General features: G+C 59.9%; 94 protein-coding genes, 1 tRNA gene and 1 pseudogene (2 of these 96 only partly in view). 51 read left to right on the top strand and 45 right to left on the bottom strand.

Annotated elements, in window-relative coordinates; all coding sequences use genetic code 11:
* The 4 genes from DESU86_RS04250 to DESU86_RS04265 form a co-directional block, all read left to right on the top strand.
* Positions 1–2,311: the 3' portion of a penicillin-binding protein 1A gene (locus tag DESU86_RS04250; protein ID WP_179979910.1), read on the top strand. The gene continues 128 nt to the left of window position 1, outside the view; only the last 2,311 of its 2,439 coding nucleotides appear in the window; the start codon falls outside the window, past its left edge; its stop codon occupies positions 2,309–2,311.
* 88 nt (positions 2,312–2,399) lie between these two features.
* The gene (locus tag DESU86_RS04255; protein WP_179979911.1) at positions 2,400–3,293 is read left to right on the top strand and encodes a tRNA (adenine-N1)-methyltransferase; all 894 of its coding nucleotides are present in this window, start codon (positions 2,400–2,402) and stop codon (positions 3,291–3,293) included.
* A 375-nt stretch (positions 3,294–3,668) separates the two neighbouring features.
* Entirely contained in the window at positions 3,669–4,685 is a 1,017-nt protein-coding gene (locus DESU86_RS04260) for a GlxA family transcriptional regulator (RefSeq protein WP_179979912.1), read from the top strand.
* A 121-nt stretch (positions 4,686–4,806) separates the two neighbouring features.
* Positions 4,807–5,490: a DJ-1/PfpI family protein gene (locus tag DESU86_RS04265; RefSeq protein WP_179979913.1), complete on the top strand. Its 684-nt coding sequence runs from the start codon at positions 4,807–4,809 to the stop codon at positions 5,488–5,490.
* Positions 5,491–5,640: 150 nt separating this feature from the next.
* Here the strand turns inward: DESU86_RS04265 and rfaD are convergent, their stop codons facing one another.
* Positions 5,641–6,612, bottom strand: coding sequence for an ADP-glyceromanno-heptose 6-epimerase (rfaD, locus tag DESU86_RS04270; RefSeq protein WP_179979914.1), 972 nt, complete (start codon positions 6,610–6,612; stop codon positions 5,641–5,643).
* A gap of 151 nt (positions 6,613–6,763) precedes the next feature.
* Between rfaD and DESU86_RS04275 the strand changes: the two genes are divergently transcribed.
* From DESU86_RS04275 to DESU86_RS04310, 8 genes are all read left to right on the top strand, one after another.
* Positions 6,764–7,090, top strand: a complete 327-nt coding sequence (locus DESU86_RS04275) for a hypothetical protein (protein WP_179979915.1) — start codon at positions 6,764–6,766, stop codon at positions 7,088–7,090.
* Complete coding sequence (locus DESU86_RS04280; RefSeq protein ID WP_179979916.1) at positions 7,083–7,877, top strand: ABC transporter ATP-binding protein; 795 nt, start codon at positions 7,083–7,085, stop codon at positions 7,875–7,877. Before DESU86_RS04275 ends, DESU86_RS04280 begins: the two co-directional genes overlap by 8 nt.
* Positions 7,874–9,037 carry a SufB/SufD family protein gene (locus DESU86_RS04285; RefSeq protein ID WP_179979917.1) on the top strand — a complete coding sequence of 388 codons (1,164 nt, stop codon included), beginning with the start codon at positions 7,874–7,876 and terminating at the stop codon, positions 9,035–9,037. The genes DESU86_RS04280 and DESU86_RS04285 overlap by 4 nt, the downstream gene beginning before the upstream one ends.
* 126 nt (positions 9,038–9,163) lie before the next feature.
* Positions 9,164–9,239: transfer RNA gene (locus DESU86_RS04290), tRNA-Ile, on the top strand.
* Between the two features lie 343 nt (positions 9,240–9,582).
* Positions 9,583–10,107 carry a phosphatase PAP2 family protein gene (locus DESU86_RS04295; RefSeq protein ID WP_179979918.1) on the top strand — a complete coding sequence of 175 codons (525 nt, stop codon included), beginning with the start codon at positions 9,583–9,585 and terminating at the stop codon, positions 10,105–10,107.
* Between the two features lie 460 nt (positions 10,108–10,567).
* Complete coding sequence (locus tag DESU86_RS04300; protein WP_179979919.1) at positions 10,568–10,927, top strand: ArsR/SmtB family transcription factor; 360 nt, start codon at positions 10,568–10,570, stop codon at positions 10,925–10,927.
* Positions 10,928–10,983: 56 nt separating this feature from the next.
* Positions 10,984–11,829 (top strand): arsenite methyltransferase, encoded by an 846-nt coding sequence (gene arsM / locus DESU86_RS04305; RefSeq protein WP_179979920.1) that lies wholly within the window; start codon positions 10,984–10,986, stop codon positions 11,827–11,829.
* 220 nt (positions 11,830–12,049) lie between these two features.
* Entirely contained in the window at positions 12,050–12,316 is a 267-nt protein-coding gene (locus tag DESU86_RS04310) for an RNA recognition motif domain-containing protein (protein ID WP_179979921.1), read from the top strand.
* 633 nt (positions 12,317–12,949) lie between these two features.
* Here the strand turns inward: DESU86_RS04310 and secF are convergent.
* From secF to yajC, 3 genes are all read right to left on the bottom strand, one after another.
* Positions 12,950–14,053, bottom strand: a complete 1,104-nt coding sequence (gene secF / locus DESU86_RS04315; RefSeq protein ID WP_179979922.1) for a protein translocase subunit SecF — start codon at positions 14,051–14,053, stop codon at positions 12,950–12,952.
* 17 nt (positions 14,054–14,070) lie between these two features.
* Positions 14,071–15,645: a protein translocase subunit SecD gene (gene secD, locus DESU86_RS04320; RefSeq protein ID WP_179979923.1), complete on the bottom strand. Its 1,575-nt coding sequence runs from the start codon at positions 15,643–15,645 to the stop codon at positions 14,071–14,073.
* Positions 15,646–15,868: 223 nt separating this feature from the next.
* Positions 15,869–16,213: a preprotein translocase subunit YajC gene (gene yajC / locus DESU86_RS04325; protein ID WP_232088254.1), complete on the bottom strand. Its 345-nt coding sequence runs from the start codon at positions 16,211–16,213 to the stop codon at positions 15,869–15,871.
* A gap of 372 nt (positions 16,214–16,585) precedes the next feature.
* Between yajC and DESU86_RS04330 the strand changes: the two genes are divergently transcribed.
* The 4 genes from DESU86_RS04330 to mnmG all read left to right on the top strand — a co-directional run bounded on the left by DESU86_RS04330 (position 16,586) and on the right by mnmG (position 22,048).
* Positions 16,586–17,908, top strand: a complete 1,323-nt coding sequence (locus DESU86_RS04330; RefSeq protein ID WP_179979924.1) for an amidohydrolase family protein — start codon at positions 16,586–16,588, stop codon at positions 17,906–17,908.
* Positions 17,909–18,132: 224 nt separating this feature from the next.
* Positions 18,133–18,396, top strand: a complete 264-nt coding sequence (locus tag DESU86_RS04335) for a PxxKW family cysteine-rich protein (RefSeq protein WP_179979925.1) — start codon at positions 18,133–18,135, stop codon at positions 18,394–18,396.
* Positions 18,397–18,855: 459 nt separating this feature from the next.
* Entirely contained in the window at positions 18,856–20,097 is a 1,242-nt protein-coding gene (locus DESU86_RS04340) for a M20 family metallo-hydrolase (RefSeq protein WP_179979926.1), read from the top strand.
* Positions 20,090–22,048 carry a tRNA uridine-5-carboxymethylaminomethyl(34) synthesis enzyme MnmG gene (mnmG, locus tag DESU86_RS04345; RefSeq protein WP_179979927.1) on the top strand — a complete coding sequence of 653 codons (1,959 nt, stop codon included), beginning with the start codon at positions 20,090–20,092 and terminating at the stop codon, positions 22,046–22,048. The genes DESU86_RS04340 and mnmG overlap by 8 nt, the downstream gene beginning before the upstream one ends.
* Positions 22,049–22,406: 358 nt before the next feature.
* Here mnmG and DESU86_RS04350 read toward each other — a convergent pair whose 3' ends face one another.
* Positions 22,407–23,552 carry an IS4 family transposase gene (locus tag DESU86_RS04350; protein ID WP_179981710.1) on the bottom strand — a complete coding sequence of 382 codons (1,146 nt, stop codon included), beginning with the start codon at positions 23,550–23,552 and terminating at the stop codon, positions 22,407–22,409.
* A 163-nt stretch (positions 23,553–23,715) separates the two neighbouring features.
* Here DESU86_RS04350 and DESU86_RS04355 point away from each other — a divergent pair, with 163 nt between their 5' ends.
* The 8 genes and pseudogenes from DESU86_RS04355 to dapA all read left to right on the top strand — a co-directional run bounded on the left by DESU86_RS04355 (position 23,716) and on the right by dapA (position 32,266).
* Positions 23,716–24,567: a hypothetical protein gene (locus DESU86_RS04355; RefSeq protein ID WP_232088255.1), complete on the top strand. Its 852-nt coding sequence runs from the start codon at positions 23,716–23,718 to the stop codon at positions 24,565–24,567.
* 401 nt (positions 24,568–24,968) lie between these two features.
* Positions 24,969–25,793: pseudogene (locus DESU86_RS04360) on the top strand (hemolysin family protein); the annotation flags it as partial.
* A gap of 221 nt (positions 25,794–26,014) precedes the next feature.
* The gene (gene lnt / locus DESU86_RS04365) at positions 26,015–27,814 is read left to right on the top strand and encodes an apolipoprotein N-acyltransferase (protein ID WP_232088256.1); all 1,800 of its coding nucleotides are present in this window, start codon (positions 26,015–26,017) and stop codon (positions 27,812–27,814) included.
* A gap of 68 nt (positions 27,815–27,882) precedes the next feature.
* Positions 27,883–28,996 (top strand): peptide chain release factor 2 gene (gene prfB / locus DESU86_RS04370; protein ID WP_179979929.1). Its coding sequence is split into 2 segments (ribosomal slippage): positions 27,883–27,957 and positions 27,959–28,996, totalling 1,113 coding nucleotides; the frame shifts between segments, so codons are not numbered across the junction.
* Positions 28,980–29,804: a diguanylate cyclase domain-containing protein gene (locus DESU86_RS04375; protein ID WP_179979930.1), complete on the top strand. Its 825-nt coding sequence runs from the start codon at positions 28,980–28,982 to the stop codon at positions 29,802–29,804. The genes prfB and DESU86_RS04375 overlap by 17 nt, the downstream gene beginning before the upstream one ends.
* On the top strand, positions 29,804–30,616 hold the full coding sequence (locus tag DESU86_RS04380; protein WP_179979931.1) for a MinD/ParA family protein: 813 nt from the start codon (positions 29,804–29,806) through the stop codon (positions 30,614–30,616). The genes DESU86_RS04375 and DESU86_RS04380 overlap by 1 nt, the downstream gene beginning before the upstream one ends.
* Positions 30,617–30,997: 381 nt before the next feature.
* On the top strand, positions 30,998–31,273 hold the full coding sequence (locus tag DESU86_RS04385; RefSeq protein WP_179979932.1) for an HU family DNA-binding protein: 276 nt from the start codon (positions 30,998–31,000) through the stop codon (positions 31,271–31,273).
* Positions 31,274–31,387: 114 nt separating this feature from the next.
* Positions 31,388–32,266 carry a 4-hydroxy-tetrahydrodipicolinate synthase gene (gene dapA, locus DESU86_RS04390; protein WP_179979933.1) on the top strand — a complete coding sequence of 293 codons (879 nt, stop codon included), beginning with the start codon at positions 31,388–31,390 and terminating at the stop codon, positions 32,264–32,266.
* A gap of 470 nt (positions 32,267–32,736) precedes the next feature.
* On the opposite strand, the gene DESU86_RS04395 is transcribed toward dapA, so the two are convergent.
* The 3 genes from DESU86_RS04395 to DESU86_RS04405 all read right to left on the bottom strand — a co-directional run bounded on the left by DESU86_RS04395 (position 32,737) and on the right by DESU86_RS04405 (position 39,984).
* Positions 32,737–33,936 (bottom strand): iron-containing alcohol dehydrogenase, encoded by a 1,200-nt coding sequence (locus DESU86_RS04395; protein ID WP_179979934.1) that lies wholly within the window; start codon positions 33,934–33,936, stop codon positions 32,737–32,739.
* A 938-nt stretch (positions 33,937–34,874) separates the two neighbouring features.
* Positions 34,875–37,877, bottom strand: a complete 3,003-nt coding sequence (locus DESU86_RS04400; RefSeq protein WP_179979935.1) for a hypothetical protein — start codon at positions 37,875–37,877, stop codon at positions 34,875–34,877.
* A 715-nt stretch (positions 37,878–38,592) separates the two neighbouring features.
* A complete protein-coding gene (locus DESU86_RS04405) occupies positions 38,593–39,984 on the bottom strand; it encodes a radical SAM protein (protein WP_179979936.1) in 1,392 nt (463 codons plus the stop codon).
* On the opposite strand from DESU86_RS04405, the gene DESU86_RS04410 reads away from it, so the two are divergent.
* The 4 genes from DESU86_RS04410 (at position 39,983) to DESU86_RS04425 (ending at position 44,154) form a co-directional block, all read left to right on the top strand.
* On the top strand, positions 39,983–40,429 hold the full coding sequence (locus DESU86_RS04410) for a hypothetical protein (RefSeq protein ID WP_179979937.1): 447 nt from the start codon (positions 39,983–39,985) through the stop codon (positions 40,427–40,429). The two genes, DESU86_RS04405 and DESU86_RS04410, sit on opposite strands and share 2 nt — an antisense overlap.
* 26 nt (positions 40,430–40,455) lie before the next feature.
* Positions 40,456–41,544, top strand: coding sequence for a BMP family protein (locus DESU86_RS04415; protein ID WP_179979938.1), 1,089 nt, complete (start codon positions 40,456–40,458; stop codon positions 41,542–41,544).
* A gap of 41 nt (positions 41,545–41,585) precedes the next feature.
* On the top strand, positions 41,586–42,755 hold the full coding sequence (locus DESU86_RS04420; protein WP_179979939.1) for an MFS transporter: 1,170 nt from the start codon (positions 41,586–41,588) through the stop codon (positions 42,753–42,755).
* A gap of 319 nt (positions 42,756–43,074) precedes the next feature.
* Positions 43,075–44,154: an ABC transporter substrate-binding protein gene (locus DESU86_RS04425; protein ID WP_179979940.1), complete on the top strand. Its 1,080-nt coding sequence runs from the start codon at positions 43,075–43,077 to the stop codon at positions 44,152–44,154.
* Between the two features lie 386 nt (positions 44,155–44,540).
* On the opposite strand, the gene DESU86_RS04430 is transcribed toward DESU86_RS04425, so the two are convergent.
* The 5 genes from DESU86_RS04430 to DESU86_RS04450 all read right to left on the bottom strand — a co-directional run bounded on the left by DESU86_RS04430 (position 44,541) and on the right by DESU86_RS04450 (position 49,694).
* Positions 44,541–45,593 (bottom strand): bifunctional methionine sulfoxide reductase B/A protein, encoded by a 1,053-nt coding sequence (locus DESU86_RS04430; RefSeq protein ID WP_179979941.1) that lies wholly within the window; start codon positions 45,591–45,593, stop codon positions 44,541–44,543.
* Between the two features lie 231 nt (positions 45,594–45,824).
* Entirely contained in the window at positions 45,825–46,811 is a 987-nt protein-coding gene (gene galE / locus DESU86_RS04435) for a UDP-glucose 4-epimerase GalE (protein WP_179979942.1), read from the bottom strand.
* A 328-nt stretch (positions 46,812–47,139) separates the two neighbouring features.
* Complete coding sequence (locus tag DESU86_RS04440; protein ID WP_179979943.1) at positions 47,140–47,586, bottom strand: flavodoxin; 447 nt, start codon at positions 47,584–47,586, stop codon at positions 47,140–47,142.
* 258 nt (positions 47,587–47,844) lie between these two features.
* Complete coding sequence (locus tag DESU86_RS04445) at positions 47,845–48,087, bottom strand: hypothetical protein (protein ID WP_179979944.1); 243 nt, start codon at positions 48,085–48,087, stop codon at positions 47,845–47,847.
* Between the two features lie 200 nt (positions 48,088–48,287).
* A complete protein-coding gene (locus DESU86_RS04450; RefSeq protein WP_179979945.1) occupies positions 48,288–49,694 on the bottom strand; it encodes a radical SAM protein in 1,407 nt (468 codons plus the stop codon).
* An 86-nt stretch (positions 49,695–49,780) separates the two neighbouring features.
* Here DESU86_RS04450 and DESU86_RS04455 point away from each other — a divergent pair, with 86 nt between their 5' ends.
* Positions 49,781–50,284: a hypothetical protein gene (locus tag DESU86_RS04455; protein ID WP_179979946.1), complete on the top strand. Its 504-nt coding sequence runs from the start codon at positions 49,781–49,783 to the stop codon at positions 50,282–50,284.
* Between the two features lie 147 nt (positions 50,285–50,431).
* On the opposite strand, the gene DESU86_RS04460 is transcribed toward DESU86_RS04455, so the two are convergent.
* Positions 50,432–51,454 (bottom strand): glycosyltransferase family protein, encoded by a 1,023-nt coding sequence (locus DESU86_RS04460; protein ID WP_179979947.1) that lies wholly within the window; start codon positions 51,452–51,454, stop codon positions 50,432–50,434.
* 120 nt (positions 51,455–51,574) lie between these two features.
* Here DESU86_RS04460 and DESU86_RS04465 point away from each other — a divergent pair, with 120 nt between their 5' ends.
* The 5 genes from DESU86_RS04465 (at position 51,575) to DESU86_RS04485 (ending at position 58,447) form a co-directional block, all read left to right on the top strand.
* Entirely contained in the window at positions 51,575–54,772 is a 3,198-nt protein-coding gene (locus tag DESU86_RS04465; RefSeq protein WP_179979948.1) for an AsmA-like C-terminal region-containing protein, read from the top strand.
* A gap of 146 nt (positions 54,773–54,918) precedes the next feature.
* Positions 54,919–55,590: an adenylate kinase gene (locus tag DESU86_RS04470; protein WP_179979949.1), complete on the top strand. Its 672-nt coding sequence runs from the start codon at positions 54,919–54,921 to the stop codon at positions 55,588–55,590.
* 712 nt (positions 55,591–56,302) lie between these two features.
* Positions 56,303–56,827 carry a dUTP diphosphatase gene (gene dut / locus DESU86_RS04475; protein ID WP_179981713.1) on the top strand — a complete coding sequence of 175 codons (525 nt, stop codon included), beginning with the start codon at positions 56,303–56,305 and terminating at the stop codon, positions 56,825–56,827.
* A gap of 68 nt (positions 56,828–56,895) precedes the next feature.
* Positions 56,896–58,101, top strand: coding sequence for an aspartate aminotransferase family protein (locus DESU86_RS04480; RefSeq protein ID WP_179979950.1), 1,206 nt, complete (start codon positions 56,896–56,898; stop codon positions 58,099–58,101).
* Between the two features lie 127 nt (positions 58,102–58,228).
* Complete coding sequence (locus tag DESU86_RS04485; RefSeq protein WP_179979951.1) at positions 58,229–58,447, top strand: TraR/DksA family transcriptional regulator; 219 nt, start codon at positions 58,229–58,231, stop codon at positions 58,445–58,447.
* Positions 58,448–58,785: 338 nt separating this feature from the next.
* Here the strand turns inward: DESU86_RS04485 and DESU86_RS04490 are convergent, their stop codons facing one another.
* The 12 genes from DESU86_RS04490 to DESU86_RS04545 all read right to left on the bottom strand — a co-directional run bounded on the left by DESU86_RS04490 (position 58,786) and on the right by DESU86_RS04545 (position 71,152).
* Positions 58,786–59,790, bottom strand: coding sequence for an inorganic phosphate transporter (locus DESU86_RS04490; protein ID WP_179979952.1), 1,005 nt, complete (start codon positions 59,788–59,790; stop codon positions 58,786–58,788).
* The gene (locus DESU86_RS04495) at positions 59,783–60,412 is read right to left on the bottom strand and encodes a DUF47 domain-containing protein (RefSeq protein WP_179979953.1); all 630 of its coding nucleotides are present in this window, start codon (positions 60,410–60,412) and stop codon (positions 59,783–59,785) included. Before DESU86_RS04495 ends, DESU86_RS04490 begins: the two co-directional genes overlap by 8 nt.
* Before the next feature lie 383 nt (positions 60,413–60,795).
* Positions 60,796–62,187: a pseudouridine synthase gene (locus DESU86_RS04500; protein ID WP_232088257.1), complete on the bottom strand. Its 1,392-nt coding sequence runs from the start codon at positions 62,185–62,187 to the stop codon at positions 60,796–60,798.
* Positions 62,188–62,256: 69 nt separating this feature from the next.
* Positions 62,257–63,516 (bottom strand): GAK system CofD-like protein, encoded by a 1,260-nt coding sequence (locus DESU86_RS04505; protein WP_179979954.1) that lies wholly within the window; start codon positions 63,514–63,516, stop codon positions 62,257–62,259.
* Complete coding sequence (locus tag DESU86_RS04510; RefSeq protein WP_179979955.1) at positions 63,513–64,157, bottom strand: 3'-5' exonuclease; 645 nt, start codon at positions 64,155–64,157, stop codon at positions 63,513–63,515. The genes DESU86_RS04505 and DESU86_RS04510 overlap by 4 nt, the downstream gene beginning before the upstream one ends.
* Positions 64,158–64,172: 15 nt before the next feature.
* Positions 64,173–65,585 (bottom strand): tRNA uridine-5-carboxymethylaminomethyl(34) synthesis GTPase MnmE, encoded by a 1,413-nt coding sequence (gene mnmE, locus DESU86_RS04515; RefSeq protein WP_179979956.1) that lies wholly within the window; start codon positions 65,583–65,585, stop codon positions 64,173–64,175.
* Positions 65,586–65,925: 340 nt separating this feature from the next.
* Positions 65,926–67,308, bottom strand: coding sequence for a protein jag (locus DESU86_RS04520; RefSeq protein WP_179979957.1), 1,383 nt, complete (start codon positions 67,306–67,308; stop codon positions 65,926–65,928).
* Positions 67,309–67,350: 42 nt separating this feature from the next.
* Positions 67,351–68,997 (bottom strand): membrane protein insertase YidC, encoded by a 1,647-nt coding sequence (yidC, locus tag DESU86_RS04525; RefSeq protein WP_179979958.1) that lies wholly within the window; start codon positions 68,995–68,997, stop codon positions 67,351–67,353.
* An 8-nt stretch (positions 68,998–69,005) separates the two neighbouring features.
* The gene (gene yidD / locus DESU86_RS04530) at positions 69,006–69,275 is read right to left on the bottom strand and encodes a membrane protein insertion efficiency factor YidD (RefSeq protein WP_179979959.1); all 270 of its coding nucleotides are present in this window, start codon (positions 69,273–69,275) and stop codon (positions 69,006–69,008) included.
* Positions 69,272–69,664 carry a ribonuclease P protein component gene (gene rnpA, locus DESU86_RS04535; RefSeq protein ID WP_179979960.1) on the bottom strand — a complete coding sequence of 131 codons (393 nt, stop codon included), beginning with the start codon at positions 69,662–69,664 and terminating at the stop codon, positions 69,272–69,274. Before rnpA ends, yidD begins: the two co-directional genes overlap by 4 nt.
* 41 nt (positions 69,665–69,705) lie before the next feature.
* Complete coding sequence (rpmH, locus tag DESU86_RS04540) at positions 69,706–69,840, bottom strand: 50S ribosomal protein L34 (RefSeq protein ID WP_165064844.1); 135 nt, start codon at positions 69,838–69,840, stop codon at positions 69,706–69,708.
* A gap of 307 nt (positions 69,841–70,147) precedes the next feature.
* Entirely contained in the window at positions 70,148–71,152 is a 1,005-nt protein-coding gene (locus DESU86_RS04545; protein ID WP_179979961.1) for a hypothetical protein, read from the bottom strand.
* Positions 71,153–71,426: 274 nt separating this feature from the next.
* Between DESU86_RS04545 and thrB the strand changes: the two genes are divergently transcribed.
* Positions 71,427–72,029, top strand: coding sequence for a homoserine kinase (gene thrB / locus DESU86_RS04550; protein WP_179979962.1), 603 nt, complete (start codon positions 71,427–71,429; stop codon positions 72,027–72,029).
* Positions 72,030–72,502: 473 nt separating this feature from the next.
* On the opposite strand, the gene DESU86_RS04555 is transcribed toward thrB, so the two are convergent.
* Together DESU86_RS04555 and DESU86_RS04560 are read right to left on the bottom strand one after the other, a co-directional pair.
* Positions 72,503–73,078: a translation initiation factor 2 gene (locus tag DESU86_RS04555; protein WP_179979963.1), complete on the bottom strand. Its 576-nt coding sequence runs from the start codon at positions 73,076–73,078 to the stop codon at positions 72,503–72,505.
* A gap of 79 nt (positions 73,079–73,157) precedes the next feature.
* Positions 73,158–74,153: an OmpA family protein gene (locus DESU86_RS04560; protein ID WP_179979964.1), complete on the bottom strand. Its 996-nt coding sequence runs from the start codon at positions 74,151–74,153 to the stop codon at positions 73,158–73,160.
* Between the two features lie 310 nt (positions 74,154–74,463).
* On the opposite strand from DESU86_RS04560, the gene DESU86_RS04565 reads away from it, so the two are divergent.
* The 5 genes from DESU86_RS04565 to DESU86_RS04590 all read left to right on the top strand — a co-directional run bounded on the left by DESU86_RS04565 (position 74,464) and on the right by DESU86_RS04590 (position 81,796).
* Positions 74,464–75,369 (top strand): hypothetical protein, encoded by a 906-nt coding sequence (locus DESU86_RS04565; RefSeq protein WP_179979965.1) that lies wholly within the window; start codon positions 74,464–74,466, stop codon positions 75,367–75,369.
* A 2-nt stretch (positions 75,370–75,371) separates the two neighbouring features.
* Positions 75,372–76,739: a cobalt-precorrin-5B (C(1))-methyltransferase CbiD gene (gene cbiD, locus DESU86_RS04575; protein ID WP_232088258.1), complete on the top strand. Its 1,368-nt coding sequence runs from the start codon at positions 75,372–75,374 to the stop codon at positions 76,737–76,739.
* Positions 76,736–78,730 (top strand): precorrin-6y C5,15-methyltransferase (decarboxylating) subunit CbiE, encoded by a 1,995-nt coding sequence (gene cbiE, locus DESU86_RS04580; RefSeq protein ID WP_232088259.1) that lies wholly within the window; start codon positions 76,736–76,738, stop codon positions 78,728–78,730. Before cbiD ends, cbiE begins: the two co-directional genes overlap by 4 nt.
* Positions 78,723–79,580: a precorrin-4 C(11)-methyltransferase gene (gene cobM, locus DESU86_RS04585; RefSeq protein WP_179979966.1), complete on the top strand. Its 858-nt coding sequence runs from the start codon at positions 78,723–78,725 to the stop codon at positions 79,578–79,580. The genes cbiE and cobM overlap by 8 nt, the downstream gene beginning before the upstream one ends.
* Before the next feature lie 734 nt (positions 79,581–80,314).
* Positions 80,315–81,796, top strand: a complete 1,482-nt coding sequence (locus tag DESU86_RS04590) for an aldehyde dehydrogenase family protein (RefSeq protein ID WP_179979967.1) — start codon at positions 80,315–80,317, stop codon at positions 81,794–81,796.
* Between the two features lie 1,018 nt (positions 81,797–82,814).
* Here the strand turns inward: DESU86_RS04590 and DESU86_RS04595 are convergent.
* Positions 82,815–83,099: a hypothetical protein gene (locus tag DESU86_RS04595; RefSeq protein WP_179979968.1), complete on the bottom strand. Its 285-nt coding sequence runs from the start codon at positions 83,097–83,099 to the stop codon at positions 82,815–82,817.
* A gap of 279 nt (positions 83,100–83,378) precedes the next feature.
* Here DESU86_RS04595 and DESU86_RS04600 point away from each other — a divergent pair, with 279 nt between their 5' ends.
* The 4 genes from DESU86_RS04600 (at position 83,379) to DESU86_RS04615 (ending at position 88,381) form a co-directional block, all read left to right on the top strand.
* Complete coding sequence (locus tag DESU86_RS04600) at positions 83,379–84,221, top strand: sulfide/dihydroorotate dehydrogenase-like FAD/NAD-binding protein (RefSeq protein ID WP_179979969.1); 843 nt, start codon at positions 83,379–83,381, stop codon at positions 84,219–84,221.
* Positions 84,211–85,629: an NADPH-dependent glutamate synthase gene (gene gltA, locus DESU86_RS04605; RefSeq protein WP_179979970.1), complete on the top strand. Its 1,419-nt coding sequence runs from the start codon at positions 84,211–84,213 to the stop codon at positions 85,627–85,629. Before DESU86_RS04600 ends, gltA begins: the two co-directional genes overlap by 11 nt.
* A gap of 237 nt (positions 85,630–85,866) precedes the next feature.
* A complete protein-coding gene (locus DESU86_RS04610; RefSeq protein ID WP_179979971.1) occupies positions 85,867–86,694 on the top strand; it encodes a histidinol-phosphatase in 828 nt (275 codons plus the stop codon).
* Positions 86,695–86,875: 181 nt separating this feature from the next.
* Entirely contained in the window at positions 86,876–88,381 is a 1,506-nt protein-coding gene (locus DESU86_RS04615; protein ID WP_179979972.1) for an ATP-binding cassette domain-containing protein, read from the top strand.
* A gap of 150 nt (positions 88,382–88,531) precedes the next feature.
* Here the strand turns inward: DESU86_RS04615 and DESU86_RS04620 are convergent, their stop codons facing one another.
* A complete protein-coding gene (locus DESU86_RS04620) occupies positions 88,532–89,200 on the bottom strand; it encodes a DedA family protein (protein ID WP_179979973.1) in 669 nt (222 codons plus the stop codon).
* A 176-nt stretch (positions 89,201–89,376) separates the two neighbouring features.
* Between DESU86_RS04620 and DESU86_RS04625 the strand changes: the two genes are divergently transcribed.
* The 3 genes from DESU86_RS04625 (at position 89,377) to DESU86_RS04635 (ending at position 91,867) form a co-directional block, all read left to right on the top strand.
* Positions 89,377–90,420, top strand: coding sequence for an alpha/beta hydrolase family protein (locus tag DESU86_RS04625; protein ID WP_232088260.1), 1,044 nt, complete (start codon positions 89,377–89,379; stop codon positions 90,418–90,420).
* A gap of 303 nt (positions 90,421–90,723) precedes the next feature.
* Positions 90,724–91,302 (top strand): hypothetical protein, encoded by a 579-nt coding sequence (locus tag DESU86_RS04630; RefSeq protein WP_179979975.1) that lies wholly within the window; start codon positions 90,724–90,726, stop codon positions 91,300–91,302.
* Between the two features lie 160 nt (positions 91,303–91,462).
* Positions 91,463–91,867, top strand: coding sequence for a hypothetical protein (locus DESU86_RS04635; RefSeq protein ID WP_179979976.1), 405 nt, complete (start codon positions 91,463–91,465; stop codon positions 91,865–91,867).
* Between the two features lie 546 nt (positions 91,868–92,413).
* Here DESU86_RS04635 and ldhH read toward each other — a convergent pair.
* From ldhH to DESU86_RS04710, 15 genes are all read right to left on the bottom strand, one after another.
* Complete coding sequence (ldhH, locus tag DESU86_RS04640) at positions 92,414–94,564, bottom strand: L-lactate dehydrogenase (quinone) large subunit LdhH (protein WP_179979977.1); 2,151 nt, start codon at positions 94,562–94,564, stop codon at positions 92,414–92,416.
* A 3-nt stretch (positions 94,565–94,567) separates the two neighbouring features.
* Positions 94,568–95,200: a lactate utilization protein gene (locus DESU86_RS04645; protein WP_179979978.1), complete on the bottom strand. Its 633-nt coding sequence runs from the start codon at positions 95,198–95,200 to the stop codon at positions 94,568–94,570.
* 86 nt (positions 95,201–95,286) lie between these two features.
* Positions 95,287–96,582: a (Fe-S)-binding protein gene (locus DESU86_RS04650; protein WP_179979979.1), complete on the bottom strand. Its 1,296-nt coding sequence runs from the start codon at positions 96,580–96,582 to the stop codon at positions 95,287–95,289.
* A 9-nt stretch (positions 96,583–96,591) separates the two neighbouring features.
* A complete protein-coding gene (locus DESU86_RS04655; RefSeq protein ID WP_179979980.1) occupies positions 96,592–97,977 on the bottom strand; it encodes an FAD-binding oxidoreductase in 1,386 nt (461 codons plus the stop codon).
* Between the two features lie 775 nt (positions 97,978–98,752).
* On the bottom strand, positions 98,753–99,253 hold the full coding sequence (gene fliW, locus DESU86_RS04660; RefSeq protein WP_179979981.1) for a flagellar assembly protein FliW: 501 nt from the start codon (positions 99,251–99,253) through the stop codon (positions 98,753–98,755).
* Positions 99,232–99,468 carry a carbon storage regulator CsrA gene (gene csrA / locus DESU86_RS04665; RefSeq protein WP_012625619.1) on the bottom strand — a complete coding sequence of 79 codons (237 nt, stop codon included), beginning with the start codon at positions 99,466–99,468 and terminating at the stop codon, positions 99,232–99,234. Before csrA ends, fliW begins: the two co-directional genes overlap by 22 nt.
* Before the next feature lie 12 nt (positions 99,469–99,480).
* Positions 99,481–101,031 carry a flagellin N-terminal helical domain-containing protein gene (locus tag DESU86_RS04670; RefSeq protein ID WP_179979982.1) on the bottom strand — a complete coding sequence of 517 codons (1,551 nt, stop codon included), beginning with the start codon at positions 101,029–101,031 and terminating at the stop codon, positions 99,481–99,483.
* 8 nt (positions 101,032–101,039) lie between these two features.
* Complete coding sequence (flgK, locus tag DESU86_RS04675) at positions 101,040–103,187, bottom strand: flagellar hook-associated protein FlgK (protein WP_179979983.1); 2,148 nt, start codon at positions 103,185–103,187, stop codon at positions 101,040–101,042.
* A gap of 3 nt (positions 103,188–103,190) precedes the next feature.
* The gene (gene flgN, locus DESU86_RS04680) at positions 103,191–103,658 is read right to left on the bottom strand and encodes a flagellar export chaperone FlgN (protein ID WP_179979984.1); all 468 of its coding nucleotides are present in this window, start codon (positions 103,656–103,658) and stop codon (positions 103,191–103,193) included.
* Between the two features lie 120 nt (positions 103,659–103,778).
* A complete protein-coding gene (locus DESU86_RS04685) occupies positions 103,779–105,614 on the bottom strand; it encodes a rod-binding protein (protein WP_232088261.1) in 1,836 nt (611 codons plus the stop codon).
* A complete protein-coding gene (locus DESU86_RS04690; protein WP_179979985.1) occupies positions 105,615–106,727 on the bottom strand; it encodes a flagellar basal body P-ring protein FlgI in 1,113 nt (370 codons plus the stop codon).
* 1,957 nt (positions 106,728–108,684) lie between these two features.
* On the bottom strand, positions 108,685–109,008 hold the full coding sequence (flgM, locus tag DESU86_RS04695) for a flagellar biosynthesis anti-sigma factor FlgM (RefSeq protein ID WP_179979986.1): 324 nt from the start codon (positions 109,006–109,008) through the stop codon (positions 108,685–108,687).
* 3 nt (positions 109,009–109,011) lie between these two features.
* Entirely contained in the window at positions 109,012–109,500 is a 489-nt protein-coding gene (locus tag DESU86_RS04700) for a DVU0524 family FlgM-associated protein (RefSeq protein ID WP_232088262.1), read from the bottom strand.
* A gap of 187 nt (positions 109,501–109,687) precedes the next feature.
* Positions 109,688–111,067: an MFS transporter gene (locus tag DESU86_RS04705; RefSeq protein WP_179979987.1), complete on the bottom strand. Its 1,380-nt coding sequence runs from the start codon at positions 111,065–111,067 to the stop codon at positions 109,688–109,690.
* A 369-nt stretch (positions 111,068–111,436) separates the two neighbouring features.
* Positions 111,437–112,315, bottom strand: coding sequence for a methylenetetrahydrofolate reductase (locus DESU86_RS04710; RefSeq protein WP_179979988.1), 879 nt, complete (start codon positions 112,313–112,315; stop codon positions 111,437–111,439).
* A 161-nt stretch (positions 112,316–112,476) separates the two neighbouring features.
* On the opposite strand from DESU86_RS04710, the gene DESU86_RS04715 reads away from it, so the two are divergent.
* The 4 genes from DESU86_RS04715 to DESU86_RS04730 form a co-directional block, all read left to right on the top strand.
* Positions 112,477–113,805 carry a phosphodiester glycosidase family protein gene (locus DESU86_RS04715; RefSeq protein WP_232088263.1) on the top strand — a complete coding sequence of 443 codons (1,329 nt, stop codon included), beginning with the start codon at positions 112,477–112,479 and terminating at the stop codon, positions 113,803–113,805.
* A gap of 535 nt (positions 113,806–114,340) precedes the next feature.
* Positions 114,341–114,721: a desulfoferrodoxin gene (locus DESU86_RS04720; RefSeq protein ID WP_179979989.1), complete on the top strand. Its 381-nt coding sequence runs from the start codon at positions 114,341–114,343 to the stop codon at positions 114,719–114,721.
* A gap of 58 nt (positions 114,722–114,779) precedes the next feature.
* Positions 114,780–114,917 carry a rubredoxin gene (locus DESU86_RS04725; RefSeq protein ID WP_179979990.1) on the top strand — a complete coding sequence of 46 codons (138 nt, stop codon included), beginning with the start codon at positions 114,780–114,782 and terminating at the stop codon, positions 114,915–114,917.
* 98 nt (positions 114,918–115,015) lie between these two features.
* A protein-coding gene (locus DESU86_RS04730; protein WP_179979991.1) for an FprA family A-type flavoprotein crosses the window boundary here: on the top strand, positions 115,016–115,343 show its start. Its footprint extends 881 nt past the window's final position; only the first 328 of its 1,209 coding nucleotides appear in the window; the start codon lies at positions 115,016–115,018; its stop codon lies beyond the right edge, outside the window.

Genomic DNA, 115,343 nt, shown 5'->3' on the forward strand with positions numbered 1-115,343 from the left:
CAACCGCATAGCAGAGTACAAGCAGCCTCAGGCCACGGTCGTTCTGGCCCGTGACGGCTCGACCCTGGGCACGCTTTTTCATGAAAAGCGCTACGTCATCGGCCTCAAAGAGATGTCGCGGTATCTGCCCATGGCCTTTCTGGCCGCAGAAGACGATGCCTTTTACCGCCACATGGGCGTGGACCCCACGGCCATTCTGCGCGCGGCCATCAACAATTTTCGCAAGGGACGCCAGGGCGAGGGCGGCAGCACCATCACCCAGCAGCTTATCAAGCAGCTCCTGCTGACCTCCGAGCGCAGCTATACCCGCAAGATGAAAGAGGCCATTCTGGCCTATGATCTGGAAAAAACCTATACCAAGGACCAGATACTCACCATCTATCTCAATCAGATATACCTCGGTGAACACGCCTATGGCGTGGAGGCCGCCGCGCGCACCTACTTTGGCAAGCACGCCTCGGACATCACGCTGGCGGAGAGCGCCGTTATCGCCGGGCTGCCCAAGGCTCCCAGCACATACAATCCCTTCCGCAGGCCAGAAGAGGCCAAGAGCCGGCAAATGTACGTGCTTGGGCGCTTGCGCGACCTCAAATGGATCACCAACGAAGAATACGAAAAAGCCATTGCCGAGCCTCTGGTCTACTGGAGCATGCCCGAGGGCATGGGCGGCGCGGCCCAGTGGTATCTTGAAGAAGCCCGCCGCCTGCTCATAGAATTTTTTACGGAACAGAACCTCAAGGCCCTTGGCGTGGAAACCGACAAAGCTGGCGCGGACTACGTGTACGAAGCCGGGCTCACCGTGCATACCGCCATGGAGCCTGCCCATCAGTACGCGGCAGGAGCCGCCCTGCGTCAGGGTCTGGAAGAACTGGACAAACGCCAGGGCTGGCGTGGCCCCCTGGAAAAGCTGGATGCCGAAAAGCAGAAAAGCTTGCTTGCCCAAAAGAGCTTCAGCCCGATGGATCTCGCTGGCGACAGTTGGGTCAAGGCCGTCGTGACCCAGGTGGAAGCCAAGGAAGCGCGCGTGAGCCTGGGTCAGGGGTATACGGGCGTCATCCCCGTGGCCGACATGTCCTGGGCGCGTAAGCCCAATCCCAAGGTGGCGGGCATCTATGCTCCCGCCGTCAAGGACGCCAAACTGGTGCTCAGCCCTGGCGACCTCATCTGGGTGTCCGCCGCTGAAACCACCATTGTGGAAACAGGGGCCAAGGGCCGCAAAGAAAAGAAAACCCAGCCCTTTGACCCCAGCACGGCCAAAAAAGGCACGCCCATTCCCCTGCTCCTGCAGCAGGAACCGGCGGTGCAGGGCGCCATTGCCTCAGTGGAGGCTGAAAACGGCGACGTGGTGGCCCTCATCGGCGGTTACCAGTTCGGCGACAGCCACTTTAACCGCGCAACCCAGGCCCGCCGCCAGCCCGGTTCCAGTTTCAAGCCCGTGGTCTATTCCACGGCGCTGGACATGGGCTTCACCGCGCTCTCGACAGTGCTGGACGCGCCCTTTGTGTATGTGAACCCCTATACCAACGAGGTATGGCGGCCCTCCAACTACGAAAAGAACTACAAGGGCGAACTGCCCCTGCATACTGCCCTCGCGCTGTCGCGCAACACGTGCACCGTGCGCATAGCCCAGCAGGTGGGCATTGCCAACGTCATCCAGCGGGCCAAGGCCCTGGGCCTTGAACCCCACTTCCCGCAGGAACTTTCGGTCAGCCTGGGCGCTGTGGCGGTTTCGCCCCTCAACCTCACCCAGGCATACGCGGCCTTTGCCAACAAGGGCCTGGGCGTGCGCCCGCGCATCATCACCTCCATCACCGATCCCAAGGGCCGCGTGCTCTACCGGCAGGATGTGGAGCAATGGCAGGCCCTCAGCCCGCAGAACGCCTATATGATGGCTACCCTGCTCAAGCAGGTGGTCAACGCGGGCACAGGCAGCCGCGCCAAGGTTCCGGGGTACAATATCGCCGGAAAAACCGGCACCACCAACGATGAGCACGATGCCTGGTTTGTGGGCTTTTCTCCCCATCTGGTCACGGGCATCTATGTGGGCTACGACCAGTTGCAGAGCCTGGGCCGCCTTGAACAGGGCGGGCGCACCGCCGCACCCATCTTCCGCGCCTATCGCGTGGAAGTGGAAGACCGCTACCCTGCCGACGACTTCGTCATGCCCGAAGGCATTGTCATGAAGGACGGCCTCGCCTTCCGCACCGACATGCCCATAGAGGGCACTTCGGCCACGTCCCCCTCCACCGAGGACGACACCGTGGTGGACACCTCACAGGGCGGCGAAGACCTCATGCGCCAGATGTTCTGATTTTTTGGCCTGATTTTTAACACCAGGGGCCGGACAACCGGCCCCTTTTCACGCTACGGCGCCCACCGCCGCAACACAAAGGAAATGCATGATTCCCTATGGTTCTCTTGTTGTTTACGTGACGCCCAAGGGCCGCCGCTACACCAAACGCCTGGTCGAAGACCAGAACTGGCACAGCAACGACGGCACCCTGTTGGCCTCTGATGTGACCACCTGCGATTTCGGCAGTGTGGTGTACACCAATCAGCAGGTGCCCATACAGGTGATGGAAGCCACCCTTTACGACCGCCTCAAGACCCTCAAACGCCAGACGCAGATTATATATCCCAAGGATATCGCATATATCTGCCTGCGCCTTGGCGCTGGCCCCGGCCGCACCATCATCGAGGCCGGGTGTGGTTCCGGCGGCCTGACCACCGGTCTTTCATGGTTCTGCGGCCCCACAGGGCGCGTTGTCAGCCATGAGGCGCGCGAGGAATTCATGGCCCTGGCCCGCAAGAACCTCGAATGGGCGGGCGTGGGCGACAACGTGGAACTGCACAACCGCGACGTGGCCCAGGGCTTTGCCGTCACTGGCGCGGACGCCCTCTTTCTGGACGTGCGTACCCCCTGGGAATACCTCGAACACGCGGTGGCGGCCGTGCGCCCCGGCGCAAGCTTCGGCTTTCTGCTGCCCACCGTGGATCAGGTCAGCAAGCTTTTGCTCGGCCTTGAGCGCGGCCCCTTTGCTGATGTTGAAGTCTGCGAGATCCTCATCCGCCGCTGGAAGCCCATTGCTGACCGCCTGCGCCCCGAAGACCGCATGACCGCGCATACCGGATTTCTGGTTTTTGCGCGCCAGCAGCAACGCAGCCAGGACTTTGAGTCACGCAAGCCCCTGGGCACGCGCGAGCGTAAGCAGGAGGCCGCACGGCTGGCCCGCCTGGGCCTGGACGGCGAAGCCCCGCAGGACGCCATGTCAGAGGATGATGCGGCGGAGTAAAGTATTTTTACGTTGAAATGCTTTGTGGGGGAGGGACCCTTTTGCAAAAGGGTCTCCTCCCCCACACCCCCACCCCCTAAAACTCTTATGGTATTGCAGTGTAATACAAAGGGTTTTCTGGTTCAGGCGGGGGGTTCATTACACTGAGCCTTCCGGACATCACCACATTTCAAAGGCATCTGCTCTGGCCGACTCCGGCCACCGCCCAAAACGCTCAAAAGCCCGGCGCGTATACCACGCGCCGGGCTTTTTTGTTTGTCGCCGTCGGCGGCGGCGGCAATGCAGGCAATGCCCAAAAGCAGACAGGGCCATGTTGGCAGGAATATCACTATTAATGTCATTGTGCCATGTCGTGCTCTGGCCTAGGGTGCGACCATGAAATGCAAGCAATGCCCCACCGACGGTTGTTCAACTGCCCCACGCCTCGTCGTCATGGCTGTCCATGACGGTGCGGAAATCCTCGACATCACGGGCCCCTTGAGCGTGTTCTCCGCAGCCAACGATCTGCATGCACAGTCCGGCGGCGCGGAACCGTTGTACCGCATCCAGGTCGCTGGCGAGAGCAGTGACGCGGTGGTGCGGACCGCTTCCGGCATCCGTCTGCTGACTGATGCAGCATTGGGGCAGTGCAGCGGCATCGACACCTTGCTGGTGGCGGGCGGCCCTGCGGCCAGGCAGGCTCCGCAGGCGCTGGTGGACTGGCTGCGCGAAGCTGCGCCCCTTGCGCGGCGCGTTTGCTCCATCTGCACCGGAGCCTTCATCCTGGCGCGCGCAGGGCTGCTGGAAGGCCGCCGGGCCACCACCCACTGGCTCATGCTTGAGGAACTGCGCGCCTTTTCTCCAAATATTGATGTCCAGACTGACGCCCTGCATGTGAAGGACGGTTCCGTCTATACCTCGGCCGGGGTGACGGCGGGCATTGATCTGGCATTGGCCCTGCTGGAGGAGGACTTTGGCCGCGAACTGGCGCTGAACGTTGCGAGAGTGCTGGTGCTCTACCTCAAGCGTCCGGGCGGACAGTCGCAGTTCAGCACAACCCTTCTGGCGCAGATTCACGAGGGCGGCACGCTAGCCTCGACGATCCAATGGCTGCGCGACAACTATCAGCGCCCGCTGTGCAACGAGGCCATAGCCAACCACGCGGCCATGAGCCCGCGCAACTTCGCCAGGGTCTTCAAACGCGAAACAGGTGAGACTCCGGCCCATTTCATTGAAAATATTCGCCTTGAAGCAGCTGTGAAACGTCTGGAGGAAACAACGCAGGCACTGGAAACCATCGCCCGGGAGTGTGGTTTCCAGTCCGGTGAGCACTTCCGCCTGACATTTTCGCGCCGCTTCGGCATCACCCCCGGCCAGTACCGGAACAGATTCCGTTCCGGCGCATGGCGTTAACACTTAGGAGAGCCAAATGAAATATCTCCCTTTGCAGTGTCTTGCTCTCGCGTTCGTGCTGCTCGCATCCGCCCTTTCCGTTCCGGCGCGCGTGCAATCACCCCAATCAGAGGAGCAGGTCATGTATGAGGTCCACCCAGGCAAAGTTTCCAGTCAGATAACCGTCGGGGTTCTTATCTTCCCCGGCTTCGAGATGCTGGACGCCTACGGTCCCATGGAACTATGGGGCAGTCTCAAGCACGCCCCGGCCCGTTTCTGGGGTGGCGAAGAAAAACGCGTAGGCGTAAAGCTGGTGACCATCGCGGCCACACGGGGAGAAATCCCCTCAAATCAAGGGCCAAAGACCGTAGCCGACTACGGCTATGCCGATTCGCCCAAGCTGGACTATCTGCTGGTGCCCGGCGGCAGCGGCGCAGTGCCCCTGGTTCGCGACGCTGCGACTCTGGACTGGCTGCGCGACCAGGCGACCAAGACGAAAATCGTCATGTCCGTGTGCAACGGCGCGTCGCTTTTGGCCGCAGCGGGCATTCTGGACGGCAGGCCTGCCACAACAAACAAAATGGCCTTCAAGGATTCTACCGCGCCCGGCCCCAAGGTGAACTGGATCAAACAGGCGCGCTGGGTGGATGACGGCGCCGTGGTCAGCTCTTCCGGCGTTTCCGCCGGGATGGATATGACCCTGGCGGTCATATCCCGTCTGTATGGCCAGCCTCTGAGCGATTGGCTGGAGCAGATCACCGAGTACGACGCGCACCGCGATCCGTCCTGGGATCCCTTCGCGGTCAAGGCCGGGCTGGTGCGTTAATCCTGTCCACAGGACATTCCAAAACAAGCGGCGGGGTTCAAGGCAATGCCCGGAATCCCGCCGCCCTCTCTTGGCAAGCGCAATTGACCTTTTCCAATGGCAGTTGCCCCACACCCTGCTCAGGGCGCGCGACCTCAGCCCTTACTTGCTCTACAAATACGCATCATCCATTTCAAGATAGCCGCACACGTAGTCGGCAATGCCCTCTTCAAGCGACGTAAAGGTAAGCGGACAGTCCACGCGGTCAAGCCAGTCCATGGCGGCTTGGGTAAAATGCTGGTAACGCCCCTTCAAGGTGTCGGGCATGTCCACATAGTTGATGCGGCACGGCAGTTCAAGAGCGCCGAAAACCGACATGGCCAGTTCGTTGAAGCTGCGGGCCGTGCCGGTGCCCACGTTGTGGATGCCGCAAACGTCGTTGCGCTCCAGCAGCCAGGCCATGAGGGCCGTGCAGTCTTTGACGTAGACAAAGTCGCGGCGCTGTTCGCCGTCAGCCATGTCCGCCCTGTCTGATTTGAACAGGTTCAGGCTGCCCTCTTTTCTGATTTGCCTGTGGGCCTTGGCGGCCACGCTCTGCATATCGCCCTTGTGATACTCGTTGGGGCCGTAAACATTAAAAAACTTCAGGCTGACCACCTCGCTTTGCAAGCCTTCGCGCAGGAGCCAGAGGTCGAAAAGCTGCTTGGAATAGCCATACATATTCAAAGGCCGCAAATGCGGCACAAGATTTTCGTCATCGCTGAACCCCAGCGAACCGTCGCCATAGGTGGCCGCGGAACTGGCGTTGATGAAGCGCGCCCCCTTGTCCAGGGCGTAACGGCAGAGGTCGCGACTGTAATGGAAGTTGTTTTCCATCAGGAAATCCGCGTCCTTTTCCGTGGTGGCGGAGCACGCGCCAAGATGCACCACGGCGCTGACCTCCCAGGGCAGAGCGTCGCGCTTCACGAGATCGAGGAACTGATCCCTGTGCAGATAGTCCACATAGCGGCGCTTGACCAGGTTGCGCCATTTGTCGCTCCTGGCCAGGTTGTCCACAACCACAATGTCTTCAATATTCATGCAGTTGAGTTGCCACAAAAGAGCGCTGCCCAAAAACCCCGCGCCACCGGTAATCACATACATGGAGACCTCCATATGATCTTTTTTATGATACTCAGTAGCGTACCGTACCGCAAGCGCGGCTCCGGGGCCCACCCTGCCCAGCCAGCGCCCCCCTGGACACAGCCTTACAAGTTTGCCACTATGCGTCATCTGCAAAACCAAGGGGAATACCATGAAAGTATGTATCGCATATATGCACGGCAAGCCGGTGATGCTGGAGCTGCGGGACGATATAGCCTATATCAATGACCAACCCGAACCCATCAAAAACCTCAGCCCTGAAATGCTTCAAAACTTCAGCGCCGCAGTCAGCGCCATACCCTACAGTGCGGATCCGGGCTACGATGCCCTGGTCAATGCCAAACGAGCCGCCTTTATAGTGGATCTGCTGGCCAAGGCCGTGGGAGACGAATGCGTCTCCAGGCTGACCCACATTCTGGATCATGTGCATTACGATGTGATGGAATATCTTGGTGAAACTGGAGACAGCAATGCTTGAAATCAATGACCTGCATGTGGAGGTCAAGGGCACTCCCGTGCTCAAGGGTATAGACCTTCACATAAAACCCGGCGAAACATTCATACTCTTTGGCCCCAACGGTTCCGGCAAAACAACCCTGCTTATGACGCTCATGGGCGTTTCAGGCTATGCCGTCACCCGGGGGCAGATTATTTTCAAAGGTACGGACATAACCCATGCCCCCATGTACGAGCGGGCGCGCCTTGGCCTTGGCATGTCCTTTCAGCGGCCGCCCACGATCCACGGGCTGCCCACGGGCAAACTGGTGGAACTGTGCGGACGCGGACGAAAGATGGATATTTTGGCCATGGCCCGCAAAGTCCACTTCGATACATTTCTGGAGCGCGACGTCAACGCGGGGTTTTCAGGCGGCGAAATCAAGCGATCTGAACTCCTGCAACTCATGGCCCAACAGCCCGACCTGCTGCTTTTCGACGAGCCGGAATCGGGCGTGGACCTTGAAAACATGACCCTCGTGGGCCAGACCGTACGCAGCCTGCTTGACGGCACGCCGGAACGATGTTGCGCCACGCTGCGGCAGCGTGAACAAAGGCGCGGCACAAGCGGCCTCATCATTACCCACACAGGGCATATCCTGGAGTACGTCAACGCGCACAGGGGCCAGGTCATGTACAATGGCAAACTGTGCTGTGAAGCCGGGCCGCGAGAAATTCTGGAGCACATTGCCAAGCACGGCTACCAGGAATGCCTGCGCTGCCTCGCTGGCGACACGTTTGGTCAAATTGCGGAGGCTCCCCTCAAATGAGCAATGTCAATCTTTCCCGATACAGCTTCAGCGGCAACGAAAACGCCGCCCCCATCGAAGACCTCGCCAGCTTGCCCGCAGAAGACAAGGAACGCCTTGTCCTGGCAGGCATTGACGTCAACGACCGCTCCGTCAGCGGCGCGTTCATGCAACTCAACCATGCGGGCGTCCACTGTCAGACCAATCATGAAGGTCTTGACCTTATGGACATCCGTACAGCGCTTAAAAAATTCGACGGGCTTCCCCAGTATTACTGGAAGCTGCTCGATCCCGACAAGGACGAATTCACCCGGCTCACGCGCGAACACTGCAATGGCGGCTATTTTGTCCGCGCCCGCAAAGGGGCCAAAATCAGCCAGCCGGTGCAGTCCTGTATGTTCATCAAGGGGCACAGCGCGGGCCAGAGCATCCACAATATCGTCATCGTTGAAGAAGGCGCGGAGCTGCACATCCTTGGTGGCTGCGCCACGGCCCACGACGCCAAGGACACCGCCCACCTCGGCATTACCGAATACTATGTGGAAAAAGGCGGCAAACTCACCTTCACGATGATCCACAACTGGGGCACAAGCACCACGGTGCGGCCCCGTTCGGCAGGCATTGTGGAAGCCGGGGGCGAGTTTCAGAACAATTACATCCTGCTCAAGCCAGTGGCCGATTTGCAGATGTACCCCACCATGAAGCTGCAAGGTCAGGGCGCTGTGGCCCGCTTCAACTCCGTCATCGTCGCCCCCACAGGCTCCCATGTGGACTGCGGCAACCGCATCGAACTCAACGCCCCCGACACGCGGGGCGAAATCATCTCGCGCACCCTCACAACGGGCGGCACCATCATCAACCGGGGATTCATCGGCGCTTCCGCCGCGCCCGCCAGAGGACACCTCGAATGCAAGGGCCTCATACTGGGCGGGGGGCGCATCCACGCCATACCGGAGCTCGACAGCAACCAGGACGGCGTGGAACTGTCGCACGAAGCGGCCGTCGGCAAGATCGCCCAGGAAGAAATTGAATACCTCATGGCGCGTGGCCTTGATGAAGATGAAGCGGCATCCACCATCGTGCGGGGCTTTCTCAATGTGGACATCATGGGCCTGCCCCTGCCGCTGAAAAAAGCCATGGACGAGCAGATATCCCTGCTTGAAACCAGCCACGCCATGTAATGACGATCTGGAAACGTGAAGCATTTCAAAGTTCGTTCTGGCTCATCGGCAATAGTATGAAAATCCGGCAGTTCTGCCTTGTTGACTTGACCGGCACACAACTTGCGTCTATAGTTCCACTCCTTGGGGCCTATAGCTCAGTTGGTAGAGCCTCCGGCTCATAACCGGCCTGTCCCAGGTTCGAATCCTGGTGGGCCCACCAAGACAATCAGTAGAGTCCGCTGAGGCGCAACACGCCTTGGCGGACTTTGCGTATGGAGCATATTGGCTTTAGAGCAGATTAACTTTGAGAATATACATTCTCAAAGTTTAAGGCACGCTTACTTCGGCGTTTAACCGCGCAGAGAAACTGCGCTTACGCCTCCGTAGCGAACGTCTGCTCACGCAGCCGTCAGAGCAATTTAAAAGTTAAATTGCTCTAAAAAGGGGCACCCGCTCCAAATACCTCTGCCGCCTGGCATCGGCGGCAGGGCATGTCCCGGTCGTACCAGAAAACCGCACTCAGACGGCCTTCCACACATAAAATACCACCACGAAAGAAAGCCATGCAGTCCCTGAATCACGAAATTTTTATGGCGCTGAACGCCGACGAGTCTTCACCAGTCTTTCTCCTTGCCACTGCCCGCCTTCTGGCTGAACTGCCCATAGCTCTGGCCGTGCTCATGGCGCTCTGCATACTGGTGCGGCGAAAATCAGAAAAAGCCGTGGCCCTGCGCCTCGTGCTCACGGTGACCCTGGCCATGGCCGCAGCCTACGTCATAAGAACACTTCATTATACCCCCCGGCCCTTTGTTATTGACCTTGGGCGCACCTTCATCGAACACGCTCCCACGGCATCCTTCCCCAGCTTTCACGGCACATTCATGTTTTCATTGGCAGCCGCCCTGCTCTTTTGCCCCAAGGAACGCATTTCAGGCACAGCGATCCTGCTGCTGGGCCTTGCGACGGCCTGGGCACGAATATATCTTGGCGTGCATTACCCTCTGGACATGCTGGGAGCGCTTATTACCGCCTTTGCCGCTGCGGTTGCCGTTCACTGCTGCTTTCGTTTGCGCAGGCAATGGGCATAAAGACAGAACAGACTGCAATGGCGCGCAGATTACGCAACTGTTAAAAAAACCCGCCCCGTGCGAAACCGCTCCACTGTGAAAGCCTGCGGATATGGAACCGCGCGAATACTCCGGGCGCACGCCCCGGTCAGCGTTTACCCGCAGGCCTCAAAAAACACCGCCGCCAACTGGGCCAGTTGGCGGCTTTTTGCATACAGACGCCCACAGCACGGTCTAAAACCAGCACACGGCTTTACGCAGCGCTGCGCGCAGTTTCCGCTCCCCACGCCACATGGACAGGCCTGATTGATTTTAAAATGCTTCACATTTCAATGTGCCATTCTGCCGAACAGTCCGATTTTTTTGCCGAACCCACACTACCTTATGGGGCGCTGCGCTTTGTGCTGCGTTGGAGCATTTACTTTTTTCCAGGTTACAAAGCTCTATTGACACATTTCAAAATATGTTGAAATATTGACCTATGGAAGTCACCCACGCCAGCACTCTCTTTGAAGCCCTTTCTTCGCCCATACGCCTGCAACTCTTTCGGCTGCTTGTGCGTTTTGCTCCCGAAGGGCTTGTGGCTGGCGAAATCGCCAAACACCTGCAACTCCCCGGAACCAATCTTTCATTCCACCTCAAGGGGCTTTTGCACGCAGGCCTCATCACGGTGGAAAAAGAGGGGCGCTTTTTGCGCTACCGGGCCAACATCCCCCTGATGCTGGAAACCATCGCCTATCTCACGGAAGAGTGCTGCGCAGGCCACCCGGAACAGTGCGAGCGGTTCCGGGCGCAAAGTACGGTGGCGGCAGCGGTGCTGCCTGAGCGCTGCTGCAAGTAATTTTTTTACCACAACAGTTTAATAATATTTGAAATATCAAAATAAAGGGCAAAAGCATGAAAAACCCCAGCACTCCCAGTGATGGCCAGCAGGTCAGGGAAACCGTCCGTTCCGGCTACGCGGCCATAGCATCGGGTCAGCAGCGTTCGTGCTGCTGCGGCCAGCGCAGCAATGCCGCCGACCCCGCCAGATTGGCGCAAACTCTGGGCTATGATGCCGCGACCCTTGCCCGTTTGCCTGAAGGCGCCAATATGGGGCTTTCGTGCGGCAATCCTGTTGCCATGGCCGCGCTCATGCCCGGCCAGACAGTCATTGACCTTGGCAGCGGCGGCGGATTTGACGCTTTTCAGGCTGGCGAAAAGGTGACCGCAAGTGGACACGTCATCGGCGTGGACATGACGCCAGAAATGCTCGACAAGGCGCGGAAAAACATTGCGTCCTACAGTCAGCTCACCGGACTGGACAACGTGGAGTTCCGCCTGGGAGAAATCGAGCATCTGCCTGTGGCCGACAGCAGCGTTGATGTGGTTTTGTCCAACTGCGTCATCAATCTTTCGCCCGATAAAGAACAGGTGTGGCGAGAGATTTTTCGCGTCCTGAAGCCCGGCGGCAAGGCGGCGGTGTCAGACCTTGCTCTTCTCAAGCCGCTGCCGGAAAATATCCGGCAAATGGCCGAGGCCCTGGTGGGGTGCGTGGGCGGAGCCATTCTGGTCGAGCAAACCAGAGCCATTGTTGAAAAAACCGGATTTTCCCGTCTTGCGCTGCGCACCAACCCCGGCTATGTGCAAAGCATGCAGGATTGGAATGACCCTCTGTACGCAGAAATTGCAAAAAATCTGCCCCACGGCGAAAAACTTGCAGACTTTGTAGTGAGCCTGACTATTGAGGCATACAAGGAGTAGGCCCTACAAAATTGCGGGTTTTACGGGCGCGTGTTATGGCAGGCACGGATTTTATCAACTTTTTCAGAGTTGCATGCCGCGCATTTCTCTTGACAGTCTTTTCCGACCCTCGTAGAGTGCTTTCACTGATTGGGTCCAGTATTTTTTTTTGCCAGAGACTTACGTGGGTAAGGCTTCCAGCGGAAAGTCTGCACCCAGAACAACAAAAATGGAGTCTCAAATGGCTATTTCTATCTACGTGGGCAATCTGCCCTGGTCCGCTACCGAAGACAGTGTTCGTGATCTCTTTTCCGCTCATGGCGAAGCTCTTTCCGTCAAGCTCATCTCTGACCGCGAAACCGGCCGCGCCCGTGGCTTTGGCTTTGTGGAAATGAATGAAGACGACGCTCGCAACGCCATTTCCGCCCTTAACGGTGTGGAATTTGAAGGCCGCGCCCTGCGCGTCAATCAGGCTGAAGAGAAGCGTCCCGCTCCCCGCCGCTGGTAGTTCCAGCAGCTAGCTGACGATTCAAGGCCGCAAGCAATTGCGGCCTTTTTTTGCGCCTTTTCGCATTCGTCGCGCGCTCTCCGTGCGCGCCTTCTGCCCCATCTGCGATTCGCACCACTGGTACCTCCTGACCGACTGTCCCCGGCTGTACACCCGCCTTGAGCTCCTTCTCTTCGCCTGACGGACACTTCGTCTTCTGCCACCCGCCTTGAGATCATTTCCTTCGACTGTCTACCGCCAGGCACCTTGCCCTTGATATGGCCCAATGCCCTGGAAGACGCGTCCTTTGAAGTCCTCACCAATTACCTGCAATAAAAATTTTAGGGGGTGGGGGCGTGGGGGAGGAGACCCTTTTGTAGTGCGTATACCTTTTTTCAAAAGGTATACGCACTAACGCTGCACGACCGTGCAGCGCGCCACAACGTGGCGTGGATTCTGCCGCAAATCGCATTTTCGGCAGAATGACACCTTTGAAATGTGAAACACTTCAAAGGTAATCTGGTCTAAAGAGGGTCCCTCTCCCACAAAGCATTTCACAGCGCCATCTCCGCAGCCCTCTGAAAACGCGGAATCCCCGCACCGGTTGGTGCGGGGATTCCGTCTGTCTATCAAAAGCCTTTAACGAATGCGGGCTTACACCACGCCGTGTTCGCCGGGCCGTTCATACTGGTCTTTTTTCTGCACAAGGCGGACGTAAAAGTCCGTATCGCCCAGAGCCAGCAGGATGGCGGAAGAAACATAGATGGAGGAGGCCGTGCCTATGACCACGCCCATGAGCATGGTGAGGGCAAAATCGTGAATGACGCCGCCGCCGAGGAAGAACAGGGCCAGGGTTGACATCAGGGTCGTGCCGCTGGTCAGGATGGTGCGCGAAAGGGTCTGGTTGACGCTCTTGTTGATCAGGTGCGCCATGTCCAGATTTGGCGTTGCCCGCAGGTTTTCGCGCAGGCGGTCATAGATGATGATGGTGTCGTTGAGCGAAAAGCCCACCAGTGTCATCAGGGCCGCCATGACGTTGAGGTCGATTTCGACATTCATCAACGAGAGCAGGCCCACGGTTATGGCGACGTCGTGCAGAAGCCCCACAACGGCCCCTAGTGCGAAGTTGAGCCGCAACACAAAGCATACGACCATGGTTATGCCCAGTGCCAGCATCACAAGCCAGCCCATGCCAAGGCCTGTGAGTCCGGCCACGTAAATGCCGCCCCAAAGGGCAGCCGCCATGATGGCGCCAGCCATCCAGCGCTGTTCAAAACGGCCGGAGATATACACCGCAATGAGCAGAATGGCATAGTACAGCGCGCTGAGGGCCTTGTTGGTCAGGTCAGCGCCCACCTTGGGGCCCACGATCTCAAGGCGCACAATTTCAGCGGCATTGCCGGGAAAGGTGGCGGCCAGGGAGTCCATCACCGTGGTGCGCAGGTGCGTGGCGTCGGCGTTTTCGGCGCTGCTGAAACGCAGCAGATAGTCACGCCCGCCCTCGCCGAAGCGCTGGGTGGTGATGCCGGGCAGGGCCGGAGTATCCAGACCTTTTTTCAGGGCTTCGTCGGCCACGGGCTCCTGAAACTGCACCTGCACGATGACGCCGCCCGCGAAGTCGATGCCCATCTTGAGGCCATTGCCCCATACGGCAGAAATAATGCCGACGAGGATAAGCAGGGCGGAGGCTCCGTAAACCCAGAAGCGCTTGCCTATGAAGTCAATATTGGTGTCGTGTTTGATAAAGGTAAAACTCATGACAGCCTCCCGGCGCGCTAGATGCTCAGACCCTTGGGACCGCAATGGCGCGCCCATTCTTCAAAAATGGCCCGCGAAACAAAGATGGCCGTAAACATGGAGGCAACAATGCCCAGCCCCAGGGTTACCGCGAAGCCTCTGATGGGCCCTGTGCCGAACTGGTACAGAATGACTGTAACAATGATGGACGTGAGGTTGGCGTCCGTAATGGAGACCATGGCTCTGTCAAAGCCCGCCCGCACCGACGCCAGCGGCGTGAGTCCCAGGCGCAGTTCTTCACGTATTCGTTCGTAGATCAGCACGTTGGCGTCCACCGCCATGCCGATGGTCAGCACGATGCCCGCGATGCCCGGCAGAGTCAGGGTAGCGCCAAAAGCGCCCATGCCCGCCATGACGATGAGCATGGTGAAACAGAGCATGAGGTTGGCGATAAGGCCGCTGAGGCCGTAATAAAAGCCGATGAAAACCACCACGGCAGCCGCGCCCACAAAGGCGGCGCGCACGCCGCTGTCAATGGCCTCCTGCCCGAGGGAGGGGCCGACGCTGCGCTCTTCCAGCACGGAAACAGGGGCGGGCAGCGAGCCCGCGCGCAGCACGATGGCGAGATCCTGCGCCTCGGCAGTGGTAAAACTGCCGGAAATGCTTGCCTTGCCGCCGCCGATGCGCTCGCGGATGACAGGCGCGGAATAGACCTTGCCGTCAAGCACGATGGCCATGCGGCGTCCCACGCTCTCGCCGGTCACGCGCTCAAAAATACGCGCGCCACGGGTGTTGAAGCTCATGGTCACATAGGACTTGTTCATGTTGTCGAAAGCAGGACGGGCATCGGCAATGTCTTCGCCGGTGAGCATCGAGTCTTTTTCAACAGCGATGCGGCCCTCGGGCTGCCCGGCGGTCTTTTCCAGCATGGGCAGAACCACTACCCCGGCGGGCAGAACGGCCTTGTTGGGGTCCACATCTTCACGAACCAGGTGAAATTCAAGGTGCGCTGTCTGGCCGATGATCTGCACGGCGCGGCGCGGGTCGGAAATGCCGGGCAACTGCACCTGAATGCGGTTGCCTGCCTGCTTGCGGATATCGGGTTCCGCCACGCCGAACTGGTCGATACGGTTGCGGATGGTGCGCAAGGCCTGGTCAAGGGACAGTTCTTCAATCCTCTTGACTTCGGCTGGCGTAAAGCGGGCCACGTAGCGCAACTGTCCGCCTTCGCCCACCTGGGGCTGCCCCACGGTCAACTGGGGAAAATGGCGGGCCAGGATTTCGCGCAGCTTGGCTTCATTATCGGCGCGGGGCAAAAGAAATTCCAGGGCCGTGCCGTTCAGGACGCGGGGGCGCAGCACCACTATTTTTTCGTCCTGGGCCATGCGGCGCAGGTCCTGCCCGGCAATGGCCAGAGAGTTGCTCACAGCCTTGGCCACGTCCACGCCCAGCGTCAGGTGTATGCCGCCTTTGAGGTCAAGACCGAGATTGATCCTGCTGGACGGCAAAACGCGCTCCAGGGCGGGCCCGATAACGGGCACGCTGGGCAGCGCGTACACAAGAGAAATCAAAAATACCAACGAAGCCAAGATCAAGCGCCAGCGCAGACCCATCGTTCACCTTCCAAACAACAGATTTAAAGCACAGCATGCCCTGAAGGGCACGGCTCGCCCGAAGCCTTGCAACTGTGGGCCGGGCGGGGGCACACAGCGGCGGAACGGCGCGCAAACACGGCGCGCACCAAGGTCATGCCGCCCGTTCCAAGGGTCAAAAGCCCCTGAGCCGGCCTTGGCAAAGGCCAGCCCACGGGCCGGACATGACAAAAAACCAGAGATGCTACTTGCTGTCGTCCTTGCCGCCCTTGCCGGGCACAAGGCCGCCAATGGCGCCGCGCGTAACGCGCAGCTTGGACTCACCACTTTCAAGCAGCACCTGCTCATCGTCGATTTCAAGGATGCGGCCAATCAGTCCGGCGGACGTGACCACATGGTCGCCACGCTTGAGTTCCGCCAGCATGGCCTTGTGGGCCTTGGCCCGCTTCTGCTGCGGACGGATGAGCAGAAACCAGAAAATGACGAACATCACGATGAGGGGAAGGAACTGCATAAGCATGTCGGTTCCGCTGGCGGGGCCGGCACCGGCCTGGGGAGTGCCCATGGCGTAGGCTACTGATTCAAACAAAACGCACCTCCAAAGGTGTAGCAAAGTCATTGTCCTGAACGTCACGCATACAGTCGGGCAGCCCCAAGGCCGCCTCAAAGCCGATTTGCGCACAATACCAGCGAATTTCTATATACGTTGGCGCTCAATCTTGCAAGCCTTTCCGCCGCGCCCCGCGCGGTAAAGCGGCGCTCATCCCGCGCGGCAAAAGATGGCATGGATCTTCAGCAAAGCGCCACTGACAGATGTCAACAGCACAAAAAAACAGAATTGTTGAACAAATAATGCAACCTATCTCTTTTTACAGCCCCGCCCCCATGTCTGTCCGGCCTTGCCATCACCAGCCTGACAGGGATACAGAATCTTTTTGCAAACATCGTCGCGGGAGTTGCCATGCGTCCTTGCCATACACTTGTCCACGCCGCCCTCATCGTCACTCAGGACGAGGAGCGCACTGTTCTTGAAAACGCCAGCATAGCGGTGCTTGACGGTCTTGTGGCGGACATTGGCCCGCGTCACGAAGTGGCCTCCCGCTGGCAGCCGCAGCAGGAGGTTGACCTTGGGCAGTGCGTGCTGCTGCCGGGGCTTGTCAACGCGCACACCCACGCCGCCATGACTTTTCTGCGCGGCCTCGCCGACGACATGCCCCTGATGGAATGGCTCAACAGCCGCATCTTTCCTGTCGAACAAAAGCTTACCCCTGAAATCGTGCGCCTGGGCAGCCTCATGGGCCATGCCGAAATGCTGCGCACAGGCACCACGTCCTACATTGACATGTATATTTTTGAAGAGGCGGCCCTTGCCGCCGCCGAAGAATCCGGCATGCGCTGCCTGGGGGGCGAAGTGGTGTTCGCCTTTCCCTCGGCGGCCGTCTCCGGCCCTGATGCCGCGCTGGAAAACACCCGCGTCCTGGCTGAAAAATACGCCGACCATCCACGGGTGCGCGTGGCCGTCAATCCGCACAGCGTCTACACCACCACCCCGGAAATACTGTCGGCCTGCCGCGACCTCGCCTACGAACTGACCCTGCCCCTCCACTTTCATCTTGCCGAAACCACAGAAGAAACACAGATATGCCTGCACACGCACGGCAGCAGACCCGTGGCCTACTGCCACCGCATGGGCCTGCTGGACGCCCCGTGCATTCTTGCCCACGTGGTCGACGTCACCCCTGACGAGCTTGATTGCCTGGCCGCCAGCAAGGCGGTGGCGGCCCATAACCCCTCCTCCAATATGAAGCTCGCTTCGGGCGTGGCCCCCGTGCCCGCCATGCTTGAGCGCGGCATGGCCGTGGCCCTTGGCACGGACGGAGCCGCCAGCAACAACCGGCTGAACATGTTCACAGAAATGGGGCGCGCAGCCCTGCTGCACAAGGTCGCGGGCATGGATTCTACCCTTCTGCCCGCGCAGACCGTCCTTGACATGGGCACTCTGGGCGGAGCCGCCGCCATGCATGACGAACGCCTGGGCAGCCTTGCTGTGGGCAAGGCCGCAGACTGCGTGGCCCTTGACCTGACCTCCCCCAACATGCAGCCCGTCTATAATGTTGTTTCCCACCTCGTTTACGCCGCCACGGGGATGGAAACCCGCATGACCATGGTGGACGGCGAAATCCTGTACATGGACGGCAAATACACCCGCTTTGACTATGAGGCGCTGTGCCGCGAAATGACCCAGGTGCGCAATTTTGTGCGCCGTGCGGCGGGGCTGGCGTAAGGTAGCCCTCGCGAGGCTGATCGCCTGCAAAACCTGTCGGATAGGCTACGGCGCAAGGCTCTGCCGATGCCCAGAACGTGACGGCGTTGGCCCCCGGCGGGAAATTCCCGCCATCGCCCTCTTGACAGCGACTCAAGTTCGGCTATATTTCTCCATTCCGAATCGGCGGCCCCAGTGTCGCCGCTATTTTGCAATACGGCGCTTCTGCGCATGGAGGTTTTGCTATGACCCCTCTGGAAAACGCCACCAAGACCGCTGACGGTGTGGTGCTTAACGGTTTTGTTCTTTCGCCGGTGGTGGAACAGTGTACTGGCTGTGACCGCGTGCGCGAATTTGGTGAAGAGCAGTTCTGCTCAAGCTACCCCGTGCCCTCCAAAAAGTGGGTTGGCGGTCGCTGCAATTTTGCCACCCATATCAAGACCCAGACTGGCTCCGGCGCCAAGGTCAACCCCCTCAAGGCGTCCAAGCGCGCCGCCAAGGGCCGCTAGACCGCAGGCCGTCACCCCTTCGGACGCATTGGAATTTTCCTGTCAGGCCGGAGGGCGGATATGCCCGCGCAAGCGGAGTGTGCCAGGTACGGGTTTTGCCCGTAGACGCACATGGATGGAAGACATCGGATTTTCGGCTTTTGTTCCGTCAACGGGTTCGCCCGTGCGGCGCGGAGCCGTTTTTCCATTTCTTTGATCCGGGCCGGGCAGCGTTGTTCCGCAGATTTTCCCAAGGGGCTGCTCACGCAGCCCCTTGCGTTTTCAGCCCCGGTACGCGAATCTGCTGATACGCGGCCTGCTGTGCCGCGAACCTGTGGTCACGCCCGGCTGAATGGCGGCAGGCCGTGAACGGGGTTGAGAGCGGTTACGATGCAGTGAGCGTGCCTTACACTTTGAGAATATATATTTTCAAAGTTAAAATGCTCTAAAATACACGGCTTTGAAGTAAGGGGAGGAAACATGCACAAGGATATGGACGCCCTGTTACGCGGCCTCGCGGGCCGTGAAGACCGTGTGGTGGCCCTGCAAAGCGCCCTTACCGCCTGCCCTGCCCTTGGACCCGACAACGGCGGCGACGGTGAAGAGGCCAAGGCCGCGCTCATCACGCAATGGCTTGAAGCTTGCGGCATAACAGATATTTTACGTGTTGACGCCCCTGATTCCCGCGTGTCTTCGGGCCAGCGCCCCAACCTTGTAGCCCGCATCCCCGGCAGAAAAAAACGTACCCTGTGGCTTTTCGGCCATATGGACGTTGTGCCCCCCGGCGACCTGTCCGCCTGGGTCTCTGATCCCTGGCAGGTTCGGCGCGAAGGCGATCTGCTGTACGGGCGCGGCGTTGAAGACAACCAGCAGGCCGTGACAAGCATGCTGCTGCTGGCCGAAGAACTGCGCCAGCGCGGCGTCACGCCCGAACTGAGCCTGGGCCTCGTGTTTATGGCAGACGAAGAAACAGGCAGCGCCTACGGGCTGGAGCATATCCTCAAAACCGCTCCAGAGCTTTTCAGCGCTGACGACCTGTATATCGTGCCCGATTCGGGTTCCCGCCGGGGCGACGTCATCGAGGTGGCCGAAAAGGGCCAGCTCTGGCTCAAGGTGCGCACCACCGGGGTTCAGTGCCACGCCTCCACCCCGCACAAGGGCCGCAACGCCTTTCTGGCCGGAGCGGACATGGCGCTGGCCTGCCACAATGGCCTGCGTTCCGCCTTTGGCGATACCAACACCCTGTTCAGCCCGCCCACGTCCACCTTTGTGCCCGGCAAGCACGAGGGCAACGTGCCCAATATCAACACCGTGCCTGGCAGTGACGTTTTTTATGTGGACTGCCGCCTGCTGCCCCAGGTTGACCCGGAGGCCGTGCTGGACAAGGTGCGCGCCCTGGCCGCCGAGGTGGAGCAAAACCACGGCGTGCAGATAGCCATCAGCGTGGTGCAACGGCAGGCCGCCTCCTACATCGCAGGAACCAGCCCGGTGATCACGGCCCTGAGCGCCGCAATCGCCCGCGTCTACGGCATTGAGGCCAGAACCCTCGGCATCGGCGGAGCCACGGTGGCAGCCCAGTTACGGCAGCGTGGCCTTGCCGCCGCCGTATGGAGCTGCCTTGCGGGCACCTGCCACCAACCCAATGAAAGTTCTTCCATTACGGCGACCATCAAGGACGCCCAGGTTTTCACCCATATACTTATGAATCCCGCACATGTCTGATACCAACACCGCCATTTTTGACTGTATCGTGGCCGGAGGCGGCCACGCCGGTTGCGAAGCCGCCGTGGCCCTGGCCCGCATGGGGCACAGCGTGCTGCTTGTGAGCGGCAACCTTGACCGTTTGGGCTACCTTTCCTGCAATCCCGCCATCGGCGGCCTGGCAAAAGGGCACATGACCCGCGAAATCGACGCGCTGGGCGGCATGATGGGCCTGTGGGCCGACGCGGCGGGCATACAGTTTCGCGTGCTCAACATGAGCAAGGGGCCTGCGGTGCGCGCCACCCGCGCCCAGATGGATCGCCTGGCCTACCAGCGCGTTGTGCAGAAAACCCTGTACTCCACGCCCGGACTGCGCATCTGGCAGGATTCCGTCATCGGCATCTCCTCCGGCGACGACCGCGCCACCGGCGTGCGGACGGCCCAGGGACTCAGCTTTTCCGCCCGCCACGTGCTGCTGACCACCGGAACCTTTCTGGACGGGCGCATCCACATGGGGCTTACCAGCATTCCCGGCGGCCGCCTGGGCGACGCCCCGGCCATCGGCCTTTCAGACAGCCTGCGCTCTCTGGGCTTCACGCTTGGCCGCCTGAAAACCGGCACCACGCCACGGTTGCTCAACTCCTCCATCGACTATTCGGTGCTGGAGGAACAAAAGGGCGACAATCCGCCCCCGGCGTTCAGCTTTCACGGGCCCGGCCCTGTACTGCCCCAGGTGTCCTGCCATGTGACCTGGACCAACGAACGCGCGCACGAGATCATCCGCAGCGGCTTTGACCGCTCCCCCATGTTCACGGGCATCATCAAGGGCACGGGCGCGCGCTACTGTCCTTCCATCGAGGACAAGGTCGCCCGCTTTCCCGACAGGGAGCGCCATCAGATATTTCTTGAGCCCGAAGGTCTCCACAGCGCCGAGGTGTACGCCAACGGCGTTCCCACCAGCCTGCCGCTGGACGTGCAGCTGGACATGCTCCACGCGGTGCGCGGCCTGGAAAACGCCGTCATGCTGCGCCCCGGCTACGCCATAGAGTACGATTTTTCCGATCCCATACAGCTCATGCCCACCCTTGAGAGCAAGGCCGTGCCGGGACTCTGGCTGGCCGGGCAAATCAACGGCACATCGGGGTATGAGGAAGCGGCGGCGCAAGGTTTGTGGGCGGCCCTGAACATTTCCTGCCGCCTGCGTGACATGCCGCCCTTCCTGCCCGGTCGCGACGAGGCCTATATGGCCGTGCTGGTGGACGACCTTGTCACCTCCGGCACCCAGGAGCCGTACCGCATGTTCACATCACGGGCGGAACACCGCCTGCTGCTGCGCGAGGACAACGCGGACACGCGCCTGACCCCCCTGGGCCGTAATCTGGGTCTTGTGAGCGACGCCCAGTGGGACGCGTTCTGCCGCAAACAGGATGCCGCGGCACGCCTGCGCGCCGGGCTTGAGCAAAAGCGCATTCCATCCGATAAGTATAATAACGGCAATGGCGGCAATCCTGACGCCACGTCTGAACCCGCGACGCCCGGAGACGCGGCGGCAAGCCTGCCCGCCGGGCGCACCCTGGCGGAAGTGCTGCGCAGGCCGGAGATGGACCTGCACGAGATCGCGGCCCTGTTGCGGGCCTGCCCCGACGGGCCTGCGGCCGAACTGGGGGCCTTTCTGGAAGAAGAGATGCTGCTGGCCGGAACCGCGGCATGCGAGAGCGTGCAAACGGAAATCAAATATGCGGGGTATCTGGTGCGTCAGCGCGAGCTTGTGGCGCGTGCGGCCAAGCTCGAATCCACGGCCTTGCCCCCTGATATGGATTATGCCACAGTAGTCGGACTTTCCCGTGAGGTGACGGAAAAGCTTGGCCGGGTGCGCCCCCTCAGTCTGGGCCAGGCAGGACGCATCTCCGGGGTTACGCCAGCGGCCGTGGCCTGTCTGGAAATACATCTGCACAAGTTGGGACTGCTCTGATGCATCCGGCGGTGGACGTTTTTACGCCCAACTGCGGCGCTGGAGCCGTTTCACGTTGCAAGTGCTCTGGACCTTGCGGGAGCAGGCGCTCACCGTGAAGACCTGGAGCAGATCAACTTTGAACTGTTTCACATTTCAAAGTTTTCATTCAGCAGAAAATGCGATTTTCGGCTGAATCCACGCCACGTTGTGGCGCGGTTTATCTGTGCTGTTGCTCCGTATCCGGGTTCCGGTACTGTTGAGAAAGGACCTCTCAACGTCGCCCTGCTCTGGTTGCGGCTGCCTCATTGCACAGCAATATATATATTGGTGAACATATGACGGGTGCACAACTTCTTCTAGTTTCATTGCTGTCCGGCTAAGCACCCAATTCTAATAGGCTGAGATGTTGAAGATTATCTTTTCTTCGCCGTCGTGGATTCAGGAGTTCTTCCAGAGACGCCGAACCGAGCAGGTTGAGCTGGATGAGTTGGAAAAGTTGCTGCACGGACATCCCGATGCGGCTGAGGAATTTTTGGTACGCCAGCAGCAGGTACACCGTCAGGGCCGTGTAGACTTGAATCAGTACCGCGTTTTCCGAGTTGCCGACAAAGGTCTTTATGCGCAGATTTTGTTTGATTTCCTTGAAGAAAAGCTCGATTTGCCAGCGGTCTTTATAGATGTCGGCAATGGTTTTTGGCGAGAGCCGGAAGTTATTGGTTAAAAACTCGTAATGTTTTCCGGTTTTCTGGTCGCGGTAGCCAATACGCCGCAGCCGCAGGCCTTTTCCCCGACTGACGACCTCAATGATGTGATCGGAAGTGACACCGGTCCCCCGGCGCACCGGGCGGCGCTCCAAAAGCTTATAAACGGCGTTGCGTTTGAGGCGGGTCACGAAAAAGATGGCTTTTTCCTCAAGGGCTCGAAACCAGGAATAGGCTATATAGCCTTTGTCAAAGGTCACAATGGAGCCTTTTGGCAGCGAAAGGCTTTTGGCCATGCGGCTTTCGTGGGTTTTGGCATTGCTGATATCGACGAAGGCAGGGATGTAGCCATCGTGATCAAGCACGGTATTTACCTTCACCCCGGCTTTGTTCCGCCGGAACGATGCCCAGGGGAAGACGGACAGGCAAAGGCTGATGGTGGTAGCGTCCATGCTGTACAGTTTGCACTTGAAGCGAAATTTGTGACGAGGCGCATGCGGCTGGCAAAGTCCGTACATTTCAGCGAACAAGTCCTTGAAAAAGCCCACGGGCCTTGAATTGTTGGCGTCGGCGAAAGTCGAGCGGGGCACGTTTTTCAGGCCCCAATGGTACAGGCGGTTTCCGGCGGCAGCCAGACACCGGAGCCCGTCACGCATGGAACGCCTCGCGGCAAGCTGAATAAAGGCCATGGCGGTGAACTGCTCCTTGAAGCCGAATTTGCGTGAGGCCCGCCCTACTTTGTGCCGGTGTTCGAGCTTTTGAAAAACATGTCTGGGAATCAGAGATAGCATCTGGGAGAAAAGTGTATTATGGTGACTCATGTCCAAAATCTCCTTGTGTGGCAAAGTTTTTCGCAAACTCTTTATACCACATCGCATTGAGATTTTGGACTTTTTTCTTAACCCTTAGCCGGACAGCAATGTTCTAGTTTGTATTGCCTTGCTGGTAATTTTCTGCATAACGGCCATTGTCGCGCAAACATATATGCAGCGGCAGCAGCAGGCGGCACGGCGCAAGGCCATTATCCGCCAGATGCTGGAAACAGCCCAGGCGCAAAACGAAATATTTGACATCAACATCCTGGACAAGGGCGTTTCGCATAAAGGCCTGGCCGCGTTGCTGCAATACATTTCCCCCACATCGCTGGGCATGGAAGTGCTGAACTACATATCGCGGGAACTGGCGGGCGTGACTGTGGAAGTGTATTTTCGCGCCACCCTGCCCGAGGGTCCCACATTTTACAAATTTCGCTCTGTCATTGAGAGCGTGGAGCCAAGACGCAATAAATCCCTGTTGCGGCTCGCCTCGCCTGAAGACCTTTCCACTGGGCAAAAGCGTGTTTTTATCCGCGTGAAGCCTCCCAAGGACAAAGTGCGCGTCATCGGCGTGTGGGAGCTGAATTCCAGCAAACCCATACCGCGCAATACCTCCGAGATCAGCAATCCCCTGCTGCACTACAAACGCGGCATGGAAATAGAGCCGGTTCAGGTCGAAAATATTTCAGCCACAGGCATGGCCCTGCGCTTTCCCATGGAAGATCTGGATATCAAGCCAGTTGACCTGGACAAAGGTTCACAGTTACTTTGTCTCATCATCTACCACATGGGCAAGGATGAAAAAATCGTCACCTTCTGGTGCACTTGTTCCGTTCTGCACGCCCGTGTGCATGAGGGGCCAAACCCGGCTCTTGTACTCGGCACGGAGTTTACCAACTGGGCCGTTCTTGAACAGGGCAAATCGGACATTAACTGGTTCCACAGCACCCCCTCGCGGGGGGTGTCGCCCATAACCCAGTGGGTTATGCATATGGATATGGAGCAGCGCAAACTGCTCTAAGGAAACGCTGATTTATTCCGTTTGGCGGTGTTGCTTTGCTTTTTTTGAAACAGTCGAGGACGGAAGAGTCCACTCCTGCTTCAAAAAAAAGCTCGCCTTGCCAAACGAAATACCTGCGCGTTTCCAGGAGGCTCTTTAACCGGTGCTTCCCTGACGCTGTACCAAGGCGCCGCGCGCAGCAATGTTGTGTGGATTCAGACAATAATTGTTTTTGTCTGCAGAATGACACATTGAAATGTAAAATACTTCAAAGGTCATCCGATCCAGACTGTGGCCAGACTTCAAAGCCGGGACAGGCTGAACGCAGGCCACCCCGGCAGAACCGTTGGCAGCAAATGTAATGCAGGCCATTGCCGGCGCGGCAGGCGCGCCCGGCCCCAATTTCAACCAAGGAGACTACATTGGACGGCGGCTCGGAAGGTCATAGTACCATCTGGTCGCGCCTGAGCAGACTGTTCGGGCACGACGATCAGGAATCTCTGGAAAAAGCCATTCTTGAAGCAAGCGCTGACGGCGAGGTGGAACCCGATGAGGAATCCATGCTGCTTGGCATTTTGCGCTTCAACGATCTTCAGGTGCAGGACACAATGATCCCCCGCACCGATATCGACTGCGTTTCCCACGACATGCCCCTGAGCGAAGTGGCGCACATCATCGTGCGCTCGGGGCACTCGCGCATTCCGGTGTACAAGGAGACCCGCGACAACATCGTGGGCATTCTGCACGCCAAGGATCTGCTGCGCAGCATGCTTGACACGGGCGGCAAACCCTCGTCCATTGCCGAGCTTATCCGCGATCCCTTCTTTGTGCCCGAAACCAAGTCCATACGGACGCTTCTTCAGGAATTTCGCGCGCGCAAGCAGCACATCGCCATAGCTCTGGACGAGTACGGCGGCACCTCCGGGCTCATTACCATTGAGGACGTGCTGGAAGAAATCGTCGGCGATATTGAGGACGAACACGACGCGCCCCGGAAGGAAGACATCCGCCCCCTGAGCGATAACGCTTACGAACTCACGGGCCGCGCCCTGCTTGAAGACCTTGAGGACATGGGCGTTGACCTGGATTCCGACGAGGTTGACACCATTGGCGGCTACCTCAGCATGGAGGCCGGTCATGTGCCTGCCCCCGGCGAAAGCTTTACGCTGCGCGGCTGGACCTTCACCGTGCTCGAAGCCGACCGAAAGCTTATCCTGCGCCTGCGCATGGAACCGGCCAACAACGCCGCAGGCCGTTCAGGCGCGGAAATCGGGGCGGCTCATGAGGCGGATCAGGCGTTACGGGCGTCAGCCGCCGCGACTGCCGGTTTGCAAGACGAGCAGACAGCTCTTGGCAGCAAAGCCACAGCCATGGTTGATGATATCCACAGCACCATGGTGCAGTCCGCTCAGGCCAACGCGCTGGCGGAAACCGATGCTTCCCCTCCGGCAGATTCCCCGGCCAGGGTATGAGCCATACCCAGAGTATGAGCCCTGCCCAGATGAGTCCTGCGCTGGCCGCCACCTTCCGGCCTGACAGATCCGCGCTGCTTACAGGCATTGCGGGCGCGGCAGGCATCTGGCTGGGCTTTCCCAACGACCTGGCCGGTCTGCCGCCGCTGATTCTGCTGTGGCCAGCGGCCCTGGCCTGGCTCGGCCTGTACGCTCCCACGTCCGCAGCCGCACTGCGGCGGGGATGGCTGTGCAGCATGGCCGGAGGCATGGCGGCCCTCTACTGGCTCACTATGCCCGTGCACAATGTGGGCGGCCTGCCGTGGCTTCTGGCCATACCCTGCGCCCTTTTCATCGTTGCCTGTATTTCCAGCGCCGGAGGGCTGTTCTCCGTGGCGGCGCGTTTGCTGCGCCACCGCCCCCCCATCCTGTGGGCCGTGCTGCTGGGCCTCCTGTGGTATATACTTGAAGCCGTTTACGCTCTGGCCCTGGGCTTTCCCTGGCTGGAGCTTTCAGGCGCGCTTGCCGCGTGGCCCCTGCTGGTTCAGGGGGCAGACACGGTGGGCGCATACGGCCTGTCCGGCCTGTGGGTCATGGCCGCCCTTCTCTGCGCCCTGGCCCTGCTGCCGCACCCTGCCGTCAGCCCCAACGTCCAGCCCAGCCCCTCGGCGTCGCCCCGTAAAGACGATGCGAAAGACGGGGGAAAAGGCGACGGGAAGAATGGCGAAAAAAATGGCGCTGAACAGCGTGCGGAAGCCAGCGTTGCCGCCCCCGGCACGCCCTGCAGCTCCGACGCCGGCCCTGCGAAAAAATCATGGCGGCCCGCCAGCCTTGTCTGCGGCCTTGCCATGACCTGCCTGCTGCTGGGCTACGGCGCGCTGCGGCTGCACCAGCAGCCCCTCGTAACCGACCCCGTTGGGCCGCAAAGCGTGCAGGCCCTCTTTGTGGAAGGCAATGTGGATCAGAACCAGAAGTGGCTGCCCGCTTTCCAGCGCCAGACCGTTGATCTGTATCTGCGCCTTACCTACGATGCCCTGGCGCAACGGCCTGGCGAACACCCGCTTATCATCTGGCCGGAAACGGCCTTGCCCTTCTTTTTTGAGACCAACCAGCTGCATTCCCCCAGAGTGCGGCAGTTGCCGTCCGTCACCGGCAGCCCCCTGCTTGTGGGCGCGCCCGGCCTTGCGCGCCGCGCGGACAAAAAAGAGCCCGACGTCTTTAACCGCGCCTTTCTGCTGACGCCGCCCGACGGCGCTGTGGCCGGATACTATGACAAGGAACACCTGGTTCCTTTTGGCGAATACCTGCCGGAATGGCTCAACTGGAGCTTTCTTGAAGCCCTGCTGCAGGGCGTGGGCGTCTACCAGGCGGGCACGACCATCGCGCCTCTGCGCTACGACAATCTTGCTATGGGCATGCTCATTTGCTATGAAGGCATATTTCCCTGGCTGGCGCAGGCACGGGTCGCGGATGGCGCCAACATTCTGGTTGACATCAGCAATGACGGCTGGTTCGGCGCGACCCCGGCACCGCGACAGCACCTGTATCTGACCGCGCTCCGCGCCATTGAACAAAACCGCTGGATACTGCGCGGCACCAACACCGGCATTTCCGTGGTGGTGGACGCCCGTGGGCGGCTGACCATGCGCGGCGCGCAGTTCAGGGAACAGGCGCTCTGGGGCCGCGCCGCGCTTGAAAGCGCGCCCAGCCTGTACCACCGCCTGTGGCCCTGGCCCCTGCCTACGGCCGCCGCCCTGCTGCTCGTGCTGCTTTTGCCGGGCCGTGGCGGCAGGTCACGGCGCAGTTCCGACGCCTGATATTGATTGCGGCCATTGCGGCCGCTTTCCGGTACTGACCGGACGCACCCTCAACCAACCGACCCGTCATGTTGCAACTTTCAGATCTTCGCGCTGCCTGCAATCCGCTTACCCAACGCTTTTCCTCCCTCTGGGGGCGACTTTGACGTTGCGGCCAGCGAAAAAAGGCTGCAAGCCATAGAAACAGAAATTTCACGCCCCGGCGCTTGGGACAAGCCAGAGGCTCTTACACCTGTCCTTCAGGAAAAACGGCAGCTTGAAGACGAAGTTGGCCGCCTGAACAGGCTCAAAATCTGCCATGACGACATGAACGAGTGGTTGGCCCTTGCCTCTGAAAGCGAAGACCCCGAAGCGCTCGAATCTCTGGCCAACCAGCAAAAAGAGCTGGCCGCGCTGCTGGACGAGACCGAGCTCGTGATGCTGCTCTCCGCCGAGGAAGACAATCAGGACGCCATACTTGAAATCCACCCCGGGGCTGGCGGCACCGAATCGCAGGACTGGGCCGAAATGCTGTTGCGCATGTATAACCGCTGGGCCGCCAACCACGGCTACAAGGTTGAGGAGATGGATTTTCTGCCCGGCGATGAAGCGGGAATCAAGAGCGTTACCCTGCGCATAGCCGGCCCCCACGCCTTTGGCTTTCTCAAGGGCGAGCGCGGCATTCACCGCCTTATCCGCATTTCTCCCTTTGACTCTTCGGGCCGCAGGCACACCTCCTTCGCCTCGGTGGACGTCATCCCCGACGCTGGCGACGATATTGAACTGGATATCAAGGAAGCCGACCTGCGCGTGGACATTTTCCGCTCCAGCGGCCCCGGCGGACAGAGCGTCAACACCACAAGCTCTGCGGTGCGCATCACCCACATTCCCACGGGCATTTCGGCCCAGTGCCAGAATGAAAAATCGCAGCACCACAACAAGGAAACCGCCATGCGGGTTCTGCGCGCCCGCCTGTACAACATGGAGATCGAAAAGCGCGACGCAGCCCGTCAGGCCCAGTACGCAGGCAAGGACGCCATAGCCTTCGGCAGCCAGATACGCACGTACACCCTGCAACCCTACCGCCTGGTCAAGGACCACCGCACGGGCACCGAAGTGGGTGATGTGGATGCGGTTCTGGACGGCCATATCGACGCTTTCCAACACGACTACCTTTTGTATCGCCATGAGCAGCAACGCTGAACTTGACGCCTTGGCGCGCGAGCTGCTGGCCCTGCGCACAGCGGCCGCAGCGGACGATCCCGTGCCCGACGCGGGGTCTCAACTGCCGCACACCGTGCTGGTGGCCCGCCTTTTGTCGGGTTTCAGCCCCGACCGCTGGCAGAGCTTCTGCCGTGACTACGCGGAAAGCAGATGGTGCGTGCTGCCCGTGGCAGGGTCGGTTCTGCCCGACAGCATGCCTGACGCCCGGTCCGAACTGCCGACCCAGCTGGTCAACGTGCTCATCAACAGGCTTTTTCTGGACCAGGTGGAACGCGAAGTTTTACGGTTTTCGCGTTCAGGGGGCGACCTTTGCCTGATCTATGCCGATATCACCCACAGAGACGCGGCTGACACGCCATGGGGACGGGATGAGTTTGAGCATCTGGATGCTGCCCTGGCCGCCGCCTTGCGTGAACACAGCGAAGCCTGCGACAGCCTCAGCCATGTGGCCGAGGGGCGCTATTCCCTGCTGTTGCCAGGGGTGAACCCTTTACGGGCGCGCCTGCTGGCCGACCAGATACAAAAAAACTTCGTGCGCCAGGTCGGGCTGCGCAACACGGCGCTGGCCAACGGCGGGCCTGTATGCGCGCTTGGCATTGCCTGCATAAATCCGGGAACGGGCGCCACCGCCCAAACCCTGCTGACCCAGGCGGAAGACGCCCTGAAAAACGCGCTGTCGCAACCAAACGGCCATATCTGCCTTGCGGGCGGCGCAAGCCTGGATGAACGGGCAAGCCTTGTGCATTCCAGTGAAAAACGCTTTCTTTTCTTTGGGAGAAACAACTGATGGCAAATAAAACCTTGAGCGTGGTCCTGCTCAGCGGCAAGGGCGGGGTCGGAAAAACCAATATTTCGCTCAATCTGGCCTGCGCTCTGTTCCAGATGGGCTTTAAGAACCTGCTCATGGACTGCGATCTGGGCCTTGCCAACCTTGACGTATTGCTGGGCGTCACTCCCGAGGGCAATCTGCAAAACGCCCTGCTGGGCGAGGCCCAGATACGCGACGTGCTGCACCATGTGGAGCCCGAAGGCCTTGACGTGCTGCCTGCCGCATCGGGCGTGCCCGAGCTTACCGAACTGCAGCCCGACATGCGCGACGTGCTGCTGACCCGCCTTGAGCCTGAACTGAACAGGTATGACTATGTCTTTATGGACGTGGGCGCGGGCATTTCCGGCACAGTGCAGACCTTCGCCTCCATGGCGGCCATGCGCATTGTGGTCATCACCCCGGAACCCACATCGCTGACAGACAGCTACGCGCTCATCAAGGTGCTCAACGCCCGCTACGGCCTGCGCGACTTTATGGTCATCGTCAACCAGGTCACATCCGCCAGCGAGGCCAAGTCCTCCTTTGACAAGCTGCACGGCGCGTGCCGCCATTTTCTGCATCTTGAGCCCGTGCTGCTGGGGCATATCCGCAATGACAAAAAACTGCCGGAAGCAGTCTGCCACCAACAGCCCCTCATGTACTACGCTCCAGGCTGCCCTGCGGCCCAGGACATCCACAACCTGGCTTCACGCCTGCAAAGGCTGCGCCTGGGCATGGCCGACTGGCTGGCCCCCCGTAAAATTCTTCAGCCGCTTCCTGATAAACACTAGAGCATTTTAGCTTTGAAAAAAGTGTAAATGCTCTAACGCTGCACTTTCGTGCAGCGCGCCACAACGTGGCGTAGATTCAGCCGAAAATCGCATTTTTCGGCTGAATGAAAACTTTGAAATGCTTCTCATTTCAAAGTTGATCTGCTCTAAGAAGAGCGTAAAAAGCCCGCGCAGACTGTTTACCTTGTTGCACAAAAGGTATAGGTTTGAATTAGCAATAGATGCCTATTGTTGACTCTCCTTGGCATTCGGGCTTTGAAGCGCGGGGAGGATTGTGGCGAACACAAAAAATTGCCAACAATACCACCAAGATACTGGACGATCTCTACCGTTTCAGGCAGAATGCTTCCGCGAGTAACATAACGCAGTTACGGAGGCGTGATGAACAAAAGCGAACTTATCAAGGCGCTGGCCGACGAAACCAATATCCCCTTTGATGACGCGTCAATGGTGGTAAACACCTTTTTCGACGCCATGAAGCAGTCCCTTCTTGCCGGAGAGCGCATTGAAATTCGCGGCTTTGGCAGCTTTAAAATCAAAGAGTATGAGGGCTATGCGGGACGCAACCCCAAGACAGGGGAAAGCGTCACCGTATCCTCGAAACGTCTGCCCTTTTTCCGCGCTGGCAAGGAACTGAAAGAATTTATAAATCAATAGGCATAGTTGCATAACGCGGCTTTGCCGCAATCTGAGCCGAACGGGATGAGGGTGCGCCTTCAGTCTCGGCGTTCGGCCATCCATAGGCGCGCAAAGCGCGCCAAGGAGATCGTCATGCTGTTTTCCGGTGCTATGACAGCGCTTGTCACCCCTTTCAAGAACAACGCCCTTGACGAAGAGGCCTACCGAAACTTCATTGAGTTCCAGATCACTGAAGGCATTCATGGCCTGGTGCCCTGCGGCACCACCGGCGAATCCGCTACCCTCAGCCACGAGGAACACGAAAGGGTCATTGAAATCTGCATCGATCAGGCCAAGGGGCGTGTTCCCGTTCTGGCCGGAGCCGGTTCAAACAACACGATTGAAGCCATCCGCCTGACCCGCTTCGCCAAAAAGGCCGGGGCCGACGGAGCGTTGCTCATCACCCCCTATTACAACAAGCCGACCCAGGAAGGGCTGTTCCAGCACTACAAGGCCATAGCGGAAGCCGTGGACTTGCCGCTTGTGCCCTACAACGTGCCCGGCCGTACCGGGTGCAACCTGTTGCCTGAAACCCTGGCGCGCCTTGCCAAGGCTTTTCCCAACATTGTTGGCGTCAAGGAAGCCACCGGCGACATGGCCCAGGGCAGCAAAACCCTGTCCAGCTGCCCCCAGGGGTTCAGCGTGCTTTCCGGCGACGACTTCACCGCCCTGCCCCTCATGGCCCTGGGCGGCCATGGCGTCATTTCCGTTACGTCCAACCTTGTGCCTGGCCGCATGGCCGCCATGGTCAACGCCTTCCGCAAGGGCGATGGCGCCGGGGCCGCGCGTATCCATCATGAAGTTTTCCCGCTGCACGAAGCCATGTTCTTTGAAAGCAACCCCATCCCGGCCAAGACGGCCCTGCACCTCATGGGCAAGATGGAAGCCGAGCTGCGCCTGCCGCTTTGCTCCATAGGCGCGGCGGCCAAAGAAAAGCTTACCGCCGTGTTGCGCCAGATGAAGCTCATCTAGAGCAGAGACCTGCGCTGCGCGCCAAGCGTTTGGCCCCGTTCTGCGGGAGCCTGTAAATAAAAATACCCGGTAGTACTCCTGCCGGGGTATTTTTTGTCTGCAGGCTCCGCTGGAGTCAGTTCTTGCCACGCAATGCACGTTGAAACGCTTTGTGGGGGAGGGACCCTTTTGCAAAAGGGTCTCCTCCCCCACACCCCCTCCCCCTAAAAATCTTTAATTTATTTTTGTATACTGCAAGGAATTAATTACCTGCGGCGAGTGCCACACCACATGGACGCCGGAACAATTTCAAGCGGCAACCGCCTGGTAAGGAAACAGCCTTCAGCGTGGCGACGGCATGGTGCGTGAAAGCATTCAAAATACATCCCGCCCGTGCCGGGGCTCATACAAAAAAGCAGACTGGCCGCCCCAGAGGGTGACCAGTCTGCTTTTTTACGGCGCTGCCCGTGCAGGTCGCCTGCTCTCAAAACTTACATGGCGGCCTTGTAGATGGCGGCCACGGCTGCGTCTGTCATGGTACGGGGGTTGGTAAGGCCGCAGGCGTCCTTCTGCGCATTGGCCGTCATGATGGGGATATCTTCTTCCTTCACGTCCTTGCCGTACTTCTTGCCAAGAGCCTTAAGGCCAGCAGGAATGCCCACGTCCTGAGACAGGGTATTGATGGCGGCAATGGCCTTTTTGGAAGCTTCATCAGCGCTCAGGCCATCGGTGATCTCGCCAAGAATGCGAGCGATGCGGCCAAAGCGACGACGGGTGGCGATGCGGTTGTATTCACTGACGTACGGCAGAAGAATGGCGTTGCATTCGCCATGGGGCAGGTCATAGAAGCCGCCCAACTGGTGCGCCATGGCGTGAACATGACCAAGGCTGGCGTTGTTAAAGGCCATACCGGCCAGATACTGGGCGTAGCACATGCCTTCACGGGCTTCCTTGTCCTGACCGTTGGCAACCGCGCGGCGCAGATAACGGTTGATAAATTCCATGGCCTTTTCGGCGCAGGCATCGGTCATGGGAGTGGCGGCAGTGGAAACATAGGCTTCAACAGCGTGCGTCAGGGCGTCCATACCGGTGGCCGCGGTAAGGGCCGGGGGCATGCCCATCATGAGCAGGGGATCGTCAATGGCGACGCCAGGAGTGCAGCGCCAGTCAACAATGGCCATCTTCACCTTGCGGGACGTGTCGGTGATAATACAGAACCGGGTCATTTCAGAAGCGGTACCTGCGGTGGTGTTGACGGCCACGTAGGGCGGGAAGGGCTTGGAGGACTTGTCCACGCCTTCGTAATCATGAATCTTGCCACCGTTGCCAGCGAGAAAACCCACGCCCTTGCCGCAGTCATGCGAGCTGCCGCCGCCAAGGGTGATGATGCTGTCGCATTTTTCCTTTTTGTACATGGCAAAGGCGGCGTCCACATTCTTGTCGGTGGGATTGGGCACAGTCTGGTCAAAAATGGCGTATTTCATCTTTGCGGCATCAAGAACGCCGGCAATCTGCTTCAGAATGCCAGCCTTGACGATGCCCTGGTCAGTAACGATCAGGGGCTTGGTGCCGCCGATGTTCTTAAGGCGAGCGGGAATCTCCTTGGAACATCCCTCACCCACAAGAGTAACATTGGGAATGAAGAAGGAAGTGATCTGGCCCATGTGCATGCTCTTAAGCTCAGTACTCATAGCGACTCCTGGCGTTATGCGAGCACAACATACTTAAGTTACTTAATGTATGTGCCGCAGTGATAAGAAAGCGTCCTTTATGGAGACAGTACAGCATAGAAAAATCCATTGCAATAGCTGCAGAGCGTAACTACCAAACCTTTTAAATTATTTTTTGCTTTATTGTATATGTTCTTTTTTACACAGCTAGATACATTTTGTTCTTTTTTGCACAATACAACATTGTTTGAGTGTTCACCCAAAAAATAAAACCGTGAAGACTAAACGCCTATCAGGCTGGGCCTATTGGCAAAACAGGCCTTCCCCGGCTCTTGAGCGTCAATGGCAAAAAAACAATAGCAGGCACAAAGGGATTCGGGCCTCGTACGCCCGAATCCGCACGACGCCGCATTGCAACTTCCCAGTGTCACTACGCGGAAAATATGGCGTACCGTTGGGAATATACATTCACAAAAGAGACGCCATGCCTGTCACGTCATTTACTTGCGTAAGCAAGGAGCAGAACTGCTTTCAGGAAGATATGCAGGCAAATGTCGCGGCTGCGCCCACGCTGCGCTGAATTGCCGGCAACATCCGCTGGGCGTCAAAGGAGTTCGCCCACACTGGCAGGCGCGCCGCGAAGCGTAATGGGCGTTTATCCGTGTGATTGCATGCAAAAAAGGATGTTTGACGCTCTGGGAATGGTCATTGACAGAGGGGGATCAGCTCTGACGGTCGCAGCCTGACTGCGAAGTGCAAGGCAAACAGCGAGCTCGGCACATCCGCAACGTGCACCCGCGCGGGCAGCAGATTATGGTCGCGCGCAGCATTAGAGCACGTGACCTTTTTCAAAGGCAACATGCTCTATAATGAAAGTTTTAGGGGGTGGGGGCGTGGGGAAGGAGACCCTTTTGCAAAAGGGTCCCTCCCCCACAAGGTCTTTCAATAAAAAACGAACCTTAACGCTGCCCGCCCGGCTCCTTCATCTTGCCGGGTCTGCACATGCGGCTCAGGCTCCGCAGGTAGGCTTTGCGTTTGTCCAGAAAGAAGGCCAGAGGCCGGGAAAAATTGCGTCCCAGCAGGCCGTCCACCAGAAGCTGGCTGATCTCGCGCTCACGGGTCAGCACAAGCTGCGATCGCGCCAGCACATTGCGGTCAGCTTCGGGCATGGCGCGCGCTACCTGCCGAAAAGCGTCTTGCGCCCGTGGCTGGTAGAACCAGATATACATAAGGTCAAGGGCATTGACGATAAAGGCCTTTTCCAGTTCCTTGCCCTTGATGCCTCCGCTGCCCTGGAGCCCCCCCGGACGCGCCAGTTTGATGAGGGCGTCTTCATGCGGGAAAAGCAGTTCCAGCCGCGTATAGCAGTCAAAGAGATTGTTAAGCTTGCTTTTGTAGTCCCAGCGGCGCATGCGCAGGTTCACCTGACTGTCTGCATAGCCTTCAATGAGGGCTGCCACCGTGTCTGAAGCCATCTTTGACACCACCGCCGCGCTGGGCACCAGATAGATTTCCGGATTAAGCACGCCGAGCCCTTCAAGGCCATACTGCAGCATGTAGCCGTAGACGGACGACACGGGAATGGCCAGGGCGCTGCGGAAGAGGTTGCCGATGGCGGCCTCCTTGGGAAAACCGCGAAAGACGTTGTGCGCGCAGATGTAGAAGCCGTTGATAATGTTCAGAACCGTAAAGACGGTCCAGGGATTATGGGCCACGGTGATGCCCATGGTCCTGTCCAGCAGCCATACGCGCACCATCACTTCCAGCAGCAGCACGGAGATGCCCGTATACATGAGCGAGTCGCACAAGCGGCTTATGCTGACCTGATCCTTCCAGTGCAGGAGGGTATCGCGCGTGGCCCCCTTGGCGGCCAGCACCATCTGCATCACGTTGCGCACGCCCGTAATGCCGAACCATATGAAGGTGCCGCCCCAGGCGAGCACCCACCAGTCCTGGGTGTACAGAAAGGAGAAAAAGGCGGGCACAAAGCCCAGCAACACCTTGAGCAAGTTGCAGAATGAACTGTTCAGATAGGCGAAACCGGGCCGCCCCGGATCGACCTGCTGCTTTTTGCCAAGCAAGTTATTGCCCGTGGTCGTACTGAGGCCGCCAAGATTGATGACGTTGCCCTGGTTGCACACCCGAAAATCTTCGCTGGCGGTCTTCCAGGTCTTGCGGCGCTCCAGGCCCAGGTGCCGGCAGCCGGGCAGCCAGTGCAGACAGGCGGCCAGCCGCTGCCAGGACGAGGGATTACGGGGCTTGGCGTAGCTGTAAACTTCCTCCACCGGCGAACAGATGGGGATTTCAAACTGCTGCTGTCCCCTGCCCTTGTGCGCCGTAAAGCGCCCCTTGGGCAGGGTATCCTTGATGACAAATCCCATGCCGTAGGTAATGCGGCTGGCGGAGCTTGTGCCAAGGCGCGAGCCCAGGGGCTTGTGGCGGTAGTGCTCCCACAGCTTGGGCACGTTGTGCAGTATGTCGCGAAATTTGGCGGCCCTTTCTTCGTCCACGGTGCGCATGCGCCGCGCCATCTGGCGTATCATCTGCTTTACGCGGGGGCCGAGCCCTTCATTGAAGGCCTGCTGCAATTCGCTGATGGGTTTGAGGTTGGCTTGCTGCCGCTCCATCCAGCTCTTCATGTTGAAGATTTCCAGATGGGTAATATTGCCCTTGGCATCCCACAAAAGCTCGGCCACGTCCTCAACGCTCAGGCCCGAAGTGCAGAGCACCAGACGGTAGCCCGGCGTAAGCTCCGCCAGCTCGCGGGTAAGCTCGAACAGGGAAAGCCGCATGAGGTGGGGCATCTCTTCCGGAGGCGGCGGACTGTCCAGATCGGGCAGTTCAGGATGCAGGGCGGCGGAAAGCCATTCCTCGGCTATATGCTCGGGCCCCATACGCTCAAGAACCGCCAGTTCGGCGCGTGAAACGGCGTCGTCAATCTCGGCGAGCCTGGCGGCGCGCTGGCGCAGGGCTGGCTGCACATGGCGGTGCAGGCCTTCAGCCAGATGCAGGCTGCTGGCCTGGCCTCGGCCCACGAAACGCAAAAACTCGTCTGCCGACAGTTCGGGTATTTCCACCCCCCAGGCGGCTTCCATCTTGGGGCGCTGGTGCTCATTCCACAACGCAAGGCAGTGCAGGACGCGATCACGTCGCCAGCGCAGCACTTCGCGGCCGCGCTTCATCATTTCCGCCACCTTGGGGCTGTGCAGAAACTCCAGAAAATCTTCGTGCGAACTGAAGCCGCGCGGTATCCAGAACACGCTTACAAAGCGCCCGTAAAAAGGCACCTGAAATTCCAGGCCAATACGCACGGCAATGCCCGTAATTTCGGCTGCGCGCAGAATTTCGCGCGCGGCGTCGGGCTGCACCCAGTACTCATAGGCCACAGTGAGCGAACGCAGCCCCTTGATCCAGGCGTCCATGATGAGATGCGTCGGGGTTTTGCGGCCCTTGGTATTGGCATCGTACACATGGTCGTCAAAGGCGATCTGGTTCCATGCCTCTGGCATTTCCGGCAGATGATACCGCGCCAGCATGCGGCGGACAACGCGCGGCGTGCCCTGCACCGTCCGGCGGAAGTCGTGCGCCAGCTTGAGCTGCTCCAGGGTGTTGTCGTGAGCGCGCACAATGCTTTTCATGATCTGCATGAGCACGCGCGCCGTATTGCGGCGCAGCATCGAATGCGCGCTGTTGAGCACCTCGTCATACAGGGTTTGCAGGGCCAGCAGGCGGTCTCTGGCCTGGGTGCGCCCCACCTGAAGATTGCGCAGCAGGTTGATGACGGCATAGGCCATGCGTGAAACCGGAGTGGCGACGAGTTCCTTGATGCCATGCGGGTGCAGGCTGGGGTCAAAAAGACTGTTATCCGAAGGTTTGTTATCGGATTCCAGAATGCGGTTGACAAGCACAAGGATATCCCTGTCCTGCTTGTCAAAATAAATGCCACGCCGTACGAAACTCACGCCATATGCTCCTTGCTAAAAACCGCCTGACGGCGGTTGGAATAAACCATCTGCAACAGTACCGCGCACCGCCGCTCACGTCAAATACCCGATCTCTGAACGGTTTTGGCTCTGGAGCATTTTCGCATTGGGAATATCCATTCTCGCGGCAGCCGTTGCCCGCTCCTGCGGGCTTGCCTGAACCGTTGGCGGGAACCGCCTTACGGGGCAGGACAGCATCGCTAGTGCAGCGTTAGAGCATGTACATTTTTTCAAAGTTACAAGGCTCTAAACGCCCTTGAGCCCGCCTGCGCGGGACGGCAGGGCAAGCCGCAGGCGCGCCCGGCTGGAGAACAAAAAAACGTCAGCAGGGCAAGGCAGCCAACAAAGCACGAGGAAGCGTGTAAGAAGTCGGGGAAACACAGGAGACGTCGGAAAAAACGGGAGAGCCCGGGCAGAGGCCCGACAGAGGGAGACAATACTGCGGCCCTGATAAAATTGGGGGACGAGCCGCCGGATGCTACAGCCCGTCCCCCGGTTGCCCTGAGGCAACCCGGACACACCCCGGCCATCGCGTCCCGCCGGTTCCGGGACTGAAAGCACGGTTGGCGACTGCCTGGCAAAAGACAATCCCCTGTGGTCCGCAAGAAAAACGCCTGATCACGCCGGTAAAACAATTGCCTGGCGCCATGCCGTGGCTCCTGCCGTGTGGCATAGCGCCAACCGAATCCTGCCGTCAGATAAACTCGTCCATACAGCCAGCCCGCACTTTTTTGAGCAGACGATCCGCCGCGCCGCGCTCATGCAGGGACATTCTGCCCAGCTTTTCTTCCAGCAGGCGTTCGCCCTGGATGCGTGTATAGGGAGTGGCGTAATGCAGCAAAAATTCCATAAACGACGCCGCCGAATTGGGGCCACACTGCCCCTTCATGCCGCACTCGCGCACCATGGCAAGGAACTCCTCGCCCCTGCGGCCCAGACGCGGACACGCCGCGCAAAACGACGGCAAATGGCGCGCGTCTTCAAGCAGAAAGCGCACCACTTCATCCACATGGCAATCCTCGCCCAGGGGGAAGGGCACCTGCTGCCCGGGGGCCACGGTCCATCCTCCATAGGGGTTGGCCACACTGCCCGTGAGCAGTTGCGAGGCTCCGGCGCCACAGCCGTCGCGCCAGAGTCCGGCAGGTTCCTTTGTGGTCAGGATGACGCCCGCATAGGGCAAAGCCAGTCTGGCCAGGGCCACGCACCGCAGGTAGTTGGCATCGCTCACCGGATAGGGCGCGCTCATGAGGCTGCCGGGGGCGGGACGCATCCTGTGCAGGCTTACGGTACGGCACCCCATATCATACACGCGCTCAAGATGCTGCGCGTGCTGCGCAAGGGCGAGCAGGTCAAACTGCCATGGCCCAAGGCCCAGCAGAATGCCCATGCCCACATCGGGCACGCCTGCCGCAAAGGCCGAATCGGGAGCGGCAAGGCGCTTTGCGTAGTTGCTTTTCGGGCCCGACACATGGGCCGCGCGATAGCTGGCCTCGTGGTAGGTGTCCTGATAGATGAGGACAGTGCCCACATAGGCGTCCAGAAGCACCTGGTACTGGCTGCTTTCCAGCGGCCCCACGTTGACGTTGACGCTGTGGATTTCACCCACACCGTCAAAAAGCGTATAGAGAATGCTTATGGCCTCGGCCAGGTAGTCCACATCGGCGTTGGGCAACTGCCCGCTGACCAGGAATATGCGTTTGTGCCCCTGGCGGATAAGCTTCAGCGCCGCCTCGCGCATCTCCGGCGAGGTCATGTACTTGCGTTCCACAAGCCCGTTGTCCCGCCGGTTGGAACAGTACAAACACTCGCTGCCGCAATGGTTGGAAAGGTGCAGCGGCGCGGAAAGCACCATGCGGTCGCCATAGACCTTCTGCTTGACCTCGTCCGCCACGGCAAGAATGCGCTCATGCCCCACCGGATCATCAACGCGCATGAGAGCGACGATTTCATCCTGGTTGAGGGCCTCCATCCGCATGGATTTATCCAGAATATCGCGAAGCTCGATGGCGTCTGGAGCCTTTTGCCGGGTCAAGGCCTTTTCAATCGCGGCCACATCAAACCATAGGGGCAATGATTCCGCAGACATGCTGTTCACCCTCTCGTCCATTTCACAAAAATGTCTGTTTGAAAATTTTCTTTATACACTTGCTGTCGATGATTTGATTGTCCAATATTTCACATTGTACTGTCAAGAAAGAACTTCAAATATTTTACAACCGCACCTGCAGCCACCGCCCAAAAATTGCGCGCAAAAGCGCGCATGCCACTGCTGGTTGAATATCCGCAAGCCAGATGAACCTGCGCCATTTCCTTTGCGTGTCCGGGTATTGCGGGCTGCGGCACGCGGGCGTATGCTTGCCGCCCGGCCGTTTGTCCCCATTACGTGTTTAAGGGAAACGCTGATTTATTCCGTTTGGCGGCGTTGCTTCACTTTTTTTGAGACAGTCGAAAACGGAAGAGTCCACTCCTGCTTCAAAAAAAGAGCGCGCCATGCCAAACGAAACAACTGCGCGTTTCCAGGAGCCTCTTAAATCAATGTTCCTAAGGAATACCGCCCATGCGCCACAGTGAATCGCCTTTTGTTCCGTCCCCCGTCTTTTTCCTGCTCTGCCTCATACTGCTGGCCCTCTGCGCCACAAGCTCCCCATACGCGGCGGAAACGGCCACTGCCGCCGGCGGGCATCCGCTGCGCGTGGCCCTGCTGCTGGAACATCCCGGCGGTGACGGCGGCTGGAACGACGCCCTGCTGCGCGGCCTTGAACGGGCACGGCAACTGCCTGTTGCCGCCGAAGTTCTGGTGGCTCCGGCCCAGGCCGACACCGCCGCCATCCAGGAATTTTTCCGCAATGCCGCTTCCAGCCATGATCTCGTGCTGGTGGCTTCTGACCGGCTGCACGAAGCCCTGCGCAACAATGCCGCCAACTACCGGCGAACCCTGTTTGGCTGCATTGATGCGGGCATACGCGCGCCCAACATCATGTGCATAACCTTTGCCGACGAGCAGGCAGCCTATCTTGCCGGAGCGGCGGCGGCCATGATCACGACGCAGACATCCCTGCCCGGCATCAATGCCGACAGAACCATCGGCTGGCTGTCAGGGCAAGACGTGCCCGCCATGCGCTCCCTGCTCAACGGCTTCGTGGAGGGCGCGCGCCTTGTGGACCCGGAGGTGCGCGTCATCAACCGGATCACGGGCTCCTTCACGGACGCTGCCGCCGGGGGAAAGGCCGCCAGCGAACTGCTGGATCAGGGCGCGGACATTCTGGTGCTGGCCAGCGGGCTCGGCAACGGGCCAGCCCTGGAAGAAGCCGCCAAACGTGGCGCGTATGTCATAGGGCTTGACGGAAACCAGGACGGCAGACTGCCGGGGCGCGTGATCACCTCCATTGTCAAAAAGGCTGACGACGCCGTGTATGACCTGGTGGCCGCCGCCGCTTCGGGCAACTTCAAGGGCAAGGAAATCCTCGTACGCGACCTCAAGAACGGCGGCGTGGACATCACGGATATGGGACCATTCCGCACATGGGCGGGCAAAAATGTTCCGGCAGGCATGGACCGCAGGCTGCGCGAACTGCGCGGCGAACTGGAGAACGGCGGCATCCGCCTGAAATCCCTGCGCGAAAGAACACTCTGCGACTGCCTGTAGCGTGACGCCGCGCAAGGACGCGGCGACCCCGGAGAATTCTGATGCCCGTGTATTATTGGTTTCCCATACTTGGCTGCCTGGGAATCGGTTTCATGTTCATGAACATTCCGCCAGTGGCCACGCAGTTCATGCAACTTTTTCATGTGGGCTACAGCGGACTGTCGTTTCTTTTGAGCGCCCTTTTCTGGACGCACGCCCTGGCCCAGATTCCGGCGGGGCTGATTATCGACAGGCTGGGCATACTGCGCTCTCTTGTGATCTCGACCATCCTTTGCACCGTCTGTTCCCTCGCGCCCTTTCTGGCCCCCCACAACCTCGCCCTGGCCATAGTCATGCGCCTAGTGGTGGGCATGGCCTCGGCCATGCTTTTTCTTGGCGTGGTTTCGGTGGTCAAGGTTCTGGCCCCACCGCAGTTTCTGGCCCGCGCCCAGGGAATGCAGGGCGCGGCCTTCAGCCTCGGCACCATGGTTCCATATCTTGTGCTGCCGTTTTTCGAGGCTCAGGGGTGGGTGGTGAGCTACATCATGGTGGCCCTGATGCCCGCCCTGCTGCTGCTCGCGCTGCTCTGGACGCCACGCGACTCATTGCGGCAAAAAACCATGTCCGGCACTGACAACAGCATCTGGCTGGCTCTCAAAAGCGTCGCCAGATCAAAACAGCTCTGGTTTCTCGGCTGCTGCCACGGATTTTCTTTCGGCACCATCACGGCGCTGGGCAGTTGGCTGCCCACTGTTCTTGCCGACCGCGACCAGAACAATGGGCCTGAACACTGGGCTCTTGCCACCGGAGTGGTGCTTCTGGCCGGAACCTTTGCCCGCATTGGCGGCGGAGAGATGGCCGGCAGAAGCGGCCTCCACAAGCTGCTGACACGCCTTGTGCTCGGCATTTCCCTGCTATACACAGCCATGGCCCTTATGCCCGGCCCGTTGACCACACTGGCGGCGGGCGTGTGCCTGGCCGTCTTTTGCGGCGGCACCTACGCTGCGGTGTTTGTTCTGACCATCCGCACCACAGGGCCGGGGCTTGTGGCCACCGGAGTGGGCTTCATGGCTACCGTCGCCTGCCTCATCAATGTGCTGCTCACCCTGCTCATGGGCAATGTGCGCGAATACGCGGGTTCATTCGGCCCGGCGCTGCTGGTCACGGCCCTGTGCACTGCGGCCCTGTACCTGTGGGGCCGCAGGCTCTGTGGTGACGGAAGCTTCAACTGAAGACATACGGAACGCCCGGCCCCGCCTTTCAGGCATTGCCGCAAAATAAAAAAACAGGTAAACAGATTATGCCCGCCTCAAGCCGGGCCCACGCGGGTTGTACCCCTAGAGCATTTTCGCATTGCGAATATCCACTCTCGCGGTAGCCGTTGCCCGCTCCTGCGGGCTTGCCTGAAGCTGCGCTTACGCCTCTGCGGCGGGCGTCAGCTCATGCATCCGCCAGAGCAATTTCAAAATGAAATTGCTCTAATCCCCCCAACATTCTCCACTTGCACTCTGTCCGCCTTCCTGCGTCTCCACATCTTTCCGGGAGAAAATTATGCTGAAAAAATATATTATCCTGTTTCTCGCCACCCTCATGCTGCTGCATTTCACCGCGCCCGGAGCGGACGCGGCCAGACTGGTGCGCGTTCCCACCGCCTGGGTGGACGAATTTGAAACGTTTCTCATGTGGTACGCCAAAGAAAAGAAGTGGGACAGAGAAGCCGGACTGGATATTGAAATTAATCAGTACAATTCCGGCTCGGAAATTCTCAATGCCCATTCCACGGGGGCATGGGTGTATGCCGGCATGGGAGTAATCCCCGCCATTCTCGGCAATATGCGCCACAATGTCGTCGCCATGGCCATAGGTGTGGACGAGGCTGCCGCCAATGGCGTGGTGGTGCCTGCCGACAGCCCCATTGCCAAGGTCAGGGGCTGGAACAAAGAATACCCCAATGTGCTCGGCAGCCCGGACACAGTGCGCGGCAAAACCTTTGTGCTTACCGACATCAGCTCGGCGCACTATGTTCTCTCCATCTGGTTGAAGACGCTTGGCCTTCAGGACAGTGACATCAGCATCCGCGACATGGCGCAGGGGCTGGTGGTGGCCAGTCTTGAAAACCATATCGGCGACGGGGCCGCCCTGTGGGCGCCGCAACTGTATCTAGCGCTGGACAAGGGCGCAGTGCTCGTCGCAGACCTGAAATATTGCGGCAAGGAAAGCTACACCTACCTTGTGGCCGATGCGGAGTATGCCAAGGCCAATCCTGAAATAACGGCCAAATTTCTCACGGTATATTTTCGGGCTGTGGATGATTACATGAGCAAAAGCCCTGAAACTTTTCTGCAGGATTACCGGCGCTTTTACCTTGAATGGGCAGGCAAGGACTATGATGAAGAACTGCTGCGGCGGGACATAAAGAGCCATCAGGTGCTGCCCCTGGCCGAGCAGCAGAGCCTTTTTGACGAGACCAACGGGCGTAGTGGCGCGCAGAAAGACATTGAGGATGTTGCCAGGTTTTTCGGCAGCCTGGGGCGGCTGAGCAAGGACGAACTGTCCAGAGTCAGCACGTCATCCTACGCCACAGACAAATACATCAAACTGGTGCCGCCCAACCTCAAGCTGAAAAAATAACGCGGCGGCCCCGCCCGGCGGCAATTCGACGGCCAAATCAGCGGCCAAATCAGTTGCCAAACCGGCGGGCAGTCCGGCGGCAGTCCGGCGAAACTTCACAGAACAACAACGACAACGGCACGGAGCATTCCGTGCCGTTGTCGTTGTCATCTGGTCTGGCAACAGAGAATAAAAGTTTTAGGGGGTGGGGGCGTGGGGGAGGCGGCCCTTTTCCAAAAGGGTCCCTCCCCCACAAAATATTTCGACGACACTGTCTAGAGCAGATCAACTTTGAAATGTTTCGCATTTCAAAGTTTTCATTCAGCCGAAAATGCGATTTCCGGCTGAATCCACGCCACGTTGTGGCGCGCTGCACTCTCGTGCAATGTTAGAGCATTTACACTTTTTCAAAAACGGCCACCTCTGGCGGGTTCATCAAAACGCGGCACGGACATGTGGCAGCGGCCCCGCCCGATGCGCTCGGCAAAACGCTGGTGATAAGCCTCGGCCTCATAAAAAGGCCCGGCTGGCTCAAGGCGCGTCACCACGTCATAGCCCTTTTCCCGCAAAAGGTTCATGAGCTTGAGGGCCACGGCCTTTTGCTCCGCATCGAGGTAAAACACGGCGGAGCGGTACTGATCGCCCACATCGGGGCCCTGACGGTCCAGCTGGGTGGGATCGTGGATTTCAAAAAAGCGGCGCAGGATCTGCTCATACGTGATCTGCGCGGGATCAAAGACAATGCGCACGGCTTCGGCATGGCCGGTGTCGCCCCGGCACACGTCTTCATAGGAAGGGTTTGACGTGCGGCCGCCCGTATAGCCAGAAACAACGTCACGCACGCCGGGCATACGCCTGAAGGCGTCCTCCACCCCCCAAAAGCAGCCCCCCGCCACAATGGCCGTGCCTGTTGTCGCGGCGGTCTGGGCGCGCTGCGCCAGGGCTTTGGCTTCTTCAGGACTGCCAGCGGGGTAAAAGGCCATGGACAGCGAGTTGACGCAGTGGCGCGTGTTTTTGGCCGTGAAGCCTTCGCCCTCAAACACATGACCAAGATGCCCACCGCAATGGGCGCAGACTATCTCGACCCTTCTCCCGTCCGCATCGGGCAGCCGCCGCACGGCCCCCGGCAATTCGTCGTCAAAGCTCGGCCAGCCGCAGCCGGACGCAAACTTATCTTTTGAACTGTACAGCGCCGCGCCGCACTGTCGGCAGACATAGGTTCCTGCCGCCTTGTTGTTCGTAAGCTGGCCGGAGTTGGGGGCCTCCGTGCCTTTGCGCAAGATAACGTCCGCCTCGCGCGCGTTGAGAGGCGGCATGGGATATGTGGGCTTCATGGCAGCCTCCTGTGAAGGGCTGGCTGAATCAGCGACGGCGGCATTTGCTTTTGTCGCCGTGACTACGGAATACAGGCCGCAGAGCAAGAACACGGCCAGAATCAGAAAAAGGACATGATCACGCATGGCATTCTCACTGTTACCAGTACAATAACTACCCTGCCGACAGGGTCAATGCTTCACGGCGGGCAGAGGCATCAGCCTCAGGAAACTGGGGGGGCAAAAGGGCCGCGCCATAGCGTGAGGGAGCGTCCAGGCGGGCGTAGCAGCGAAAATACCTGCCCTGCGCGGGCGACCCCTCCGCAGGCGGCCGCCGTATATTTCACGATAACAATGCCGTTGCGCGCGGCAGCACTGTCAGGAAGAAAACCCGTCAGGATGGGTCTTGTGCCATTCCCAGGCCGAGGCGATGATCTGGTCGATGCCCGCCCTGGCCCGCCAGCCGAGAATTTCTCTGGCGCGGTCGGCCGAAGCCACGAGCCGCGCGGGATCGCCATAGCGGCGCGTGGCCACGGTGACGCCAATATCATACCCGGTCACCCGGCAGGCCGCCGCCACCATTTCACGTACGCTGAACCCCTTGCCATTGCCAAGGTTGCAGATTTCGCTGCCGCCCCCTGTGCGCAGATAGTCCAGAGCGCGCATGTGCGCGTCCGCCAGATCCATAACATCCAGATAGTCACGGATGCAGGTGCCGTCAGGGGTGGGATAGTCATTGCCAAAAATGGTCACCACATCGCGGCGGCCCAGAGGAACCTGGAGAATCAGGGGAATAAGGTGGCTTTCAGGATTGTGGGCCTCGCCTATGGCGCCGCCGGGCCATGCGCCGCCCACGTTGAAATACCGCAGGCTCACAAAGCGGATGCCGTGGGCCTTGCCCACCCAGTGCATCATGCGCTCCATAATGAGCTTGCTTTCGCCATAGGGATTGGTGGGGTGCAGCGGCGCGTCCTCATCGATGGGCACGCTCTCCTGCTCGCCGTAGACGGCAGCCGACGATGAAAAAACTATCTTGTCCACACGGTTGCGCACCATGGCTTCCAACAGGGTCTGCATGCCGTGGACGTTATTGTGAAAATATTTCAGCGGCTGCTCCATGCTTTCACCCACCAGCGAACTGGCGGCAAAATGGAGCACGGCATCCACCCTGTTGCTCGAAAACACCTGATCCAGCAGCGCCTCGTCCCGTATATCGCCTTCATACAGGCTGACGCCGTCAGGCAGGGAAGCGCGGTGTCCGGTCAAAAAATTGTCCACAACAACAACGTCCTCGCCGCGCGCCAGCAACGCGCGCACATTGTGGGAGCCTATGTAGCCAGCTCCACCGCAAACCAAAATGGACATGAGCATTCTCTTTTGTTGAAAGCACAGCAGCGCGGCGGCACCGCGCGGGCAGAGTTCCGCTTTTTGCACATCAACTACGGTCTGGCAAGCCTCACCAGGGCCGTGAATGTATTTTGCCACGTCTTTTTCTGTGAAGCCAGCATATGAACAACTTTTTTTATGCCGGCCGTGTACCGGCCCTCTTTGCCACGACAAAACCCGCACGGCCCCTAGAAAACGACGCGAGGCCCGAAACCAGCCGGGGTTTCGGGCCTCGCGGGCATATCTGCCGAAGCAGCCGTAACTACCGGGCTGCCGCTACGCTTTGCCAGACAGTGCTATGACTATTCTACAGCTTCTTGAGCACATCCTCGGCAAAGGAGGCAATGGCGTCGGGATCGCTGGAGGCGTCGCCTTCCATCTTGAGACCTTCACAAATGATCTCGGCCCCGAGGCCCTTGGCCTTTTCTTCAATGGCGGGCACAGCGCCACAATAGTGTTCATACTCCATATCGCCCGAAGCAAAGGCGGCCACCTTCTTGCCCTTGAGGCCCATGCTTTCCATTTCGTCAAAAAGCGGGGCGAAGTCGTCCTGCAGTTCCAGATCTTCCATGCCCCAGGCCGAACTGCCCATAAGCACGGCGTCATAACCGTCGGCCAGGTTTTCGGCAGCGGCTTCAGCGGCGTTCAGCAGGGTCACTTCATGACCGCCGGCAGCAATAAGCTCTTCCAGCTTCTGGGCAATGCTCTCGGTATTGCCGGTGCTGGAACCAAACAGAATCATAACCTTGCTCATGGTGCGCTCCTTCCGGCCAAAGGCCGGACATTTATAAAATGAATTTCATTTTCAAGTGAAATAATTAGGTTCACCGCCTGTGTCAAGCCCATATCCCCAAAGCCTGGCAGGTTTCGTCGAAAGAGTCCCTGTTTGCCGTCAATAAGACCATTTTTCGGTCATTGGCGCGCCAGCCGCACGTCAACCATGTGCTGGCCGGGGAATGTCCGCCCGCGCTGCCCAGCCCTGGAATCCCTGGAGGGCGGGGCGTGGTCATTTTCAAAACAGACTGCCCCGCTGCCCCTGAACTGAAAAGACGCCAGCCAGGGCCAGCGTCTTCAGCTTATAAAGGGTCAGGAAAACATCTGTGACCAGCGTCACATTTATAAATTCTTTTTTGCACGCCGCCATAGGCAGCCAGCACGCACCAGCGGACAACAATAGCCAAACAACAATAGCCAAACAACAATAGCCGGACAACAGCAGCCAGGGATGCGCTATTGCCAGATATGCGGCCGCCACGCTACGCAACCCCCGGATGCGCGGGCACCGGGCGCAATCGCAGGTGCGGTCATCTGGATTCGTTCGTCAGCATGCACTGCCACTGAATGCGAGGCCGCCGGTGCAGTAGCGTTTCAATAAGAGTTTTAGGGGGTGGGGGCGTGGGGGAGGAGACCCTTTTGCAAAAGGGTCCCTCCCCCACAAAACATTTCAAAATAACACTACTCCAAATCAACGCAGGCGCTTTCGCCGGGAGCCAGCGCGCCTTCCTTGGCGCGGGGTTCCGGCAGGCTCCATGCTCCGGGCATGGGGGCCGTCAGTTCCGCTTTTTCGCCCACGTAGGGATTGAAGTAGCCATGGCGCAGCCAGGGGCAGAGCTTTTTCAGCCTTTTCATAAACTGGGTCAGGCCCATGCTTGGCGAAAGCTCAAGCTTGCCCCCGTCTTCCATATCCCGCTTCATGAGGTCAAAGTACCACTCGGGATCAATATTGAGATTGCGCCACTGGATCATGCTGACGCCGTTTTCGCCCACCATGCGCGCCAAGGCTTCCAGTTCTTCTTCTGTATCGGTGATGCCGGGAAAGAAGAGCAGGTTCAGAGACACGAAAATGCCCCGGCTTCGCGCCTCGCGTATGGAGGCGCAGACATGGTCCAGGCTGTAGTCCGCAGGCCGGTAATAGCGTTCGTAGAGGGTAGGGCGCGCACTGTTGATGCTCACGCGCAGGCTTGTGAGCCCGGCTTCGGCCAGACGGGCCACGGCCTCGGGCCGCGAGGCGTTGGTATTGCAGTTGATGGTTCCCAAACCGCCACCGGAACGGAACAATTTTATGCTTTCCTCAAGAAGGTCGGGGTTCATGAGGGGGTCGCCCTCGCAGCCCTGCCCGAAGGAATAAATGGGCGCGCGGTTTTCACGTCCGGCATGAATGCGCATGACCTCGGCCACTTCTGCGGGTTCCGGCGTGAAGGCCAGACGGCACTGGGGCGTCACGGCCACGGGCGAGTCCTTGTCCTGGGCGGAAATACAGCCCACACAGCGGGCATTGCAGGAGCGGGACGTGGGCAGGGGCGCTTCGTAACGGCCAAGGGCGAAATTTCGGGCCGCCGGGCAGTCGTAGCGGGCCACGCAATTATCCAGGATATGCCGCACAAGGCGGTTCTTGGGATAATCCTGCAGCAGCCCGCGCGCGCCCTGCTCTATGCGGTGGCGCGGGATGCGGCTGAAAACCTGACGCTGATCCGTATCGACCTTGCGGGCGCAGATATAAAAGCGCCCACGCGCAAAACCAATGGCCCCATACGCGAACAGGGGCAGCAGGGGCGCGCCGGGATTGCTGGCATAGGCCGGATGCGCCGAAAGAGTGTGCGCGGGGGCGGCAAAAGCCGCCACGGCCAGTTGGGCTTCGCCTTCGGGCGGCACTATTTCTCCGGTTTCGGGGTCAAGCCCCACGGCCTGTCGGCCAGGCAGCAGAAAAAATTCGCTTTCCTCAGGCAGGGGCATGAGTTCGTCAGGGCGCGGCAGCCCCCACTGCGCGCCCCTGCGACAGACCATGAGCAGGCGTTCATCATCGTAAATATTGCCCTGCTCGTCCGCCATAACAAGATGCGGCTCAATATGCTGCGCGGCCATAAATGCTCCTTGCCCCGGCGGGGGTGAACGTATATAACGGCCCAACGTGGCCGGGCGATCCCGGCCCGTACTTTTGGAGGCCCTTCATGTTTTCCATAATGCTTTTCATTTTTTTGTGTTTTTTCGGCATTCTCGCCGTCCTTGTCTATATGCTGCGCTGCCAGGAAAAGCTGGTGCGGCAACTGCGCGAGGAGCACTCCCAGTTGCGGGTGATGCTGCGCACCCTGGAGTCGCGCCTGGATTATCCGGACGGCAGCCAGCCTGCCGCTGCTGATGTAAGCGCCGCTGATGCAAACGTCAACAATGCCCCAGAGCAGCAGGATTATGCCTCCCCGGCTTTCTCGATGGAAACCGCGCTGGACATGGACTCGAACCCGCAGGAGACTGCGCCCCACCAGACGCGGGCCGCCAGGTTGACGGCACGCACGGCCGATGCCGTCGCCACCGCTGGCAATGATCCCCTGCTGCACCTGAGTTTTGACCCGCCTGCCGGCAAGAGCCAGGGGCCGCGCCCGGCTGGCGCGCCAGCTATTGACCCGGCGCTGGATCTGCATTTTGACCCTATGGATGCGGCGCAGGCCCAACGCTAGAGCATTTAACACTTGAAATGCTCGCGTACGGCAGGCAAAAGCCCGCCTACTCGCATTTCGTGGCAAGGATTTTCAGAAAAATCCTTGCAGAGCATTTAACTCATTTCATTCGTAAACTGCTCTAACGCGACCCGGCTTTAGACTGGCCTAGGCCTCAGGGCCTGCAAGGCCGTAACGCCCTTTGGCCGCAGCCAGATACGCCCTGCGCGCGTCAGGGCAAACGCACTCTTCGGCCCAGTGCAGATAGAGCAGCTTGAGGCATTGTTCAAGCACGGCATCGCTCCTGGCAATCCGGCTGGCCACAAGCTCTTGGTGTCCGCAGGTCCACAGGTCGCAGATGTTGTCGGTAAAAGCCTGGGCCCTGTGGGCCGCGCGGTGACGCGCATTGACCTCGGCCAGCCCTGTGGCGCGAATGTGGGCCGCCACGTCGGGGTGTTCCAGCAAGAATTTTATGCGAAAAAGGGCGTCGCCCACATCGTTGGGCGCGTAGCCCACAAGGTGCTCGCCGTCCACAAAAAGCTGGGCAAAACCGTGTCCCACGCGGGGCGTCACAAGACAGCCGCCGCAACCGAGGGCCTCAAAGGTCCTGAAGTTCAGGTCGCCGCGCTCGCAATGGTTAAGCAGCACACGCCCCTGGGGGAAAAGCCGCCTGTAGCTCCCCGTTTCCACGTGCAGACCGGGGAGCTGACTGCCAAGCGCGCGTAAAAATTCTGAACGCAGGGGCGTGTTTTCCGAAACAGTGCCCACAAAAAGACAGTCCCATACGGACTGCACGTCGGGGTCGGGCTGATCCTGCGCCCAGGCGAAGGGCGGCGACCACCACACCCTGTCTTTAGCAAGAAATGGCCCGTGGAACCGGGGAATGTCATCACGCAGGGAAACCATACAGGCGTCAAAAGCCTGGGCATAGAAAGGCTGCCAGCTATGGATATGCGAATCCACACTGTAATAAACCGTCAGGCAGGGAAATTTTTCAACCCCGAGCACAAAGGGCGGGCGGCTGTTATCGCCCACAACCAGCACGTCGGGCACAAACCCCGCCAGACGCACAAGGTCCTCCCAGCCGAAGGCGCGATCGCCCCCAACATTGTGCAGGGCCACGTCCTGCCAGCCGCCAGCGTGCAATTCCACACCGAAAAAAGGGCTCCCCAGCCATAAAATACGCTGCATGGTTCTCCGGTAACTGTCAGAAAGTCTTTTGCATGTCATACAGTTGCCAATAAAGACAAGATACAATAGGTTAGAAACCTAGCCTCGACGCTTCGCCGCGTCAAGACGAGAGACTGCAACATGCTTCTGAATGCCCGCCGCCTACGCCTTTTCGCGCGCATCCTCCTGGCGCTCCTCCTCCTGCTGTCCGGCCTGACGGCGGGGGCCTTTTACCTGTTGCAGCGCAACCCCGAGGCCCTTGCCGGGCATTTTATCGAAGAACTTCGGGCCAGTACCGGGCTGTCCATCTCTGTGGACGCCGTCAGCGTGGCCCTTCTGCCCGTGCCGGCACTGGCCGTGAGCAACGCCACCGTCACAGGCGAAAACTGGCATTTTACCACAGCCTATGCCACGTTGCGCCCCGATTTTGCCGCGCTTCTTCAAGGGCGATTTGAACCTCGCAATGTCTCCCTCCTGCGCCCCCGCGTGGAAGGAACCGTGCCCGTGGCCCTCGGCCCCGGCATGGATCTGAAAGGCCTGCTCGCCTCTGGCAGCGGCGGGGCGGCGACATTGCCGGGACGCTGTCGCCTTGCGGTGCAGCAGGGCGAGCTGCGCATCCTGGGGGCCGACGGCTCAAGCCTCGTCATCGAGGGCGCGCAGTGCGACCTCGAAGCCAAACCGGGCGACAACATCCAGGGCACCCTCTCATGGGCCGCCGCCACGCTTGCGCCCGCTGACGGTCAACCCATGCGCCTGGACAGCCTGTATGTGGACGGCAAAACCAGCCTTGTCGATCCCCTGGGCAAAAGCCCGCGCATGGCGTGCAGCGGCGTATTGCGCCTCCCGGACTGGCTGCCCGAACTGAAATTTTCCTTCAACCTGACGCCCGATATCATCCCTGGCAAACAGGGCCTCACTTTTGCGGCCGACCTCGGCGGCTCCATCTCCAAGGATGGGGCGAGCATTCCCTTCAAGTTCGCGGGCGGCGCAGCATGGCGCAACGCCGACCCGCAAGCGGTCAGTCTGAACAAACTGCAACTGACCCTTGGGCCAGACAGTGTGAGCTTTGACGGCGCAGTGCAGCTTGAAGGCCCCATTGGCCCCGCCCTTGGAGGCAGCCTGCACCTGCACCGCGCAAGCCTCACGCGCTGGCTGGGTTTTGCCCGCAATCTGGCCCCCGGACTGCAACTGTCCCTGGACGAACTTTCTGAAGGACTGCTTGTTTTTGACATGGACGCGGCCGGGCTGCGCGTACCGCACATTGAAGTGACGGCGGCGGGCGCCCGGTTTACAGGATCGGGCGGCGTGGCCGACTGGCACAAGCCCGAAGTGGCCCTGGACATGACCACCGAGAACGTCAATCTTGGGCGCGCCATCCCCGAAGCCGTGGGCGACATGCCCGAAGAGCCCAAATTCGAGTACGGGCCGCTCACGCCCATGCCGGGCGGGCCCGTCATTCCAGGCGAAATCGGCGTGGATTACAACATCCGCCTGGCCGCCAAAAAAGTGGACTACGGCACCATCATCATCAATGACGCTCTTGTGGTTATCCGACAAGGGCTGATCGACGCCCAAAGCCGCCTTGAAGACACCCTGCTGCTTGTGGAAGGCAAGCTTTACGGCGGCAGCATCAAGGGCGAAACCATCCTTGGCGGCGACACGAGCACACCCTACTCCATACGCCTGCGGGCGCGCGACGTGAATGGCGAAAACCTGGGCAAAGACCTCAAGGTCATGCCCGTGGGCGGCGGCCGCCTGCGCGCCGATGTGGACATCATGAGCCAGGGGCGCGAACTGGACGTCTTTTTGAGCAAGTTGCGCGGCAGCGTCACCGCAAGGGCGGAGAACGGCTTTCTGCGCGCGCCGCCGCGTATCAGCGGCGGCAAAAAAACCACGTTCGCCTTTGCCTCCCTGGACATTGGCCTCAAGGTACGCACGGCGGCCTGGGACGGCCAGAAGCTCGGCCTTGAGGGGCAATGGAACGCGGCAATGGCCGCCGCCGGGCTGGACATGGCGACCGACATCAACGGCAGGCTGTGGTTCAGCGGCGACGGGGCCGATGGCGGACAGATGGATTTCACCAATCTGCCCGGCTCGCTTTCGCTGCGCATGGACGCGGAGCGCTCTTTCAATCCCGAAGGAGTGCACGTTCAGGCCTCGGGCCGCTTCAGCGGCCAGTCGGCCCGCAATGAATTTTCGGTATCCGAGGGGCATTTCACCGCGCTGGGCGTGGAGGCCCACGGCCAGGCCAGCTTTACCGCCGCCCCGGAGGGGATTTCGTGGCAGGGCAAGGTATCGGCGTACAGCCCCGACATGGCCCGCACCCTGCGCCTGGCGGGCCTTGGCAAGATTACCATGCCCAAGGGCTTCAGCAGCATCGAAATGGACACCCGCTTCAGGGGCGACCCCAATTCCCTTTCTTTGCGCGAAATCCGGGCCAAACTGGATCAGAGCGCCGTCACCGGCACACTGAACCTTGACTGGCGCGACCAGGTCAGCCTCAATTTCAAGCTCACCGCCGACCAGTTTGACCTTGACCGCTACATGAAGGCCAATGAGGGAAAATCCGGCGAGTCAGAGGGCAAACCGTGGGATTTCCGCTTTATGCGCAGCTTCAGCGCTTCCGGCGAATTTGGCGTCAACAAGCTCACAGCCATGCGCTTCACGGTGCAAAACCTGCGCTCCAAGTACAAACTTGAAAACGGCAAGCTCACGTCCGACTCCATTACCGGCCAGTTTTACGGCGCGCCCATCGTCAGCAGGGTCTCCATCAACTTCACGAGGGGCCTCAGCTTCGCCAATACCCTCACCATCAACGACTTTGATCTGACGGACGCCAGCAATGCCAGGGGCGGCGCAGCCGCACTCAGCGGCAGGGGCTCCATCCACTCGGAGGTGCATGCCAACCTCACCGGGCCGGATCAGTTGCCCGCCCTGCTCAACGGCAAATGGCGCGTCGAGGTGCTCAACGGCTCCTACCAGCAGAGAACGCCGGAGGGCAAGCTCAAGGGCAAGCCCACGATGATTACCGCTTCGGGCGCGTCCGGGAGCATTACCAATGGCGTGGCGCGCAGTAGTGATTTTTATCTCAAGGGGCCGGGGCTGCAGGTTGGCGGCGGCGGCTGGATCAACTTCAACAGCGAGACCCTGGACTGCAATTTCAACGTCAGCATGAAGAACGTTCCTGACTTTCCGCTGCGCCTTTACGGCGGCCTGAGCAACACCAAAACCTCCATTGGCGCGGGCACGTTTATCCTGAACACCCTTGGCGACATTACCAAGGGATTTGTGGATGTGCTCGGCGGTATTGTCGAAGGCACATGGAAACTCTTTCGCTGATAAATTAGCTGGTTCGGGTACAGAGCCTCAACGCCCTGTCGACTATTCTTCCTGTCTCCCGTTGACAGAAGCGGCCTTAGGGGCTAGGTTCATTGCGTGTTCTTTTTTGCACAACCAAAATTGCGGTTCCGCCAAGGAGAGTAACGGTGAATATTCTGATTTTCGGACCCAACGGCAGCGGCAAAGGCACCCAGGGCGACCTCATCAAGCAGAAGTATAACCTCGCCCACATCGAATCCGGCGCCATATTCCGTGAACACATCGGCGGCGGTACTGAACTGGGTAAAAAAGCCAAGGCCTATATTGACCGTGGCGACCTTGTGCCTGACGACATCACCATTCCCATGGTGCTTGAAACCCTGAAGACCAAGGGGCAGCACGGCTGGCTGCTGGACGGCTTCCCGCGCAACATGGTGCAGGCCGAAAAACTGTGGGACGCCCTCAAGAAAGAAGGCATCCGTCTGGATTACGTGGTGGAAATCCTGCTGCCGCGCGAAGTCGCCAAAAACCGCATCATGGGCCGCCGTCTGTGCAAGAACAACAACAACCACCCCAACAACATTTTCATTGAGGCCATCAAACCCAATGGCGACGTGTGCCGCGTCTGTGGCGGCGCTCTCTCCAGCCGCTCCGACGACCAGGACGAGGCCGCCATCAACAAGCGCCACGACATTTACTACAACACCACTGACGGCACCCTGGCCGCCGCGTATTTCTTCAAGGATCTTGCCGCTCAGGGCAAGACCAAATACATTGAACTGAACGGTGAAGGCAGCATCGAGTCCATCAAGGAAACCCTGTTGTCCAAACTGGCCTAAAGCCAGCGGGGGTCTTTTATCGCAGTCCGGGCCGCAATGGATGCGTTTCGGCAGTGCGGATGAGTTTCGGGCAGCGCGGTTGCCGCAGCCACCCAAACCCTGACCGCTCTTATGAATAAAAGACCATATTCCCGTTGACGCCCAACCCGTTCCCACAGGAAACACCGGCCGCAACGCCGGGAAAGGGGCTCCAGCCGCAAGGCAGGAGCCCCTTTTTGCGTGGGCCGCACAAATTCACCATACAAATGCACCAGTAGAGCATTTAACACTTGAAATGCTCGCGTACGGCAGGCAAAAGCCCGGTACTCACATTTCGCAGCAAGGATTTATCTGAAAATACTTGCAGGGCAATTAACTTTTTTCATTCGTAACCTGCTCTGGCAAGCCAGAGCAAATTAATTTTGAAATGCTTTACATTTCAAAGTGTTCTTTGGGCCGAAGAATGCGGTTTTAGGCAGAATCCACGTACATTACGGCGCACTACGCTCTCGTACAAAAGTTTTAGGGGGTGGGGGCGTGGGGGAGGAGACCCTTTTCCAAAAGGGTCCCTCCCCCACAAAGCATTTCAAAGCGCCAGCGCTCTCATCGTTGATGCGCTTTTAAACCGTCCGGGACGGACGCACACGGCGCGCTTGCCCCCAAGCCCAAGCTGCGCTACTACTCGGCCATGAGCAATTCACAAAACACCAATGGCTTTGCCAAAAGCGCGTCCATGCTGCTGGACGACGTGCTCGGTCTGCCCGACGCGGTGCAGGCCGACAGCACTGTGGATGTGGCCTTTGTCCGCCCTGAGGCCCGTCAGCTTTACGCCCAGGACGGCGACGATTTTTTTGCCCCTGCCACCAGCAGTTCCGCGGGCTTTGACCTGCGCGCCTGCCTCACTGGCGACAAGGGCGCAGAGGCAGTTATCGCCCCTGGCCAGCGCCTCAAGATCGGCACGGGCATTGCCGTGCAGCCCCGCGCAGCGGGCATTGCTGGCTTTGTTTACTCCCGCAGCGGCCTTGGCGCGCGCGACGGCCTGACCGTGGCCCAGGGCGTGGGCGTCATCGATCCCGACTATACGGGGGAAATCCTGGTGGTTCTACTGAACACCTCCGGGCAGGAACGCCGCATCGCCAATGGCGAACGCATTGCCCAACTCATCTTTCAGCCCTTTATGCGGCCACGCTGGCGCGAAGTGCAGGAGCTGGCTCCCACCGAGCGCGGTTCCGGCGGCTTCGGCCACACAGGGCGCTGATCACGCGGTGCCGAAACACCGGCACATCACCTCAACACCATAGGTTCATCGAGAAAAGGAGTCCGTCCATGTCACAAGCCTTTGCTGCCGTCAAAGCCGGGGAAGAAAGCCTGCTCTGCCGTTCTTACAGCCGTTATCCCGTGGCTGTGGTCCGAGGCAAAGGCGCGCGACTGTGGGATGTTGACGGCAAAGAATATGTGGACCTGCTGGCTGGCATCGCCGTTACCGCGCTTGGGCACTGCAACGACGAAGTCAACGCGGCCCTGACCGCCCAGGCTGAAAAACTCTGGCACGTGAGCAATCTTTTTTACCAGAACGAACAGCTTGAACTGGCCCGCCTGCTGCTGTCCACAAGCCACCACAACAAGGCTTTTTTCTGCAACTCCGGCGCAGAGGCCAACGAAGCGTGCATCAAGCTGGCCCGTCGCTACATGCGCAAGGTCAAACTGCGCGACGCCTATGAAATCATCACGCTTGACGGCTGCTTTCACGGGCGTACCCTCGGCGCTCTGGCCGCCACAGGGCGCGAAAGCCTCAGCGACGGCTTCACGCCGCTGCCCGAAGGATTCAAACAGGTTCCTGCCTGTGACCTTGAGGCCATGAAGGCGGCCATAACCCCCGCCACCGCCGCCGTAATGGTGGAAGTGGTGCAGGGCGAAGGCGGCGTGGTGCCGCTGTGCGGCGACTATCTGCGCCAGCTCGAAGCATTGTGCCGTGAGCGGGATGTTCTCTTCATGTGCGACGAAGTGCAGGATGGACTGTGCCGCACGGGCAAATTCTGGGCTTTCCAGAATTATGGGCTGACGCCCGACGCCATCAGCGTCGCCAAATCCCTGGCCAACGGTCTGCCCATGGGGGCCATGCTGGCTACCGATGCCGTGGCCTGCGGCTTTGAAGCCGGCAGCCATGCCACCACCTTTGGCGGCGGCGCGCTGGTTTCGGGCGTGGCAACCAAGGTTGTGGAAATACTGCTGCGCGACAAGCTGGCTGAAAATGCCGCCAATCTTGGCGCGCATGTAAAGCGTGAGATGGCCGCCATGCAGGATCGCCTGCCCGGAAAAATCAAGGAAGTACGCGGCATGGGCCTCATGATCGGCATCGAGCTCGCCGTGGACGGCAAAGCGGTGTGGGAAGAACTGCTGCGCCGGGGCTACATCTGCAACCTGAGCCACGGCGTGACCCTGCGCCTTCTGCCCGCCCTGAATATCGACAAGGCTGACCTTGATTCCTTCATGCATACCCTTGAAGAGATTCTCGGCGGCCGCACCGCCTGAAAAAGCTCTTTCAGGGGCTTTACAGAAAAATAATTGTGGACTAAATAGTCTGCGTAGAAAATCGATGACGATTGGTACGGCAACCCCGCTCCGGCGGGGTTGCCGCTTACTTTGACAAGGAGACGCCATGGACGTTTTTGATCAAGCTACAGAACTGGAGCGCCTGGACAGGGAATCCGCTCTCATGCGGGCCCGTGCCGCCATTGATCGCGGTGGGCCGGAAATGATTGACGGCGTAGCCTGTTGCCGTGATTGCGGCGAACCCATCCCCCTGAAACGCCTTGAGGCCCTTCCCGGCGTTGGCCTGTGCCGCGCCTGCCAGGAAGAACGCGAAAGCGGCGACTAGCCGCCCCCTCCCCGACATTTGCCACAGGGCCTGCCCGGTCCCGTTGCCCTTTTTTTCGGCTGCCGCCTGGTCTTGGTGCTCGCCCTTTTTCCGGCGGCATAGGGGGATGTTCGGCTGCGTCTCATGCCGCGCCCCATGCCTGGCCTTGCTAGAGAAAGACCTTGTGGGGGAGGGACCCTTTTGCAAAAGGGTCCCCTCCCCCACGCCCCCACCCCCTAAAACTTTTATCCGGGGTTCGCACGACTACAGGAATGCCCTGTGTTTTGGCGGCTTCTCCACAACGCAAGAGCCCCGGCCAGTTGGCCGGGGCTCTTGCGTAACTTTTGGCAACAGGCTGCCTAGTTCCAGATAAAATGCAGCAGCCAGTAAGACACAAAGCCAACAGCGCCCGCCGCTGGCAGGGTCAGCACCCAGGCCGTGAGCAGACTTCCGGCCACGTTCCAGCGCACGGCCGAAAGCCGCTTGGTGGAACCCACGCCAAAGATGCAGGCCGTGATGGTGTGAGTGGTGCTCACAGGCGCGCCCATCATCGAGGCCCCGGTGATGACCAGAGATGCCGACGTTTCAGCGGCAAAACCGTGTACCGGCTCCAGCTTGAAAATACGGTGCCCCATGGTCTTCACGATTTTCCAGCCGCCCACAGCCGTGCCCGTGGCCATGGCTCCGGCGCAGGACAGCTTGACCCACAAAGGCACTTCAACCGCGTCGATCTTGCCGAAAATGAGCAGCGCCAGGGTAATGATGCCCATGGTTTTCTGCGCGTCGTTCAGGCCGTGACTGGTGGCCATAAAGGCTGCGGACACCAGCTGCAAGCGCCTGAAAGCCCCGTTGACTCTTCGCCTGGACATGCGCGAGCACGCCCAGTAAATGATCCACATGATCAGATAGCCCATAAAAAAACCCGCCAATGGCGAAGCCACCAGCGGGATAAGCACCTTGTCGATAATGCCCTTGCCGTTGAGCGCGTCAAATCCGGCGTCAGCCACAGCCGCGCCGATAAGCCCGCCGATGAGCGCGTGGGACGAGGACGAAGGGATGCCGAAGTACCAGGTTATGCAGTTCCAGACTATGGCCCCGACCAGGGCCGCCAGAACAAGCACATGGCTGCCCTCGACCACCTGCGGCAGGACTATGCCGCTGCCCAGGGTCTTGGCCACTTCCGTGCCCAGCAGCGCACCGGCCAGATTGAGCAAAGCGGCGGCTCCCACGGCAAAACGCGGCGTGACCACCTTGGTTGACACGACCGTTGCAATGGCGTTGGCGCAGTCATGCGCGCCATTGGTAAAGTCAAAGATAAGCGCCACCAGCACGATGAGCGCCAGCAGCACAGGGATATCAAACATTTTTCAGCACCGCTTCTTCAATGGTTTCCGCCAGGGCATTGACCTGCTCAAGCAGGATGCTCATGCGTTCATAGGCCTGGCTCCATTTAAGCGTCTGCATGATCTGGGGCACGGTGATTTCCTGCTGTTCGTCCAGCAGTTCCGCCAGGCCCACGGCCAGCAACATGTCGCACTCGCCCCGCAGATTGCGGAAGGCGCGTGTTTTGTGGCAGTCGCGCCTGTGGGTCAGCCCCTCAAGCATAAGACGGCTCATGTCCAGCATGGCGCTGATGGTGCGGGCCATCTGAAGCGCGGGGAAACGTATGCGCGTGAATTCAAAAATGTGCAGGCGGGTGCTCAGGCTGTGGAGGCAGTCCATGCACTCTTCCTGCTCCTGATTGATGCGCAGGATGTCTTCACGGTCGATGGGGGTAATGAAGGTCTGCGTCAGGTCGCGGATGATCTGGCTGTGCAGCACATCCGCCTCTTCTTCCAGAAAGGCGATTTCCTTATGGATATGATCCATATTGGACACATCGTCCAGCATTTCAACCAGCAGGCCCGCCATGCGCCGCAGAAGACTGTTCTGCTCTGCCAGCATGGCGAAAAACGGTGCGGATTTGGGCAACAGCGCTGGAAACATCCTTTCTCCTTGGGATCGGTACACGCACGCATGACCTCAATGCCACGCACCATACCGGTTGACGTTCCGGCGGTTGTCCGCTTCTGGGGGGACCGCCGTCTTTTGATTTGATATATGTATACTCACAGCGGGCACGTGCCAAGAGGGCACACCCGAAACAAATAAAAGTTTTAACCAGCGTTGCCTGATTAACATTATTTTAAGTATGTTACAGTCAATTTTTTTGAGTATTAAAAACTGTTTAAGCACTCAATACTTTTGCATCGCCCAGAGCAATTTCACTAGCGATGCTGTCCTGCCCGTAAGGCGGTCCGCCGACGGTTCAGGCAAGCCCTGTGGGCAACGGCTGCCGCGAAAATGGATATTCTCAAAGCGAAAATGCTCTAGCGTTCCGCCTGCGGCAGAACACCCTCAAACCACGCCCGCACAAGACGACTGAGCGCTTCGGGCAGAGGCCAGGGGGGATAGTCAACACATGCGGCTCCAGGCAGGCGCAGGCCGCCGTGGTGCAAAAAAAATCCGGGCAGATCCGTGGATGGTTCAGCGCCGCCGGAATCCTGCGGCAACGCGCCCACCCCATCCGCATACAGGGCATCGCCCCACAGCGCGTGTCCCAGTCCCGCTGCGTGCACCCGTATCTGATGGCGCGCGCCACGACGGATGCGGCAGGCAGCCAGGGTCAGCCCCTGCGGCGGCAGGGAGAGCGGGAGATCGGAAGCCCGGGGCGCTGCTGCCAGGGACGATTCTTCCGGCAAAAAATGACCGGACTCGTTTGCCGTGCCCGTTGCCGTGCCCCCGGCCATGCCGGAAGTCGGGCCTGCCGCAACGGGAGCGGCGCTGAAAAGCAGCCGCAATTCCTCGGCGTCCATTGTGTCGGGATGCCAGACATGCAGCGGCCAAAAATCCGTCCAACGGGTCTTGTCCGCCTGTGCGTCGCGCAAACGGCTTTTGCGGCGGCCGCTTACGCCCAGAGACTGCCGCGCCGTGATTGGCCCTGTAAGAACGCCTGTCAGCAAGGCCACATAGCGCTTTTCACAATGCCCTTTTGCTTCTGCAGCACGAAAGGCGGCAGCGGCGGCAGGCGTCAGGGCGGCGCAAAGCAGTCCTGACGTTCCAAAATCCAGCCGTTGCAGCAGCATGAGTTCCTGGCCCTGTGTCGCCCCGTGTACGGGTTGGCCGCAGCCATGGCGGACGCCGGGCATGACCGGAGGGCACGGCTGGCCTGAAGTCCGGCACGGGGAAGGCCCGTCCCAGGCTGCCGCCAGAGCGGGGGCGAGAGCCTCCACGCTTGCCTGTGTGCTGCCCGCCAGAGCGGCGCTGTGCATGTTGGCCGGTTTGCTGAAAAAACAATACTCGCCTTGCCTGTCGAGCATGCGCAGGCCAAGGCTGGCGGCCAGTGCGCAGAGGTCGTTGTGCTGGGCAACCGCACCAAGTGCTGGCGCAAGTTCCGACGCGGGCGCTGGGGCGGTCTGCGACGCCGACGCTGCGACGCCTTCTGTTGCCGCCCTTGAGGCGGCCTCCCCTGCGGGCGCTGGGGCGGGCGTCGGGATGGCCCCCGCTACGGACGCTGTGGCGGCCTGTGTCGCCGCGTCAAGCAGACAAATCACGTCTCCCTCGCGCATACGCCGTGACGCGGCGGCGGGACGGCCATTGACCAGCACAAGACCGCTTTCGATGCAGCGCTTGCGTCCGCGCACGCCCAGGTTGGGCAAAAGCGCCTCAAGCGCATGATCAAGCCGCTGGCCCGCCTGCTGCTCCACGCGCAATTCCCGCATGCGTCCATCCGTATCAGGGCTGTCGCAGTTCCGTTCAGGGCCATTCCGACCGCAAAATTGGGGTTTCACTCAGATCTCCGCGGCCTTGCCCGGCAAAAGATCAAGAAGGGCGCGGGCCGTCAGTTCCGGCTCGTGGTACTGGGGATTGTTCTCACACACGATATGCCGATCCACAATGTTGAGGCCCATGTCGCTGATGGATTTGCGCACCTCGTCGCCAAGGCCGCCCTCATACCGCCCGTGGCGGGAATCTATGAGCACATGGTGCAACAGGCGTTCGGTTGGCGCTTCCGGGGCGTCTTCCCGCAAATGGCGCAGGATCATGGCAGCCTGACCCGCCACGCTCAGCCCCAGCAGCTCGGCGTCACTGCCGGAATTGGGAATAAATATTTTGGGGCAGTCCGCTTCGGCCACGGTGCTTCCCACGCCCTGGGGCAGCAGGTTGGCCAGCACGCTGGTGTAAAAACTGCCCATGGGATAGCAGATGGCCCCGGCCGAACTCAGATAGACGCCTGCCGCAGGCGCAAGCGGCGGACGGCACGGCGTTGCGGGCAACTCCAGGCAATCCTGCTCGTTGAGCCGTTCGGGCTCGTGCACGGTAAGAAACAGCCGCCGCACGGGCCGGGGCAGCGTGCGAAAGAGGTGCTGCCCCACGAGTACCGAGCCGTCGTCCAATTCAGCCGCCAGGTGCAGGCTTTCCCTGACAATGGGGCGTACCACGCCCCGCGTTTGCAGCAGACGGCTGAAAAATGCCAACACAGGGTCAAAATTGCGCTTGTAGTGCAGATAGCCCCCGGCCAGCAGCAAATTGCCGAAGCAGGCGCGATAGGGATCAAAATCGCCGGGCATGCGGGAGAGAAAAAAATTCAGGTGCAGCCGCAGGGCGTCGGCAAAAACGCCGGGCATGCTTTTCCAGACCCGGTGCCCTGCCCTGCCCATGCCCACAAGCTGCCGTCTGAGAAAATCCGCCGGGGCTTTTTTGCCTGCGCAGGAAGGTACTGCGCCCATGATGGACGCTACGTTTTCCGGCAGATCTTCACCTTCGGCCGGGAGGCGACAGGCGCAGAAATCCAGCACAGCGGCAGGCACGACGGCGCTGTCGGCCAGGGCCAGCAGACGGTTGCGGATATCGCCCACTGCGGGCATGGCGAATGCCCGGCGCAAAACCGCCGAACTGCCGCCGGAATCAAAGGTGGTGATCAGATGGACGGAATTGTGCGTATGGCGGGTCAGCTCCCGGCTGAGACTGCGCAGGGCCGTGCCGCCAGTAAAAAACGTCAGACGCGGCCCCAGGGCCGGAAAAGCCGTCAGCGTCGGAGCGCCGTTCACGCACCGCCCCCGCTGGCCCCCACAGGCCAGGTTGCGGGCCGCGTGGTGGGGATGAGCCCCAACTCGCACATGCGCATGAAAATGAGCCTGCCGATCCAGGCGTCGGTGGCGGCATAGGCGATTTGCTTGGCGCTGAGTTCGGGCAGGCTCCAGTTGGAGCACTGGGAACCCTTGGAAATCCGCCAGCCAAAAAAATTGGCCGTCAGACTGCGCAGACCCTGACTGGGCAGTTTGTGCGCCCTGGCCACGCCGCCCAGATCAACCAGCCCTGCCGGTTCAAAATCGTGCAGCTTGGCCAGATCACGCATGTCATCCCTGATGCCCACACCGGCTTTGACCTGCGCCGGGTTAGCAAGCAGAGCCGCCAGGTCGGGGCCAAAGGGCATCCAGGCCAGCTGGATCAGGTACACGGCCTGCTCCGTGGCCAACTGGATCAGCGCCGGAGCGTTGCGCCTTCCCTTGCGAAAGGATGGTCGCGTTTCCGTATCAAAGCCCAAAACGCTTTCTTCCCGCAGATGAGGCAGCGCGCGTTGCCAGTCTTCTTCGCTGCGCACCACATGCACATGCCCCTCAAAATGACACAGGGGCAGAGCGTTCACTTCCTCACTGCTCAGACGGCGACGTAATACATCCATATCCATAGGTTGTTTACCAGATTACTTGCCAATGCAGAATTGAGAGAAAACCCTGTCCAGCACTTCCGCCGGGCTGCTCAGCCCGGTAACTTCCGCCAGATGGGCGGCGGCCACGTCAAGACGCACGGCGCAGCAGTCATACGACCGCCCGGCATCCACATCTTCGCGCAGGGCCGTCAGTTCGGCCAGAGCCGCCTCAAGAGCCAGTGTTTGCCGGACATTGGGCGCAAGCCCTTCTTCTCCGGCAGTCCCGTCACCTTCAGCCAGCAACAGCGCACGCAGGTGTTCAGCCATGTCCTCCACCTGTGTATCGGAAAAAGCGCTTGTTGCGCAACAGGTTTGGTTCTGAATCCAGCTTGGGGGGAATTTTTGGGGCATACACAGATCGCATTTGTTCCACACGACCAGCACAGGCGTTGTGCCTGCCATTTCAAGCACTTCTCGGGCTGCCGGCTCCGGGCAGACCTCGGCCGTGGCCCCGGCCTCGCCCAGAGCGCCGCCGTCCAGCACAAGAACAATGGCGTCCGCCTCGACCAGCTTTTGCCGGCTGCGTTCAACGCCCAGTTCTTCAATACTTTCCGTTGCCTTGCGCAAACCTGCGGTATCCGTCAGGCGTACAGGCAGACCATTGAGGTCGCAGACCTCCTCAAGAAAATCACGCGTGGTGCCGGGAATATCAGTGACCAGCGCCCGGTTGCGCCCGAGCAGGGCGTTCATGAGGCTGGACTTGCCCGCATTGACGGCGCCCGCCAGCACCACGACTGCGCCTTGCTGCATGACCCGCGCCCGGCGGCTGCCCTTGAGCAGGTGCCGCAGCGCGGCAGACACGTTTTCAACAGCGGCGCTGAAGGTGGGGGCGTCCATGCCTTCAACTTCGTCTTCGGGAAAATCCACGGCCACGCACACCTGCATGCGCAGTTCTTCAAGCTTCGCGCGCAGGGCCTCGGTGCGACGGGCCAACAGACCGTCCAGCCGGTTCAGGCCGTAACGCAGGGCCTCGCGCGAGGGCGCGGCGATAAGTTCGGCCACGGCTTCGGCCTGACTCAGATCCATGCGTCCATTGATAAAGGCGCGCCGTGAAAATTCGCCCTTCTGCGCCTGACGCGCGCCACGGCGCACGGCGCTCTCCAGTACGGCCTGAACAATAAACGCGCCGCCGTGGCAATGGATTTCAGCCACGTCTTCACCCGTAAAGCTGCGCGGGCCAGGCATAAAAACGGCCAGCACGTCATCCAGAGCCTCGTCGTTGCAGTCCAGAACCCGCCCCCTGTGCAAAAACCAGGGGCGGAAGTTTTCAAACCTGGACGACAGGGGCAAAAACATGCGCGCGAGCACCTGCTTGGCGTCAGGCCCGGAAATGCGCACAATGCCAATCCCCCCTGATCCGGGTGGCGTGGCAATGGCCGCTATGGTGTCGCGTGTGGTGTTGCCCATGAGTGCGCTACAGTTATGGGTGCGCCGGTTTAACCCTGGCGGCGTTTTTTTCAGGGTTCAGGAAAATGCGGCTTCCGCATTTCCGCCAAAGGCGGAAATGCGGAAGCCGCCTTGATATGCAAGCTCTGTCCATCAGCGCTACGAGAGCACTTTACCGTTGAAAACGGCGTAACCGTTCTGGAGCAGATAAAGGAAGCACTGATTAAAGAGCCTCCAGGAAACGCGCTGGTATTTCTTTTGGCAAGGCGCGTTTTTTTTGAAGCAGGAGTGGACTCTTCCGTCCTCGACTGTTTCAAAAAAAGTGAAGCAAGTCCGCCAAACGGAATAAATCAGCGTTTCCCTAGTTCTTTTCGGTCTTTTTGCGCAAAATGACAACCCTCTTCATGGGGCCGTCGCCCGTGCTGCGCGTCTGCACATCCACCGCTTCCTGAAGACAGACGTGCACAATACGGCGATGGTACGAAGACAGGGGCCGCGTGGAATAGGAGCGGCCGCTCTGGCGCACCTTGTCGGCCAGGGCCAGCGCCATTTCGCGCAGTTTTTCGTCCTGACGGCGGCGGTACTCCCCGGCGTCGAGCTGCACGCGCACAGCTGCATTCATGCCCCGCGAAACGATACGCGAAATCATGTACTGCAGCGCGGCCAGCGTTTGTCCTTCGCGGCCAATGAGCAGGCCCGAATCTTCTTCACTGTCAATGCCCACCTGCACCCTGTCGCCGCCCAGCTTTACATCCAGATGCACGTCTTCGCCCACGATGGGGCGCACCAGTTGGCGGACGGTTTCACGCACAAGGACGTCCAGGCGTTCCTGGTCAAGCTGCTCCATGGGCATGGCGGGCAGCCCTTCGGCGGCTTCTTCAAAATCATCGTCCAGAACGTCCATGCCCTTGGGCTGGCGGGCAGCCTCACGGCCGCCATCTTTTGCGGCGTTGCGGCTTTCGCGGCCGTCACGGGAATCGCGGGAATCACGAGATTCGCCACGGCGACCACGCCCTTCGGCGCGTCTGCCCTCTTCGCCGTTCTGCCCGTTCTGACCGTTCTGACCATTTTGTCCGTTCTGGCCATTCTGCGCACGGCCCGAAGACTTGGCCCTGTCCCTTGACCTGTCGCCACGGCCTTCGCCACGACTGTCGCCCCGGCTTTCGCCACGGTTTTCGCCATCGGACTTGTCGGAGGGCTTTTCAGCGCCCCTGTCACAGGTCTTGTCACAGCTTCTGTCGGGGGCCTTGGCACTGGCGCGGGCATTGCCATTTTCAGCGCCACGTTCCGGAGTTCTCTCACCCTGCCGTTCCGGACGCGGGCCTACCCCTCTGGGCTGACGGGCATCCCGGCCCTGAGAACCTTCGGCCTGTTCGGCTGCCGGTTCCTGCGCGGGCTTGCGGTTGCGGGAGCGGCTGTTGCGCTTTTCCTGCTGGCCGTTGGCAGCCTGATCGCCTTCCTCGCGCGGGGCGCGGTTTTTTTCCGGCGTTGCAGCGGCGGGCACGCTTTCAGAGGCGTCAGCCTGCGCGCCTTTGCGGCCCAGAATACTTTCAACAGTTTCACGAAGCTGCACCCGACGCGCCCGGACCTTGGCCTTGCGCGCGCCGACTATGCCGAAGATGCCGGACTTGGAGTCCTGCACAATTTCGATTTCCAGCTTTTCACGCGCAGCATCGAAGTAGCCGCAGGCTTCCTCTATGGCGCTGTCCAGGTCCTTTCCCTGGAATTCTTTAAACCCTTCCATACTCGTCCTCGTTCCAATGGGCGGTACAGGCCGCCATTGCGGCTATTTCGCGGCGGCGTGGCCTTTGAGCTTCCGGATCATCATCTGCTGCTGCGCTATGGACAACACGTTGTTGACCAGCCAGTACAACACCAGGCCTGCCGGGAAGTTCAGGAAAAGCACCGTGAAGATAAGGGGCAAAAACATCATGATTTTCTGCTGCGTGGGATCGGCGGCCGGGGGGTTCATCCTCTGCTGCAGGAACATGGTCACGCCCATAATGATGGGGGTGATGTACAGGGGATCCTTGGTGGAGAGGTCGGCCAGCCAGAGCATGTCCGTACCGGGCAGATACTTGATGAAGGGCGCATGCCGCAGCTCGATGGAGGTGAGCAGAGCCTGGTACAGACCGAAGAACACGGGCAGCTGAATAAGGATGGGCACGCAACCGCTGGCGGGATTAACGCCGTAGGTCTTGTAAAGCGCCATGACCTCCTTGTTCATCTGCTCCTTGTTGTCCTTGTACTTCTCGCGCAGCTCCGTCATATGGGGCTGGAGCTTCTTCATCTTTTCCATGGACGCGTAGCTCTTGGCCGTAAGGGGCCAGAACACGGCCTTGATGAGCACGGTCAGCAGGATGATGGACAGGCCCCAGTTGTGCACGTACTTCTGGAAGAATTCCAGCAGCCAGAGCAGCCCTTTGGCAATGATGTGGAAAAAGCCCAGGTCAATACTTTTGGCAAGCTGGGGCGAGACGTCCTGGAGCTCGGAGCGCACCTTGGGGCCGACCCAGTAGGAAACAGACAGTTCCTTTTCCTGGCCGGGGCCAAGCAGGGTTTCCTGTTCTTCGACAGCGGCGCGATACACATTTTGCTGCATGACGCCTTTGACTGTCACGTTGTTGGCTTCACCGGGCATTACGGCCGTGAGAAAATACGTGCTCATGGCGCCAGCCCAGTAAATCTTGCCCACGGCCTGAACGCCGGTGGTTTCAAGGGTGCTCGCGGAGCTTTCTTCCTTGAGGCTGCCGTCGTTGTCCCAGGCGACGCGCATGGCATCGTAACGGTCACCGGCGGCATTGCTGGCGTCAGCGGCCGCCGTGTAGCTCACGCGTACGCTGCGCGCCTGTTCGCTCAGGTTCGTCACGCGAACCTTTTCCTGAATGAGATAGGAGGAGGCGTTGAAGGTCAGGTCGCGCACCACGCGCAGATTGTCCACTTCGCCCGTCAGGCGCAGGGAACCCTGCTGGTTTTCACCAATGGTGAGGCCGTTTTCGCCGGAATCCGCTGTCCACTGGCCGGTGCTCCACGAGGGCTGGCTGTTGATAACCAGGCCCATGGGGGCCACCTGGGCCGTCTTGGGGTCAACCATGTTTACCAGGGGCGAATCCGCCGCGAGACCAACCTGAAATTTTTTCAGCTTGAACGAACGCAGCGCGCCGCCGCCGCTGTAAACAACAGCTTCATACAGGGGAGTGTCCACCGTAATGTCGCGACCCGCCGAGGGCGTAAAAACTGGCAGACTGGGCTGCGCGGGCGCGGGCGCTGTCTGCGCCAGCTGTTGCGGCACCTGCGCATTCTGCTGCTGTTGCTGCTGCGCCACAGGGGCGGGCTTTGAGGTCCAGCCCATATGCTCGGCCAGATATCCCCAGCCGACAATGACAATAAGACAAAGAACAATGGCAATGATAAGATTTTTACTGTCTTGCATGTGGGCGCTCACTCCTGGGACAATGGCGGAACGTCACGGCGACGTCGTCCTGATGGTGGTGGAACTGGATCATAGCCCGATCCGCCCCAGGGGTGACAGCGGGCCAGGCGCTTGAGCGCCAGCCAGCCGCCACGCAACACGCCGTGGGTCATTACGGCCTCTACGGCATAGGCGGAACAGGTAGGGTAATAGCGGCAGGCAGGGGGCAGCACGGGCGAGATGCAGCGCTGATACACGCGTATGGGAAATACGCAGAGGGTGCGCAGCATGCGGCTCATGGCAGACCAGCCAATGCCGAAGAGCCCGACGGGTGTCGGGCCGCACGCCGTAACAACGGCAAAAGTTCCGCAGCCACATGGGCATAGTCCAATGCGGCTTCTCCGGCATGCTTTTTTGCTATGGTAACGATGTCGGCCTCCACGGGCAGTTCTTCTCTGTGCAGGCGGTAGAATTCCCGCAGGAGCCTCTTGACGCGATTGCGCACCACGGCATTGCCTACCTTACGGGAGACAGCCATGCCTGTGCGCGCGCGAAGACCGGGACAGCCTCCCGGCAACACAAAGACAAGGAAATGCTCGGTGTGGTAACGCCTGCCCCGCTCATAGCAGGCCGTAAACTCCACCCGACGGCGGATGCGCAACTGCCTGGGCAGAAGGTACCGGCACATGGAAGCTCCCTGACGACGAACGGGGGATGCCCCCCGTTCACTCAGGCGCTGAGACGCTTGCGGCCCTTGGCGCGACGGCGGCGCAGGATGGCGCGACCGCCAGGGGTGGCCATGCGGGCGCGAAAACCGTGGGTGCGGGCTCTTCTGATCTTGCTCGGCTGATATGTTCTCTTCATGATTGACTCCTTAAAATTTCCGGTATGACCAGCGCCCTTACCGGGACTTTGCGGCACGCCGGGCTTTGGCGGTTAGGGGCCGTCCACTTGTTATAGCGGTCAGGGACGGCAAGGCCCTGGCGTTAAAATATATGGAAGAAGCTACATACACGCGCGCAGCCCCCCCGTCAAGCGCAGACTGGGCCGATCATCGGCCGAACCTGGCGGCCGTCGCAAAAAACAGGCGGCGTAACGCCGCCTGTCAGGCTTGCCCGGCATGGCAAGACATCCTGCCATAGCACGGGGCTCATGGTCAAACGCCAAAATCTTACGGCAAGGGAGCCCGCACGGGAGCGCCGCCCCCACCGGAGGCGCCGCCAGCCCCGTTGCTGGGTGGCAGCAAATCGTCCGCGGAGAGGGAGGGAATGGACGGAGGAGCCGGAACGTCCGGCGGCGTGCCGCCGCTGGACGAACGGACGGAACCAGCCCCGGCCTTTCCAAAAGCTCCCGCAGCAGCGCCCGATCCTGTCACCGACATGGAAGACGACGCGGCGGACGTCGAGGCGCTCGAAGACGCGGCTGTGGGTGCAGCCGTTGACGGCGCGCCTGAAGGCATGGCCGCGCCTGCGGGCATTGCGACGCCGTTGCCAATGCCGATGGAAGGCGACGGCGAAGGAGATGCCGCAGTATTTTGCGTCCTGCCGCCATTGCCCTGCACGTTGCCGCGCGTTCCGTTTCCTTCGGGCACGGATGACGGTGCAGCCGCCGCCGTGCCATTGCTCTGCCGCGCGGAAGCCGGGGCCGTCAGCGCCGGACTGACCGAAGCCGGTTTTCCCGCTGGCGCGCTGGCGGCCTGCGCCGCTTCACTTTTTTTACTGGCCTGACTGGCCGTCGCCCCGCCCTGCTTTGCGGACCGTGACGACGCGTGGGGCCAGGGCCGCACGGGCGCTCCTGGATCCACAACAATGCTGTGCGGGGCGGTTTTGCCGCCACGGCCGCCCTTGCCAGCGGATTTTCCGTCAGGCTGCCCCTGGGGGCTGGACATGAGCTCCGGCACAGCGGCGGGATCGGCAAAAGCCGCGCCCACCATGCGTATCTGCCTCGGCTGCGTCAGGGTATTCCAGTAAAGACGCGCGCCGCCTGTGCGCATCCATGACTCGGTCAGATTGGGGCCGCCATCGGGCAGGGTCTGGGGAAGCGAAGACTCGGCGACACCGGCCAACGACACGCCGGACAGGCCGGTCGTGATGCCGAAACACAAAATGGCCGAGCCCAGGGCCACTGCCCGCAGGGTACGGGCCCATACCGCGTTTTTGTAGTGTGTCACGAACATAATACCACCTCTTCCCCGCTTATCGGCAGATACCGCAGTATACTTTAGAGGGCAAGTTGCGCGACTTTGTGGGGGAGGGACCCTTTTGCAAAAGGGTCTCCTCCCCCACGCCCCCACCCCCTAAAACCCTTGCCGTATCATTGGGGCGCACGACGAGTTTTCTGATCTGGAGGGGTACCGAGCCAGCGCCTTTCCGGCATCGCGCCCGCGCCTTGACAGCAGCGCCACCCTTGGGCACATTTCAGGCATCTTTTTCACCGGCCAAGGAGCAAAAATGTCCGTGCCCTCTTCTGCAGACGCCACTTCTGATCGCTCTGGCCCCTCATCCATCACGGCTCCGGCCAGACCTTCACCGTGTATCATCCTTATCGGAATGGCCGGGGCGGGCAAGTCCACCATCGGCGAGGCCCTGGCCAAACGTCTGGACTGGGCCTTTATGGACAGCGACCACCTCATCGAAGCCATCTACGCGACGCGCCTGCAAGACGTCACTGACGCCCTCAGCAAGGACGCCTTTCTTGATGTGGAAGCCACCGTCATCAGCTCCATAAAAGCCAACCGCGCGGTCATCGCCACCGGCGGCAGCGTGGTCTACCGCGAAAGGGCCATGCGTCATCTCGCCTCGCTGGGGCCCATCGTGCATCTGGATGTGCCGCTCGACATCGTTGAGGAGCGCATAGCCCGCAACCCGCAACGGGGGCTGGCTATCGGGCCAGGTCAAACCCTGCGCGACATTTTTCTGGAACGCCAGGAACTGTACACCCGCTACGCGACCCTGTGCTGCGAAGCCACCTGTAAAAATCCGCAGCAGTGCGTGGACTGGATTGTGGACAATCTGCCCCCACAGGTCACTGCCTCCGACGCCGCAAGGAGCTGACGGCGCAGCTCGGCACCTTGCTGTCGGCGCTGCCCTGGCGGACTGCACCCGCATATCCCTGCCTGCTTTACCTGACCGGCTGCCAGAGACTTTGGCTGAGTCTCAGCCAAAGTCTCAGCCAAAGTTTCTGCCGGGGCCTCTGCTGGGCCTCTGCCTGGATCATGCCGCGCGCCTTTTGCGCAGCCCCATACCGAGAGCTGCCCACAAAAAAAGCGGGGCCGAAGCCCCGCTGAAAAAACCTGTGCCTGTTGCCAGTATCTGTTGCCTATGCATGATGCCAGTGCATGATGAAAAGCACGTGCGCCAGAACAACTTTTATCGAGAATATGCATCCCCAACCAGGACACGCCCTCTGTGGCGCGTAACCTCTCGCATGGGCGCGTATTCTCGCGTAGAGACGCGCCTCATGGGCTGCCGCCTTTACGGCGTGCCTCTGTCCGCTGCCGCCAGGGCAGTATCAAAATCAGATAGCCTTAGAACTGCCAGCTTTTGCCGTCATATCTGATCAGTTCGTTGATCCTGCGGGCTTTGACCTGCTGGCAGGCCGCCGTCAACGCAGCCTGGCGGGTAGCGCCACGGCATTCATAAACGTTTTCTTTGTAACGCACAAAGCCAACGTACTGGCCTGACGCGCCGGGGCGCAGTTCAGTGGAGATGGTGCTTTCGTCCACTTCAACATAGCTTGCCACAAAGTCTTTGCCGACCTGCTGCACGTCTTTTTTGGACTTGGAGGGAACCACGGTTCTGCCAGCCTGAGCGACCAGCTTGTGTCCCACGGAATCCAGTTCGGCTGCTATCTGAGCTTCAGTTTTACCGCCCTTGGCCACGGGTTGCTTCTTTTCCGCACTGGCGGCGGCTTTCTTGTCAACTTTTTTGCCAGCCTTGGCGGGAGCCGGCGCTTCGGGTTCGGGGGCAGGCGCCGCAGTTTCTGCGGGCTGGGCGGGTGTTACCGCCGCTTCCGTAGAAGAAGAATCGCCGCCGAACCAGGCGCAACCGCCTGCGGTCAGACCGAACGTCAGCAAAAGAGCCAGAAATGTTTGTTTGCGCATAGCACCTCACACATTAAAGCCGGGCGGCATAGGGCCACCCGGCTTTTTGCATATTATTCCAGTAAAACCCGCCCTTCGATTATTCGAAGGAGATTTCGGTGCGCCGGTTCATGGCGCGACCTTCAGCGGATTCGTTGTTGTACTTGAAGGACTTGCCACGGCCGATGGCGGTCATGCGGCTGGCGGGGATGCCCTGCTTCACAAGGTAGTTCTTCACGCTGTTGGCGCGTTCCTGTGAAAGCTTCATGTTGTAAGCGTCAGAACCGATCCAGTCAGTCCAGCCAGCAAGCACGACGCGCTTGTTGGGGCTGGCCTTGATGAGACCGGCGGCTTCGTTCAGGATGCCCATGGCCTTGCTGTCAAGAGCATAGGAGTTGAACGCGAAGTGCACGCCACGCAGCACGATCACGTCTTCATCCTGGCAGAACACTGACAGAACGAAGCGCTCAACGGCGGCGTCGCTGGTGGCCAGTTCTTCACCACGCACCACGATGGTGGCGGGGTTCAGGGCGGCGACCTTCTTGATGGTTTCTTCACCGTTCTTGGTGTCGGCGAAGGAGATGATGTGGATAACCAGGTTGCGCTGGCTGGCGTACAGCTGACGGGCAACTTCCACCACATCGGCGCCACGGTTGTTGTCGCCGTCGGTCACGAGGATAACGGCGGCGTCGCGCTTCATGCTGGACAGGAAGGGCTCGTAAGCCTGCAGGCCGGTACCCATGCGGGTCATGCGGCCAAAGATGTCAAAGCCGGAACGCAGCTTGTTGATGCCAGCGGCCATGGTGGCGCGGTCCCAGGGACCCTGAGCAACGATAACGCCGTTGGGCGAAATGGTGTGCAGGCCGCCATTATAGTTCAGAGCAGGAATAGCAGAGTTGATGCGCTGCAACACGCTTTTGGCTACAATGATTTTATCCTGCTTCAGCTGAGCGTTCTTCATCATCATGGAACCGGAATAGTCCACAACGAAGTCAAAGCTGTCAATTTTCTTGGTGCAGGCCGGTGCGGCCGCGGCGGCCACAGCGTAGCTCAATACCAGAGCAGCGGCCAGAACAAGAAGACGAAACGATTTCATACTGCCTCCCAAACGTTGATAAGTTCGTCGAATTACCGTCAACCAACAGTAAATCGCGGTGTGCCCGCCACGTTGCCGGCTCGTTCTAGGCTTGGCCTATGGAGACGGCAACTGCCTTAGACATAACCGCCTTTATGAAAAACCGCAAGTTTTAAATAGGAAATATTCTCTGATAACTGCCTGTTGCTTACGATTACCCAAGTTTTTTTACGCTGCCGCATCCATAGGAAAAGCCATTGCAACCCCCACTGCTGGACAGCCTGCCGAGGCTGAGGCATACTTTGAAGAAGAATAAAAGGAAAGTATCTCTATGCCTACCCTGCCTTTTTCAAAATGGAGCCCAGGCGGCAACACCACACTCTTGTTTCCGTCAGATGGGCTCGCTCCCGCCTTGCAGTGCCGACTGGCCAGACAGGCCCTTACCGAATCCTGCCTGGGTGGCGAACAGGCCGGTTTTGTCAATATTGAAGCTCAAAGCCTGCGTATGGCCGGGGGCGAATTCTGCGTCAACGCCAGCCGGGCCGTGGGCGCAATGCTGGCCTGCGCTGACGACTGTCGCCAGCAGACGGGCGACACGGCCGGGTCACATGAAAACTGCGTCCTGCCCGTCGCGTCTGTTGACAGCCCTCTGCCCTCCGCTTCTGAAGGCTCCGCGTTACAGCGGTGTTATGAAATCAGCGTTTCTGGCTGGCAGGGCCCCGTGCAGCTCCGTGTACGCGGATATGCGCCCTACTGGCGCGTGGAAGCCATTTTGCGACTGCCCGAAATCACCGTGCAGCGCATGGCCGAGGGCATACATCTGGTGCGCCTGCCCGGCATCAGCCACCTTCTGCTCGACAGACACATACACAGCCAGCCCGAGGACTGTTTTGCCGCAGCTGCCCTGCTGCGCGAGCGCTACGACCTCAGACAGGAAGCGGCCGTGGGCGTCATATGGTGGAGAACGCTTCAGGGCCAGATGGACATGCTGCCCCTGGTGCACGTGCGCGACACGCGCAGCGACTTTCTTGAGAGCGCTTGCGGTTCCGGCGCGCTGGCCCTTGCCCTGAGCCGCGCGCAGACTGCCGGAACCAAAAGCTTCAGCATAATGCAGCCCAGTGGCTCCCCTCTTGATATACGCTTTTTTTCCGAGGCCGGAGCGTCCATGGCCGGAGTGGACGGGCCAGTGTCTCTGGTGGCCAAGGGCCAGGTCTGGCTGCCCGACGCGGCCGACTGATCATGGCCGCCAGACTGCGCGAAGGATTTACCACCGGGTCGGCAGCAACGGGCGCGGCTTTGGCCGCCCTGCACCTCCTGCGCGCCGGGTGCGCGCCCGGCCATGTGGACGTGCCCTTGCCGCCTTTCAGTTCCGGTTCTTCCACGCCTTCCGGGCCACGGGATGTCGCAGCGGATGTCGCAGCGGATGCAGCCGCAGACGCTGCCGTGGACGCTGTTGCCACGGACGGCGCCAATGATGCGGCATCTGAGCGCGGGGATTTCCCCACGCCCAGGGGCTGGCTGCGGCTGGAGGTGGCCGTTTGCGGCCATGGCCCGGCCCCGGAGCTGGCCGCATGGCCGGAATTCGCGCCGCTTTTTGCCGAAGGTGGCTCTTGCGGCCATGCCGTCGGGGCGGGACACTCTGCCCACCCCCGCGTGGCCCACGCCTCCATACGCAAGGACGGCGGTGATGACCCCGACGCCACTTCCGGCGCGCTTATCACAGCCACGGTAGTTGAAAATTTCGCCATGGCCGGACACACTGGCGTCGCCAATGCCGCCACCGGGACGGATGCCGCCCACTCCCCTGCCGTCAGCATCGAGGGCGGGCCGGGCGTCGGGCGCGTCACCCTGCCGGGGCTTCCGGTTCCCGTTGGCGAAGCTGCCGTCAATCCCACGCCGCGCCAGCAGATAGCCTTTGCCATGCGCCATGGCGCGCTGGTGTTCGGCGCAGGCCCGTGCCCTCCCCTGAGGGTCATTGTCAGCGTTCCTGAAGGGGAGCGTCTGGCCCGGCAAACATTTAACCCGCGCCTGGGCATTGTGGGCGGCATTTCCATCCTTGGCACGCAGGGAACGGTGCGTCCGTACAGCCATCAGGCATGGAAGGCCACCATAGAGCAGGGGCTGGCCGTGGCTGCGGCCACAGGCTGCCGCGACATGGGCCTGACCACGGGGCGACGCTCCGAGCGCCTGCTTATGGACAAATATCCGCATATGCCGCAAAGAAGTTTCATTCAGGTGGCGGATTTTGCGGCATTTTCCCTCAAGGCTGCCGGCGGCATGCCTTTTGACAATCTCATATGGGGATGTTTTTTCGGCAAACTGGTCAAACTTGCCCAGGGGCATGCCTACACGCATGCCCGGCACGCGGAACTGGACATGGAGGATCTCGCGCGCCTGTGCCGCCAGTGCGGCGCGTCCTGCGCGGATCAGGTGCGCCACTGCGTCACTGCGGCCCACGCTCTGGAGCTGCTCCTGCAGGATAAGGCCGGAAACGACGTCATCGCCCTCACAGGCCAAAAGGCCGCCGCCGTGGCGGCAAATTTCGCAGGCCGCCACGTGCGTCTGCATCTTTTTCACACCGACGGCAGGGAATTACTGGCACTATGAAAAATCAGGTTGCACTGCCCGGCATCGCCGTGCCCGCACCGAGCTGCCCCGAAAGCGCAAACGAGCGCAGGGCCGACTCCAAACCCGAAACCGCGCCCGGCGCGGCCAGGGTTCTCTCGCCTGGCGTCCCGGCTGCCGCACCGGTGGTCGCCCCACTGGAGGCTGCCGCGCCAAAGGCTGCCCCACTGGAGGCCGCGTCGTCCGAAGCTGCCGCGCCTTCTCTTCCCGATTCCGCCTCGGACGCGGCCCCACATTCCATCAACGCGCCGGAGCCTGCCCCCCACCCGCAGGAGGGGTTAGCCGCATCGCCCTCCCCGGATTCACAGGATGCTCACGTCCTTCCAGCCGCGCCTTCTGCGCCGGAAATCCCCGATGCAGCCGCCTCTGCCAGCGAAACTGACAACTCCGCCGTGCACAGCGCTCCCGGCACTGCCGCCCGCCCTGCAGAAACGGCTTCGCCAGCGCGCCCGGCCAAAATGCAGCGCAAGCCAGCGACACTGCTCGCAGAAGAACCGGCTGCGGAATCCCAGACGGACGACTGGCCGCCCATGTCCGAAATTCTGCAATCTTTTTTCATCTTTGAGCCCACCACGGCCGAGCCTTCACCCATCACTGTCCTCGGCCTTGACTGCGCCCGTCCGCGCGGCCTGCTGGATCTCACGGCCACGCAGCGCGCCTTGCTGCAAGAGGCGGACGTCATATGCGGCGGGCGTCATCTTTTGCGCGAACTGACCGACGCGGCTGAAGAAAAAAGTCCCGCGGATCAGGGCGACGCCGACGCGCGCGCGCCTTCTCACGCCTCTTCCCCAGCCTCTGCATCAGCTTCTACACTTGACGCCTATGAAGACAATGCGGGGCCGCACCTGCTTAAGGCGCGTCTGCTGCCCCTGAGCACTCCGCTGCAGCCCGTACTCACCCGACTGAGCCAGATGCGCGCCGCTGGCGAGCGCGTTGTCATGCTGGCCGACGGCGACCCGCTGCTTTTCGGCATCGGGGCCACTCTGGTGCGCCTTCTCGGGCAGGACGCCGTGCGCCTCCTGCCTGCCGTCAGTTCCCTGCAGCAGGCCTGCGCCCGGCTGGCCCTGCCCTGGCACAGGGTCATCTGCCTTTCCCTGCACGGGCGTGACGACCTCGGCCCCCTCAACGCGGCGGTGAGCAAAAACGCGCCGCTCTGCGTGCTCACCGACGCGCGCATGACCCCGGACTTTCTCGCGCGCCACCTCCTTGACCGTGGCGTCGATTGGTTCCGCGCCCACGTTTTTGAGCGCATGGGCGCGCCGGATGAGATCTGCCACAACCTGGACATGGCCCAGGCCGCCAGCACCTCGTTTGGTCCTGCCTGCACGCTTGTTTTTGTGCCCGCCGACACGCCGCGCCGCGCGCGCCTCGGCCTTGAGGCGCACGAACTCGCCGTGGACAGGGGGCTTATAAGCAAAAAACCCGTGCGGGCCGCCGCTCTGGCCTTGTTGCGCATCGAGCCGCATCATGTGGTCTGGGATGTGGGCGCTGGCTCCGGGGCCGTTGCCCTTGAAGCCGCCGTACTGGCCCATGAAGGACGCGTCATCGCTGTGGAGCGCTCCGTGGGGCGGGCCATGAGCATTCAGGAAAACCGCCGCCGCTTCGGCGTGGCCATTCTGGACGTGCGCCTGGGCGAAGCGCCCGAATGCCTGCCCTCTCTGCCCGATCCTCACCGGGTTTTCATTGGCGGCGGCCTTTCAGGCGAAGACGGTGAGGACATCCTTGGGCACGTCTGCCTGCGCCTGCCCGTAGGCGGGCGTGTGGTGGCAAGCTGCGTTCTGCTGGACACCCTCTGCCTCTGCCGCAACTTCTTCGAACGTCTGGGCTGGCCTGTGGAAATCTGCCAGATTCAGGCTTCGGAAGGCAAGGAGCTGGGCGGCGACGTGCACCTGGCGGCCATGAATCCCGTATTTTTACTTACAGCCCAAAAACCCGCCTCCGACGGTGCGGTGCAGAAGCGTGAACATGAATAGCGGCAACACAAAAACACCTCCGACCGACAACCTGAGCGCCTCCACCTCATCGTGCGCAAACGGCCCCTCCCATGCCAGAGGCGCAGCCCCCGGTCTTGTCAGTTTTGTGGGGGCAGGCCCCGGCGACCCGGAACTGCTGACCCTCAAAGGCCGTAAAGCTATTGAAGAGGCCAGCCTCGTGCTCTATGCAGGGTCGCTGGTTCCGCCGGACGTGGTGGCCTGCGCGGCCCCCGGTGTCCCCGTGGTGGATTCCGCCCCCCTGACCCTTGAGCAGTGTCATGACCTTGTGCGGCGCACGGCTCTGGCGGGCGGCCCGGTGGCTCGCGTGCACACGGGCGACCCTTCCCTCTACGGCGCGCTGCGTGAGCAGGCCCGCCTGCTGGATCAGGACGGCATCCCCTGGCGCGTCATACCGGGCGTTACCGCAGCCTGTGCGGCGGCGGCCGCCGCAGGCGTGACCTTTACCGTGCCGGAAGTGACCCAGAGCCTCATCATCACCCGCATGGAAGGCCGCACCCCTGTACCGGATCGCGAAGCCCTGCACCTGCTGGCGGCCCACGGCACATCCATGGCCATCTACCTTTCAGCCGGAGCCTGCGAAAGTCTGCAAGCAGAGCTGCTGGCCCACACCCCGCCAGACACCCCCATTTTATGCGCCTACCGCGTGGGCTGGCCCGACCAGCGCCTCATTTGGGCCACCGCAGGAACCCTGGCCCACTGCGTACACGAGCACGGACTTGTACGGCAGACCATTTTTCTGGTGCTGCCGGGGCAAAACGCCGCTGACACGTCCTCGCTCCTGTATGCGGCCAATTTCAGCCACGGCTACAGGCAGTCCGGTCAAGACTAGACAGTGGGCTGTGGGCATTGCAATGCTTTGTGGGGGAGGGACCCTTTTGCAAAAGGGTCCCTCCCCCACGCCCCCTCCCCCTAAAAATCTTGTTGTATTTCAGCACGCCGCGAAGTTTTTCATGATCCGAAGCGGGAGGCAGAGACAACGTCTTCCCAACAGCACGCCGCCGCAAAAATCAGGCTGCTCCGGGGCCGGTTCGCGCTCTGCGAAACATCCCAAAAGTGCCCTCCCCCAGATATACCTACAGCGAGGCCCTGTTCACACAGCCGTCCATACAGTTGCAGCGTGAACCCGACCGTAGCATCCCGCCTCACTGCCCCCGGCATATCGCTCCCCAACGCCACGCGCGCCTCGCGCCATACGCTGCGCTTTTCAAAAAAGTCCGCCTGGATAGGGCAAATTACAGAGCAGATGGCGCCGATGCCATAGTCATGCATCCATCTGACCTGAATCGCAGGCAATTTATTTGCAACTTATCCTGATAATAATGCAGAGCGTGATACAGTTGCCGATTTTTCTCTTTTGGCGTTTTCTTTCGTTACACATGGTGACGTGTTTCGACTGTATCATTTCCGAACACTACATCATTGGTTTGATATTTTTTTCACAATTAACTTATATTGTGTTGCTCTTTCTGTTCCACAACCCTCTAACATACAGAAAATGGAGTTGTTATACCAACATTAAAGAGGACTTATTATGCGGAATAACCCTCAACCAAAGGATGCGTCATGAAAAAGCCACACTTGCAGGACAACTATTCCCTCTTCATTGACGGCCAATGGAAAGACGCCTCTGACGGCGCGACCTATGACACCTTCTGCCCGGCCAATGGTGAGCGTCTTGCCACCTGCGCCGAGGCCACCAAGGAAGATGTGGATGCTGCGGTCAAGGCCGCGACCCGTGCCTGGCAAAGCTGGAAAAACACCGATCCCATCGTGCGCGCCAATCTGCTTTTGAAAATTGCGGACATTATTGACGCCAACAAAGAACACCTCGCCATGGTGGAAACGCTGGACAACGGCAAGCCCATCCGCGAAACCCTGAATGTTGACATCCCCTTCGCCGCCGACCACTTCCGCTACTTTGCCAGCGTGGTGCGTACCGACGAAGGCTCCGCCACCATGCTTGACGGAAACACGCTCTCCCTGGTTCTGCGTGAGCCCATCGGCGTTGTGGGGCAGATCGTGCCCTGGAACTTCCCCTTCCTCATGGCAGCCTGGAAGCTGGCTCCGGTACTGGCCGCCGGCTGCTGCACCGTGTTCAAGCCCTCCAACCACACCTCCCTTTCCGTGCTGGAACTGGCGCGTCTCATAGCCGATGTGCTGCCCAAGGGCGTCTTCAACGTCGTCACCGGGCGCGGCTCACGGTCCGGCCAATTCATTCTGGAGCACCCCGGTTTCAGCAAACTGGCCTTCACCGGCTCCACGGACGTAGGCCGCAGTGTGGGCCTGGCCGCCGCCAAGCGCCTTATCCCTTCCACCCTCGAACTGGGCGGCAAGTCGGCCAATATCTTCTTCCCCGACTGCCAGTGGGATCTGGCCATGGACGGCCTGCAACTGGGCATCCTGTTCAATCAGGGGCAGGTCTGCTGCGCCGGATCGCGCGTCTTTGTGCATGAAGACATTTACGACAAATTCGTGGCCGAAGCTGTTGAACGCTTCAACCGCGTCAAGGTTGGCCTGCCCTGGGACGCCAAGACCCAGATGGGCGCGCAGATATATGAGTCACACCTCAAGGCCATACTGCTCTGCATCGAACAGGCCAAGGGCGAAGGAGCCAAAGTGCTCTGCGGCGGCGAGCGCATCACCGAGGGCGAACTGGCCAAGGGCTGCTTTATGCGGCCTACCCTGCTCGGCAATGTCACCAACAAGATGCGCGTGGCCCAGGATGAAATCTTCGGTCCCGTGGCCGTCATCATCAAGTTCAAGACTGAAGAAGAAGTGATCAAGATGGCCAATGACAGCGTCTTTGGCCTGGGCGGCGCAGTGTGGACCCGCGACGTCAACCGCGCCATCCGCGTGAGCCGCGCCGTTGAAACGGGCCGCATGTGGGTAAACTGCTACAACAGCATCCCGGCTGGCGCTCCCTTTGGCGGATACAAAGAATCGGGCATCGGGCGTGAAACCCACAAGATCATGCTTGAGCATTACACTCAGCAAAAGAACATCATGATCAACCTGGGAGAAAAGCCCACCGGCTTCTACCCCTAGACCTGATTCACGCTGAAATGCTTCGCATTTCAGCGCTGTCATTCTGCCGAAATTTGCATTTTTCGGCAGAATGCACGCACGTAGTGGCGCGTTGCACGCGAGTGCAACGCGCCGCATGCCATCACTGCGCCTCGTCATGTTCTGTAAAAAATTGTGCTGGGAGTGTTGCGTGCTGACGATTCATACGGTCTGCCATATCCCGCTTGGGAGCAAAACAAAAAAAGAGGGCCGTCACGACCCTCTTTCACAGTAACAAGTATACCCGCCATATGAACAAACCAGAACTGATTGCCCTGGCATGCCGCATGGCTCATGGCGTCAATTATTTTTGCGCGTATATATCCCCAAAGTTTTTGATACGTCCGTTTTGGCGTGCAACTAGCTGGATAAACCGCGTTTATGCCTTGATTTTGGACGTCTGCTCATACAGCCGCCAAAGCTCTTTAAAGGTGGGCTTCGCTAAACCGGGCTTTTGGTCTGGCACGCGTTACGAACAGTTCCCTGGCAACGGCTTGTCTTGGATGCTGCCGGGGCTGTTACGTCGAGCCACACCCGCATTTCATCAACAACCGTACGTAATTTTTTGTTAAAATCATCTTTTCGCACTATGGAACTATTGGTCCCAAAGCATCTGTGCACCTTAACGGCATCGGAAGTCGGCGGGACACTTTCAAGATAATTTGCCCAGTTGGTTACGATGCGCGCTACTTCATTCCTTTGCTTGTTTGTCATATCAATTTTCGAATTAATCATGCCTCAGTTTGACACAAATAAAAAAACAGCACAAGTTTGTAAAAATTTTTTTTCACGAGGGGAAAAAAGAGGAGGGCCCCCACGGCCCTCCCCTTCACATGAGTGGAGAATTATTCATGAACTGCGAACCGGCCACGCACCCATCCATGTCACGGAAAAGTGATGCTTTTCTTTTAACGGTGGCATCGCGGCAAAAAGCCGCCTGCCCAGGTTGCGTTTTTTCAGGTTCCACGACGGCCCGCCCACAGGGGCAGACAGCGCCGGTTTACTGTTGGGGTCCTTCAGGCGTCCGCTGCACCAGGGCCAAAGCCAGCAGTGCGGGTGACGCCAGGGGCCTCTGCGCGGAATTTTGCAGCGTGCGCCGCACAAATCCCGCCATGTCCATTGCCAAATCCGCATCGGTCAGTGCCGTGCAGCAGGCTTTTTTGTTTTCTTCCAGTACGGCAAGGTACCGTTGTATCAGGACAAGATCATGCTCCTCATAAGAGGTCGCGGATCTGTCCTGCGGTCCGTTTTCCGACAGGAATGCGTCATCGATGTGTTGCGACATGACCATTCCTCCCTGAATGGATCACTGCTTCCCTGCGTCTGGGGGGCTGGTTCGCCATGTTGTCTCAACATGCGGTCTCCCCTTCCCCACTCATCATTAGCCTTATCGGAGTGCGGAATAAAAACCTTTAGCGGAAAGACCTTATTTCTAGAAAATTTTACTGCTCTGCACAAAGGCGTGCATACATAATGAGTTATGTCATCCTCTTGCCCGGGTTGTCCTTGCAAGGGGTCGTGTTCGCAGATACCGTCACCACATAAAATCATAAGAGGAGAGTCCATGCCAACACGCATACTGCACAAGGAAAGCCTGATCCCGGGCAAAACCAGCAAGCTGGTGCTTGATGCGCCGGAAATCGCCCGCAAGGGCAAACCCGGCCATTTTGTCATGCTGCGCATGACCCCCACCGGGGAGCGCATTCCCCTTACCATTGCTGATACTGACGCCGAAAACGGCACCATCACCATTGTGTATCTGGTCATGGGCAAAAGCACGGCCCTGCTTGAAGCCCTTACCGTGGGCGACGACATCCTTGACGTCTGCGGTCCTCTGGGCCACCCCACCCATATTGAAAAGAAAGGCACCGTCATCTGTGTGGGCGGCGGCACGGGCATTGCCGCCATGCACCACATTGCCAAGGGCCACGCCCGCATGGGCAACAAGGTTGTGGGCGTCATCGGCGCGCGCAGCAAGGACCTGCTGCTTTTTGAAAACGAGCTGAAATCCTTTGTCAACGAACTGCTCATCTCCACCGATGACGGCAGTTACGGCCACAAGGGCCTTGTGACGGATCTTCTGCGCGACAGGCTTGAAAAAGACAAGAGCGTCTTTGAAGTCGTGGCCGTGGGCCCCGTGCCCATGATGGCGGCTGTGGCCGAAACCACGCGCCCCTTTGGCGTCAAGACCACGGTCAGCCTCAACCCCATCATGGTTGACGGCATAGGCATGTGCGGCGCCTGCCGCGTCAGCGTGGGCGGCAAAACCAAGTTCGCCTGTGTCGACGGCCCCGAATTTGACGGGCACGAAGTGGATTTTCCTGAACTGCGCCGCCGTCTGGCCGCCTATCGTGAACAGGAGAAGGTCTCCATCGACGACTATCAGAGGACTGCTCATGGAAACTAAGACCCCCAAAAAGCCCGTTGCCCCCAGGGTGGACATGCCCTGCCAGCCCGCCGAAGTGCGCCGCGCCAATTTTGACGAAGTGGCCCTGGGTTACACCAGGGAAATGGCCATTGAAGAAGCCCAGCGCTGCCTCCAGTGCAAAAAGCCCCTCTGCGTCAGCGGCTGCCCGGTGGAAGTGCCCATCCGCGACTTTATCCGTGAAGCGGCGCATGGCAACATGGACGCCGCCTACCGCATCATCAAGAGCACCAACAGCCTGCCCGCCGTCTGCGGCCGCGTCTGCCCGCAGGAACACCAGTGCGAGGGCAAGTGCGTTCTCAGGGCCAAGGGCCAGCCCGTGGCCATCGGCCGCCTTGAGCGTTTTGTGGCCGACACCTACATCGCCACCACGGCCTGCGAACAGGTCACGGGCACGGATGCCTGCGCCCTGCCGCGCGGCGACCTCAAGGTTGCCTGCATCGGCTCCGGCCCGTCTTCCCTCACCTGTGCGGGCGTCTGCGCCGCTGCGGGCATCAAGGTTGACGTGTACGAAGCCCTGCACGAGCCCGGCGGAGTGCTCATTTACGGCATCCCCGCCTTTCGTCTGCCCAAGAACGTGGTTGCCACCGAAATTGACGGCCTGCGCCTGGCTGGCGTGGACTTTCACCTCAACTCCGTTGGCGGCCGTACCGTCGAGGTGGAAGAACTGCTTGAAACCCACCATGCCGTCTTTATCGGCGTGGGCGCGGGCCTGCCAATGTTTCTGGGCGTTCCCGGCGAAAATCTGGTGGGCGTGTTCTCGGCCAACGAGTACCTCACCCGCGTGAACCTTGGCCGGGCCTACGACTTTCCGCATCAGGACACCCCGGCCTTTCCCGGCAAGAACGTCACGGTCTTCGGCGCGGGCAACGTGGCCATGGACGCGGCCCGCACCGCCCTGCGCATGGGGGCGGAAAGCGTGCACATCGTCTACCGCCGCACCAGGGCCGAAATGCCCGCCCGCCTTGAAGAACTGGAACACGCCGAGGAAGAGGGCGTGCAGTTCGCCATGCTTTCGGCCCCGCTGCGCTTTAACGGCAATGCCGAAATGCGCCTCACTTCCGTTACCCTGCAAAAAATGGAACTGGGCGAACCCGACGCCTCCGGCCGCCGCCGCCCCGTGGCCATTGAGGGCGAAGTGTTCGATCTGCCCACGGACCTTGCCGTTGTGGCGCTGGGCACACGTTCCAATCCCATTCTTCTGGACGCCACCCCCAAGCTCAAGCAGAACAAGTGGGGCTATATCGAGGTCAATGAAGAAACGGGCGAAACGTCCATGCCCAACGTCTTTGCCGGAGGCGACATCGTCACCGGCGCGGCCACCGTCATCCTCGCCATGGGCGCGGGGCGCAAGGCCGGGCAGGAAATTGTACGACGCTTGCTGAAATAAAGTACAGGCATAGTTGATTGTTGCTATACGGGTGCGGAAGTTTGCCAGGCGAACTTTCGCACCCGTTTTTTGGACAGCGCCCTAACATGCCTGCATGCCCCAAGGCCCGTCCCTGGGGCTGACCGTACCTGCCGCATCTTGCCAGCCGGGCTTTTCCGGTTCATACTGGCTGCACACAGCAACCTTCCTCCCGCCACGGGAGGCCGGGACTCCCCGGACACCCAGGAAAACCAACGCATGATTCTCGCAGACCTGCACACCCACACCAAGTATTCTCACGGCGGCAACAGCCCTGCCGAAATGTACGCGGCCGCTCAGGCCAGGGGGCTTGAGATCATTGGCTTTACCGAGCATTCGCCACGTCCCCTGGGTTTTGATTACACCAATGAATACAGGGACAAACTGACGCGCCACCTGCCGGACTACGCCCGCGAAGTTCTGGAAATCAAGGCCGCCAATGCGCACGGCCCCTGCCGGGTGCTTTTCGGCATGGAAATGGACTGGCTTGAAGGCCAGCTGGACTTTACCCGCGCGTCCAGTACTGCCTACGATTTTGACTACCTGCTGGGCAGCGTGCACTTCATCGGCCCATGGGGCTTTGATGATGGCGCGCAACCGTGGAAGGACATGTCGCAGGAAGAATGCGAAGCCCAGTACACCCGCTATTTTGAAGCCTGGGAACGTATGCTGGCCTCCGGCCTCTTCAATATTGCCGCGCACCCGGATCTCATCAAAATTTTCTCCGTCGAGCAGTTTCACGTCTGGCTGGCAAAGCCGGAAAGCCTGGCCCTTGTGCGAAAGGGACTTGCGGCCTTGCGGCACTCCGGCATGAGCATGGAAGTTTCCTCAGCCGGTCTGCGCAAAGCCTGCCGCGAAATCTATCCCGCGCCGCCCATCATGGTCATGGCCGCAGAAATGGGCCTGCCCATAAGCTTCGCTTCGGACGCGCACGTGACGGACGATGTGGGTTACGGCTTTGCCCGGCTGGCCTCCTATGCCCGAGCCTTCGGATTCAGGGAATACACCGTGTTTGACCGTGGGCAGCGCAGCGTCTACCCCATTTAGGGCATGGCGCCTTGTCAAGGCCCTGGACAAGTCACTGGCCGAAGCCCTGGCAGGAACTCCGGCAGGAACTCCGGCGGGGAAGGCCCGGCGGCAGCCCGGCCCAGAAGCCGCCCTTCTGCCCTCGGCAACACGTTCTCGAACCTTTTCGCATCACGCTGAATGCCTGTAGCAGGGATGATATATGTTTGAACCAATTGTAACCATCAGGGATCTGAGTCTTTTTCTGCCTGGCGACGCCAGCCAGCGGCGCATCTTGCACCACATAGACTGGCAGGTTGCGCGTGGCCGCCACTGCGCCCTGCTTGGGCCCAACGGCTCCGGCAAGTCCACCCTGCTGCGACTGCTGCGCGGCGAACTTTGGCCTTCCAAGGGCCACATCTGGTGGCACACGGCCGAAGGCCGCGAACAGTCACCTCTGGCCGGACGCGCCATGACGGCCCTTGTGTCCCCCGGCCAGCAGGAAAACTACCAGCGCCAGGCGTGGGATCTGACAGGTCTGGACCTGCTGCTCACAGGATTTGACGATACGCCCCTGGTCTATTCCGACGGCGGCGCTCAGGCCCTCGCCCGCCGCGAAGCAGCCGTGCGGATGGCGGACCGCCTCGAGGCGGAGGGCCTCCTGGATCGCGCCATGCACACCCTTTCGCAAGGCCAGTTGCGCCTGCTGCTTCTGGGCAGAGCCCTGTTGCGGGCCCCGGCCCTACTTTTGCTTGACGAGTGCACCGACGGACTGGACGCCCGCTACCGCGAAATTTTCTTTGACGTGCTTGAAGAGCACGCCGCGCGCTGCACCGTCATCATGACCGCGCACCGTCCCGGGCAGATACCCGCCTGGTGCGAGGAACGCCACTATGTCAGTGACGGCAGGCTGTATTCCGTCCCTCCGAGCCAGGCAGGCGAAGCCTCGGAAGCCGAGGGAACTGACGCTGTGCAGGAAAAAGGGCTTACCATCACGGATGATGAAGCCGGGCAGGTTGAAGCGGTGCATCCCTTGCTGAACCTTGAAAACGTCACCGTTTTCATCGACAGACAGGAAGTGCTGCACAATGTCACCTGGAGCATGCATCAAGGGGAGCACTGGCGCATCAGCGGGGCCAACGGCTCAGGTAAATCCACCCTGCTGCGGCTGCTGGCCGGTGACGAGTTCGCGGCCGCCGGGGGCACGCTGGAGCGCTGGCTGCCGCGTCAGGGCGGCGCTGTGGACACCCTGGCCGCAGTGCGCAAGGGCATACGCCTTGTATCCGACCTGTCGCAGGCGCTGTACGGCTATTCGCTGACGGCGCATGACATGGTCTGCACCGGGTTTGACAACAGCATCGGCGTCTACCGCAAGTTCAGCCCGGCGGAAAAGGCCGAGGCTCTCCGCCGCATGCGCGAGATGTTTCCTGAAGAAAGCGAGGAGGGCGTAGAAGCCCTCGGGCGGCAGTCCATCCGTCGTCTGTCCACCGGGCAGCTGCGCCGCCTCTTCCTGGCGCGGGCGCTGGTGGGCGAGCCTGATCTGCTGCTGCTGGACGAACCCTGCTCCGGCCTGGACGCCCAAAGCCGCGCGCGCTACCTCAACCTTCTGGACCATCTGGCCGCCAGGGGGCTGCCTATGGTCTTTGTGTCCCACCATGGCGAAGACGCGCCCCTGTGCATCAATCGCGAGGCGCATATGGAAGACGGACGGCTGCGTGTGATCGTGTAGGCATCTTCGAATCAAACGCGCCCGCGCCTGTTTCAAAGCCCCATTATGCGCCGGGCCTGGGCAATTCGCGCGGCTGGCATTGCAACAACCACAAAAAATCCCGCCTTGGCGGGATTTTTTGTGGTCCGGGGCAATATATCAATCCAAGGGCTACTTTTTTTCCCTTCCGTCCACATCGCTCTTTTTGCCGCCAAAGCGGGATCGCAGCACTTCTATGACCACCGGCAGCACCGAGACCACCACAATGGCATAGACGATGATGCTGAAGTTCTGGCGCACCCAATCCAGATTCCCCAGAAAAAATCCGGCTGAAACCAGGCAGCCCACCCACAGTATGCAGCCCGTCACGTTGAAGAAAAAGAAGGTGCGCGGGCACATGAGGGCAATACCCGCCACAAAGGGGGCAAATGTGCGGACAATGGGCACAAAGCGGGCCAGCACAATGGCCTTGCCGCCGTGGCGCTCGTAAAAATGATGGGCCTTGAGCAGGTGTTCCTTCTTGATGAAGCGGCTGTCACGGGAAAAAATGGCCGGGCCCACATGGCGGCCGATGCAATAATTGACGGCATCGCCAAAAACGCCCGCCGCCAGCAGCACCAGCATCACTTCCGCATAGCCCATAAGCCCGGCCCCGGCCACCACGCCCGACGCGAACAGCAGGGAGTCGCCCGGCAGAAAGGGCGTTACCACGAGGCCGGTCTCACAAAAAACGACGATAAAAAGTATGGCGTAAATCCAAAGACCGTATTGTGCAACCAGTTCAAAAAGATGCACGTCAATGTGCAGAATAAAGTCAATAAAATAGCGCAGTATATCCATACATTCCAGCTCCGTGGCCTGATTTCGGGGGCAAAGCGCCGCTCCTGACCGCCCTTGTACCCCAAGGCCGCTTATGGCACAACACGGGCATGCGACAGAATTTTTCTGCAATCCTGATTTTGTTTCTCTGCTTGACGCTGCTGCCGGCCCCCAACGCGAGGGCCGATTTTTACCACGTGGGTTTTCGTACCCTTGGGCAGTGGGACCCGGAAAGCGGCCTGCGCCTTGACGTAAACCTTTGGTATCCCTCGGTGCGACCTCCGCGCGACATCCAGTACGGCCCGTGGGAAATCTCCGCAGCCCGTGGGGGAAAAGCCGTGGACGGGCGTTTTCCGCTTATCCTGCTTTCGCACGATACCGCGGGATCGCGCTTTTCGTATCACGACACCGCCGCATGGCTGGCCGCCAGCGGTTTTGTGGTGGCCGCGCCCACCCACCCCGGCGACAATACCGACAATATGGATCTTCTGCTGACCTGGCAGCAACTGTCCAACAGGGTGCGCGAGCTTTCCAGCCTTATCCCCCTTCTGCTCAATGATCCTGAATCCGAACCCTCCATTGACCCCGAGCGCATCGGCGTGCTGGGGTTCGGCGCCGGCGGCACTGCCGCCCTGCTGCTGGGCGGCGCGCTGCCCGACTGCGAGGGCTGGCGCACCTACTGCGCCCAGGCGGGCAAGCAGGACATGTATTGCAATGTCTGGGCGCGCAACCGCATGGATGGTCTCTGCCGGAGCCTGCCCCTGACCAAGAGCCTCGCCGACAAGCGCGTCAAGGCTGTGGCCGCTGTGGCTCCGGGTTTTGGCATGCTCTTCAACCGCGATTCTTTCCGCTGGTTTTACCCGCCTCTGCTGCTCATGGCCGCCTCCAACGACCGGCTGAACAATACCGCCCTGCACGCCCGCCGGATTTATGACATGGCGGGCAAAAAATCCCGCTGGCTGGTACTGGACAAGGCTGACGCAGGAGCGCTCATGGCCCCCTGCCCGCCCGCGCTGGAGGCGGAACTGCCCGAACTTTGCCGTTCGGTCAGCGATGAGAGCAGAAAAAGCATCCACAAAAGCATGGTTGCGGCCTTAACCGAGTTTTTTCTCCATTATCTGGGGAACAGCGTTAACCTTCCGCGCATTCCGGAGCCGCCAGACCTTAGCCCGCCCCTGCCACCCAAGCCCGAACACGCGCCTGCTCCTGTGCAGCCCGCAAAACGCAACCGTGCAAAATAAGTAGAATTTTTTATTGATTTTCAGCAAGCTGGCAGGAGCGCTCCTTGACAATTACGCCGCCCCTTACTAAAGCTTTTATAGTGCTGCGCACTACTGTTACGTTCAGGCAATGCACGCAAAATACCGGGACTGGCGCTGGCTGCAACAAGATGCTAGCATTACACATTTGCTTGGAAGCCCCTTACCGCGCCCACCGGAATGGCCAGCCAGGCTTGCGGCAGGCTCTCGCGAAAACATTCGCCAAGGTATATGCTGCCCGTGCGTAACAATGCATCATTGCTGATAAATGGAAGTACAGATGCCATGAAGATACGGCTTTTTTGCATTCTGTGCCTTATATTTGCCGTAGGTATCGTGTCCGATGCTCTGGCCGCGCAATCTTCAGGCACACAAAAAAACAACATTCAACCAGAGGAGCCCTGGGTTATTATGCCCGCTGGTGGAAAACCGGCCTTTATGGGTATTCATGGCGGCACAATGCCTGTCAGTCTGCTGGTATACGGCGATGGAACCTCACTGGTTACCTTTGTGGGGCGGACTGGCAACGACTTTCTTGATGTGCTGCGGCGCACGGATCTGCCCGTGCCAAGCCTGCTCAACGCCACCGCACATAATGGAACCGCTGAAATCATGCTACCTGCGGGCAAATATGGCCTACTGACTGCAGGAAATACCAACAGTACCATGCCCGTTTTTAATGTCACCGGAGAAAGACTCTCACACATGGACATGGCGCCAGGGCAATTGCAGCCCTTTGGCCTGTCCGACAAGCCTCTATCCATTGAAGGCGAGGTCAGCAGACCGGCCCATCTTTCTCCCGCCAAACAGTACAGGCTGTTTTTTCAGCCCCAGTATTTGCAACCCCGCCGCCCCATACGCTGACGGTCAGTTTCGCATTTTCGACTGGCCCCTGCTGTACCCGATATCGTATCCATTTTTATGTCCGCGTCTTGAGTCTGTTCCTAAACTATAGAATAATTTGTAATTTATCTGAACTTTGATATATTGGTACTCTCAGAATCACTAGCTAGAGGAGCTGATTATGCCCCTTTCCAATTACCACGAGGCAATGGAAAGACTATATAGAACCTGCACCGAGCAGGCGCCGCATCGCCCGACCGACAGGCTTTTTTCGCAAGGCCTGAAATACCTGCTGGAAAACTGCCCGTCATTTGATGCTTGCGTTAGTGAAGACAACCCGTTTTACAAGGAGTTTGTCCTCCATCTCCAAGCAGACGTCTGCATGGATGAAGATTGCCTCAGCCTCTTTGAATGCCAGGCCATTTTCTTCCGTATCCGTCAGATGATCCAGAAGGAACGCAACCTCAGCGATACGGAATGCAAAATTCTGCATTACTTTGAAACTTGTGGAGAATGGCAACCTCAAGATCCCACCATTGTCAGCCACTGGTACTGGTGGCGCATTCCTACACTGGCAATGCACTAAAAAAATCCCTGCGCTGAAGTGCACGCACTTTGCGGCGGTCTGCCTGCGACCAGCCGTCCGGAACACGCTATCCGACATCCTGAACGATTGGCGCTGCGGCAAAGCACGCCCACCTGTCAGCGCGACAGTATTGCCTGTCATCATGCATTGCTTCACGAGCCATCCGCCATCCGGCAGGTGTGGCATACTTTTACGCGCACTTTTTTCAGAGCAGGCAGCGCTGTTTCTCTTCGCGCGCCCTCCCGCACCAATCCCGTGCAGTACAATTTCGTCTTGAAAGAGCCCTGATGCCAATTGCCCTGCCCCCCCCAATTGCCATAATGCCCCAATTGTCCTAACGCCCGTGTGTGGCTGCGCTCGCCATGCCAGAAAGCGCTTTGTACTGCTGCATACTGCAATAAAAATTTTAGGGGGTGGGGGCGTGAGGGAGGAGACCCTTTTTTAAAAGGGTCCCTCCCCCACAACGCGTTGCCAACTTTCAATGTTCCAAAAAACGAAGCGCCGCTTTTTCAAGCGGCGCTTCGTTACTATTTTTACGGATATGGGTTATTTTTTCAGGTTGTCGGCCAACAGCTCGGCGATGTGATCGACCTTGATCTTCAGTCCCTGCTTTTCAGCGCCGCCACGCAGCTGCATGACGCAGCCGGGACAGTCCACCACCAGGCGATCCGCCCCGGTGGCCTTCATGTTGTTGACTTTCTTTTCCAGAAGCTGTGCCGATATTTCAGGGAACTTCACAGAGTAGCTGCCGCCGAATCCGCAGCAGACCTCTTCTTCTTCGCAGGGCACATACTCGGCGGCATCGGCAATAAGCGCGCGCGGGGCTTCCTTCACGTTCAGGCCACGGCAAAGGTGGCAGGAAGCGTGGTAGGTGACCTTTTGCCCGGACTTCTGGAAGTCTTCGGGCTTGAGCCCCAGCACGTCATGCACAAAGGAGCTGAAGTCGATGACCTTGGCCGCGAAGGCCTGGCCTTCCACCATGGCATAATCCTTGTCGAGGATCTGCGGATAGTGGTGCTTCAAATGTCCGGCGCAGCTTGCGCACAGGGTGATAATGTAGTCGTAGTTGCCGCCACGGAACGCGGCAAGGTTCTGCTTGGCCACGTCAATGGAGGTTTTGCGCTGTCCCATCATTTCCAGGGGCAGACCGCAGCAGGACTGCTCCATGGGAAAGTCCACGGCCACATTCTTGGCGGCCAGGACCTTCACGCAGGCTTCCAGCTGTTCGGGATAGATGAAGTCCTGGGCGCAACCGCTGAAGATGGCCACGCGCATGACGGGGTTCTGTACCTTGGGCGCGATTTCGGGCCAGCGGTCGCGGAAGGACTTGTTGGCAATGGCGGGCAGGGCCTTGAAGTTGTGTTTGCCCAGGAACACGGCGGGCAGATGCCGCTGGAACTGAGCGCCGCGCGTGAAGGGCTTCTGGGCGAAGCTGGCGAACTTGAGCAGCTTGTGGAAGAGCTTGCGGTTCTTCATGACGGCTGACAGCAGGTTGGCCTCAATGGGAGCGCCCTGCTCCTCGTTGAGGCGCGCGCGGATTTCGCGGATGAGGCGCGGCAGCTCGATGCCGCCGGCGCACACGTTGGCGCAGGATTCGCAGCCCATGCAGTTCTGGCTCAGGATGCGGGCGCGTTCCTTGCCGTGGAAAAAGTAGGTCAGGATGAGGCCGATGGCGCCAATGTAGATGTAGCCCATCTTGTGGCCGCCCACGAGGCGGTACACGGGACAGACGTTGGCGCAGGCGCCGCAGCGCACGCAGCGGAAGATCTGCTTGAACAGCGGATCCTTGGCGATCTCGGTGCGGCCGTTGTCCAGAAAGACCACATGCAAGATCTTTTTGTTGTCGGCATTGGCGGCACAGGGGCCCGCGCCGCACATCCAGGTGACGTATGAGGTCAGGCGTTGGGCAGTGGCGTTGCGGGGCAGCACCAGCAGGGCGGTCAGGGCGTCGTCCAGCTTGGCAACGAGCTTGTCGAGACCGGCTATGGCCACATGCACGCGCGGCAGGGTGGTGACCATGCGGGCGTTGCCTTCGTTGGTCACGGTAGAAATGGCGCCGTTTTCAGCCACGGCGAAGTTGCACCCGCTGATGCCCATATCAGCGGCAACGAACTTGCGGCGCAACTGCACGCGGGCCACCTTGACCAGGTGCTGCACGTCCGAATCCTGTTTCGTGCCCGTGGCCTTGGTGAAGTCGTCGGCCACCTGGTAGCGCGAAAGGTGGATGGCGGGCATGACCATGTGCGAGGGGCCTTCGTGCCGCAGCTGGATGATCCATTCGCCGAGGTCGGTTTCGTCCACGATGAGGCCCTGGGCCTCAAGAGCGGGATTCAGCTCGATTTCCTCAGCCGTCATGGACTTGGACTTCACCACGCGCTTGACGTTGTTTTCTCTGGCGATGCGCGAGATGATCTCGTTGGCTTCGGCGGCGTTGACGGCACGGTGCACGTGCACGCCGCGCTTTTCGGCTTCGGCCTTGAACTGGCTGTACAGTTCTTCCATATGCTGACAGGCGTAATCCTTGGCGTCAGCCACCTTGGCTATGAGGCCGCGCTCGTCCACTTCCTTGAACACGGCTTCGCGGTTGGCGCGGTAGGCAACGGCGAAGGTGTCCAGGGTGCGGCGCAAAAATTCGTCGTTAAGGGCTTCGTCCAGCTCCTTGTGGTAGCCGGAATTGCTTTTAAGGGCGTCATGCATGGGTTAGTCCTCCAGAAGAATGACGTGGAGTTCCAGCGGGCCATGTACGCCCACGGCAGCCACACGTTCGATGTCAGCCGTACGGCTGGGCCCCGTCACCAGGGTGGTGTAGGTAGCAGGCGCTGCACTCATGCGCTCGCGCAGAATCTGCGCGATGGACGGCAGATCGGGGTAGATGTCGGACTTGTGCAGAAGTATCATGGACACTTCGGAAATCATGCCCGCCAGGCGCACGTCCTCATTGTCGGTGTTCAGCAGACAGGTGGCGCTGGCGGCCACGCCCACGATGCCCGTGGACAGACCCACATCGATGCCCGCAAGATAGTTGCGCAGTCCTTCGCGGATGCAGAGAAAGCCCTTTTCCTCACAGGCGGCAGCCAGAACGGCGAAATCCGCGTCATTGAGTTCGGGGGCGGCGACCACCCGCTGCAGGCGGGTGGGAACATTGTTGGGGCTCAGAGGGCCCTGGGCTGTGCCGGGCTCGTCAGCCAGGATTTCAGCAGGAGCCTTGCTGGCGCAAACGTCCACAACATATTGCAGGGCCGCGGCCATGGTGGGCACTTCCTGCACCACTGCGCTGACCGCTGCGGCCTTGGCGGCGAAAGCTTCGACCAGTTCCTGGTTTACAGGGGGCATACGATACTCCTTATGGGTCATCTAGGTTACGCGGGCCTCCCGCGTCACCCCGGCGGGGAAGAATCTTCCCCGCCGGAGCGGCCGTTTTATTTCAGGCTTTCAGCGTATATTTCCACAGTGTGCATGACGCGCACGCGGTCATTGTTATGCGAAAGCACGTCCTCAAGCTGCATCATGCAGGCGGGGCAGCCAGCGGCCACCACTTCAGCTCTGGAAGCCACGACATTATCGCGCTTGCGCTGGCCGATCTTGCGTGAATAGTCATAGTGGAAAAGGTTGAACGAGCCGCCGCAACCACAGCAGCGATCCGGCTCCGCCATTTCCACAACCTTGTACGCGGGGTTGGCGGCCATGACGGCACGCGGCTGGCTGACCACGCCCAATGATTTTTTGAGATGGCAGGAGTCGTGATAGGTCACCGTGGTCGCATTGCCAGCCGGAGCTTCGGCGGGATGCACCTTGAGCACGTCCACGAGAAAGGCGTTGATGTCCATGGCCTTGGCGGCCAGTTGGTCAACCTTGCGCTTTTCCGCCGCGCCGATACGGTCCGCGTAACGGGGCCAGAGTTCTTTGATGGTGGAGGTGCAGGAGCCGCAGGGGCTCAGGATGTAGTCAAAGTCCACGCCGTCAAGGGCCTTGAGGTTGGCCTTCATCTGCTTGACCATGCCGTCGGCATCGCCCGAAGACAGGGCCGGGATGCCACAGCAGGTCAGGCCCTTGGGCATGAAGACAGCGACGTTGTGGTGGTGAAGCACCTTGAGGCAGGCTTCGGCCATGTCCACATACATCTTGTCGCCCATGCAGCCGGGATAGAAGGCCACCTTGATGCCGCCGGACTGGCGGCGTTCGTCAAGGGCGCCATGGCGCACATGCAGGGGCTTCTTGGCCAGGGGCCGCATGTGACGGTCGCCCAGCATGAAGTTGAGCATGGGAGCACAGACCGTGCCCTGGGGAGCACCCGTGCTGCGGAACATGAGGCCCTGCATGGGTGCGCCCACGCGCATGGCCAGATTGAACAGGCCGGGCTGCGGCAGCAGCGCGCGGAAGATCATTTTCTTGACGGGATGCAGGCCAAGATAGGCGTTGACGAGTTCCCGCGCTTCCATAAAGACGTCCATAATCTGGACGCCGGGAGGACAGGCAGCCTGGCAGGAACCGCACAAAAGGCAGCGGCCCAGCTTGTCGGAAACGGCTTCCGGATCCTGAATCATTTCGTGGGCAAGATTGTCGATAAGGGCCAGCTTGCCGCGGGCCACGTCTGCTTCCATGCCGGACGCGCCGTACATGGGGCACACGGCCTGGCACATGCCGCACTTCATACAGGCTGTAATCCTGTCATCCAGAGCCATGAGGCGCTGGGACAGTTCGTGCAGATTGCTCATGTAAGGCTCCTAGATTCCCACCAGCTTGGTGGCGTTGAACAGGCCCTTGGGGTCAAGGGCACGACGCAGCCGCTGCGAGAACAAAATGGTGCCGCGCGAGGTTTCTTTTTCCATCCATTTGGCCTTGGCCGTGCCGATGCCGTGCTCGCCGGAGAGGGTGCCGTGCAGCTTGAGGGCCACGTCGAACATTTCGTCAATGGCTTCTTCCACGCGGTGGAATTCGTCCTTGTCGCGCTTGTCGCACAAAAAGGTGGGGTGCAGGTTGCCGTCGCCGGCGTGTCCGAAGGTGCCCACCTCAAGCTTGTACTTGGCGGCGATTTCATTGACGGCCTTCAGCATGGCGGGGATCTGCGAACGCGGCACGGTGGCGTCTTCAAGCACGGTGGTGGGACGGCAACGGGCCAGCACGGGCAGAGCCATGCGGCGGGCTTCCCACAGTTTGAACTTTTCTTCGGCGTCCTTGGGCACATGTACGGCGCTGGCGTGATTGGCCTTGAGCACACGTTCCACGGCTTCGGCGTCGTCCGCCACCTGGGCGGGATGGCCGTCCACTTCAATCAGCAGGATGGCGCCAGCTTCACGCGGCAGTCCGGCCTTGGTGAAGTCGTCCACGCGCACGATGGTGTTGTTGTCCAGAAGTTCGAGCGTACAGGGAACCACGTGGGCGGCAATGATGCCCGCCACGGCTTCGGCGGCGTTCTGCACCTCGTCGAACACGGCCATGAGGGCCTTGGACGCCTTGGGCGGGGGCACAAGCTTGAGAATGGCCTGGGAAATGATGCCCAGCGTGCCTTCTGACTGCACCAGCATGCCGCCGAGGTTGTACCCGGTGACGCACTTGACCGTGCGCGAGCCGGACTTGACGATCTCGCCGGTGGCGTCAAAAAACTCCACGCCCATGAGATAGTCCTTGGTCACGCCATACTTGAGGCCGCGCAGGCCGCCAGCGTTTTCAGCAATGTTGCCGCCAATGGTGGACACGGCCTGAGAGCCCGGATCCGGGGGGTAGAAAAGATTTTTTTTGGCGACTTCGGCGGCGAACTGGGCGGTAATGACGCCGGGTTCGACCACGGCATAAAGGTCGTCGGAGTTGATTTCAATGATGCGGTTGAGACCATTGGTCAGGATGACAACCGTATCGGTGCTGTCGGGGATGGTGCCGCCCGACAGGTTGGTGCCCGCGCCGCGAACGGTCATGGGGATGCCGTTGTCATACAGCTTCTTCACACAGACGCCCAACTGTTCAGTGGAGGTCGGGCGCAGCACAAGCGAAGGCACAACCGGGGCGAGCACCGCCGAATCATACGAGTAGCTCTGCCGGTCTGCTTCGGAGCTGAACACGTTTTCTTTGCCGATGAGGTCTTCAAAATCCCTGATCAACGCCTGACTTGCCATGAGGCCTCCTTGAACATCTGTATGGCGGAGGTGCAACCCGCACGCCCCACTCGCCAGTCCGGGACACACCGGACACTTTGCGATTGGTTGCCCAACCGGTCAACTTTTCTACAAGAATAAAACCGTATATCCATGATTACCAGCCTTGCATAGGGGATGCGCCAAAAAACTTTGGTATCACTAGCAGAACTGTGCGCAAAAATGCTGTCTGAAGAGCCGCGTTCACGAGGGAAATGTCGGGCAATTGGCTGAAATAAGGCAGTTTTTAAAAACCGTAAAAAAGTAGTTCAGGCGGCACAAAAATGTAACTTTTTTCTGCTGGCCTGCCGCTATTTTTGTTTGAGTCTGCTCTTTATAAATAAGATCGGCAATAGCCCCGTCAATGTTGCCGGACAATGACGCGCTACGACCGGCCGAGCGCGTTCATGCTACTTTCTGGGCATGTTGCATTGAAAAAGGGTACCTGCCCCGACGCTGGAGGAGAGCGCAGCGTTAGAGCATGTTACCTTATTTCAAAGATAAAATACCCTGGCATGAACTGGATGGCCCATCCTACCTTTGCGGTTGCTTTTTTGCAAAGTTTTTGCAGTCCCCACTCCGGCGTCTGCGTCTCCCGCCGGAGCCTTCTCGCGCAGCCGTCAGAGCAATTTCAAAGTGAATTTGCCTGAAACCACGATAAAAGAGGCCGCCCATGGGGCGGCCTCCAGCCAATACGAACGCAAGTCCAATAGATGCGACAATCCAGGTAGATGTGGCAGCCCAACTGCGGCGCAGGCTACTCCGCCGGGGCGGTTCCGCCTGCTTCCGCAGGCGCTTCGCTGTCCACTGGTTTGAGACTGTGCATGTAAATCTGCTGCGGGCCATCGCCGCACTGCGGCACCTGAAGCCCCAGGCGGGCCTGGGAATTGATGATAATGGGCCCGGCCATGTTGAGCACGGCCGCCTCTGGCTGCCCGGCAGGAATGGAAACTGTCACCAGAACGGCTGTTTCTTCCAGATCCGCTATTTGCAGAAGCTGCTTTTCGGCCTCGCCCAGGGCGGGGGCATACGCGGTCTTGTCCATAAAGCTGTAGGGATCAGCCACCAGCAAGCCAACCACGGGGTTGCTTGTACTCTGCAAAATAAGCAGAGGAGCCTCGGGGCGGATTTGCAGCAGAATGAAATCTCTTTCATTTTCAAATCCGGCCAGACCGCGTGGAAAATGCACAACCTTTTCGGCATCGATACTACGCCGCCCGAGGCGGGTTTCGATCTCTATTTCTTTGTTTCGTGCCATAATTCAGCAGCCACCATGAGGTCGTTGTTACTGGTTTCAAGAGCGCGGCGGTTTTCTTCCACAACCCGCTTGTACACTTCTTCGCGGTAAACGGTGGTGTCGCCCGGCACTTCCAGGCCAAGCTTGACCTGTTTGCCCTGCATACCCAGAACGGTTATGCGTATGTTCTCGCCGAGATAAAGGCTTTCACCAGGGCGACGCGTCAGTATCAGCATAAGTGCTACCTATTATAAGTACTTGGCAAGGCTCATTTGCATAATCATCGATGAAGATTGAAGCACCGTCTGGTACGTCAACTGCTGCCGCGTGAGCTTGGCCATCAGATCGGTAAGATCGATGTCCTCGGTATAGCTCAAACGTTCCTCCTGGTCTACCTTTTGAAAACTCAGCACGTCCTTGGCCATGCTGACGCGGTTTTCCAGGCCGCCGATGCGGGCCACCTGACTGAGAATATTCTGCTGCGCCACTTCAATGGCAGCCAGGCTTTTCTGGCAGCCCTCCTGATTATTGTTCTCGCAGTAAGAAATAAAGTCACCCGCGATTTCAAACAGGTTGGCATTGCCATCAATGGCGGGCTTGCCATCATAGTAGCCGCCGAAAATATCCTTGCCCACGTTATTGGCGGCAATATACGTGCCCTTCATGATTTCCAGATTCAGGTTGGCGCGCGCGGGATGGATAAGCACCTGCGTGCCCTTGTCTATGACGGTGCTGCCCGCAGAGGACGCGTCCATATCCATATAGCCGCCGGGCACGGGCAGGCGCACTTTGCCGCCGCCCGCAGTCTGCGCCGTAGCCGTAACCCAGGTGCTGCCGCTGTCCAGACTGTATGAATAGGCAAAGGGCGTGCCCGTGGTGGACAGATCCACACTGGGAACCGCATCTATGCGCACCAGCACGTTGTTGCCAAAAGCGCCGCTGGCTGATGTCTTCAGCCCGCTGGGGCCGCCCATGACGGTCATTTCCGGCGGGGGATCGTTGTCGTCGCCCTGATACACGGCCGTGGGGCGGATGTACACGAGCGTGCCGTTCTTGGCTCCGGCCCCAAGACTTGTGTCCGCAGCGGTGACGGCCATGTTCTGCTTCATGGTGATGGTCACGCCGTCGGCCACCAGGGTGCGGGGCGCCGAAGCAGGATCCATTGTAGCGGTATTCCAGGTTGTGCCGCCGTCCTTGGACCAGCGGTAGGTCAAAGGAGGCGCGGTGTCGTCCAGATTGCCCGTGCTGGTAAACTGCACCATCATGGAGGTATTGCTCGCGCCCTCAATGGTGTAGTTTCCCTTGCTGATATCGTTGTTCCAGTTGGTGTCCCAACTGGTCAGGCCAAGGCTCTGCTCAAAGGCGTTCTGGTCGTAGCGCTGCCCTGCAAAAATACTCTTGTCGTTGAACTGGGTATTGGACAGGTTGAGAATCTGGCCAAAAATCTCCTTGGCTTCCGAAGCGATAAGCGTGCGCTGGTCGGCTGTGGTCCCGGTGGCGGCCTGCTCCATCAAGCTTTTGAGCTTGGTCATGGTTGTGCTCAACTGCGTGCCAAGAACGTCGTCCGCCAGCTTGAGCCACCCTTCGGCAGTATCGCAATTGGACTGGTACTGCTTGGTGTCGCTGATATCGTCCCTGGTCATGAGCACACGGTAGGTTCCTGCGGGATCATCGGAGGGGCGGTTGATTTTCTTTTGCGTGGAGCCCTGCTCATTGCTTTCCATATATGCAGAAAGGTTCTTCTGCATCTGCCCCACCATGGTATTGTACATGGAGCTTTGTGTCACTCTGATGGCCATAACAGCTCCTATTGCTTGAGACCAAGCAGGGTTTGCAGCATCTGGTCGGCGGTTGTGATAAGCTTGGCCGCCGCCGTATAGGAGTGCTGGTACTTGATGAGGTTGGACATTTCTTCGTCCAGATTCACCCCTGTTACGGAAGTTACGCGGTCCTGAAGATCCGTGGTCAGGGAGGTGTGGTACTCCGAATTGGTTTTGGAGAGCCGCCTGTCCGCGCCCACCGTGGTTACCAGCGTGGCGTAGTATTCGCCAAGGCTCTGGTTGGACACGGTTTTCCAGGTGGTCGAAATGGTCACGTCCTTGGTGGCGAGCGCCCCGATGGCCGTTGCCGTTGACCCGTCGCCCTTGTTGGCCTGATTCTGCCCGTTGACGGCCCCGGCCGCTATGAGGTTGACATTGGAGTGCAACTGGCTGTTGACGGCCATGTTGGACGCGTTGTCGCCCGTAAAAAAGGAGTTGATGCCAAGCGCGGCCATGAGCCCCGTGCTGTCCACGCCCATGGCGAATTTGACGTTGCTGGCAGGATTGGACTCGATAAGCAGCTTGCCGTCCTGAATGCTGGCCTTGAGCATGTTGACGCCCGGCGCACTGCTGTCGGGGAAGCTGCTGTTGATGACGTCGCACACGTCTTTAAGCGTATGCACGCTCGGATCGAAATTCACCGTGCCGGGAGGCGTGATGGAGCTGAAATCCAGCGAATTGGAGCCGGAAGCCGTTGGCCGGAAATCCCCGGTGGTCTGGTCGTAAAAATAGATATTGAGGTTGCCGCTCTGGAGCTTGTCGGCATACGGCAGGATGGACTGGGCCGATCCAAGGGGCTGCAGGGCGCTCTGCACCTGCTGTGTGCCCTGGACATAGGTCAGCAGTTCCGTGCCGGTTCCCTGGCTGTGCAGGCGGTTGACCTCCCAGATAAGAGAAGAGGATACGGCGTCCAGCTCATCAAGATAGCGGCCGCAGTTGTCGTCGCGCACGGTATAGTAGGCGGTCAGCTTGCCGCCGGTGACGCGGTTCTTGTTTTCCGAACCGTCAAAATAGGTCTGCGGCGTGACGTTCTGGGGGCCGCGTGTGGGCTCTATCCAGCACAGGCCGCTCTTGGGCATGATGTCGAACTTGTCGCCAGCGGTGAAGTTGGTCTTCTCGGTGAAGGATATCTTGAGATTCTTGACCTGTACGGGATCTACCTTGCCATCGCCGTCAACGTCGGTGATATCATAGTGCAGTTCTTTGCCGCTCTCGTCGCGCAGCCAGGTTTTGCCGCCGTCCAACGAAACGCGAAAGCTCGGCGGCGGCGTGTCGCCGACGTTGCCGCCATTGAGGATCTCAACGGTGTACTCGTGGCTGTCGGAACCCTGAAACTCCACCTTGCCCGTGTAGGCAGAGCCAACTGTAAGATGATTCTCGGCGTTCGGCCCCATGACCTTGAGTTCGTTGACGCTCTGCGCCTGCACCAGCGGTTGCCCGGTGGTGAGCTGCACGGTGAAGTTGCCCTTGCCGTTGTCGATGGTTTCCACATCCACAAGCGTGCCCAGCTCGCGCACCATCTGGTCGCGCTGGTCAAGCAGGGCATTGGGATTGCTCACGCCGTCAACGGTATTGCTCGTGATCTGCCTGTTAAGGTCGGCAATGCCCTTGGCCAGGGTGTTGATACGATCCACCGACTGCTTGATGGACACGTCCATTTCGCTCTGAACGGCCTTGAGGCTTGCCGTGGTGCTGCTGAACATGTCGCTCAGGTTGTCGGCATAGGAAAGCAGGCTCTGACGATAGGCATTATTGTCCGGGAGTTTGGTAAGATCTTGCCATCCCTTGAAAAAGGCATTCATGGACGAGCTTATGCCCGACCGGTTGGACTCGTTGAACAGGTTTTCAACCGAACTGAGCACGGTATCCTGCTCTGTCCAGCGGGAAGAATTGGTGGACTGCCTCACATAGGAGCGCTCAAGAAACGCGTCAAAAAAGCGCAGTATCTGCTGGGCGTTGACGCCCATGCCTTCGCCGCCGGGCTTGGCGGTAAGGGTGCCCGCGTCGCGCTGATCCACATAGCGACGGGAATAGCCCGGAGTGTCGGCATTGGCGATGTTGCTGCCAGTGACGGATATCCATGCCTGGGACGCATTGAGCGCCGTCTGGCCCATGTTAAGCAGACCGCTGAGCATGACTTAGAGCCTCCCTGAAATAAGCGCGGCTTCGGGATGGCCGTGAGGGCGCATGCCGCCCCGGCGGCCGTAGGTTTCTGCCTTGGGCGGCATGACCTGGCTTGTCAGCGCAACAAGAGTGCGGCTGCTCTGGTCCAGCAGGGCCAGAGAAAGCTGGCTGTTGCGCGTGGCCTGACGCGCGGCTCCCTGCTCGGCCCTGTCTATGACGGTCAGCATATCCAGCAGCGCAGCGCCTTCGGCCTGCGGAAGCGTCGCGGCGTATTCCTTGACGCGCACGCCAGCCAGGGCCTTCATGACCGTGGCCTTTTCCGCCGCCAACTGGCGAATAAGCTCCTGAATGGAAAATTCCAGCGCCACCACGGCGTCCGTATTATGGCCAAGAAGCGTCTGATACTCTTCTTCCATAAGTTCACACAGCAGGGCCAGGGCCTTGCTTTGCCGGATCAGGGATGTATGGACTGTCGTATGCATGGTAAACCTCGCTGGGCGGCCTGTGGCTTATGGCCCGCAGGCAGAATCTGCCGCCCCGTCCCGAATGAAGCAATTTTCGTGCCCGGACGGAAAAGGCCTGTCCAGAGGGAAAGTCAACCGTCAGCGCCGCAGATCCATGGCCGTCAGGGGCGGAATGCCATAGCCTCCTGTGGGCTGGGGCAACTGCGGAGCCTGCAAGGCTTGCGGCGGCACCGGCGTTACGGATTCGCCTGCTGCGGACTGACCGACCAATACCGGCGCGGGCTGTCCGGCCTGGCTCTGCGTTGGGGCTTGCAGCGGCTGTATGGTGGCCGGGGCCTGTGGCTGCCCAGGCGCAGCCTGAAGCGGCTGCCCGGCCTGCTGCGCATGATAGGCGGCCAGTCCCGCTCCCGCGCGGCTGTTGGGGCCAACGGCGTCCACACTGCTGTTGCGCAGAATGTCGCTGGCTGAGGTCTTGCGCTGGCCGGGCGGCACATTGGTGGTGTACCGCACCTTTTGAAGCTGCGGCTGTTGTGCGCCCTCATGTCCGGCGGCAGCGGGCTGCCCCGGCAATGCCGCGCCCACGGCGGACTGACCGGCCTGTTGCGGCCCGTGCTGCTGCCCCTGCTGCGACCCTGCCGCGTTTTCAACCGCGAGACTGTGCATAATGTCGCTGGCTGAAGTCTTGCGTTGGTCGGGCGGCACATTGGTGGTGTAGCGCACCTTCTGGATATGCGGTTCCTGCGCGGCTTCCTGCCCGGCGGCCATGACCGGCCCAGGCGTTATGACGCCGCCTGCGGGCTGGGAAGTCTGCTGCGGGCGCGGCACGGGAATGCCCGCCTGCATCACCCCCTGCATACCGGCCTGCCCGGAGGTTTGCGCGAAAGTCTGCCCATGCTCCTGGCCGGGGGCCATTTCCACCAGAGGCCCGATGGGGCCTGGCTGGCCTGTCTGGGAAGTCTGGCCCGTCTGGGAGGTCTGCATGGCGGCCTGTATGGCGGCGGGCGTGCCCATGCTCTGCGCCATGCGCATCTGCATATCCAGCGCCTGCGCGGCCTGCTGTGCCTGCGCCGCCTGCCGGGATTGGGTCATCGAGGCAGACTGCCCGTTTCCGGCGGCGTTACGGGCAGGTTCGCTAAGGTGCGTGCGCGGCAGCACCGCATGCGCTCCCAGCTTGCTGCCCGCCTCAAACTGAGCGGCGCGGGCCATGTTCAGACCCGTATTCATATTGGGAACGCGCTGCTCCTCCTGCTTCGCGGCGGCTTCCTTACGCGCCCGCAGGGCGGCCAGGGCCTGCTCCACTTCGGGCGGAGCAACCACAAGAGGCGGCTGGGACGCGGGCTGCCCCGCTGCCGCAAGCGCGGCCTGGGCAGAACCCGTACCAGCGGGCAGCACCTGAATCTGCATGGATTCGCCCATATCCTGCACAGGAGCAATGCCGTCATACACGGAGGGGATGGGCGATCTGCCGCGCATGGCGGTGTGGCCCGCCTGGCCCTGATTCCCGTCCTGCCCTGTCGCCTGATCGGACGCATCTGCACCCTGCGGCAGTACCGAAGCGACCTGCGGCACAAAAGCCGACGCGCTGCTTGTTTTGGCCGAGGCCGTGCCACGGCTGGCCGAAACGAGATTGCGCGAAAGCTGGGCATACATCATGTCCGCCAGGCCAATACCTCCGGCCGCTGTCATGGATTTGGCCAGTTCCTGATCATACATGCTCTGCCAGTACTGTTCTTCACGCCCCTGAAGCATATTGGTCTTGGGCAGGGTATTGCGCATCTCCTGCCACATTTTCTGGATAAATATGGATTCAAAGCCTTCGCAGGCGTCGCGCAGCTTTTTTTCCTTGTCCGCTTCCGTCATTTTTTTGCCATTGAGGTTGCCCACGCCAGCCAGGCGGGACTGGACTTCGCGGCGGGACACTTCAGCCCCGCTGGCCTCATGCGGCACAAGCCCTGTGGTAAGAGGCGAGGTCATTTATATTACCTCCAGCTCCGCCAGCAGCGCACCGGAAACCTGCATGGTGCGCAGGATGGAAATAAGGTCGCGGGGTGTGGCCCCGATGGAGTTCAGTCCGTCCACCAGTTCCTGAAGGGTCGCGCCCTCCACAATAACCAGATGACGGTTTTCTTCGCGCACATTGGTTTCCGTCGTGGGGGTCACCACTGTCTGTCCCTGCGAGAAAGGCCCGGGCTGCGACACCTGCTGCCCTTCCTGCACGGTTATCTGCAAATTGCCGTGAGCCACGGCGGTGCGCATGATGCGCACGTCGCGTCCGAGCACCACGGTGCCCGTCTTTTCGTCCACCACCACCTTGGCGGAGGTGTCCGGGCTGACGTCGAGATTTTCGATGGAAGCCATGAGAGGGACCATGTTGTTCCGGTACTGGGCGGGGATATCCATAGTAATGGACATGTCATCGACAGCGCGGGCAAAGGGGCCGCCCATGGCGCCGTTGACGCGCTCGGCCACCTGCTGCGCGGTGCTGAAGTCAGCGGTGCGCAGGTGCAGGGTGAGCTTGTCCTGCTGGTTGAACTCAAAGGGGATGCCGCGTTCAACAATGCCGCCGCCAGGAATGATGCCCACGGTGCTGATGTTTTTGCTGACGCTGGCCGCCTTGCCCTGACTGGAAAAACCGCCCACGGTCAGCGAGCCCTGTGCCAGGGTATATATTTTGCCGTCCACGCCCTTGAGGGCCGTTTGCAGCAGCACGCCGCCCAGAAGGGATGTGGCGTCGCCCACGGAAGACACGGTAACGTCAAGGCGCGTGCCAGGCTTGGCCGACACCGGCATGCGGGCCGTAACCATGACCGAGGCCACGTTCTTGGTCTTGAGCGCAGAAGAATCCACGCCAATGCCCATGCGATCCATCATGTTTTTCATGGAACTCATGGTGAAGACCGAGTCTTTCTTGTCGCCCGTGCCCCCCAGACCCACCACCAGGCCATAGCCTATGAGCTGGTTGTCACGGACGCCGGAAAAGTTGGCAATATCCTTGATGCGCACGGCCTGCGCCGGAAGAACCATGCTGATCAGCAAGGCTGCTGTGAATATCCACAGGACGGGATTGCGCAAGATTGTCAATTTCATGGCGCTGACTCCTTGCCGGAATACCGGCACAGCTTGCTTTGCAGAATCCGTGCCGGAGGGGACGCCTGCACAGCGGGCGACGCGGCGAGGGTATGCGCGACAAGCGCTCTGAAGAAAGCAAAGCAGGGCTTGTCCTCTGAGAGGTGGGCGTTGTGCCCTGCGGGCACGGGGGCTTTTCTTTTTCTGTCGTTTGGGCCGCCTGCGGCGGGCGACGCGGCGAGGGTATGCGCGACGGGCGCTCTGAAGAAAGCAAAGCAGGGCTTGTCCTCTGAGAGGTGAGCATTGTGCCCTGCGGGCACGGGGGCTTTTCTTTTTGTGTTGTTTAGGCCGCCTCCGGCGGGCGACGCGGCGAGGGTAAGTGCGACGAGCGCTTTGAAGAAAGCAAAGCAGGGCTTGTCCTCTGAGAGGTGGGCGTTGTGCCCTGCGGGCACGGGGCTTTTCTTTTTCTGTCGTTTGGGCCGCCTCCGGCGGGGGCAAAAGGGGCCTGTGAAGGGGGCTGCGCCCCCTGGCGAGGCCCCCTCTGCACTCCCCCCGTTTACCCCCCAGGGCTTTCCAACTACCAGAGATTGGCGAGGGCTGCGCGGCTTTCGCTCCGGGAGCTTCCTCGCTACGCTCGGCGATCTCCCTGCGCGCCACGCAATGCCAGAGTAGGGTTTCGCCCTGTATGAGAGATCGGGGCGACATCGGCTTGACTATATGATATCCTAAAAAAGGTGTCTCGTTGTGCCAGCGAGCACCTTCGCATTGAAGGGAGATTGAGGCATCTCATTGATGACGCGCCATTTGGGGTTCTTTATAATGGCATCTCGGAACTACTCGGCCTTGTCTGAGTATAAAAATTCCTGAAAAACGAGCTTGTACATTCTTCTAAAATACTTCCAAAATCGTTAGACCAGCTCCAAAACGAAATCACCCGTTTTTCTGTAAAAGCAGCAGCCCAAGGTGCATCGACGTCTATTCTCACAGCAAAGGCAGTTGATGGCATTGCGCGGCGCGCAGGGAGATCACCGAGCGAAGCGAGGAAGCTCCCGCAGCAGAAGCCGCGCAGCCCTCGGACAATGATGGAATATGGAAAACCCCAGCGGGGTGCTTCGGGGGGGATGCAAGGGGGGCCGAGAAGGGGGCGCAGCCCCATAACCGGCCCCGCCTTGCCGCACGCCGCGAAGGCGGCCAGAACTAAATAGACGAAAAGCCCCCGTGCCCGCAGGGCACAGAAACTGTTTTTCAAAGGACAAGCCCTGTTTTATTTTTTTAAAAGCGTCCACAGCCCAAGCCCTCAACACCAGCAGAGCGTCCCCACGCATCTCAAAGGGCAATCCCGGTTTTTATTCTTCCAGAAATACATGCCGTGCAGACTCCCCCGCCACAACGAACCTGCCCAAACAATCAGACGCCATTCCTCAGACATCCCACAGCCACCCCGACGCCCCCGACCTCTCATTCAACGCGAAGTAGCCCGCTGGCATTGCGCGGCGCGCAGGGAGATCGCCGAGCGAAGCGAGGAAGCTCCCGGAGCAGAAGCCGCGCAGCCCTCGGACAATGGTGGAATATGGAAAACCCCAGCGGGGTGCTTCGGGGGGGATGCAAGGGGGGCCGAGAAGGGGGCGCAGCCCCATAACCGGCCCCGCCTTGCCCCCGCCGGAGGCGGCCCAAACAACAAATAAAAAAGGCCCCCGTGCCCGCAGGGCACAGTAACCCAATCTCAAAGGACAAGCCCTGCTTTAATTTCTTCAGAGCGCCCGCCGCGCATACTTCTGGCACGCCGCCCAACGCGCATGTCACGCCTCACGACACTGGCAATCCAAATAAAAAAGACCAGAGCGATCCCAAAATGAAATCGCTCTGGTCTTTGCATCAAAAGACGCTCACCACAACCCAATCGCACGGCGTATCCGCATTATACCGCTGCGGCGGGCACCTTCAAACAGCAAAAAAATATCTTCAGGGGCACCCTGCCCTATATCTTGAACAGGCCCGGCTCTTCGCGCACAAGACTGGCGGCAATAAGCTTGCTGTCCGGCTTATAGGTGCCGTTGGCAACCTGGATGCGCAGGGCCTCCACCTTTTCCGAACGCACGTCCGGCGCGCTCTGGGCCGCGCGACGCGCCTCTGTCAGCAGCAGGGCGTCCTGCGAAACGGTCACGGTGTCCCCCTGGGACGCTTCCGTACCGGTTCCTTCCGCCCGCGCCTTCAGACGCGTCTCGTTTCTGGCCTCGGTGCTTTTGTCCAATCCGGCGGCATAGGGATCAAAAAGGCTGTTCGTCGTGGTCTTGATTTCCATTTCCTACTCCGTTGAGGGCGCTTTCGCACCGCTCTGCGCCTCTGGCTTCACAAAACTTTCTGTTCTTGACGGTTCTTCCAGCATGCTTTTATCAACGGTGGCACGGGTAATGCGCCACAAGGCATGCCGTGTTTTCCGCTGCACATCCTCTGGCAGCGGCTCCATGCCTTCGGGGCCTTCACCAACGATGTGCAACCTCTGACCTGGGGGATAGGTAAAACGTACCTTCTGCCCCACTTCCTTGCCCAACTCCTGGCGGATATCCTCCACCACGGGATTGTCGCTGCCTGTAAAAAGCAGCGTTTCGTACAGTTCGCGCGCCACTTTTTCAACGCAGGCGTGCCTGTGAGCGGCCGGATCAGGATCATCCGGCGCATCGCCATGAGCAAGCCTCATGCGAACCCGAAAACGCGCGAGACGCCGGGCAGCCAGCAATTGCTGTTCGTACCCTTGTAGCATCATGCGCAGCTTAGCGGAATTGGCATCGGCCATGAATGTCTCCGTCCTTACTGCCTGTTCGGCGGCCTGACAAAAAACTTTAGACTTTTCCTCCCCGTGCGCGACGTTTTTTCGTGCCCCGGAGCAGATTATGAGGATTTGCAGTGGCAACGGCGGCCCACTCCCGCTTCTGATCGGACGTTTCTTGACGCTGCCGCCGGGCAATTTCAGCCCCCCTCCGCTATTTGCGGTTGCGCGCAAGCACGCAGCCAACGGCCAGCAGATTCAGTATGCCAAAGATGACCAGGTCAAGGTGCATGCTGTCCATAAAGGCGTCAATGGTCTCCGGCCCTGCGGGCTTGTCGCCCAAATAAAAGCCCAGGGTCAGGGTAATGACCACCATGTTCACAAGCTGCCCCCCGGTGCGCACGGCTCCGGTAAGGCCCGACGCCTGCCCCACGTGCTCGCGCCCGGCGCTTTCAAGAATAATGGTGGTATTGGGCAGGGCAAAAAAGCTTATGCCCACGCCAAGCAGGCCCTGAGCGGTCAGCAGTACGCCTATGGGCGAATCCACGGCAAGAAAGGCCGAAACCAGCAGACCAAGGCCGCACAGCCCCACGCCCACGGCGCTCACATGGCCGGGGTCGAACTTTATGCACAGCCTGGCGGCCAGCGGGGTTGTCATGGCCTGCACCAGAGACTGCAAGGCCAGAAACATGCCCGCCTGCTGCACGGTCATGCCGAGTCCAAACTGCAGATACAGGCTGAAGAAAAAGAGTACGCCGAAAAATGAACTGTAGTTGATAAAGGCCGCCAGAGAAGACAGGGCAAACACCCGGTTGCGCGCAAGCAGGCGGATATCAAGGATGGGAAATTCGCTGCGCAGCTCCTTGAAGCAGAACAGCACCATCAGAATGGCGAAAGCCGCCAGCAGAAAGCCCGCCATCACCGGATAGGCCGCCAGTTCCGACGAACCGAAGGTCAGTGCCGTCATGGCCAGGCCGTAAATGATGCAGCCGCCCCAGTCAAAACGGCGTCCCTTGGCCGTGCGCCAGTCCAAGCTGACGCCGTACTTCATGAGCAGCAGCACAACCACCGACGTGAGCGCATTGCCCCAGAAAAGCCAGCGCCAGCCCAGCCAGCCCGCCACAAAGCCAGCCACCGGCGGGCCGCAGGCAATGCCCGCGTACACGGCCGAACCGCTGTAACCGAGATATATGGCCCTTTTTCCAGCAGGCGCGGCCGATGCCAGCAAGGCCAGGCCACAGGCGTTAAACATGGCCCCGCCCATACCCTGCACCAGCCGCAGCCCCAAAAAGGCTTCCACTGAAGCGGCAAAGCCCAGCAATGCCCCGCAGACCCCAAAGATGGCGATTCCCCAGATAAAGACGCGCTTGTAGCCCAAGATGTCGCCAAGACTGCCGCTGGCAAGCTGAAAAACGGCAAGCCCCATGGCGTAAAAAGCGCCCATGAGGCCAAGTTGCTGCGCGCTGGCTTTCAGCTCCGCACCAATGGGCGGCAAAACCGCGTTCACGCCAGCCATCATGAAGGGCATGCAAAAAAGTGAGGTGCAGACCGCAATCAGCAGCCAGCCATGGCCTTTTTCGATGGAGGATGACATAAAAAACAGTATCTCCGGCTATGGGACAGGTCAATACAGCGCCGCCACAGAAATGAATGGGCCAGTTAGTGAAACTGGCCTGTCAGGCCGCGCGCATGACAGCGCGCATGACGGCGCACCCAGGCCTTCGCGCTTCCATACCTTCCCTGAATGCGGCTCTGCGGAGGCGAGCGCACATCCAGTCCGAAAGCAAAGCGATCCTTGAGCCAGAAACGCGGCAGAAAATTTGTGTCCTGCGCGCCAGCACCGCTTGCGAAGCTATATCGGACGCCCGCTCCGGTCAATAAAAACAGGCGGTCCCCGGCGGTGTAGGCCGGGGACCGAAGTGTTGCGCCAGAGCCCAGGCTCTGCGCTGATGGAAGGCGTGCGTTATGCCTGCAAAAGACCCGATTCTTCAGCCAGCCTCAGGCACATGCTGGCCTTGTTCAATGTATACAAATGAATGCCCGGAGCGCCGTTTTCCAGCAGAAAACGTATCTGGCGCACCGCAAATTCCAGTCCCACTTCACGCACGGCCTCTGCCCCGCCTTTGGCATTGGCGCTTTCAAGGTCAAGATAGAGCTTGCCGGGGATGTTGGCCCCGCACAGCGAAAGCACCCGACGCAGTGAGTCAAAACTCTGGATGGGCAGTATGCCGGGGATGACGGGCGTGTGAATGCCCATGCCACGCAAATGCTCCAGCAGGTCGGCATATTCCCGCGCGTCAAAGAAAAGCTGGGTTACGGCGAAGTCCGCGCCGCTGCGCATCTTGTCCGCAGTGTGAAGGCGATCCAGCGCGATGGAGTTTGATTCGGGGTGCGGCGCGGGATAGGCCGCCACGCCAATACCCATATAGGGTTGCTGGCGGCGGGCGAAGGCGACAAGGTCAGAGGCATGCCGGAAGTACCCCTTGCTCCAGTCCGTCTCCTGCCCGACGGGCGGGTCGCCGCGCAGGGCCAGCACATTGTCCACCCCCACAGCGCGCAATTCGGCAAGGTAGGCGGAGATGCTCTCAGGCTCCGCGCCCACGCAGGTAAGGTGGGCCATGGTGTTCAGCCCGCGCCGGGCCAGTTCCGCTGTTACGGCAAGGGTATTACGTTGTTTGCCGCCGCCTGCGCCGTACGTAACGGAAACAAAGAGCGGGGCCAGAGCGCGCAGCTTTTCCACAGTTTCAAAAAAACCGGGCAAAATTTTTTCATCCGACGGAGGAAAAAACTCCAATGAGAAAAATGGCTTCTTCGCGGCGCGGATGCCGTCTCCGATGTGCATGCTGGAACTCCTTGTGTGCTGCGGAAATGCGGCCAGTTTTTGTGGGGGCCGACGTATTTATGTGTATATCTAGATAAATTGATATGTCAAGAAAAAAGGCCGGGGAGCCTTGCAAAATGACTGGCTTGGTCGTAATTCAGGGGCAAGCCCAACGGCATATTATGAAAATACGTACAGGCATTTTCGCGTGCGGGCAGGGCCCGCACACCGCCTGCCCCGGCAGGATACAAGGCTTCCTTCCAGGTCGCGTCTTTCTTCTGGCGTGCGCCCTGTGCGCCCTGACAGCCCTGCTGCTCTGGCATGCCCCGCATGTGGGCGCGGCCCAGAGCCCCCAGCCTGAAGCGCCCCTGCCCGGAGTTGCCAGTCCCGTCGCTGGCCCCGATACCGCCCCTAATACTGCCGCTGCTGCTGTCGTTGACTCTGCCGCCGCTCCTGCCGCTGCTGCTGTCGTTGACTCTGCCGCCGCTCCTGCCGCTGCCAGGGGCGCTGCCACCCCAGACACTGCCAATGCCGCCAATACCGGGCCTGCCGACGCCAGCGCTATGCCGGGCGTTGCGCAAAGTCCCGCGCCCGAAACATCCGCCCCCGCGCCTGCCACTGCCGCCAGCACGCCCGTTTCCACACCCGCCCCCGGCGTGGCCGCGCCCGCGCCGTCTTCCGCCGGTATTGACGATCAGGGCAAGCCCGACTGGCGGCAACTGGAGCCCGGCCTTGATTTCGGCCAATTCCGCCTCAACGACAACGAAGCCCTGCTGACGGCCCTGCGCATTGATCCGGCCTACTTCAATTTCATACTCTGCGCCCGCTCTCTGGACGGTGGCCCCCTGCGCTCGCTCAACCAGTGGGCCGAGCAGTATGATCTTTCCGCTGCCATCAACGCCAGCATGTATCTGCCCGACGGCAGCACAAGCACGGGCTATATGAAGCAGGACGATCACTTCAACAACAGGCGCGTGGTGCAGCGCTTTGGCGCGTTCTTTGTGGCCGGACCCAACCAGCCAAGCCTGCCCGGAGCCGCCATTGTGGACCGGGACGACCCGCAGTGGGAGCAGCGCATTGCCCAGTACCGCCTTGTCATCCAGAACTACCGCATGACCAGCGCCGACAGGCGTATCCTCTGGTCGCCCGGCGGCCCCCACTACTCCATTTCCGCCGTGGCCCAGGACGGCGACGGCCGCATCCTTTTTCTGCACTGCAGGCAGCCGGTGGAAGCCTACGCCTTTGCACAGCAGCTTTTGCACCTGCCCCTCAACGTACGCACCGTCATGTATGTGGAAGGCGGCGGCCAGGCTGGTCTGCTGGTGCGCTCCGCCCACTGGCAGCATGAACTGGCGGGCATAAGCCCGGCCGGATTTCTGGTGACTGGCGATCTGCGCGCCCTGCTGCCCAACGTGCTGGGCGCTGTGCGGATTGCGACGTCCCCGGACACACCCGCCCCGGACACACCCGCCTCTGACGCCGCTGCCTCTGACGCACCCCCATCCCCCTAAAACTCTCGATATATTTTAGTGTGGCATGACGAGTTTTCCGTCTCGAAGCGGAGCCCCCGAGACAGTGCTGCTCAGACATCACACCACCTCAAAAAGTATCTGCGCCATCAGCAAAAATATTCTTCCATGGCGTATTCCCAGTGGCCGAGCCCACCCTGCATCCAGGGTTCACCAAGCTTCCGGCCCCCCTGCGCGCAGCACAGAGCAACCGCGCTCGCCTTCATGCCAGGCGGCGGGCCTCGCCAGCGCAGAAACACTCACAACACAAACAGTCGAAAACATGAAATTGCTCTTGCGCCAGGCCGCTTTCTGTGCGACTGATTGAGTGAACAGACATGGCAGTCTGCCATTCTGCCTTTTTGATAATAATTACTAATTTCCATAAAAACGCTTTACTTTGGCTCCGACTTCTTTCAGAATAATTATCGGTATCCGGGGCCAGGAGAGCGCATTAGCGACTGTATGGCCCCCGCCCGGCAAGCCGGGCGGCAAATCATATCAAGGCCGTGTTGGCCTAAACGTCTGTGAGGAAACCATGCCCAAGCATCTGGAAGTTTATAAGTGCACCCACTGTGGCAATATTATTGAAGTTCTGCATGGCGGCGGCGCGGACATCGTCTGCTGTGGCGAGCCCATGAAGCTTATGGTTGAGGGCGCCACTGACGGCGCCATGGAAAAGCACGTTCCCGTCATTGAAAAGGTTGACGGCGGCTATCTGGTGAAAGTGGGCAGCGTGCCTCACCCCATGGAAGAAAAGCACTGGATTGAATGGATTGAGCTGCTGGCCGACGGCAGAAGCTATACAAAGTTCCTCAAGCCCGGCGACGCGCCCGAGGCTTTCTTTGCCATCGACGCCGCCAAGGTGACCGCCCGCGAATTCTGCAATTTGCACGGTCACTGGAAGGCTGAAAACTAGGTTTCATAAACACGTTACCAAGCGCGGGATTCCGCGCCATTCCCTCAGGAGGATTTCAATGCAGAAGTATGTTTGCACCGTCTGTGGCTATGAATATGATCCCGCCGAACATGACAATGTTCCTTTCGACCAGCTGCCCGATGATTGGTGCTGCCCGGTTTGCGGAGTGAGCAAGGATCAGTTCAGCCCGGCCTAACCTTGGTATTTTACTTGCTTTCTCCCCCGCTTTGCCGCTGCGTGCGGTAAAGCGGGGCTTTTCGTAAACGGGAAGACCCCACATTCCGGAGAAAATAGATGCAACCTGTTGAAATTAAAAAAGACATCTTCTGGATAGGCTACGTGGACTACGACCACCGGGACTTCCACGGGTATTCCCGATCCCCGGATGGCTCCACGTACAACGCCTATCTTATCAAAGACGAAAAAAATGTTCTGATGGACACGGTGGCCTCCGGCTGCGAAGGCACCCTGCTGTGCCGCATGGCCAAGGTGCTGGATCCTGAAAAAATCGACTACGTCGTCTGCAACCACCTTGAACTTGACCACTCCGGGTCTCTTGAAGCCATCATGGAGCGGTGCAAGCCTGAAAAGCTTTTTGTTTCCCAGGCCGGGCTCAAATCGC

Source organism: Desulfovibrio sp. 86 (assembly GCF_902702915.1).
In the GTDB taxonomy this organism is placed as follows: Bacteria; Desulfobacterota; Desulfovibrionia; order Desulfovibrionales; family Desulfovibrionaceae; genus Desulfovibrio.

Excerpts from the sequence above, each read along its gene's own strand:
- yidC (WP_179979958.1), bottom strand. The coding sequence starts at position 68,997 with ATGCAAGACAGTAAAAATCTTATCATTGCCATTGTTCTTTGTCTTATT.
- DESU86_RS04705 (WP_179979987.1), bottom strand. The coding sequence starts at position 111,067 with ATGTCATCCTCCATCGAAAAAGGCCATGGCTGGCTGCTGATTGCGGTC.
- DESU86_RS04545 (WP_179979961.1), bottom strand. The coding sequence starts at position 71,152 with ATGTTCGTGACACACTACAAAAACGCGGTATGGGCCCGTACCCTGCGG.
- cbiE (WP_232088259.1), top strand. The coding sequence starts at position 76,736 with ATGAAAAATCAGGTTGCACTGCCCGGCATCGCCGTGCCCGCACCGAGC.
- DESU86_RS04615 (WP_179979972.1), top strand. The coding sequence starts at position 86,876 with ATGTTTGAACCAATTGTAACCATCAGGGATCTGAGTCTTTTTCTGCCT.
- secD (WP_179979923.1), bottom strand. The coding sequence starts at position 15,645 with ATGGGTCTGCGCTGGCGCTTGATCTTGGCTTCGTTGGTATTTTTGATT.
- DESU86_RS04330 (WP_179979924.1), top strand. The coding sequence starts at position 16,586 with ATGCGTCCTTGCCATACACTTGTCCACGCCGCCCTCATCGTCACTCAG.
- csrA (WP_012625619.1), bottom strand. The coding sequence starts at position 99,468 with ATGCTGATACTGACGCGTCGCCCTGGTGAAAGCCTTTATCTCGGCGAG.
- DESU86_RS04720 (WP_179979989.1), top strand. The coding sequence starts at position 114,341 with ATGCCCAAGCATCTGGAAGTTTATAAGTGCACCCACTGTGGCAATATT.
- DESU86_RS04555 (WP_179979963.1), bottom strand. The coding sequence starts at position 73,078 with ATGCGCAAACAAACATTTCTGGCTCTTTTGCTGACGTTCGGTCTGACC.
- DESU86_RS04255 (WP_179979911.1), top strand. The coding sequence starts at position 2,400 with ATGATTCCCTATGGTTCTCTTGTTGTTTACGTGACGCCCAAGGGCCGC.
- DESU86_RS04395 (WP_179979934.1), bottom strand. The coding sequence starts at position 33,936 with ATGAGTACTGAGCTTAAGAGCATGCACATGGGCCAGATCACTTCCTTC.
- DESU86_RS04310 (WP_179979921.1), top strand. The coding sequence starts at position 12,050 with ATGGCTATTTCTATCTACGTGGGCAATCTGCCCTGGTCCGCTACCGAA.
- galE (WP_179979942.1), bottom strand. The coding sequence starts at position 46,811 with ATGTCCATTTTGGTTTGCGGTGGAGCTGGCTACATAGGCTCCCACAAT.
- DESU86_RS04565 (WP_179979965.1), top strand. The coding sequence starts at position 74,464 with ATGCCTACCCTGCCTTTTTCAAAATGGAGCCCAGGCGGCAACACCACA.
- mnmE (WP_179979956.1), bottom strand. The coding sequence starts at position 65,585 with ATGGGCAACACCACACGCGACACCATAGCGGCCATTGCCACGCCACCC.
- secF (WP_179979922.1), bottom strand. The coding sequence starts at position 14,053 with ATGAGTTTTACCTTTATCAAACACGACACCAATATTGACTTCATAGGC.
- DESU86_RS04710 (WP_179979988.1), bottom strand. The coding sequence starts at position 112,315 with ATGCACATCGGAGACGGCATCCGCGCCGCGAAGAAGCCATTTTTCTCA.
- DESU86_RS04560 (WP_179979964.1), bottom strand. The coding sequence starts at position 74,153 with ATGAAATCGTTTCGTCTTCTTGTTCTGGCCGCTGCTCTGGTATTGAGC.
- DESU86_RS04285 (WP_179979917.1), top strand. The coding sequence starts at position 7,874 with ATGAGCAATGTCAATCTTTCCCGATACAGCTTCAGCGGCAACGAAAAC.
- DESU86_RS04485 (WP_179979951.1), top strand. The coding sequence starts at position 58,229 with ATGGACGTTTTTGATCAAGCTACAGAACTGGAGCGCCTGGACAGGGAA.
- DESU86_RS04620 (WP_179979973.1), bottom strand. The coding sequence starts at position 89,200 with ATGGATATACTGCGCTATTTTATTGACTTTATTCTGCACATTGACGTG.
- DESU86_RS04685 (WP_232088261.1), bottom strand. The coding sequence starts at position 105,614 with ATGACCTCGCCTCTTACCACAGGGCTTGTGCCGCATGAGGCCAGCGGG.
- rnpA (WP_179979960.1), bottom strand. The coding sequence starts at position 69,664 with ATGTGCCGGTACCTTCTGCCCAGGCAGTTGCGCATCCGCCGTCGGGTG.
- DESU86_RS04275 (WP_179979915.1), top strand. The coding sequence starts at position 6,764 with ATGAAAGTATGTATCGCATATATGCACGGCAAGCCGGTGATGCTGGAG.
- DESU86_RS04405 (WP_179979936.1), bottom strand. The coding sequence starts at position 39,984 with ATGTCTGCGGAATCATTGCCCCTATGGTTTGATGTGGCCGCGATTGAA.
- thrB (WP_179979962.1), top strand. The coding sequence starts at position 71,427 with ATGTCCGTGCCCTCTTCTGCAGACGCCACTTCTGATCGCTCTGGCCCC.
- DESU86_RS04375 (WP_179979930.1), top strand. The coding sequence starts at position 28,980 with ATGAGCAGCAACGCTGAACTTGACGCCTTGGCGCGCGAGCTGCTGGCC.
- fliW (WP_179979981.1), bottom strand. The coding sequence starts at position 99,253 with ATGGCACGAAACAAAGAAATAGAGATCGAAACCCGCCTCGGGCGGCGT.
- DESU86_RS04700 (WP_232088262.1), bottom strand. The coding sequence starts at position 109,500 with ATGGCCGATGCCAATTCCGCTAAGCTGCGCATGATGCTACAAGGGTAC.
- dut (WP_179981713.1), top strand. The coding sequence starts at position 56,303 with ATGCTGCTGGACGACGTGCTCGGTCTGCCCGACGCGGTGCAGGCCGAC.
- DESU86_RS04420 (WP_179979939.1), top strand. The coding sequence starts at position 41,586 with ATGCCCGTGTATTATTGGTTTCCCATACTTGGCTGCCTGGGAATCGGT.
- DESU86_RS04460 (WP_179979947.1), bottom strand. The coding sequence starts at position 51,454 with ATGCAGCGTATTTTATGGCTGGGGAGCCCTTTTTTCGGTGTGGAATTG.
- DESU86_RS04295 (WP_179979918.1), top strand. The coding sequence starts at position 9,583 with ATGCAGTCCCTGAATCACGAAATTTTTATGGCGCTGAACGCCGACGAG.
- DESU86_RS04490 (WP_179979952.1), bottom strand. The coding sequence starts at position 59,790 with ATGTTTGATATCCCTGTGCTGCTGGCGCTCATCGTGCTGGTGGCGCTT.
- DESU86_RS04410 (WP_179979937.1), top strand. The coding sequence starts at position 39,983 with ATGCTGTTCACCCTCTCGTCCATTTCACAAAAATGTCTGTTTGAAAAT.
- DESU86_RS04455 (WP_179979946.1), top strand. The coding sequence starts at position 49,781 with ATGTTTTCCATAATGCTTTTCATTTTTTTGTGTTTTTTCGGCATTCTC.
- DESU86_RS04385 (WP_179979932.1), top strand. The coding sequence starts at position 30,998 with ATGAACAAAAGCGAACTTATCAAGGCGCTGGCCGACGAAACCAATATC.
- DESU86_RS04380 (WP_179979931.1), top strand. The coding sequence starts at position 29,804 with ATGGCAAATAAAACCTTGAGCGTGGTCCTGCTCAGCGGCAAGGGCGGG.
- mnmG (WP_179979927.1), top strand. The coding sequence starts at position 20,090 with ATGTCTGATACCAACACCGCCATTTTTGACTGTATCGTGGCCGGAGGC.
- yidD (WP_179979959.1), bottom strand. The coding sequence starts at position 69,275 with ATGAGCCGCATGCTGCGCACCCTCTGCGTATTTCCCATACGCGTGTAT.
- DESU86_RS04430 (WP_179979941.1), bottom strand. The coding sequence starts at position 45,593 with ATGCGTGATCATGTCCTTTTTCTGATTCTGGCCGTGTTCTTGCTCTGC.
- DESU86_RS04635 (WP_179979976.1), top strand. The coding sequence starts at position 91,463 with ATGCCCCTTTCCAATTACCACGAGGCAATGGAAAGACTATATAGAACC.
- DESU86_RS04725 (WP_179979990.1), top strand. The coding sequence starts at position 114,780 with ATGCAGAAGTATGTTTGCACCGTCTGTGGCTATGAATATGATCCCGCC.
- lnt (WP_232088256.1), top strand. The coding sequence starts at position 26,015 with ATGAGCCATACCCAGAGTATGAGCCCTGCCCAGATGAGTCCTGCGCTG.
- DESU86_RS04355 (WP_232088255.1), top strand. The coding sequence starts at position 23,716 with ATGCAGCGGCAGCAGCAGGCGGCACGGCGCAAGGCCATTATCCGCCAG.
- DESU86_RS04655 (WP_179979980.1), bottom strand. The coding sequence starts at position 97,977 with ATGGCAAGTCAGGCGTTGATCAGGGATTTTGAAGACCTCATCGGCAAA.
- DESU86_RS04600 (WP_179979969.1), top strand. The coding sequence starts at position 83,379 with ATGCCAACACGCATACTGCACAAGGAAAGCCTGATCCCGGGCAAAACC.
- DESU86_RS04630 (WP_179979975.1), top strand. The coding sequence starts at position 90,724 with ATGAAGATACGGCTTTTTTGCATTCTGTGCCTTATATTTGCCGTAGGT.
- cobM (WP_179979966.1), top strand. The coding sequence starts at position 78,723 with ATGAATAGCGGCAACACAAAAACACCTCCGACCGACAACCTGAGCGCC.
- DESU86_RS04480 (WP_179979950.1), top strand. The coding sequence starts at position 56,896 with ATGTCACAAGCCTTTGCTGCCGTCAAAGCCGGGGAAGAAAGCCTGCTC.
- DESU86_RS04495 (WP_179979953.1), bottom strand. The coding sequence starts at position 60,412 with ATGTTTCCAGCGCTGTTGCCCAAATCCGCACCGTTTTTCGCCATGCTG.
- cbiD (WP_232088258.1), top strand. The coding sequence starts at position 75,372 with ATGGCCGCCAGACTGCGCGAAGGATTTACCACCGGGTCGGCAGCAACG.
- DESU86_RS04670 (WP_179979982.1), bottom strand. The coding sequence starts at position 101,031 with ATGGCCATCAGAGTGACACAAAGCTCCATGTACAATACCATGGTGGGG.
- DESU86_RS04415 (WP_179979938.1), top strand. The coding sequence starts at position 40,456 with ATGCGCCACAGTGAATCGCCTTTTGTTCCGTCCCCCGTCTTTTTCCTG.
- flgM (WP_179979986.1), bottom strand. The coding sequence starts at position 109,008 with ATGGAAATCAAGACCACGACGAACAGCCTTTTTGATCCCTATGCCGCC.
- gltA (WP_179979970.1), top strand. The coding sequence starts at position 84,211 with ATGGAAACTAAGACCCCCAAAAAGCCCGTTGCCCCCAGGGTGGACATG.
- DESU86_RS04425 (WP_179979940.1), top strand. The coding sequence starts at position 43,075 with ATGCTGAAAAAATATATTATCCTGTTTCTCGCCACCCTCATGCTGCTG.
- DESU86_RS04350 (WP_179981710.1), bottom strand. The coding sequence starts at position 23,552 with ATGAGTCACCATAATACACTTTTCTCCCAGATGCTATCTCTGATTCCC.
- DESU86_RS04280 (WP_179979916.1), top strand. The coding sequence starts at position 7,083 with ATGCTTGAAATCAATGACCTGCATGTGGAGGTCAAGGGCACTCCCGTG.
- flgK (WP_179979983.1), bottom strand. The coding sequence starts at position 103,187 with ATGCTCAGCGGTCTGCTTAACATGGGCCAGACGGCGCTCAATGCGTCC.
- DESU86_RS04340 (WP_179979926.1), top strand. The coding sequence starts at position 18,856 with ATGCACAAGGATATGGACGCCCTGTTACGCGGCCTCGCGGGCCGTGAA.
- arsM (WP_179979920.1), top strand. The coding sequence starts at position 10,984 with ATGAAAAACCCCAGCACTCCCAGTGATGGCCAGCAGGTCAGGGAAACC.
- DESU86_RS04300 (WP_179979919.1), top strand. The coding sequence starts at position 10,568 with ATGGAAGTCACCCACGCCAGCACTCTCTTTGAAGCCCTTTCTTCGCCC.
- DESU86_RS04440 (WP_179979943.1), bottom strand. The coding sequence starts at position 47,586 with ATGAGCAAGGTTATGATTCTGTTTGGTTCCAGCACCGGCAATACCGAG.
- DESU86_RS04715 (WP_232088263.1), top strand. The coding sequence starts at position 112,477 with ATGAAAATACGTACAGGCATTTTCGCGTGCGGGCAGGGCCCGCACACC.
- DESU86_RS04650 (WP_179979979.1), bottom strand. The coding sequence starts at position 96,582 with ATGAGCAATCTGCACGAACTGTCCCAGCGCCTCATGGCTCTGGATGAC.
- ldhH (WP_179979977.1), bottom strand. The coding sequence starts at position 94,564 with ATGCATGACGCCCTTAAAAGCAATTCCGGCTACCACAAGGAGCTGGAC.
- rpmH (WP_165064844.1), bottom strand. The coding sequence starts at position 69,840 with ATGAAGAGAACATATCAGCCGAGCAAGATCAGAAGAGCCCGCACCCAC.
- DESU86_RS04510 (WP_179979955.1), bottom strand. The coding sequence starts at position 64,157 with ATGGATATGGATGTATTACGTCGCCGTCTGAGCAGTGAGGAAGTGAAC.
- DESU86_RS04610 (WP_179979971.1), top strand. The coding sequence starts at position 85,867 with ATGATTCTCGCAGACCTGCACACCCACACCAAGTATTCTCACGGCGGC.
- DESU86_RS04335 (WP_179979925.1), top strand. The coding sequence starts at position 18,133 with ATGACCCCTCTGGAAAACGCCACCAAGACCGCTGACGGTGTGGTGCTT.
- flgN (WP_179979984.1), bottom strand. The coding sequence starts at position 103,658 with ATGCATACGACAGTCCATACATCCCTGATCCGGCAAAGCAAGGCCCTG.
- DESU86_RS04260 (WP_179979912.1), top strand. The coding sequence starts at position 3,669 with ATGAAATGCAAGCAATGCCCCACCGACGGTTGTTCAACTGCCCCACGC.
- DESU86_RS04265 (WP_179979913.1), top strand. The coding sequence starts at position 4,807 with ATGTATGAGGTCCACCCAGGCAAAGTTTCCAGTCAGATAACCGTCGGG.
- DESU86_RS04500 (WP_232088257.1), bottom strand. The coding sequence starts at position 62,187 with ATGCGGGAATTGCGCGTGGAGCAGCAGGCGGGCCAGCGGCTTGATCAT.
- rfaD (WP_179979914.1), bottom strand. The coding sequence starts at position 6,612 with ATGTATGTGATTACCGGTGGCGCGGGGTTTTTGGGCAGCGCTCTTTTG.
- DESU86_RS04450 (WP_179979945.1), bottom strand. The coding sequence starts at position 49,694 with ATGGCCGCGCAGCATATTGAGCCGCATCTTGTTATGGCGGACGAGCAG.
- DESU86_RS04590 (WP_179979967.1), top strand. The coding sequence starts at position 80,315 with ATGAAAAAGCCACACTTGCAGGACAACTATTCCCTCTTCATTGACGGC.
- DESU86_RS04520 (WP_179979957.1), bottom strand. The coding sequence starts at position 67,308 with ATGGAAGGGTTTAAAGAATTCCAGGGAAAGGACCTGGACAGCGCCATA.
- DESU86_RS04690 (WP_179979985.1), bottom strand. The coding sequence starts at position 106,727 with ATGAAATTGACAATCTTGCGCAATCCCGTCCTGTGGATATTCACAGCA.
- DESU86_RS04465 (WP_179979948.1), top strand. The coding sequence starts at position 51,575 with ATGCTTCTGAATGCCCGCCGCCTACGCCTTTTCGCGCGCATCCTCCTG.
- DESU86_RS04645 (WP_179979978.1), bottom strand. The coding sequence starts at position 95,200 with ATGCCCCCTGTAAACCAGGAACTGGTCGAAGCTTTCGCCGCCAAGGCC.
- dapA (WP_179979933.1), top strand. The coding sequence starts at position 31,388 with ATGCTGTTTTCCGGTGCTATGACAGCGCTTGTCACCCCTTTCAAGAAC.
- DESU86_RS04595 (WP_179979968.1), bottom strand. The coding sequence starts at position 83,099 with ATGTCGCAACACATCGATGACGCATTCCTGTCGGAAAACGGACCGCAG.